This window comes from Wolbachia endosymbiont (group B) of Aricia artaxerxes (genome assembly GCF_964026975.1).
Classification (GTDB): Bacteria; Pseudomonadota; Alphaproteobacteria; order Rickettsiales; family Anaplasmataceae; genus Wolbachia.
Genome location: NZ_OZ034718.1, coordinates 403,699 through 519,041, shown reverse-complemented (window position 1 = coordinate 519,041; position 115,343 = coordinate 403,699). Strand labels below are relative to the sequence as shown.

At 33.5% G+C, this 115,343-nt stretch carries 82 protein-coding genes, 1 tRNA gene and 14 pseudogenes (2 of these 97 only partly in view); 34 read left to right on the top strand and 63 right to left on the bottom strand.

Annotation, left to right across the window (positions count from 1 at the left end; genetic code table 11):
- Together AAGE00_RS02390 and AAGE00_RS02385 are read right to left on the bottom strand one after the other, a co-directional pair.
- Positions 1-92, bottom strand: the beginning of a protein-coding gene (locus AAGE00_RS02390) for a RadC family protein (RefSeq protein ID WP_230609182.1). It extends 571 nt beyond the left edge of the window; 92 of the gene's 663 nt are visible here — the first part of the coding sequence; it begins with the start codon at positions 90-92; its stop codon lies off the left edge, out of view.
- Positions 93-257: 165 nt separating this feature from the next.
- Complete coding sequence (locus AAGE00_RS02385; protein WP_264376373.1) at positions 258-1,169, bottom strand: helix-turn-helix domain-containing protein; 912 nt, start codon at positions 1,167-1,169, stop codon at positions 258-260.
- 129 nt (positions 1,170-1,298) lie between these two features.
- On the opposite strand from AAGE00_RS02385, the gene AAGE00_RS02380 reads away from it, so the two are divergent.
- A complete protein-coding gene (locus tag AAGE00_RS02380; protein ID WP_262986565.1) occupies positions 1,299-2,228 on the top strand; it encodes an Rpn family recombination-promoting nuclease/putative transposase in 930 nt (309 codons plus the stop codon).
- Between the two features lie 347 nt (positions 2,229-2,575).
- Here the strand turns inward: AAGE00_RS02380 and AAGE00_RS02375 are convergent, their stop codons facing one another.
- Positions 2,576-9,085 (bottom strand): ankyrin repeat domain-containing protein, encoded by a 6,510-nt coding sequence (locus AAGE00_RS02375; RefSeq protein ID WP_341815323.1) that lies wholly within the window; start codon positions 9,083-9,085, stop codon positions 2,576-2,578.
- A 102-nt stretch (positions 9,086-9,187) separates the two neighbouring features.
- Here AAGE00_RS02375 and AAGE00_RS02370 point away from each other — a divergent pair, with 102 nt between their 5' ends.
- The 3 genes from AAGE00_RS02370 to AAGE00_RS02360 all read left to right on the top strand — a co-directional run bounded on the left by AAGE00_RS02370 (position 9,188) and on the right by AAGE00_RS02360 (position 11,913).
- Positions 9,188-10,147, top strand: a complete 960-nt coding sequence (locus AAGE00_RS02370; RefSeq protein WP_341815149.1) for an IS5 family transposase — start codon at positions 9,188-9,190, stop codon at positions 10,145-10,147.
- 221 nt (positions 10,148-10,368) lie between these two features.
- Complete coding sequence (locus AAGE00_RS02365) at positions 10,369-11,328, top strand: IS5 family transposase (RefSeq protein ID WP_341815149.1); 960 nt, start codon at positions 10,369-10,371, stop codon at positions 11,326-11,328.
- A gap of 453 nt (positions 11,329-11,781) precedes the next feature.
- Positions 11,782-11,913 carry a hypothetical protein gene (locus AAGE00_RS02360; RefSeq protein WP_255521124.1) on the top strand — a complete coding sequence of 44 codons (132 nt, stop codon included), beginning with the start codon at positions 11,782-11,784 and terminating at the stop codon, positions 11,911-11,913.
- Here the strand turns inward: AAGE00_RS02360 and AAGE00_RS02355 are convergent.
- The 4 genes and pseudogenes from AAGE00_RS02355 to dprA form a co-directional block, all read right to left on the bottom strand.
- Positions 11,908-12,608: pseudogene (locus tag AAGE00_RS02355) on the bottom strand (IS6 family transposase). The gene AAGE00_RS02360 and the pseudogene AAGE00_RS02355 overlap by 6 nt on opposite strands.
- A gap of 68 nt (positions 12,609-12,676) precedes the next feature.
- Positions 12,677-12,898, bottom strand: coding sequence for a transposase (locus AAGE00_RS02350; protein WP_341815322.1), 222 nt, complete (start codon positions 12,896-12,898; stop codon positions 12,677-12,679).
- Between the two features lie 662 nt (positions 12,899-13,560).
- On the bottom strand, positions 13,561-13,701 hold the full coding sequence (locus tag AAGE00_RS02345; RefSeq protein ID WP_341815321.1) for a hypothetical protein: 141 nt from the start codon (positions 13,699-13,701) through the stop codon (positions 13,561-13,563).
- 265 nt (positions 13,702-13,966) lie between these two features.
- On the bottom strand, positions 13,967-15,052 hold the full coding sequence (gene dprA / locus AAGE00_RS02340) for a DNA-processing protein DprA (protein WP_007302781.1): 1,086 nt from the start codon (positions 15,050-15,052) through the stop codon (positions 13,967-13,969).
- A 61-nt stretch (positions 15,053-15,113) separates the two neighbouring features.
- Between dprA and AAGE00_RS02335 the strand changes: the two genes are divergently transcribed.
- Both AAGE00_RS02335 and AAGE00_RS02330 read left to right on the top strand, forming a co-directional pair.
- Positions 15,114-15,491: a ferredoxin family protein gene (locus AAGE00_RS02335; RefSeq protein ID WP_007302780.1), complete on the top strand. Its 378-nt coding sequence runs from the start codon at positions 15,114-15,116 to the stop codon at positions 15,489-15,491.
- 576 nt (positions 15,492-16,067) lie between these two features.
- A pseudogene (locus tag AAGE00_RS02330) lies at positions 16,068-16,768 on the top strand (IS6 family transposase).
- Positions 16,769-16,826: 58 nt separating this feature from the next.
- Here AAGE00_RS02330 and AAGE00_RS02325 read toward each other — a convergent pair.
- The 4 genes and pseudogenes from AAGE00_RS02325 to secA form a co-directional block, all read right to left on the bottom strand.
- Positions 16,827-17,366: pseudogene (locus tag AAGE00_RS02325) on the bottom strand (phage terminase large subunit family protein); the annotation flags it as partial.
- 130 nt (positions 17,367-17,496) lie between these two features.
- Positions 17,497-17,915: pseudogene (tnpA, locus tag AAGE00_RS02320) on the bottom strand (IS200/IS605 family transposase).
- Between the two features lie 15 nt (positions 17,916-17,930).
- Positions 17,931-18,239, bottom strand: coding sequence for a transposase DNA-binding-containing protein (locus AAGE00_RS02315; RefSeq protein ID WP_213863742.1), 309 nt, complete (start codon positions 18,237-18,239; stop codon positions 17,931-17,933).
- A 220-nt stretch (positions 18,240-18,459) separates the two neighbouring features.
- On the bottom strand, positions 18,460-21,111 hold the full coding sequence (gene secA, locus AAGE00_RS02310; protein ID WP_012481813.1) for a preprotein translocase subunit SecA: 2,652 nt from the start codon (positions 21,109-21,111) through the stop codon (positions 18,460-18,462).
- A gap of 225 nt (positions 21,112-21,336) precedes the next feature.
- On the opposite strand from secA, the gene AAGE00_RS02305 reads away from it, so the two are divergent.
- Positions 21,337-21,483 (top strand): hypothetical protein, encoded by a 147-nt coding sequence (locus AAGE00_RS02305; protein WP_007302910.1) that lies wholly within the window; start codon positions 21,337-21,339, stop codon positions 21,481-21,483.
- A gap of 16 nt (positions 21,484-21,499) precedes the next feature.
- On the opposite strand, the pseudogene tnpA (AAGE00_RS02300) reads toward AAGE00_RS02305, so the two are convergent.
- Both tnpA (AAGE00_RS02300) and AAGE00_RS02295 read right to left on the bottom strand, forming a co-directional pair.
- Positions 21,500-21,918 (bottom strand): annotated as a pseudogene (gene tnpA / locus AAGE00_RS02300) (IS200/IS605 family transposase).
- Between the two features lie 391 nt (positions 21,919-22,309).
- Positions 22,310-23,010, bottom strand: a pseudogene (locus AAGE00_RS02295) (IS6 family transposase).
- An 87-nt stretch (positions 23,011-23,097) separates the two neighbouring features.
- On the opposite strand from AAGE00_RS02295, the pseudogene AAGE00_RS02290 reads away from it, so the two are divergent.
- Positions 23,098-24,157 (top strand): annotated as a pseudogene (locus tag AAGE00_RS02290) (IS256 family transposase); the annotation flags it as partial.
- 103 nt (positions 24,158-24,260) lie between these two features.
- On the opposite strand, the pseudogene AAGE00_RS02285 reads toward AAGE00_RS02290, so the two are convergent.
- Together AAGE00_RS02285 and AAGE00_RS02280 are read right to left on the bottom strand one after the other, a co-directional pair.
- Positions 24,261-24,354 (bottom strand): annotated as a pseudogene (locus tag AAGE00_RS02285) (IS200/IS605 family transposase); the annotation flags it as partial.
- 49 nt (positions 24,355-24,403) lie between these two features.
- Positions 24,404-24,952, bottom strand: a complete 549-nt coding sequence (locus AAGE00_RS02280; RefSeq protein ID WP_052265027.1) for a hypothetical protein — start codon at positions 24,950-24,952, stop codon at positions 24,404-24,406.
- Between the two features lie 196 nt (positions 24,953-25,148).
- Here AAGE00_RS02280 and recO point away from each other — a divergent pair, with 196 nt between their 5' ends.
- A complete protein-coding gene (recO, locus tag AAGE00_RS02275) occupies positions 25,149-25,877 on the top strand; it encodes a DNA repair protein RecO (RefSeq protein WP_019236521.1) in 729 nt (242 codons plus the stop codon).
- A 22-nt stretch (positions 25,878-25,899) separates the two neighbouring features.
- Here recO and AAGE00_RS02270 read toward each other — a convergent pair whose 3' ends face one another.
- From AAGE00_RS02270 to AAGE00_RS02250, 5 genes and pseudogenes are all read right to left on the bottom strand, one after another.
- Positions 25,900-27,276, bottom strand: a complete 1,377-nt coding sequence (locus tag AAGE00_RS02270; RefSeq protein ID WP_007302914.1) for a PleD family two-component system response regulator — start codon at positions 27,274-27,276, stop codon at positions 25,900-25,902.
- Positions 27,248-27,538 carry a twin-arginine translocase TatA/TatE family subunit gene (locus tag AAGE00_RS02265; RefSeq protein ID WP_007302915.1) on the bottom strand — a complete coding sequence of 97 codons (291 nt, stop codon included), beginning with the start codon at positions 27,536-27,538 and terminating at the stop codon, positions 27,248-27,250. Before AAGE00_RS02265 ends, AAGE00_RS02270 begins: the two co-directional genes overlap by 29 nt.
- 5 nt (positions 27,539-27,543) lie before the next feature.
- Positions 27,544-32,214, bottom strand: a complete 4,671-nt coding sequence (locus tag AAGE00_RS02260) for an NAD-glutamate dehydrogenase (RefSeq protein ID WP_341815320.1) — start codon at positions 32,212-32,214, stop codon at positions 27,544-27,546.
- A gap of 27 nt (positions 32,215-32,241) precedes the next feature.
- Complete coding sequence (clpB, locus tag AAGE00_RS02255) at positions 32,242-34,803, bottom strand: ATP-dependent chaperone ClpB (RefSeq protein ID WP_052264804.1); 2,562 nt, start codon at positions 34,801-34,803, stop codon at positions 32,242-32,244.
- A 90-nt stretch (positions 34,804-34,893) separates the two neighbouring features.
- Positions 34,894-35,388, bottom strand: a pseudogene (locus AAGE00_RS02250) (ankyrin repeat domain-containing protein).
- 722 nt (positions 35,389-36,110) lie between these two features.
- On the opposite strand from AAGE00_RS02250, the gene AAGE00_RS02245 reads away from it, so the two are divergent.
- Positions 36,111-36,323, top strand: a complete 213-nt coding sequence (locus tag AAGE00_RS02245) for a hypothetical protein (RefSeq protein WP_230440375.1) — start codon at positions 36,111-36,113, stop codon at positions 36,321-36,323.
- A 407-nt stretch (positions 36,324-36,730) separates the two neighbouring features.
- A complete protein-coding gene (locus tag AAGE00_RS02240) occupies positions 36,731-37,000 on the top strand; it encodes a hypothetical protein (RefSeq protein ID WP_019236515.1) in 270 nt (89 codons plus the stop codon).
- Between the two features lie 510 nt (positions 37,001-37,510).
- Here the strand turns inward: AAGE00_RS02240 and AAGE00_RS02235 are convergent.
- A pseudogene (locus AAGE00_RS02235) lies at positions 37,511-37,684 on the bottom strand (transposase); the annotation flags it as partial.
- Between the two features lie 97 nt (positions 37,685-37,781).
- On the opposite strand from AAGE00_RS02235, the pseudogene AAGE00_RS02230 reads away from it, so the two are divergent.
- Positions 37,782-38,591, top strand: a pseudogene (locus AAGE00_RS02230) (IS982 family transposase).
- 132 nt (positions 38,592-38,723) lie between these two features.
- Positions 38,724-39,683, top strand: coding sequence for an IS5 family transposase (locus AAGE00_RS02225; RefSeq protein ID WP_341815149.1), 960 nt, complete (start codon positions 38,724-38,726; stop codon positions 39,681-39,683).
- A 29-nt stretch (positions 39,684-39,712) separates the two neighbouring features.
- Here AAGE00_RS02225 and AAGE00_RS02220 read toward each other — a convergent pair whose 3' ends face one another.
- Positions 39,713-47,497, bottom strand: a complete 7,785-nt coding sequence (locus tag AAGE00_RS02220; protein WP_341815319.1) for a tetratricopeptide repeat protein — start codon at positions 47,495-47,497, stop codon at positions 39,713-39,715.
- A 263-nt stretch (positions 47,498-47,760) separates the two neighbouring features.
- Entirely contained in the window at positions 47,761-53,670 is a 5,910-nt protein-coding gene (locus AAGE00_RS02215) for an ankyrin repeat domain-containing protein (RefSeq protein ID WP_341815318.1), read from the bottom strand.
- Between the two features lie 1,150 nt (positions 53,671-54,820).
- Between AAGE00_RS02215 and AAGE00_RS02210 the strand changes: the two genes are divergently transcribed.
- Together AAGE00_RS02210 and AAGE00_RS02205 are read left to right on the top strand one after the other, a co-directional pair.
- Positions 54,821-56,260, top strand: a complete 1,440-nt coding sequence (locus AAGE00_RS02210; protein WP_230609244.1) for a hypothetical protein — start codon at positions 54,821-54,823, stop codon at positions 56,258-56,260.
- A 147-nt stretch (positions 56,261-56,407) separates the two neighbouring features.
- Positions 56,408-58,414 carry an ankyrin repeat domain-containing protein gene (locus AAGE00_RS02205; RefSeq protein WP_341815317.1) on the top strand — a complete coding sequence of 669 codons (2,007 nt, stop codon included), beginning with the start codon at positions 56,408-56,410 and terminating at the stop codon, positions 58,412-58,414.
- 297 nt (positions 58,415-58,711) lie between these two features.
- Here AAGE00_RS02205 and AAGE00_RS02200 read toward each other — a convergent pair whose 3' ends face one another.
- From AAGE00_RS02200 to AAGE00_RS02160, 9 genes are all read right to left on the bottom strand, one after another.
- Positions 58,712-58,855, bottom strand: coding sequence for a hypothetical protein (locus tag AAGE00_RS02200; protein WP_230609241.1), 144 nt, complete (start codon positions 58,853-58,855; stop codon positions 58,712-58,714).
- Between the two features lie 93 nt (positions 58,856-58,948).
- A complete protein-coding gene (locus AAGE00_RS02195; RefSeq protein ID WP_264374781.1) occupies positions 58,949-60,424 on the bottom strand; it encodes a recombinase family protein in 1,476 nt (491 codons plus the stop codon).
- The gene (locus AAGE00_RS02190; protein ID WP_341815316.1) at positions 60,417-60,857 is read right to left on the bottom strand and encodes a DUF2924 domain-containing protein; all 441 of its coding nucleotides are present in this window, start codon (positions 60,855-60,857) and stop codon (positions 60,417-60,419) included. Before AAGE00_RS02190 ends, AAGE00_RS02195 begins: the two co-directional genes overlap by 8 nt.
- A 4-nt stretch (positions 60,858-60,861) precedes the next feature.
- Positions 60,862-61,326, bottom strand: coding sequence for an ankyrin repeat domain-containing protein (locus AAGE00_RS02185; protein WP_341815315.1), 465 nt, complete (start codon positions 61,324-61,326; stop codon positions 60,862-60,864).
- 38 nt (positions 61,327-61,364) lie between these two features.
- Entirely contained in the window at positions 61,365-62,069 is a 705-nt protein-coding gene (locus AAGE00_RS02180; protein ID WP_264374784.1) for an ankyrin repeat domain-containing protein, read from the bottom strand.
- 168 nt (positions 62,070-62,237) lie between these two features.
- Positions 62,238-63,398, bottom strand: coding sequence for a phage tail protein (locus AAGE00_RS02175; RefSeq protein ID WP_341815314.1), 1,161 nt, complete (start codon positions 63,396-63,398; stop codon positions 62,238-62,240).
- On the bottom strand, positions 63,398-64,192 hold the full coding sequence (locus tag AAGE00_RS02170) for a baseplate J/gp47 family protein (protein ID WP_213864020.1): 795 nt from the start codon (positions 64,190-64,192) through the stop codon (positions 63,398-63,400). The genes AAGE00_RS02175 and AAGE00_RS02170 overlap by 1 nt, the downstream gene beginning before the upstream one ends.
- Before the next feature lie 2 nt (positions 64,193-64,194).
- Positions 64,195-64,530: a GPW/gp25 family protein gene (locus tag AAGE00_RS02165; protein ID WP_213864022.1), complete on the bottom strand. Its 336-nt coding sequence runs from the start codon at positions 64,528-64,530 to the stop codon at positions 64,195-64,197.
- 7 nt (positions 64,531-64,537) lie between these two features.
- Positions 64,538-65,227: a PDDEXK nuclease domain-containing protein gene (locus AAGE00_RS02160; RefSeq protein ID WP_341815313.1), complete on the bottom strand. Its 690-nt coding sequence runs from the start codon at positions 65,225-65,227 to the stop codon at positions 64,538-64,540.
- A gap of 102 nt (positions 65,228-65,329) precedes the next feature.
- Between AAGE00_RS02160 and AAGE00_RS02155 the strand changes: the two genes are divergently transcribed.
- Entirely contained in the window at positions 65,330-66,289 is a 960-nt protein-coding gene (locus tag AAGE00_RS02155) for an IS5 family transposase (RefSeq protein WP_341815149.1), read from the top strand.
- 12 nt (positions 66,290-66,301) lie between these two features.
- Here AAGE00_RS02155 and AAGE00_RS02150 read toward each other — a convergent pair whose 3' ends face one another.
- From AAGE00_RS02150 to AAGE00_RS02105, 10 genes and pseudogenes are all read right to left on the bottom strand, one after another.
- Positions 66,302-66,757, bottom strand: coding sequence for a DUF1016 N-terminal domain-containing protein (locus AAGE00_RS02150; protein WP_341815312.1), 456 nt, complete (start codon positions 66,755-66,757; stop codon positions 66,302-66,304).
- Positions 66,741-66,995 (bottom strand): PAAR domain-containing protein, encoded by a 255-nt coding sequence (locus AAGE00_RS02145; protein ID WP_264375275.1) that lies wholly within the window; start codon positions 66,993-66,995, stop codon positions 66,741-66,743. The genes AAGE00_RS02150 and AAGE00_RS02145 overlap by 17 nt, the downstream gene beginning before the upstream one ends.
- Positions 66,996-67,460 carry a phage baseplate assembly protein V gene (locus AAGE00_RS02140; protein WP_264375274.1) on the bottom strand — a complete coding sequence of 155 codons (465 nt, stop codon included), beginning with the start codon at positions 67,458-67,460 and terminating at the stop codon, positions 66,996-66,998.
- A complete protein-coding gene (locus tag AAGE00_RS02135) occupies positions 67,447-67,929 on the bottom strand; it encodes a hypothetical protein (RefSeq protein ID WP_264376267.1) in 483 nt (160 codons plus the stop codon). The genes AAGE00_RS02140 and AAGE00_RS02135 overlap by 14 nt, the downstream gene beginning before the upstream one ends.
- Positions 67,926-68,432, bottom strand: a complete 507-nt coding sequence (locus AAGE00_RS02130) for a phage tail protein (protein ID WP_264376268.1) — start codon at positions 68,430-68,432, stop codon at positions 67,926-67,928. The genes AAGE00_RS02135 and AAGE00_RS02130 overlap by 4 nt, the downstream gene beginning before the upstream one ends.
- Position 68,433: 1 nt before the next feature.
- On the bottom strand, positions 68,434-68,739 hold the full coding sequence (locus AAGE00_RS02125) for a hypothetical protein (RefSeq protein ID WP_264685714.1): 306 nt from the start codon (positions 68,737-68,739) through the stop codon (positions 68,434-68,436).
- A 93-nt stretch (positions 68,740-68,832) separates the two neighbouring features.
- Positions 68,833-69,837 (bottom strand): major capsid protein, encoded by a 1,005-nt coding sequence (locus tag AAGE00_RS02120; protein ID WP_264376269.1) that lies wholly within the window; start codon positions 69,835-69,837, stop codon positions 68,833-68,835.
- 37 nt (positions 69,838-69,874) lie between these two features.
- Positions 69,875-70,243, bottom strand: coding sequence for a head decoration protein (locus AAGE00_RS02115; protein ID WP_264376270.1), 369 nt, complete (start codon positions 70,241-70,243; stop codon positions 69,875-69,877).
- 77 nt (positions 70,244-70,320) lie between these two features.
- Positions 70,321-71,364, bottom strand: coding sequence for a S49 family peptidase (locus tag AAGE00_RS02110; protein ID WP_264376332.1), 1,044 nt, complete (start codon positions 71,362-71,364; stop codon positions 70,321-70,323).
- A pseudogene (locus AAGE00_RS02105) lies at positions 71,364-71,849 on the bottom strand (phage portal protein); the annotation flags it as partial. The gene AAGE00_RS02110 and the pseudogene AAGE00_RS02105, both read right to left, overlap by 1 nt.
- A gap of 220 nt (positions 71,850-72,069) precedes the next feature.
- Here AAGE00_RS02105 and AAGE00_RS02100 point away from each other — a divergent pair.
- Positions 72,070-73,014: pseudogene (locus AAGE00_RS02100) on the top strand (IS110 family transposase).
- An 81-nt stretch (positions 73,015-73,095) separates the two neighbouring features.
- On the opposite strand, the gene AAGE00_RS02095 reads toward AAGE00_RS02100, so the two are convergent.
- Positions 73,096-73,539 (bottom strand): hypothetical protein, encoded by a 444-nt coding sequence (locus AAGE00_RS02095; RefSeq protein WP_341815311.1) that lies wholly within the window; start codon positions 73,537-73,539, stop codon positions 73,096-73,098.
- Between the two features lie 241 nt (positions 73,540-73,780).
- Here AAGE00_RS02095 and AAGE00_RS07925 point away from each other — a divergent pair.
- The 3 genes and pseudogenes from AAGE00_RS07925 (at position 73,781) to AAGE00_RS02060 (ending at position 80,160) form a co-directional block, all read left to right on the top strand.
- Positions 73,781-74,774, top strand: a pseudogene (locus AAGE00_RS07925) (virulence RhuM family protein).
- Positions 74,775-77,032: 2,258 nt separating this feature from the next.
- Positions 77,033-79,147, top strand: coding sequence for an AAA family ATPase (locus AAGE00_RS02065; RefSeq protein ID WP_264685377.1), 2,115 nt, complete (start codon positions 77,033-77,035; stop codon positions 79,145-79,147).
- A gap of 542 nt (positions 79,148-79,689) precedes the next feature.
- Positions 79,690-80,160 (top strand): NTP transferase domain-containing protein, encoded by a 471-nt coding sequence (locus AAGE00_RS02060; RefSeq protein WP_341815310.1) that lies wholly within the window; start codon positions 79,690-79,692, stop codon positions 80,158-80,160.
- 29 nt (positions 80,161-80,189) lie between these two features.
- Here the strand turns inward: AAGE00_RS02060 and AAGE00_RS02055 are convergent, their stop codons facing one another.
- Both AAGE00_RS02055 and AAGE00_RS02050 read right to left on the bottom strand, forming a co-directional pair.
- Positions 80,190-81,149: an IS5 family transposase gene (locus AAGE00_RS02055; RefSeq protein ID WP_341815149.1), complete on the bottom strand. Its 960-nt coding sequence runs from the start codon at positions 81,147-81,149 to the stop codon at positions 80,190-80,192.
- Positions 81,150-81,235: 86 nt separating this feature from the next.
- Positions 81,236-81,607 carry a hypothetical protein gene (locus AAGE00_RS02050; RefSeq protein ID WP_341815309.1) on the bottom strand — a complete coding sequence of 124 codons (372 nt, stop codon included), beginning with the start codon at positions 81,605-81,607 and terminating at the stop codon, positions 81,236-81,238.
- A 102-nt stretch (positions 81,608-81,709) separates the two neighbouring features.
- Between AAGE00_RS02050 and AAGE00_RS02045 the strand changes: the two genes are divergently transcribed.
- Positions 81,710-82,669: an IS5 family transposase gene (locus AAGE00_RS02045; protein ID WP_341815243.1), complete on the top strand. Its 960-nt coding sequence runs from the start codon at positions 81,710-81,712 to the stop codon at positions 82,667-82,669.
- A gap of 12 nt (positions 82,670-82,681) precedes the next feature.
- On the opposite strand, the gene AAGE00_RS02040 is transcribed toward AAGE00_RS02045, so the two are convergent.
- The 3 genes from AAGE00_RS02040 to AAGE00_RS02030 all read right to left on the bottom strand — a co-directional run bounded on the left by AAGE00_RS02040 (position 82,682) and on the right by AAGE00_RS02030 (position 84,606).
- Positions 82,682-83,158: an NAD(P)-binding domain-containing protein gene (locus tag AAGE00_RS02040; RefSeq protein ID WP_341815308.1), complete on the bottom strand. Its 477-nt coding sequence runs from the start codon at positions 83,156-83,158 to the stop codon at positions 82,682-82,684.
- 47 nt (positions 83,159-83,205) lie between these two features.
- On the bottom strand, positions 83,206-84,105 hold the full coding sequence (locus AAGE00_RS02035; RefSeq protein WP_214303431.1) for a DMT family transporter: 900 nt from the start codon (positions 84,103-84,105) through the stop codon (positions 83,206-83,208).
- Positions 84,106-84,408: 303 nt separating this feature from the next.
- Positions 84,409-84,606 (bottom strand): hypothetical protein, encoded by a 198-nt coding sequence (locus AAGE00_RS02030; protein WP_063630617.1) that lies wholly within the window; start codon positions 84,604-84,606, stop codon positions 84,409-84,411.
- A 411-nt stretch (positions 84,607-85,017) separates the two neighbouring features.
- Here AAGE00_RS02030 and AAGE00_RS02025 point away from each other — a divergent pair, with 411 nt between their 5' ends.
- The 4 genes from AAGE00_RS02025 (at position 85,018) to AAGE00_RS02010 (ending at position 89,390) form a co-directional block, all read left to right on the top strand.
- Positions 85,018-86,550, top strand: a complete 1,533-nt coding sequence (locus tag AAGE00_RS02025) for a Mur ligase family protein (protein WP_052264644.1) — start codon at positions 85,018-85,020, stop codon at positions 86,548-86,550.
- Between the two features lie 18 nt (positions 86,551-86,568).
- On the top strand, positions 86,569-87,159 hold the full coding sequence (locus AAGE00_RS02020) for a COQ9 family protein (RefSeq protein WP_052264643.1): 591 nt from the start codon (positions 86,569-86,571) through the stop codon (positions 87,157-87,159).
- Positions 87,160-87,460: 301 nt separating this feature from the next.
- The gene (locus AAGE00_RS02015) at positions 87,461-87,940 is read left to right on the top strand and encodes a helix-turn-helix domain-containing protein (protein WP_250147192.1); all 480 of its coding nucleotides are present in this window, start codon (positions 87,461-87,463) and stop codon (positions 87,938-87,940) included.
- Positions 87,941-88,049: 109 nt separating this feature from the next.
- Complete coding sequence (locus AAGE00_RS02010; RefSeq protein WP_010406927.1) at positions 88,050-89,390, top strand: ankyrin repeat domain-containing protein; 1,341 nt, start codon at positions 88,050-88,052, stop codon at positions 89,388-89,390.
- 914 nt (positions 89,391-90,304) lie between these two features.
- Here the strand turns inward: AAGE00_RS02010 and AAGE00_RS02005 are convergent.
- A complete protein-coding gene (locus tag AAGE00_RS02005) occupies positions 90,305-91,333 on the bottom strand; it encodes a class I SAM-dependent methyltransferase (RefSeq protein WP_026097238.1) in 1,029 nt (342 codons plus the stop codon).
- 82 nt (positions 91,334-91,415) lie between these two features.
- Between AAGE00_RS02005 and AAGE00_RS02000 the strand changes: the two genes are divergently transcribed.
- Together AAGE00_RS02000 and AAGE00_RS01995 are read left to right on the top strand one after the other, a co-directional pair.
- Positions 91,416-91,808, top strand: a complete 393-nt coding sequence (locus AAGE00_RS02000) for a hypothetical protein (RefSeq protein ID WP_007302103.1) — start codon at positions 91,416-91,418, stop codon at positions 91,806-91,808.
- Positions 91,809-92,090 (top strand): DUF2610 domain-containing protein, encoded by a 282-nt coding sequence (locus AAGE00_RS01995; protein WP_052264858.1) that lies wholly within the window; start codon positions 91,809-91,811, stop codon positions 92,088-92,090.
- On the opposite strand, the gene dapD is transcribed toward AAGE00_RS01995, so the two are convergent.
- Positions 92,091-92,933, bottom strand: coding sequence for a 2,3,4,5-tetrahydropyridine-2,6-dicarboxylate N-succinyltransferase (gene dapD / locus AAGE00_RS01990; RefSeq protein WP_052264857.1), 843 nt, complete (start codon positions 92,931-92,933; stop codon positions 92,091-92,093).
- Positions 92,934-92,971: 38 nt separating this feature from the next.
- Here dapD and AAGE00_RS01985 point away from each other — a divergent pair, with 38 nt between their 5' ends.
- Positions 92,972-93,382: a zinc-ribbon domain-containing protein gene (locus AAGE00_RS01985; RefSeq protein WP_007302100.1), complete on the top strand. Its 411-nt coding sequence runs from the start codon at positions 92,972-92,974 to the stop codon at positions 93,380-93,382.
- Positions 93,383-93,590: 208 nt separating this feature from the next.
- Complete coding sequence (gene sdhA / locus AAGE00_RS01980) at positions 93,591-95,390, top strand: succinate dehydrogenase flavoprotein subunit (RefSeq protein ID WP_012481881.1); 1,800 nt, start codon at positions 93,591-93,593, stop codon at positions 95,388-95,390.
- Here the strand turns inward: sdhA and AAGE00_RS01975 are convergent.
- From AAGE00_RS01975 to AAGE00_RS01955, 5 genes are all read right to left on the bottom strand, one after another.
- Positions 95,362-97,410 carry an ankyrin repeat domain-containing protein gene (locus AAGE00_RS01975; protein WP_007302098.1) on the bottom strand — a complete coding sequence of 683 codons (2,049 nt, stop codon included), beginning with the start codon at positions 97,408-97,410 and terminating at the stop codon, positions 95,362-95,364. The genes sdhA and AAGE00_RS01975 overlap by 29 nt on opposite strands.
- A gap of 244 nt (positions 97,411-97,654) precedes the next feature.
- Entirely contained in the window at positions 97,655-98,263 is a 609-nt protein-coding gene (gene gmk, locus AAGE00_RS01970) for a guanylate kinase (RefSeq protein WP_007302097.1), read from the bottom strand.
- A gap of 35 nt (positions 98,264-98,298) precedes the next feature.
- Positions 98,299-100,065 carry a pentapeptide repeat-containing protein gene (locus AAGE00_RS01965; protein WP_213864018.1) on the bottom strand — a complete coding sequence of 589 codons (1,767 nt, stop codon included), beginning with the start codon at positions 100,063-100,065 and terminating at the stop codon, positions 98,299-98,301.
- The gene (locus AAGE00_RS01960) at positions 100,049-101,023 is read right to left on the bottom strand and encodes an ankyrin repeat domain-containing protein (protein WP_149168672.1); all 975 of its coding nucleotides are present in this window, start codon (positions 101,021-101,023) and stop codon (positions 100,049-100,051) included. The genes AAGE00_RS01965 and AAGE00_RS01960 overlap by 17 nt, the downstream gene beginning before the upstream one ends.
- A 211-nt stretch (positions 101,024-101,234) precedes the next feature.
- Entirely contained in the window at positions 101,235-101,366 is a 132-nt protein-coding gene (locus tag AAGE00_RS01955; protein ID WP_341815307.1) for a WPE palindromic element domain-containing protein, read from the bottom strand.
- Between the two features lie 192 nt (positions 101,367-101,558).
- Here AAGE00_RS01955 and AAGE00_RS01950 point away from each other — a divergent pair, with 192 nt between their 5' ends.
- Positions 101,559-102,641: an ankyrin repeat domain-containing protein gene (locus AAGE00_RS01950; protein WP_341815306.1), complete on the top strand. Its 1,083-nt coding sequence runs from the start codon at positions 101,559-101,561 to the stop codon at positions 102,639-102,641.
- 494 nt (positions 102,642-103,135) lie between these two features.
- Here the strand turns inward: AAGE00_RS01950 and AAGE00_RS01945 are convergent, their stop codons facing one another.
- From AAGE00_RS01945 to rpmE, 5 genes are all read right to left on the bottom strand, one after another.
- Positions 103,136-104,023, bottom strand: coding sequence for an aspartate carbamoyltransferase catalytic subunit (locus tag AAGE00_RS01945; protein WP_149168670.1), 888 nt, complete (start codon positions 104,021-104,023; stop codon positions 103,136-103,138).
- An 80-nt stretch (positions 104,024-104,103) separates the two neighbouring features.
- Entirely contained in the window at positions 104,104-105,120 is a 1,017-nt protein-coding gene (locus AAGE00_RS01940; protein ID WP_213864016.1) for an extracellular solute-binding protein, read from the bottom strand.
- A 123-nt stretch (positions 105,121-105,243) separates the two neighbouring features.
- Complete coding sequence (locus AAGE00_RS01935) at positions 105,244-106,395, bottom strand: hypothetical protein (RefSeq protein ID WP_341815305.1); 1,152 nt, start codon at positions 106,393-106,395, stop codon at positions 105,244-105,246.
- A gap of 91 nt (positions 106,396-106,486) precedes the next feature.
- Positions 106,487-107,272: an NAD kinase gene (locus AAGE00_RS01930; protein WP_096097181.1), complete on the bottom strand. Its 786-nt coding sequence runs from the start codon at positions 107,270-107,272 to the stop codon at positions 106,487-106,489.
- 21 nt (positions 107,273-107,293) lie between these two features.
- The gene (gene rpmE / locus AAGE00_RS01925; RefSeq protein WP_052264949.1) at positions 107,294-107,506 is read right to left on the bottom strand and encodes a 50S ribosomal protein L31; all 213 of its coding nucleotides are present in this window, start codon (positions 107,504-107,506) and stop codon (positions 107,294-107,296) included.
- A gap of 125 nt (positions 107,507-107,631) precedes the next feature.
- Between rpmE and fabD the strand changes: the two genes are divergently transcribed.
- Positions 107,632-108,600: an ACP S-malonyltransferase gene (gene fabD / locus AAGE00_RS01920; protein ID WP_213864017.1), complete on the top strand. Its 969-nt coding sequence runs from the start codon at positions 107,632-107,634 to the stop codon at positions 108,598-108,600.
- Positions 108,601-108,651: 51 nt separating this feature from the next.
- Positions 108,652-109,398, top strand: coding sequence for a hypothetical protein (locus AAGE00_RS01915; RefSeq protein ID WP_213864015.1), 747 nt, complete (start codon positions 108,652-108,654; stop codon positions 109,396-109,398).
- On the opposite strand, the gene gpmI is transcribed toward AAGE00_RS01915, so the two are convergent.
- Positions 109,393-110,901, bottom strand: a complete 1,509-nt coding sequence (gpmI, locus tag AAGE00_RS01910; RefSeq protein ID WP_213864014.1) for a 2,3-bisphosphoglycerate-independent phosphoglycerate mutase — start codon at positions 110,899-110,901, stop codon at positions 109,393-109,395. The genes AAGE00_RS01915 and gpmI overlap by 6 nt on opposite strands.
- Positions 110,902-111,096: 195 nt before the next feature.
- Here gpmI and AAGE00_RS01905 point away from each other — a divergent pair, with 195 nt between their 5' ends.
- Positions 111,097-111,834, top strand: a complete 738-nt coding sequence (locus AAGE00_RS01905; RefSeq protein WP_213864013.1) for a hypothetical protein — start codon at positions 111,097-111,099, stop codon at positions 111,832-111,834.
- An 87-nt stretch (positions 111,835-111,921) separates the two neighbouring features.
- On the opposite strand, the gene AAGE00_RS01900 is transcribed toward AAGE00_RS01905, so the two are convergent.
- A tRNA-Asn gene (locus AAGE00_RS01900) sits at positions 111,922-111,993 on the bottom strand.
- A gap of 203 nt (positions 111,994-112,196) precedes the next feature.
- Positions 112,197-114,836: an alanine--tRNA ligase gene (alaS, locus tag AAGE00_RS01895; protein WP_096097200.1), complete on the bottom strand. Its 2,640-nt coding sequence runs from the start codon at positions 114,834-114,836 to the stop codon at positions 112,197-112,199.
- Positions 114,837-115,054: 218 nt separating this feature from the next.
- On the opposite strand from alaS, the gene AAGE00_RS01890 reads away from it, so the two are divergent.
- Positions 115,055-115,343: the 5' portion of a hypothetical protein gene (locus AAGE00_RS01890; RefSeq protein WP_007302084.1), read on the top strand. The gene runs 668 nt beyond the window's last position; only the first 289 of its 957 coding nucleotides appear in the window; the start codon lies at positions 115,055-115,057; its stop codon lies off the right edge, out of view.

The following is a 115,343-nucleotide window of genomic DNA, read 5'->3' as shown; positions in this document are numbered from 1 at the left end:
AATGTTTCCATTATTTCACGATCAAGTAGTGCTTTGCCTTTGCTTTCTAATATTCTGAATTCTATTTCTTCTTTATTCTTATTATTATTCATATAATTTACCCTTCACTAACAACAAACTTTTTTTTTAATATTTACTGCTTTATCAGCATTGGCATAGAGCCATAGCTTCCGAGTGAAGTCAAATCAATTTTTCAATCTTTTTTACTTATTTTTTCATCAAAAAGTAAAGATATTAATAGATACTGATTTTTTATTTTAAATTTGTTGAATTTCGTCTAAAGAGATGCCTACTGTTTTTAAAATAATATTGATAGAAATTCCTTCCTTAACTAAATCCTTTGCAATTTTCATCTTTTCTGCTCTTTTCACTTTCTCTTCGCAAATTTGTATGCTTTCAAACAGAGATTTCATTAGTGCATGACGTAGTTCTTGGCTTTCAATTTTTTTGTATTCTTCAATTAAATTAGGTACCACTTTATCATCTGCATCCTCTGTTAGTTCAAGTAGGTCCATGATATTAATCGATAACGCCTTTGCTATCTCATATAATCTTCCCAGTGGAACAGCAGTTCTTCCTTGTTCATAGTTGCTTATTTCATCACGTGTTGTACTCATTTTCTTTGCTAAATCCTTCTGAGTATATTCCCGCACTAGTCTCCATTCTTTTATCTTCTTTCCTATTTTGCAGTATATAGAACCTATTTTTTCTTCAACACATTCATCAGCAGAGAGGCCAATTGCTTGTGAAACAATATCAACAGAAATCCCTGCTTTAACCAGGCCCTTTGCAATTTTTACTTTCTCTGCTTTTTTACTACTTTTCTCACCAACTCGGGTAAATTTTGTTAGCAAGTAAAACACCTTGCGCAACTCTTGATCATTAATCGTTTTATATTTTCTTACTAGATTTAATATTTCCTCTCCCTTATCTTCAAAACAGATTTTTTCATTTGATACAGGAATAAGATCCGTAATATTAATTGATAACACCTTTGCTATAGCGCACAACTTTTCAATCGAAATTTTTCGTGTTCCTTTTTCATATTGTAGTACTATTTGATATGTTACGCCGATTTTTCCCGCTAAATCTTTTTGAGTATAGCCTCGCTTTAACCTCCAGCTCCTTACTTTTTGTGCTATCTGATACCTTATAGAGATATTTGCCATAAATATTATACAGTTTAATACTACCAAATAAAGATATACAAAAGGGATGCTTCTTTCTATGTTTGAATTTTAGTTGAATATTTCTTCACAATTGTGTATAATTACTAATGCTTTTTAGGTTAATTCGTCATGGCTCTTTCGAAATTTCTTGATCCCAAAAATGACTTGAGCTTTAAAAAGATCTTTGGCTCTGAAAAGAATAAAAATATCTTAATTCACTTCCTCAACGATATCTTAGGTTTTTCTACTTCTGATCAAATAATGGAAATTGAATTCCTTAGTACCATTATGGATCCTGAAATTGCCTCTGACAAACAAAGCATTGTTGATGTTCTTTGCAAAGACTCTATTGGTAATAGATTTGTTATCGAAATGCAACTCGCTCGTGATAAAGGCTTTGAGAAACGTGCTCAACTTTATGCTGCTAAAGCTTACTCTCGGCAATTAGATAAATCTGGTAATTACATTCATCTTCAGAAAGTCTTCTTTATTGCTATTTCCAATTGTAACCTTCTGCCTGAAGAAGTTGACTATATTTCTACTCATAATATACGCGATATCAAAACCAATGGGCATTACTTGAAAGATTTACAATTTGTCTTTATTGAGTTGCCTAAATTTACAAAAAATAAGGTAGAGCAATTAGAGAATACTACAGAGAGATGGTGTTTCTTTTTTAAATACGCAGAAGATACAACTGAAGAAGATCTAAAAAAGATAGCAGCAGAAGCTCCGATAATAAAGCTAGCATATGATGAATTAGACAGGTTTCGCTGGAATGAAAAGGATTTGATCGCATATGAAGAAAGAATATTGAGCGTGCAGAAAGAAAACGCTATCCTTGCTCAAAAACTCGATGATGCTAAACATGAAGGAATCCAAATTGGAGAAGAGAAAGGCAGGAAAGAAGGCATCCAAATCGGCCATGAAAAAGGTAAAATTGAAGGTAAAATTGAAGTTGCAAAAAATTCACTCAAGGCCGATGTCCCTATAGATGTTATAGCTCAAATTACCGGTCTCTCTCATTCTGAAATTTTACAACTCAGGGAAAAAACATAAATACTACAACTTATTCACTTCAACATTTATGAAAATCTTCTTTAAGTTAGATATATTCCCTAATTAAGAATCTAATGAACTGTCTAAAATAGCTATAAGGATTGCACATAGAATTATATAAATTACTATCATAACGTTACTCAAACTTCTATATCAAAGCTACGTGCTGTAAGTTCAATATGGAAAACACATTAACCACTTAGTATTTAATGTCTACTTCATCCATTTTAGTATTAGGACCATCAAACTTGCTACTGGTTTCCCTAATTATTTTGGCTAATTTTGCTACCTTCACTTTAAAATTTTCACTACTTGGCATTTTATAGCTGCACCTCTTATATTATAACCTACCTATTGATATTACCTCCAAGCTTGGTTACTCCTATCTCAGAAAGACAAGTTGATACTTCTGAATGGCTGTGAACTGAAGCATTACTTAAATAACTTTGAGGCTCTAAACTTATCTGCTGTTTTTTTGTACCATCAACTTCTAATGTACCATCTCTGTTGTGTAATATCTGCTCTATTGATTGATTTAGCAGACCCTTATTAAATTGAGCTATAAACTTGTCAAATTTCTTCAGACTTAATTTACCAGCTTCTTTACCAGGGCATGCTTTCTCTACATACGATTTTAAAATCCCTGAAATTTCATTAAATTTACCACTCATGACTTTCCTAGTAATCTCTTTCTGCATTTCCATATAATCAATATTTAACCGGTGCATTGATATGCCACTTTTTAATGCAGCTTGTTCTACTACTTTCTCAAATTTCTCTGTAATATTCAATGCATAGCCCTGCGCTTCCAGTAATGATACGTTCTGATCTGATGTAAAAATGTATTTTTGACCCGTAACCTTTCTAACAAGCACATCAAGTAACATTATCGTACCATTTACATCTATTGGCGCATCAACTTGTAAAATTGAACTTGTAGTACTTGATGTTTCCTCAGGTAAAACAGCTCTAAACCCACCTACAGAACTTTTCACCCAACTAAACAAATCATTTATCCATGAAGATGGTCTTGTGCTACTACTTGCTGCTATTCCAGGTTGATTACTTGAATCTACAGAAAGGAATTTATGTGATGAGTGATTATGATTGCGATTGTGATCCCCGTGGTGATGACGGCGTCTGCGTTGCACAGGTTTTTCTCCTTTTTCATTGAGTTTTTTCTCTAAATATTCTGCAATACTACTATCTCTAGCAATATCTAGCGGTGCCTTGCCGTAATCACCTCTAGCATCAAGATTAGCATGAGCATCGACAAGAACTTTTACTATATCAAGACTGTTGGTATCAGCAGCATAATGTAAAGGTGTCCAATTGTCTTTGTCTTCAGCGTTAACGTTTGCACCACGATTAAGAAGCAATTTGACCACATTTAGTCTTTCATTTAACACAGCTCCATGCAAAGGAGTTGCTTGATATTCCCCATTTTTAGTTTCAATATTAGCACCATTATCAAGAAGGAGTTTAACTAGGTTTAAATCACCGATTTCAGCAGCTGAATACAGTAGTGTATTACCGTTCTTGTCATTGGTATCAATGTTAGCACCCTGAGCAATAAGACCTTTAGCTTCATTAAAACCATCGCTTTCCACAATAGTCAACAATTTTCTATCTAATTGTACTTGCTTCAAAATTCCTGCTATATCTAGGTAACCTTTTCGAGTAGCCAAATCTAAAGATGTTTGGTTATAAATATCTCTAACTTCAATATCAGCACCTCTGCCAAGAAGGAGTTCGACTGTATTTAATTTGTTTCCTTGTATAGCTACATGCAATGGTGTCCAACCATTATTGGTTATATTATTAATACCGCTAATATCCTTGTCTAAAAGAAACTTAACTATTTCAAGACTACTACTGTACTGGGCAGCTACATGTAATGGTGTATTACCATACACATCTTTAGCATTAATATTAGCATTGTTATTGAAGAGAAACTCAACTACACTAAGTTTATCACGAGAAGCAGCAAAGTGTAAAAGCGTCCAACCGTACATGTCTTTAGCATTAATATTAGCCTTCTGATTAATAAGATCTTTAACTTCATTAAGACCTGCATCTTGCACTGCAGCTAACAATTTTTTATCTAATTCCGTTTGCTTTAGAAACTCTGCTACATTTGTGTCATTCTCTTGAGCAGCTAAGTCTAAAGGTGTTTTACTATCCTTATCTTTAACACTGATATCAGCTCCTTTGTTCACAAGAAATTTTACCACATCTAAAGCATTGTAATATACAGCATAGTGTAGAGGTGTCCAATCACTACTGTCTTTAGTATTAATCATAGTTTCTTTATCTGAAAGAAATTGAAATATATCATTAAATAGACTCATATTACCATTGTAAACGGCATAGTGCACGGTAGTCCAGCTTGTTGAGAATTTATCTTTATCTGCAACGTCATCTTGATTTCTTTCAGCAGTTTTATCAAGGAAAAGATTAACTATATCCCACTTGCCATTTTTAGCAGCATATTGTAGCGGTGTATAACCGAACTTATCTTTTTCATTTATGAGAGACTTTAATCTTTCTCTTTGGCGAACTGCTTTTACTAGTTCATCAGGTTCTGAATACAAATTATCTTCAAAATTCATACTTTCAATTTTACCTATAAGAAACCTAATAGAACGCAATTTGCCTTCTTGAGCAGCAACATGAAAAAGTGTTTGGCCATCGTTATTTTTAGCTTCAATGTTAGCTTCGCACCCAGCCTTCTTTTGGCAAATCTCTGAAGCTTTATTAATCAGACCTTGTATTTCTGCTATATCAGACAAACTAAACCTGTCTAATCTCCGGATTATTATTGGTTCTAACCCTAAATCGAATTCCAATGTAGAAATCCTATAAGACTCAGAATTATTCCAATTTTTTACATTGATTACATGGTTAGATACTTCGTCGGAAAACACCAAATCTGTATTACTACTGGAAACCCTAATCTGATCTGGAGTAATATCTTTTAATATCACTACTCCTATGCGTTCTTCATCTTGCCCCACCGAAGTTAAAGTGCCATCTTGATTATGTGTGATACTGATAGACTTAGTGAAATCTATAACATATTCTTTTATAATTTTTTCATAATCATTCTTAAGTTTATCTTGATAGTCCATTATTCCATCAACCTCTTGCTGTAAACCTAAATATGGAAAAAAATTACCATTGTTCCACAGAAGAAAATTAACATCTCTCCATTTACTTTGGTCATTATAAAAATCTTCTACTCTAATAATAAAAGGAATCTCACCTTCTCTTGTTAATAAGAGATCATCTTCATCTTTATATTTCTCGATATCTTCAAGATTAGAATCAATCACTAAATGATCACCTTCAAAATCCTTAGGCAACAAAAACATATTCTGAGTCTGTGTGGCATGGAAAAAGGGAGATAATTTGCCACTTTCTACGGAAGAGCCAGCACATGACATTGATTGTACATAAGGAATAAAGGTTTCTCCTTTACTGTTCATAACCATAAGGTGCCTATAGCTGTTACCCTTAAGATAATTTCTTACTTGAACATGAGTATTACTATAGTTTAAATGCAAGTTACACTGTTGAATTGAAAACTCCTCAGGAACTTCTGGCATAACCAACATATCTAATTTTTTATCACCTGAGTTATTATCAATAATAATCTCTCTTTTCTCTGTGTTGCTATCAATAACATACATATCACTTCCATTTCCACCTCTAGCAAACATACTCCTTTGGTCAAAATTTATTATATCTTCTCCTGAAGAACCAAATACCATATGTTGGAATGCGCTATTGCTTTGTAGTTTTGCTCTAACAACACCAAAGACTTTATAGTCCTTATTATTAATGAGTATTTCCTTGTAATGATTTTCTGCAGCATCAAAGCTATCAAGAGAATGTTCTGTATGTAACTCGAACGAGTTAATTTTTGTAATGGATGATTCTAGTTTCTCAATTTTAGGAATAATATTACTACCATTTTTATCTATCAGCATAAAATTAGGTTGATTACTGCCTTGCTTAATATAATTTTTAATATCAAGGGTATATTGATTACCTTGACCCAGCCCTATTTTTAAAGATAAAGTATTATTAGTCGAGAAATAAGATATTTCATCACAATCATCTAGCAGATTAGTTTCCGGAAAGATTACAGTTCCCGTTCCTTTTACATCAATTTCTGAATATAAATCTTTAGCCTCGTAATCTGTGGTTTTTATATAAAAGGTATAATCATTTTCTGCACCTGTAACTTTAGTGTATGGCGCAATAGCTACTTTTTTACAATTATCAACTGTATCCTTCTCATTTTTGCTCAAACCTCCACCACTATTTATAAAGACGTCACGATTATCGTTTCTAGTAAGGCGCCTAGAATTATATGTACATAAAACATTATCTGTCTTATTTTGCCTTCCAATATAGCTATACCTGAAAGCATCGACATTGCTATCAACATAATCATTGATCAATCGATGAAGATTTGTTGTTAACCTTAAAAGACCGGGAGCGTTAGGTCTAAAACGATAGTCAATTTTTGCTTGTACAAAGTCGTATTCTGTTGATTGACTTAGGTCAAGTATATTAGTAGCATTACTTCCACCAATAATTTTACCCGAAAAACCTCCAGGTTTCACAAGAATAAATTTGTTAACAGTATTATTACCACCAGTTATTCCTGTGTTTCCTCTAAAAATCAAGAAGTAGTTATTTAATGTATTACTTCCAACAATGGTACCTTCATCTATGCTTTCTAAATTATAAAGAATTATTGTACCATTTTGCATTCTTCTTCTATCAGCAATAACCATTGTATTTTCACAGTGATGCACAGCTGTTGGAACTGATTTTTTAATACCTTTTTCATAAATTTCGCTAGTGACTTGTGGTAAGCAAATTATCGTAGCATTTTGAATTGGGTCAGGTATAACACGTGAAAGGTTTGTTGTATCAGCATCTGTTCTATTCATTAGAATCTTTCCATACCCTGCATGAAGAGATGGCGTGTCGCTATCCACCCCAAAACCAACTCCATAGGCAACTACATCATTAGGGCTATCACTTAAAGCTTTCCAGGCTCTTTTAGCTTGACTATTAACCATATTATTTCTGGCTGCAAGGTGTTCCAGATCATATGGCATAGATGAAAGTAAAAGCGTATGCAAAAAGATATCGAAATTCTCACCATGAGTTGTATCATACTTCTTTTCATACTCTATAATATTGCTAATACCACTATAAACTCCATGAGTTACCATGAGTCCAAATCCAACTCCAATACCAACTCCAGGCAGACTAGCTGCTGTAAGAGCAACACCAGAAACAAATGACACACCAGAAAAGGCTATAGAAGCTATATTATCTCTTATCTCCTTTTCTCCACATGGATTATTACTATCTTCTCTATTTTTACAGTCTACAAGGTTATTTGCTGATATGCCTATATCAATAATATCAAATATACCAGCTATAGCTCCTGCCGTGCCTTTCGCTATTTTACTTCCAAATTTTACTCCTGCAACTTGAACAACAAATTTTGTCTGCTTACCTAAAGTACCCGGTATAATCCTTCCTACAACTTTTTCAGCTGATGTTACAACTTTTGGAGCAATTTTAACCATTACATTCTCAATTGGTTGAGACGCAAAAGACCATCCTATTCCACCTAGATTTAATCCACAATCCGTTGCTGTTCCATCCTTGCAAGATACAATAGCACCATGAATTCCTCTTATTAATTGTATTCCACCTGCAGCATTCATTAATCTGCTTTTTAATTTCGGGTTTTTTGTTAAATCACTGTTTTGCTGTAAAACGTCACCATATAAATCCTTGATACGCTCATTCTGAATATAGCGCTCATACCCTTGGTCTCCAATCACCTTATCAACTAAATATTTATAGTCACCCTCAATATTTTTGTTTCCAATAAACTCTATTAGCTGAGCATTTTTCCCTTCATCTTGACTGCTTTTAACATAAGTTAGGAACTTTTCACTATCAATTATAACCTTACCTACATTATTTTTATCTACCCTTCCTTTACTAAACTTTTCCACATCATCCTTTGAAAATAAACATTTAATACTTCTCTTCTTTCTATTGCTTTGCTTTGCACAGCCATTAAGATTTAACTTATTCAAAGATTGTGTTGCTTCACCAGTAGGCAGCATATGAACTGAACTATGAACTACTTCAACAGGAATAAATCCTTCCTTGGTTGTCCTACTTGTTAAAATAAGTTTATTCGGATTATTAGATCCTTTATCGAAAACAACACCGATAAATTTTACCTCATCACCATCTGTAAGTGTTTTATAGGTAACACCTTCTTTGTACTCTTCATTTATTTGATCATTTGCTTCCCTCAATAAAGCTTGAGCCCCTTTACCCTGCCTTGATGCCTTAAGTTCTAACCCTATTGGAGTGTACTCCTCAGCATTTCCACCTTGAGCCACAAACTTAATACCATGAACTAGCATGTCAATACGTTCCCCTCTACCAGTTTGAAACTCAGTTAAAACTAATGCTCTAGTTTCTGGTGATTCCTGTAATTTTAAGTCACTATAATAACTAAACACTCCATTCAATATTCCCTGGAAATGAGCTTCTTTATTAACGAGACTCTTAAAAGGAAAGATTCCTTCTCCAATTTTTTCTAATAATCTACTATATCCTCTTATTGATAAGGATTGGATATCTAGTGCTTTATCAAATGTTTCTTTTAACTCATTAGGATAAGTAACTTCTTTAAAAGTACCTTGAAATCTATTATCTCCGTTGTTGTACTCTTGTAAAGAATTGTATTTTTCAGCCCAAATAGTAAGATATCTTTTAAAATCTGACTGGCTTTGTTGCATAGCTAGTGTTGGTTGAGGTTATTGTAAGAAGAAAAGCTTTTTAATATATGGCTACTAACGAATTTTGTTGTAAAATAGGCATTTTTCAAACAAGTACAACTTATGCCACAAAAAATGAGAGTAAGTAACCAAAGAGAATATAACGAGTTTCTCAAAAAAAGAGGAAATGTTTTTCATTTTGTTAATCAAGCCATAGAAAATTGGTATGAAAATAGTCCAAAAGTTGCAGGTGGCAATAACACTTATAGTGATAAAGTTGTAATTTTAATACACATAATAGTTCATCTTTTTAGAATTGGCTTGAGACAAGCTGTAGGTTTTGTAAAAGGTTATATGGTACAAATAGGCAAAAAACTTAAGATTATCAGCTATACACAAGCTTCCAGAAGATTTAAAAAGCTTAATTTGAAGATTGATGACCATAGAAGCAATAAAGATGATCTGGAAAATGTTGAAATTGCCGTAGATAGCACTAGAGTTAGTATCTACAATAATAACGGTGGGCATAGTAAGCTTAATATTCGAAAAAGAAAATACAGTGGTTATGGTCAAGTAAGAAAATTACATGTTGTTTTAAACATAAATGATAAGAAAGCAATAAGCATGAACTACACTAGTGGTGTTGCTGTAGACTATTTGCCGGTCTGCGATATGTTAGAAGAAGTCAGTGATAAATATAACATTTGTTCTATTCGAGCAGATGCGGCTTATGATATAAAAAGTGTGTATAAAGAATGCAGAAAATACAATATTGTGCCTATTATTCGCCCTAGGAAGGATACTAAAATTTGTTTAGCTGACTACTTATCAGAAAGAAACAAGTATATTAGTAGAATTAGGTCATATGAGAATTATGAAGATGGTATTAATGAATGGAAGAAAAAAGTTAAGTATGGAGCACGGTCTTATATTGAAGTCTTTTTCTATAGGTTGAAGCAAATATTTGGGTTTGGCTTGAAAAATAAATCAGAGGTAAATCGTGAAAAAGAGCTGTTAATTAAGTGCTACTTATTGAACAAATTTACTGATATAGGTATGGCTGAATTTAAATTAGCTGCGTAAATTCACTGTGATTTACATGCCTATCAGTGCTATGCAACAAAGCCAATCTGACTTGTATCTAGTATCAAAATTAAGACTTAATTCGATTATTTCCCTATTCCCTATTGGCTTTGTTGCATAGCTAGTGTTGGTTGAGGTTATTGTAAGAAGAAAAGCTTTTTAATATATGGCTACTAACGAATTTTGTTGTAAAATAGGCATTTTTCAAACAAGTACAACTTATGCCACAAAAAATGAGAGTAAGTAACCAAAGAGAATATAACGAGTTTCTCAAAAAAAGAGGAAATGTTTTTCATTTTGTTAATCAAGCCATAGAAAATTGGTATGAAAATAGTCCAAAAGTTGCAGGTGGCAATAACACTTATAGTGATAAAGTTGTAATTTTAATACACATAATAGTTCATCTTTTTAGAATTGGCTTGAGACAAGCTGTAGGTTTTGTAAAAGGTTATATGGTACAAATAGGCAAAAAACTTAAGATTATCAGCTATACACAAGCTTCCAGAAGATTTAAAAAGCTTAATTTGAAGATTGATGACCATAGAAGCAATAAAGATGATCTGGAAAATGTTGAAATTGCCGTAGATAGCACTAGAGTTAGTATCTACAATAATAACGGTGGGCATAGTAAGCTTAATATTCGAAAAAGAAAATACAGTGGTTATGGTCAAGTAAGAAAATTACATGTTGTTTTAAACATAAATGATAAGAAAGCAATAAGCATGAACTACACTAGTGGTGTTGCTGTAGACTATTTGCCGGTCTGCGATATGTTAGAAGAAGTCAGTGATAAATATAACATTTGTTCTATTCGAGCAGATGCGGCTTATGATATAAAAAGTGTGTATAAAGAATGCAGAAAATACAATATTGTGCCTATTATTCGCCCTAGGAAGGATACTAAAATTTGTTTAGCTGACTACTTATCAGAAAGAAACAAGTATATTAGTAGAATTAGGTCATATGAGAATTATGAAGATGGTATTAATGAATGGAAGAAAAAAGTTAAGTATGGAGCACGGTCTTATATTGAAGTCTTTTTCTATAGGTTGAAGCAAATATTTGGGTTTGGCTTGAAAAATAAATCAGAGGTAAATCGTGAAAAAGAGCTGTTAATTAAGTGCTACTTATTGAACAAATTTACTGATATAGGTATGGCTGAATTTAAATTAGCTGCGTAAATTCACTGTGATTTACATGCCTATCAGTGCTATGCAACAAAGCCATTCTGGATTAGATCTTAGGTAAATTATTGAAAATCTTGACTCTTTTAACTAAGTCCGATCAAATTTAAAAATGGCAGTTTATTGCATGCCTCATACGGCTAAGCCACTGAAATTCTTGGATTTTACTAAATTGACTGGTAGCTTTAAGATACCTGCTGCTTAAATTTAGGTGCCCATTAATTTTTCTATCGTAAATGTTTAAATTATAAGCTATTGATATTCTTGCTCTTTTTTCATCCTTAATCCAGAATTCGGGTGTATAGCATTTTTTCCTGCTAATAAAAGTATACAAAACTTTAGCACTGCGATTAGTCATCTACTAAATAATTGTACTGAATAAAAAATAGTAGCTTGACTTTTAAATTTATCACTACATTATGTAAATTAATTTTACAGTATGGAGGTTATATGGAAGCAAATATGCAGCCACAAGAGTCAACTAAGGAAGAAATAAAAAAGTATGAGGATATAACAGGGTTCTGTCGCATCTATAAATTGTGGTACAAGAAGATCGTTAAACTGGGATTATGGGAGTTATAGAGCAATTAGCATAGCAAAATTCTCAAAAGTAGAAACATTATCATTAGCCCCGATAATTTGTCTTTTTTGAATCATACGAATATTTTCTATGCCGGTAATGGTAATCTTTGCGGAGTGGAAGCTCTTAAAACCAAGCATTGGCTTTATTCGTTTTTTGATAAATCTATGATCTTGTTCGACAATATTATTTAGATATTTTATTTGAAAAACCATGATTCTACAATCTTCAGAAATTTCTGTATTCAAATCATCAAGAGCAGCAGTATTACTGCCGCTTTTATCAATTACTACTTTCTCAGGAAGGTTATTCTCTCTAAAGGCTTTACGAAAGAACGCAAGTGCCGCAGACTTGTCTCTACGAGCACACAACAGAAAGTCTACAGTATTACCAATAGTGCTCTGTATAGATAAACCCATTTGCCGTTTAATTTAACGTAGGTCTCGTCCATTCTCCAGCTACTGCCAACCTGCTTCTTCCTTTTCCTTACCGCTTCATCTATCAGTGGCACAAATCTGATAACCCACCTTTGTAACGTAGCATGATCAATTTTTGCTCCCCTTATACTCAGCATTTCTTCCAAATCTCGATAGCTCAAAGAGAATCTACATTTCATATATACAGATAACATTATTATCTCTGCTGAAAAGCTAAATCCTTTGAAATATGGCAATAATTTTGAACTAATACGAAACATCTTTGCTTTTTTTTTAGATGATCATATCACTTCTTTTCTACTTTCCTACAAATGTTACATACCAGGATTTATAGATGCGACAGAACCCTTTTTTGAACATTCCCTTTTTCTATCAAATTTTTCGTCCTTGCAGATTTATAAAAGCTCGCATTGTCGAGAACAATAGTCTGTCCAGGTTTAAATACAGGAACAAGTACATTTTCTACATAAGCATCAAAAATCTCGCTGTTGCAGTAGCCATCAATTATCCATGGTGCTTTAACTTTTCCTTCATTCAGTGCTCCAATCATGCTTACCCTCTTTCTTTTAAACCCTGGGCAAATAACCTCTTGACTCTTTGAGACTACCCATATTCATAAAATTCATTGTCCTCTATTCCAGACTCATCTATGTATATCAAGTTTTCTTTCTTCTACTTTTTTTATGAACTCTTTGCGTTTCTCTTTCTCGATAAAGAAAAGTTTTTTTATATGTATAGTTTACTTTGCTAAGGTAGTTATATACTGTGCTTCTACACATATTACAAAATTCTTCAATTATCTTTTCAATTCTAATATCCATCCAGAAATTTGATAAATCTATCCATATCTTTAATCTTATGGCCATATCCTTTGTGATAGCCTGAAGATGGTTTCTGTTTCTTCTTTCCTTTTCCTCCACAAATATATTGTTTTTATGCTCACTTTGAATATTTGACTGATTTTTTTATCGTCATTGTTTTTTTATCGACTACTTTGAAAACACGTTCTTTCAGATCCTCACTATATGGACTTGGCATCTTCTTCTTTCTCATTACTTATTATACCATTATAACCAATTTTGCCATATAGCTAAACCTTTCTTGGGTTAGCTATAGATGATAAAATATTTGATTCTAGTTCTTTATAGTCTACTAATCCGGTAGTTCTATTTGCTTGACTCATTTCAAACCTTCATTTTTTATATCAATTTATTACTTTTCTTTTCGGCTTGACACACTTTTTTGAACGTTCCCCACTTTTTCTATCAACTTTTCAAATTCTTCTACAGTTAAGTCTGTTATATTACGAAAATTTCTTGGGTGTTTCTTTATATTGTAGTAACTAAAGCTCATTTTTTTACCTTACTCTATCTGCTTATTCCTCTTCTACCTCTCTCCCATCATTTTATCATTACCTTTTGCAGCAGGTCTATTGATGCATGAGTCTGGAATCTAGGAATTCTGATTATATATTAAGTTAGTAAGTATAAAAGTTATGTAAAAATACAACGTTTTTAGTGAGATTACGGAAAGCCAGCGTCACACGCTGGAATGACATCTTTCTTGGTGGACTCAAACCATAATGTTTGTACGGTTGTGGACTTATAACTAAAGCAATCTAGAAAATTAATGATATTTTATTCCCCGGAGAACGCTCTATTTTGTTTTCCAACTCTAGTTCTAAAAGAGCCATTAGAGCTATGTTGGCAGAAAGTCCGCTTGCTAATATAAGTTCATCTATATCAACAGGTACAGAGTTAATATGATCAACTATAACATATTTTGCCTGTTGCAATTTTTCTTGTTTTTGGTTAACAGCATAGTGCTCAACATTAAATAGGTTTTTTTGCTGCGGAGGTAAACTAAACCTAATACTCTCTATTATGTCATCAGCGGATTCGATAAGCTTAGCACCGTTTTTAATTAAATAATTACTACCACTACAGCGTGAATCTAGAGGGAAACCAGAAACTGCAAATACCTCTCTCCCTTGATTTAAAGCAAAATCTGCTGTTATTAGAGAGCCAGAACGTTTCGATGCTTCAATCACTACAACACCCAGCGATAGACCAGATATAATTCGATTCCTTTGAGGAAAATACTGAGGTTTTGGTTTAGTAGCAAATGGAAGCTCAGTCATTACTAATCCGCCATTTTCAGTAATTTTTTTGTATAGATCAAAATTTTCTCTTGGGTATACTACGTCAATTCCGCTTGCTGTAACAGCAATAGTGGGGTAATTTTTGTATATTACACTGTTTGCTGCAGTATCAATCCCTCTTGCAAGCCCAGAAATTATGATGAAACCAGCTTGGCTTAAATCGAGTGCCAACTTATTGGCAAAATTTCTTCCATTCATTGAAGAATTACGTCCACCGATTATTGCAATTATCTCACGACTTAATAATGATACATCACCAAGTGTAGTTATTACAGGAGGAAAACCAGAGATATTCCTTAAAATGTCAGGGTAATCTGGATCACATGCTGGTGTTATTTTAGCTCCAATTTTTTCTGCATTCTTAATTTCTTCTCGTGCATTTTGAATTCCATAATCCTTGTTAGTCAACTTATTAAGATATTTAAGCACTTCATATAGCGACCCACATGCTCTAAGTATACTAAAGAACTTTACTGGTCCCACAGTTCTAGCCAAGCTTAGCCATATTTCTAATTCTTCGTTATTTAATTTATTTATCTTCATAAAAGGCTTGAATTTCTTATCAATTTAGTGTACCCAAGATAATGTAAATATACAGTGTTTTATGACGCATTTTGTTACAGATAAATGCATAAAATGTAAATATACAGACTGTGTGGAAGTATGTCCAGTTGACTGCTTTTATGAAGGTAAAAATATGCTCGTGATTAACCCAGATGAGTGTATTGATTGTGGAGTGTGTATACCTGAATGTCCAGTAGATGCAATTGTAACTGATGATTCCATAAAAGATATTCTAGAGCTAGATGAAGGCTTACTGAATAATGAACAAAAAATCTTTAAATCATTTTACAATATAAACGTAGAATATTCGCAAAAATGGCCAAACATTACAGCTAAAAAGCAATCCCTAGATACAGCAGAAGAGTATAAAGAAAAAAAGGATAAGACAGCTTATTTTGATGAAAATTTAGGGTCATAGAGTACAAAAATAGACTTACATTTTTTTGATTAAATAGACATTGAATTGTAAGCGTCTATTTCATCTGCCATAGACGATAATTGTGCACTCTCAAAACGGAGATTGTTTGCAATATCTATTAATTTCTCACTAATTTGTGAACGAGGTTCAGGCACTGGAAAGAAAACGTCACATCTAGCCTTGCATAGAGGTTTGTCTGTTTCATTGAACGCCTCTTCACAGTTTTTGTGGCAAATATGAGATAGGTTACGTGCCTGAAACGTTAATGAATTCGAGTTTTGTGTAGGTATAACCATAATATACTCCTAAATTAAAAAACTAACGCCACGGTAGCATTTATGTGTTAATAAAATTGTAATATTTATATCAGCATAATTACTTTCCAGATAAGTTTACTTTATTGAAAATTTCAGGAAAATATTGTACAATTACTCATGAACTTTGGTAAAACTTACGGCAAACGCTAATGTATCTTTCAGTAAAAAAACCGGTTCTGTCGCATCTATAAATCCTGGTATGTAACATTTGTAGGAAAGTAGAAAAGAAGTGATATGATCATCTAAAAAAAAAGCAAAGATGTTTCGTATTAGTTCAAAATTATTGCCATATTTCAAAGGATTTAGCTTTTCAGCAGAGATAATAATGTTATCTGTATATATGAAATGTAGATTCTCTTTGAGCTATCGAGATTTGGAAGAAATGCTGAGTATAAGGGGAGCAAAAATTGATCATGCTACGTTACAAAGGTGGGTTATCAGATTTGTGCCACTGATAGATGAAGCGGTAAGGAAAAGGAAGAAGCAGGTTGGCAGTAGCTGGAGAATGGACGAGACCTACGTTAAATTAAACGGCAAATGGGTTTATCTATACAGAGCACTATTGGTAATACTGTAGACTTTCTGTTGTGTGCTCGTAGAGACAAGTCTGCGGCACTTGCGTTCTTTCGTAAAGCCTTTAGAGAGAATAACCTTCCTGAGAAAGTAGTAATTGATAAAAGCGGCAGTAATACTGCTGCTCTTGATGATTTGAATACAGAAATTTCTGAAGATTGTAGAATCATGGTTTTTCAAATAAAATATCTAAATAATATTGTCGAACAAGATCATAGATTTATCAAAAAACGAATAAAGCCAATGCTTGGTTTTAAGAGCTTCCACTCCGCAAAGATTACCATTACCGGCATAGAAAATATTCGTATGATTCAAAAAAGACAAATTATCGGGGCTAATGATAATGTTTCTACTTTTGAGAATTTTGCTATGCTAATTGCTCTATAACTCCCATAATCCCAGTTTAACGATCTTCTTGTACCACAATTTATAGATGCGACAGAACCCCTCCCGAATCTCCTGGATAGGCATCTATCTCATCAAGAAAGAGGTATTTTACTGGCATAGATCGGAGGCCTACACTGCTGTTTGCTCCAGTTATTACTACTATTCCACCTGGAAATTCCTTACTTTGCACAGTATTGCCTGAATCTCTTGACCTTGGGTCTTTTACTTTACTTTTTAAACATGGTGTACTCTCTATTAACGGCGCAAATCTTCCTTTTGACCAACGCTTTCCCATTTCAACTGTTGGCTGTACTACCAGCATTGGACCTGGTGTCTGATCTATGATATAGCCTATCCAATTGTTACCAGCTTCTGTTCCTCCAATCTGCGCTCCTTTCATGAATACTATTTTTTCAGTTGGTGAAGAAGGAGATAGTGAATCCATAATTTCTTTTAAATAAGGAGTTCTTTCCGTTCTCCATTTTCCTGGCTCTGATGCTGCAGTTGGTGCTAGAACTCGATACTCATTCGCCCACTCTGATACTTTAAGCTCTGGATCTGGTTTTAAACCTTCAGAAAATGATGTGGCGTATATCATATTGCTAGCTCTTCACCATCATTAGATGATACTTCAACATCACTTAAATTAGGACTACTTGTTTTCTCACTTTCGAGTTCATTCAACCACTATGGATTAAAATCCAAAGATTGAGAGAGAGCATAGAATGCTAACTTTCGACTTGAAAGTCACCAAATTTATCTTCTTTTTTAGAGTGATTTTCAATATAATTTTTTATCATTTCGTCAGTTACATTTCCGCTAGTCCTGACAAACTAGCCTACTGCCCACAACCCAATATCTCTTTTTTAGCTCTGGAAAGTTTTGCTGGATTTTTCTGGAACTTTTTCCTTTTATTAACTGCACTAACTTACTAATACTTAAGTATGGGGGTACAGAAACGTATACGTGTACATGACTTGACGCAACTCTACCTCTGATAATTTCTACTTGATTATTTGCACATACTTCTTGTACAACTTCTTTAGCTTTCTGTCCAATATCTCCAACTAGTACTGGATATCGATATTTTGTTATCCACACTATGTGATATATATACAGAGTGACTGCTTTTTCTATAATATTCCACATTCTTTCAGATTTTTCACCTTAAAATTATATTCTTAAAAGGATGGACTTCAAGTCCAGGGTTTTTCTCCCAAATTTGGGACAATAAATTATCCTTATCCTTAAGCTTTTCATTGCTAAATAATCTGTATGCACCCTTAGCTTCTTTCCATCCACTACAGCTTTGATTAATTGATCCAGACACCTTACCCTCTATACAATAGCCTGTTTTAATAAGTCTCTTATGAAGTCTTGTATCTCCTAAATTAACGTGTTTTAACTCTCTTTCCAGCCATTTATCCCCTAAGCCATCAGTATATTGCACATTTGTACTTACTTCACTCATTTTAATCCCAAATTTATTTGGTATCCATTTTACTCACTTTTTTATTTGTGGGTAAAAGTGAGATTTGAATCCGATTGAGAAGTTCTGATCAAGCACGCCATAAGAAAGTCTCTACAAACCTTTTGGCCCAATATTAATTCGGCTATTGATTTTGTCTTTCAGAGTGCTCGAGCAGATCTGACTTCGGTTAGCTATAGCAGCTATAATGTGCTTGCAACAACTAATTCACTACGGCAACTGCACCGTGACAGTGTTTGTATTTTTTTCCAGAGTTACAAGGGCACTTGTCATTTCTTGAAACTTTTGGAAGTCTGCTATTTTTAGTAGAGCGTGACCTATTGCCTATTTCTTGATTGTCTAGCAACTTAAAGTGCGCTAGGCGGTGAATGGTAAGCTCCCTCCACTTTTCAAGCATCGACTCAAACATTAAGAAAGCTTCGCGTTTAAATTCATTCAGTGGGTCTTTTTGCCCCATGGCACGCAAATTTATGCTTTGTCTTAGGCTCTCTAAGACCGAAAGGTGCTCCCTCCATAAATGATCAAGTGTCATGATCATCACTTGTTTCACTATCGTATTCCACAAATCTGTAGTTTGTTGACTATTGAAATATTTTTCTTTCTCAGTAAAAAATTCTTGTATTTTGTCATTTATATAATCCAAGGCTTCTTGTTTATTCAAAAACTCTGCTAGATTAAGCGTTATCCCGTATCTTATGTGGAATTCTTTTGCAATATCTTCAACATAATCTTCGTAATAACCACTTTGTACTATACCTTCTATTATATCCTCATTTACTTCACTATATACTTCAACTAAATCATTGATTTCATTGTTTAAAATATGATTTCTCTGCTTAAAAATAACCTTACGTTGATTGTTAATTACATCATCAAACTTTAGCAAAGACTTCCGCACATCATAATTTCTAACTTCAACTTTCTTCTGTGCTTTCTCAAGTGCTTTATTAATCCATGGGTGATGAATAGCTTCATTGTTCTTTAGTCCCACTTTTTGTAAAAAATTCCTCATTCTATCAGAGCCAAATATTCTCATTAAATCATCTTCAAGTGATAGAAAGAACTTAGAAAGTCCAGGGTCACCCTGACGACCAGAACGGCCACGCAGTTGATCATCTATTCTCCTGCTTTCATGCCTTTCGGTTCCGATAACACATAAGCCACCAGCTTTTATAGCAATTTCCTTATCTTTTTTTACTCTTTCGACTATTTCTTGATATTTTTTTTCTCTTTCATCAGCATTTTTTATTTTCTCGAGCTCTATTTTTGCAATCATTTCAACATTTCCACCAAGCTGAATATCAGTTCCACGTCCTGCCATGTTTGTTGCTATAGTAATGCTGCCTGGTATTCCAGCTTGCGCTATTATGTACGCTTCTTGTTCATGATAACGAGCATTTAGTACTGAATGCTTAAGAGAATAGCTTTGCAAAAGCGCAGAAAGTTTTTCAGAGTTTTCAATACTTACCGTACCAACAAGGATTGGTTGTAGGCGTTTGTGGCATTCTTCTATGAACTTCAATACAGCACTAAATTTTTCTTTTTCTGTGCCATAAATTTCATCGTCAACATCTATTCTTTTAACAGACACATTAGTTGGAATTTTTACTACATTTAATCTATATATATCATGAAACTCCTCTGCCTCTGTTACTGCTGTTCCTGTCATACCAGAAAGTTTGTTGTACATACGAAAGTAGTTCTGAAATGTGACTGATGCTAAAGTTTGACTTTCATGCTGAATTTCAAGATTCTCCTTTGCCTCCAATGCCTGGTGAAGACCATCAGAATATCTCCTACCTTCCATCATGCGCCCAGTAAACTCATCAATAATTACCACCTTACCGTTTTTCACTATATAATCTTTATCAGCAGTAAACAGCTTATGTGCACGAAGTGCTTGATCTATATAATGAGTCAGTATAATATTGCTAGTATCATAGAGCGAGGAATTTTCAGGAATGATGTTATACGATTTTAGTAATTCCTCCACTCGTGAAATGCCATTTTCAGTGAGGAACACTGCTCTACTCTTTTCATCGACTTCATAGTCAGAATCAACTAATTTGATTACTATTTTATTGATATGCTTATATATCTGATTATTTTCCTCAAGTGGGCCAGAAATAATGAGCGGAGTACGCGCTTCATCAATCAGTATAGAGTCTACTTCGTCTACTATCGCGTAATTGAAGCCTCTCTGAACCATATCTTCTTGAGAAAATTTCATATTATCTCGTAGATAATCAAAGGCAAGTTCATTATTTGTTGAGTATACGATATCTGCGCTATAAGCCTTTTTTCTCTCGTCGTCTGTCAAATTATTTGTAATAAATGCAACAGAAACTCCAAGAGAATTATATAATTTACTCATCCACTCTGTATCTCGTTTTGCAAGATAGTCGTTAACAGTTACGATGTGCACACCTTTTCCTTCTAAAGAATTTAGATATGCAGCTAAAGTTGCGACGAGTGTCTTTCCTTCTCCTGTTTTCATTTCTGATATCATGCCATTATGGAGAACCATGCCACCAATTAGCTGAACGTCGAAATGCCTCATGTTAAGGAATCTTCGTGATGCTTCTCGTACAACCGCAAATGCAGGTACGAGAAGGTCATTTAGTGTTTTTCCATTTTTCAGTTCTTGTTTTAATTCCGCAGTTTTACTAGCAAGATCCTCATCAGATAAGCTCTGCATTTCTTGCTCTAGCGCATTAATCTGCTGAGCAATTTTTCTGAAGGATTTTATTATCTTCTTGTTCGTTGATCCAAATATCCTTTTTATAAAAAAAAGTGACAACGTAAAGATGAAGAATATAAGAATAGTTGTTAAAACTAACGTAGAGTCTGGCATAAACTTAGGTAAAGTTTTATTTAATATGAGATTATATTACTAAACGTAACCTGCGGCAATTAGATTCAGAAAATCTTTATTTACAAACTAAGGAAAAGATTCTTGCAGATGAAATGTAAAAGAGTCTATTTATTTTATTAAATATTATAATTAATAATTAAACTTTCTTGATAAATTATTAAAATAGTCTTAAGCTACATGTATAAAACGGTTAGTGGAGTTACAATGTTAAGCAATATTATAAAAGTAAAATTAGAGAAAAATAGTTGTCCTTTTGAAGAATTAGAAGAATTTTTTGCTTCATTAAAATTTGGTACAAAAGGGTTTAAAGATTCTTCATTCAACCACTATGGATTAAAATCCAAAGATTGAGAGAGAGCATAGAATGCTAACTTTCGACTTGAAAGTCACCAAATTTATCTTCTTTTTTAGAGTGATTTTCAATATAATTTTTTATCATTTCGTCAGTTACATTTCCGCTAGTCCTGACAAACTAGCCTACTGCCCACAACCCAATATCTCTTTTTTAGCTCTGGAAAGTTTTGCTGGATTTTTCTGGAACTTTTTCCTTTTATTAACTGCACTAACTTACTAATACTTAAGTATGGGGGTACAGAAACGTATACGTGTACATGACTTGACGCAACTCTACCTCTGATAATTTCTACTTGATTATTTGCACATACTTCTTGTACAACTTCTTTAGCTTTCTGTCCAATATCTCCAACTAGTACTGGATATCGATATTTTGTTATCCACACTATGTGATATATATACAGAGTGACTGCTTTTTCTATAATATTCCACATTCTTTCAGATTTTTCACCTTAAAATTATATTCTTAAAAGGATGGACTTCAAGTCCAGGGTTTTTCTCCCAAATTTGGGACAATAAAATTAGTTTGCCAAGGATGGGGTGTGCCGTAGAGACACAAAGAAAGATCAGAAATGAGCAAACTAAGTGCTTAAGCTGCACAATAGATGAGGGAAAGGTCCCTCACAGTCGGCTTGCAAGAGCAGGCTTTAAACAACCATAAGCTGCTTTGATAAAGAGTCAAGGTAGTGAGAGTTATGGATAAAGGCACAAATACGTGTCATGTACGAAATAGAGAGGCGAATGAAAATGAACCACTGATGAAGGGTTCTGTCGCATCTATAAATTGTGGTACAAGAAGATCGTTAAACTGGGATTATGGGAGTTATAGAGCAATTAGCATAGCAAAATTCTCAAAAGTAGAAACATTATCATTAGCCCCGATAATTTGTCTTTTTTGAATCATACGAATATTTTCTATGCCGGTAATGGTAATCTTTGCGGAGTGGAAGCTCTTAAAACCAAGCATTGGCTTTATTCGTTTTTTGATAAATCTATGATCTTGTTCGACAATATTATTTAGATATTTTATTTGAAAAACCATGATTCTACAATCTTCAGAAATTTCTGTATTCAAATCATCAAGAGCAGCAGTATTACTGCCGCTTTTATCAATTACTACTTTCTCAGGAAGGTTATTCTCTCTAAAGGCTTTACGAAAGAACGCAAGTGCCGCAGACTTGTCTCTACGAGCACACAACAGAAAGTCTACAGTATTACCAATAGTGCTCTGTATAGATAAACCCATTTGCCGTTTAATTTAACGTAGGTCTCGTCCATTCTCCAGCTACTGCCAACCTGCTTCTTCCTTTTCCTTACCGCTTCATCTATCAGTGGCACAAATCTGATAACCCACCTTTGTAACGTAGCATGATCAATTTTTGCTCCCCTTATACTCAGCATTTCTTCCAAATCTCGATAGCTCAAAGAGAATCTACATTTCATATATACAGATAACATTATTATCTCTGCTGAAAAGCTAAATCCTTTGAAATATGGCAATAATTTTGAACTAATACGAAACATCTTTGCTTTTTTTTTAGATGATCATATCACTTCTTTTCTACTTTCCTACAAATGTTACATACCAGGATTTATAGATGCGACAGAACCCATTTATCTGCTGGAAGTGAAGAAAACAATCGTAGAAACGGGAGGAATGGCAAGACTTTGAAGACAAGCGCAGGTTCATTTGAACTATTGACACCAAGAGACAGAGAAGGAAGTTTTGAACCACAAATAGTGAAAAAAAGGCAAACAAGCTTACATCCAGAGCTTGAAACGAAGATTTTGAGCACATTTGCCAGTGGTATGAGCTATAGAGATATAGCGTCACACGTTGAGGAAATTTATGATCACAAAATATCTGCAGCAGAGATATCAAGTATTACCGACAAATTACTGCCGTTAATCAATGAATGGCGCAGTCGTCCACTGCAATCTGTATATCCAATAGTATTCATGGATGGCATGTTTTTCAAAGTCAAGGAGGACGGGCATTGCGTAAGTAAATGCATGTATAATATATTAGGCATAGATCAAAATGGCAGAAAAGAAGTACTAGGCTTTTATTTAGCCGAAAGTGAAGTTCTGGTTAGGAGTGTTAAATGACCTAAAAGAGAGAGGGGTAGAGGATATTCTGATTGCATGTGTTGATGGTCTAAAAAGTTTTCCTGCGGCTATAAATAGTGTATTTCCCAAAGCAGAAGTACAAATATGTATAGTGCATCAGATAAGAAATTCATTGAAATATGTATCCAGCAAAGATGTGAAAATTTTCATGAATGATTTGAAAAAAATATATCGTGCTTCAAGTAAAGAAATCGCTGAAAATTATTTGCTTGAGCTGGAAGAAAAATGGGGTGAAAAATATCCTTTGGTCATAAAATCGTGGCAAAACAATTGGGAAAATTTGTCTGGTTATTTTAAGTATTCTGGCCCTGTTAGAAGGCTAATTTATACCACCAATCCAATTGAGGGGTTGCATAGACGAATCAGGAAATTCATTAAAACCAAGGGCTCATTTACCAGTACAAATGCCTTGTATAAGTTGGTATATTGTGCTATAAAAAAAGTGGAGCAAAAGTGGATTATGGCTCTCCCTAATTGGGCTTTAACTATGTCTCAACTTGACATCTTCTTTCCCAACAGATTGAAAATTGAGTTGAACTAAAAATGCGGCTTGACACACTTTTTTGAACATTCCCGCCTATTCGAATTTGCCTCGTAAATCCCTTACATCACACCTTCTCATTGGTAGCCATGCAACAAAGCCATCCAATATCTCCAACTAATACTGGATATCGATATTTTGTTATCCACACTATGTGATATATATACAGAGTGACTGCTTTTTCTATAATATTCCACATTCTTTGAGATTTTTCACCTTAAAATTATATTCTTAAAAGGATGGACTTTAAGTCCAGTGTTTTTCTCCTAAATTTGGGACAATAAAATCTAACGTGACTTCGCGCCAAATGTGATGCTGCTCAGCAGGTAAGCCAATTAACGGGCTACATTTATATACTGCACGCATTGCATTATCTGCTGCTGATCTAAAAAGAGGATTATTTTGATAAGAACTACTATCTGCTACGTTGGCTACAACGATCTCGCCTTTACTGGATAATAATAAGTTAATTTTTATACTAAAATTTTCTTTATAAACTATGCTCTCAGGAATGCTCCAACACTCTGTCAGTTTATCCCTTATAGAATTAATAATTTCTGTTACAGCCAATTCATCATCTTTGTTCTCAATATTTTTCTTATCTCTTATTTCATTTTTCACCTCTTTGATGTCTTCTCTTAGTTTTCTTTCTACACCCTTTTTTCTTTTGGGAATTGGAATACCCTCATCAATTTCCTGTATTTCAATAATTTGCCTCGGTTGTACTAACTCAACTAATTCTTTTTTTCTTTGTGGTATAGGAATAACTGACGAATCATCCGTTTGGGCTTTCATTGAAAAAAGCAAAAAACAACATAGAAACAAAAGAAGAGTATAATTAAAATAGAGAGGGCGCATATGTTAAGCAGCTTGTTTTACTGGTTTAAAGCTAATATTGCACATAAAGTCAATATATTTCAGTTGACTTAAACTCAAATTTGCTACACTAATTTTATTATCTCTATAATATCATATGGTCAATATACTCTGAATGAGATGGAAAGATGAAGGTGTTATTATAGCTGTTAAAAAATACGGTGATAAAAATTTAATTCTTTCTCTATTTACAAAAAATCATGGAAAGTGCAGAGGATTAACTAGGTTAACAAACAATAGCAATTATAAGTTTCAAATAAGTAATCTATTACATGCAGAATGGAGTGCTAAGCTACCTGAAAATCTAGGTTTTTTAAAGTGCGAATTGATTGAATCTCCATTTCATCATTTCTTTCAAGATAGGTTAAAAAGCATTGCTATTGTTTCTTTCTCGTCTATATTAGAAAAAGTGCTTCCAGAAAGTGAATCCTGCATCAAGTTATATGATAATTTGAGACACTTCATCGATGTAATAAAACATAATAGCCAGTTTTGGCAAAGTCATTACCTTAACTTAGAGCTTCTGCTTCTTACGCAACTTGGATTTAAGTTAGACCTATCAAAATGTGCTGTAACAGGTGTGAAAGAAAATCTACAATTTATTTCTCCAAAAACTGGTAGAGCAGTGTCAAAAAAAGTAGGTGACTGTTATGCAGATAAATTACTACCTTTTCCACAGATGTTGCATGATGTATACAATAACAACCTACAAAATAGCTACTCATATCAAGAATTCAGACTAGGGTTAAAAATTACAGGGTATTTTTTAAATAAATATCTATTTCTGCAGTTAAATGCGAAATTTCCGGAGTTGAGAAATTTTATGCTATCATTTGAATCTTAGTTACTACTTATTTGAAAGAACTTCAACCAGTAACCACTCTATTTCTACCACTGTTTTTTGCTTTATATAAATATTTGTCAGCACGTACTATAAATTTTTTAACATCATCAAGGTCAGATCTTTGCATTGCTGAAATTCCAATGCTCACAGTTACATTATGGGTTGTATTTTTACCCACAAGTATAAAAGGTTCTTTGGCAATAATTTTCCTTATTCTCTCTGCAATAGTATACGCATCTGATACATTGGTATCTGGCATTACAACAACAAATTCCTCACCACCAAACCTAGCTAATAAATCTGTCACTCTGATATTTTCAGAAATTCTTTTCTGTATTTCCTTTAAAAGTTCATCTCCAGCATTATGCCCAAAGTTATCATTCACCATCTTAAAATAATCTATATCAAGTATCATAAGAGATAAACTTCTATCTTTTTCCACAGAATCCTTAACAATATTTCTTAAGTGTGCATCAAAATATCTTCTATTATAACAGTTAGTTAATGGATCCTTTATAGACATTTCTACATTATTAAATAAATTCATTCTCAAGGCATCTTGATACCTTTTGCGTTTCACTTGCAAATTAACCCTAGCTATTAATTCACTCTCATCTAAAGGTACTGTTAAATAATCATTAGCACCTACATCAAGTGCCTTTACTAAATTGCTTTTATCATAATCTTCAGAAAGGATCAGAATTGGTGTATAACGTGTTTCTACTTTACTACGAAACTTAGAACACAACCGTAGGCCGTCAGTTTTTGAAAACTGCATGTCAGAAATAATCAGGTCGTAATTATCCTTAATACCAACCTTTAATGCTTCTTTTGGATCGTGCAGTATTTTAATTGATCTGAAGCGTTGCTTTAGAACATTGTGTATCTGCTCTGCTTGAAAGGTGTCCTCATCTACAACAAGTATGTTAGCATCAAAAATCTGATTAGAATAATCCATAATACTGCTTTCTGCTACTCCACCAATCTCAGCATTAGTTTCTCCTCTCAAGCACAACTCATCTATTATCATCTTTAAGCGCACAAGAGACTTAATTCTTGCAGATAAAGCAGTTTCATCTATCGGCTTAGTTAGAAAGTCATCCGCACCAGCATTAATTCCTTCCACTCTATCATGAGTGTCATGCAGCGCAGTTACCATAATGATTGGAATATAAGTCGTTAAGGGATCATTCTTTAGCTTCTTACAAACCTCAAAACCACTCATTTTTGGCATCATGACATCAAGTAAGATAATATCTGGCTGCTGTTCCGCTACTAAATCTATCGCCTCCTCGCCATCATAAGCTACAATAACTGTATAGTACTCTGCTTTTAGCTGAGCCTCCAAAAGCTTAACATTAGATGGTATATCATCTACTACTAGGATTTTTGCTGTCATTTTTTGTACTATCTACATTGTAAGTAGGATAAAGCTTGCCATCTTCACCAATTATGTAATTGACTTTTTCAACGTTATGCCCTTCATATAATTCTTTAATTCCGGTATCCTTCAACAATTTCCTAACTCTTGATTTTACAACCCAGAAATACCTATATATATTTTTAATAAGATTAAGAAATACAGGTACTTTACTTTTATCAAAAACAATTATACTCACTAAAGCTACAACTAAAATTTCTGAAAGACCTATATTAAACATTTTTCCTATGAAGCAAGTACTTTAATTCTCCTGATTATGAGTATTAATTTACTTAAATCAAGTTTAGAAGCAACCATCTCATCTAAAAAGCTATTGTAACGCTCTATATAATCCTTATCATTAAGAGCCCAAGTTTGAACCTTATCTATATGATTATCAGTAGCTTTTATAACTTTAACAGCTAGCTTATGATGATAATTGCTTAAATCATCTAATAAATCATTAATTAAGCTGCGATCCCAATAAGAAGAATGGCTTTTAATCTTGACAGCAATTGTTCTAATCATATCAAACCTTAGCAGCGACTTTAATTTAAAGTATATTCTACCAGCTTCAAAGATTGATAAAGATGTCTGTTCAGCAATAGATATAACGTCCAGCGCATAAATAAGAATACGTAAATCAGCAACCTTTTTTGCTAGATCTTTATTTATGTTAAGCTCTACCAAAGAGGTTAATCCATGATTATAGATCTTTAACAGGCGATCATCTAAAATATCATGGCCTAAAGTTTCAATTGCACCCCTAAATTTTGTAACACCATCTAGTTCTACAAGATTAAGCTTACCAAGATTTTTTACTAACCAAAATGATACCCTACCAATAAATTTTTGCACACTTCTCACTACTTGCAAATATGAATCAACATCAATTTTTCCATCCAATTCATCAATTTTCTGCCAAAGGCTACTTAAATTATATAGGTGATTAACAACGATATATATGTTAACTGCTTCATGTACTTTAATTCCAGTACTCTCAACCAAATTATTAATAAATATACAGCCCATCCTATTTACTACATCGTTTGTAATGCAAGTAGAAATAATTTCCCTACAAAGTTGGTGTTTCAATATGGAATCCTTGAACTCTGTTACCATCCTTTGTGGAAAGTAATTTAGTAAGTAATCACGGCACAAAAAATCTTTTTCAGGTAGCTCAGAGTGTATAACTTCATTTTTTATTGCTGTTCTTGCATAAGACATCAGAACAGAAAGCTGAGGAGAACAGAAACCTTCTCCATCAGTTAACATTCTTGCTACCTCTTCTTCAGCTGGAAGAAATTCTACATCTCGGTTTAGCAGCCCAAATTTCTCTAAACTGAGTAATAATTTATGGTGCTGCTCCAACTTTTCTTTAGCTTGCAAGCACTCAAGAAGCAATGCTTTTGTTTCAATCCTGTTATGGTTTTCAAGTACCTTAGATGCAACTTCATCTATCATGCTAGCCAGTATTTCATTCCTTTTTTCCAAGGAAATTCCCCCTTCTTTCATAATTGCAACAAAAGCAATCTTGATGTTAACTTCAAGATCAGAACATATTACTCCTGCTGAATTATCAATAAAATCTGCATTGATATACCCACCTATTTTAGCGTATTCTACCCTTCCAAGCTGCGTGCAACCAAGGTTGCCACCCTCTATAAACATAGAAGCTCCAATATCATGACCGTTTACTCTTAATTCATCATTTGCTTTATCGCCAACCATGCCATGGCTTTCACTTTTTGCCTTAACAAAGGTGCCAATTCCTCCATTCCATATGAAATCCACTTTTGCCTTGAGCAAATATCGAATCAAATCATTTGGAGATAATGTATCTTCCGTTATATCAAAGCACTTTTTCATTTCTTGAGAAATTTCTACTTGTTTGCTACTACGTTCAAATACCCCGCCACCATGAGAAATCAAATCTCTATTGTAATCCATCCAAGTGGAAAACGGTAATTCAAAGAGCCGTTTACGCTCCACGAAACTCTTTTCCGCATCAGGATTTGGATCAACAAAAATATGCATATGATTAAATGCTCCAATTAAACTCATATTTCTTGAAAGCAGCATGCCGTTCCCAAATAGATCGCCAGCCATATCTCCAATTCCAATAACAGTTGTATCCTGGTAAATATCCTTATTCATTCTCCAAAAATGGCGTTGTGCTGCAATCCATGCACCTCTTGCTGTAATACCCATCTTTTTGTGGTCATAACCTGCTGATCCACCAGATGCAAATGCATCTTCGAGCCAAAAGTTACATTCAGAGGATATTTCGTTTGCATAATCAGAAAATGAAGCAGTGCCTTTATCTGCTGCAACTACCAAATATGGATCATCTTCGTCATACCTAATCACATTTTCTGGTGGAGTTATTTTGCCATCAACTACATTATCAGTAATATCAAGCATTCCTCTGATGAAATTCTTATAGCATTCAACACCTTTCTCCCTTAAAATGTTTTTGTCTTTATAAACTTGCTTTATTACAAACCCACCCTTTGCGCCAACAGGTACAATGACCGCATTTTTTGTCATCTGGGCTTTCATGAGTCCCAAAACTTCAGTGCGAAAATCTTCCGTTCTATCCGACCATCTCAAACCACCACGAGCCAACTTCCCTCCTCTTAGATGTATTCCCTCAAAAAGGTTTGAATAAACATACAATTCACGGTATGGGCGCGGGTCAGGTAAACCATTTATTTTACTTGAATCAAATTTGATAGATAAGTATGGCTTATCATCTTGATAATAACTGGTTCTCAAAATTGCCATTATCAAGTTAAATATCGAACGCAAAACGTAATCATGTGAAACGTTGCTGATCTCTTTTAGTAGTTCTTCAATTTTTTCTATCAAAATGCTAGTAGTTTCTGCCCTATCAATATCTATTTTAGTATCAAATCTTGAATGAAATAATTCTACTAAATACCTTACTACTTTTGGATACTCTGATACTACTTTCTGGATATATTCTGGGTTATAGCTAAATGATGTCTGCTTTAGGTAGGCGCTTAGCGCTCTAATCAGAAGCACTTCCTTCCACTCGAGCCCAGCAATAATGATCAAGCTGTTAAAATAGTCATTTTTTATTTCCTTGCTGAACACTTTTACAAGTGTTACCTCAAACTGCTCTTTTAAAGTAATGTTGTCTATTAATTCATCAACTCTTGACAACACAAAATGATGTATCCATATTCCACCGTCGATTTCTATATAATAACCATTATGAGATAGAATCTTAGCCCCTAAATTCTTAGTAACCTTTAATATCTTTGACAATTCAAGGCCTCCGTTGCTTGGAGTGTAAACCTTCAATTGATAGTTGAGATTGTCACGAGTAAGCCTCAAATCAACTTCGCTGACTTTTTTCTTTCTCACTATCTCCAATTTTTTCATATCATAATACGCATCATGAGGTTCAAAATTCTCTTGATAACTTATCGGAAATGCCTTGCAATAGCGGATAAATATATCCTCAACAGTGCTAAAAGTATTATATAAATTGTCTATAAAACGATCTTCCCACTTTTCTGTAATGTTTCTTAACTTGTTTTCGATACGCAAAACTTCATCATCAAAAATGCTAGCGCTTTTGGTTCTTAGCACCACGTGTAATTTCATCAAATCATATTCATTGATAATGTGATTGTTATAAATATCTGAACTTTCTGCATTCGTTTCATCTTTCAATATATCGCGTATCTTAAACATTAGTCTTGCACTAGCATAACGCATCGGTATCAATACTATGCAACTAATAAAGTTCCCTACCTTTCTCAAAAATAATTTGACTCTTGGTCTAATCGCAAGAGACATGATCGAGGTGCAAATTTCAAATAACTCGTCTTCATTTGATTGGAATAATTCGTCACAAGAAAATGCCTGTAAAATGGAAATTAAAGCTTTATTGTTATGGCCACCAGGAACAAATCCTGCCTTTTTTTCTATTGTTGTAACCTTATCCTTTATTACCGGAATAGTTCGAATATCTTGCACTTCTGCTATAGAAGTAAATAGCCCAAAAAAATGCTGTTCCCTTATTACATCACCCTGATCATTAAATTCTTTCACTCCTATACAATTCATATAGGTACGCCGATGAATTATTGAGATTAGGTCTGATCTTAGTATGTATAAAGAATTCAAGCTTTCAGAAAAAATTGATGAATTTTGGTACTCTTCACTTGCTCTCATTAACCCGAGGCTCTCCTTACCACTTAGAGCAAGCTTCCCTTCTTTATTAGTAATGTATTCTTGATAACCTAAAAATACAAAATTGTTATTTTTCAACCAAGCTAGAAAATCTCTGCCTCCAGCATCCAATGCCGGATGCTCAAGAAGCTTCTTGAGCATCAATTGCCAGTCCTTTACAACGCAGTTAACTGCTTTTAGCGTCTTTCGTAGAGATTCTTCTAGTGTATCAACAAAGCTACCGCTTATGCCTTTAATAATTACATATATTACTGACTCTTTGATTCCATTACTTTCTTCTAAAAGATGAATTTTATCTATTAGGCTATTTTTTCTTTGAACATTAATTATGCTGTTACTATAATAGCATATAGTTAAACCGTTTGACTTAATAGTGGAAATGACAGAATCCACTAAAAAGGGCATGTCATAATTTGTGATTTTAATTATAGTGAAATTGCCTTCTATTCCTGAAATATCATTTACATTACTTACTGCCAATTTACTTTCTTCTTTTTCTTTTTTAAGAATGAAGTTGTATGCATCTTCTGCAATGTATAAAAGAAATTTATCGTTGACTTTTAGGTCACTATTATAAACAAAATTATAAAAGTACTGTATAAACTCTTTAATTTTTTCTTTCTCTTTTTTATTCCCTTGATCAACTAGCTTAAATAAAGACTCAACATTAACATTATGATTTATACACATTTTTCAAAACAAAAATACACAGCGTGTCTAGATCTTTTTAACTAAGATTTCGTTACCAGAAGTATACACTATTAGCTCATCTCCTTCTACTATTTCCCCAGATAAAACTAACTTAGCTAGATTATTTTGAATGCATTCTTGTATTACCCTTTTCAGAGGCCGCGCTCCATATTCAGGGTCATATCCAGTTTGTGCTATTAGTTCTTTAGCTTCTTGCGATAAACTAATACTCAGTTTACGCTTAGCAAGCATCTTTTGTAAATAAGAGAATTGAACATCTATAATTTTATCAATGTCATCTTTGGTTAAGCTGTGGAATATAATAATTTCATCCAGTCTATTTAAAAATTCTGGACGAAACGCTGACTTAACTATTTTCATCACCTCATCTTTCACAGATTCGGTAGCTCCTCTTAGCATCATCTCAGCTCCAAGGTTAGAAGTTAAAATTAGTATGGTATTACGAAAATCAATTAATTTGCCATGGCTATCGGTTAGTCTACCTTCATCCAAAATCTGCAGTAGTATATTAAATATATCTGGATTTGCCTTTTCTATCTCATCAAACAAAATTACCTGATATGGTCTTCTCCTTACTGCTTCGGTTAATCTGCCACCTTGTTCATAACCAACATATCCTGGAGGCGCACCAATTAACTTTGAAACGGAGTGTTTTTCCATATACTCTGACATATCAAAGCGTAGAAGTGCTGATTGATCATCAAACAAAAATTCGGCAAGAGATTTTGCTAACTCTGTTTTTCCAACTCCGGTTGGACCTAAGAATAAAAATGAACCAAAAGGTCGATTAGTATCCTGAACACCAGAACGGGAGCGCCTTACTGCATTACTTATCGCTTCAATTGCATCTCTCTGCCCTATTACTCTTTTTCCTATTTCATTTTCCATGTTAAGGAGCTTTTCCTTTTCACTATGCATCATGTTATCAACTGGAATGCCTGTCCATTTTGAAACAATATTTGCAATATCACTCTCAGTAACTTCTTTCTTTAGGAAACTATCAGTAACTTTTTCCTGATTTTTTAACTCATTTTCAAGTTGAGGAATCACACCATACATCAATTCCCCTGCCCTTCCTAAATTTCCATTCCGCTGAGCCAATTCTAGCTCTTTCCTCGCATTATCCAATTTTTCAGCAGTTTCTTGTATTTTAGCTATTTTATTCTTTTCCATCTGCCATTTACTGCTTAAGTCAGCAAATTTACTGTTTAGACTCTCAATTTCCTCATTTATCTTTTTTAAACGTTGCTTAGAGTTTTCATCACTTTCTTTTTTCAAAGCCTCTGACTCAATTTTCAGCTGTATAATCTTTCTTTCAAGCTCATCAACAACCTCAGGCTTGCTGTCCATTTCAATTCTAACCCTACTTGCTGCTTCATCAATTAAATCGATCGCTTTATCAGGTAAAAACCTATCTGTTATATATCTATTAGAAAGCGTTGCAGCAGCGATTATTGCACCATCTGTGATTCTAATACCATGGTGCACCTCATACCTCTCCTTCAAACCCCTCAGTATTGAAATAGTATCAGTCTCAGTCGGTTGAGAAATAAACACAGGCTGAAAACGCCTTGCAAGCGCAGGGTCTTTCTCTATATGTTGACGATACTCATCCAAAGTTGTAGCCCCTATACAGCGAATTTCTCCACGCGCAAGAGCAGGCTTGAGCAAATTTGAAGCATCCATCGCACCACTTGTCGCTCCTGCTCCCACTAAAGTATGAAGCTCATCTATAAACAAAATAACTTTGCCCTCTGCTTTTAAAATCTCATTAATCACTGCTTTTAGTCTCTCTTCAAACTCCCCTCTAAATTTTGTTCCAGCAATTAATGCACCAAGATCCAAAGCTAAAACTTTTGCATCACGCAAACCAAGTGGTACATCATTTGCAACAATTCTGTTTGCTAAACCTTCAACTATTGCAGTTTTTCCAACACCAGGTTCACCTATCAGTACTGGATTATTTTTTGTTCGCCTCAACGATACCTGCATAGTTCTTCTGATTTCCTCATCACGACCAATTACAGGATCAAGCTTACCTTGCATAGCAAGCTCTGTAATATCTTTTGTATACCTCTTTGCCGCATTTAATTTTTCCTCGCTATTTGGAGAGTCTGCACTGCCACCTTTTCTCATTTCTGCAATAACTGAATTTAATTTTTGCGGTGTTACACCACCTTCTGCTAAAATTTTACCTACAATTTCATCTTTTTGTGCAGCAAGGCCCTGCAACAACCGCTCAACAGTAACAAATGTGTCTTTATTTCTCCTCGCAATACCAATTGAATCATCAAAAACTTTTGCTACCTCTCTTGAAAGCTGAAGTCCAACACTACCTGGTCCTCCAACCACTGGAAACTTTTTAATTGTACTACTCACAGCATCAGAAATATTCTGAACATTTCCATCACAGGTGCCTATCAAATCCTGAACTAAACCTGACTCATCTTCAAGCATTACTTTAAGTAAATGTTCAGGCATAAAAATCTGATGCCCAGCTCCCAATGCTTTCATTTGAGCGCTCTGGATTAGGCTTTTTGCTTTTTCGGTAAATTTATTCAAGTCCATAATACAAATTTAACTCATACTTGCTGATATATATAACAACTACTTTCTCAATTTTAAACTTAAAGTCATTCAGCATTCAACCACTATGGATTAAAATCCATAGTGGTTGAATATTTGATCGTAGGGCTTATCTTTGTTATGCCTTGACCTTAACACAGCTACATTTCTAGGTTTTTCCATCATCGTTTATAATGTTAGGATTAGCGCCTTTTTCTAGCAAAAATTTGATAATCCTTAAATCACCATAATATGCAACATTATGTAGTGCTGTGCTTACATACTTGTTAATAATGTTTACGTTAACTCCCTCATCTATTAAAAACCTAACTATCTCTAAATATCCCCTTCTGCAGCATAATGTAACGCAGTTAACTTAGGCATGTGTGTATCAGTATCTAATAAATTTTTTACTGAGAATTTTACAGTTTCTAAGTTACAATTTTGAGAAGCAATGCGTAATATCGTTTTATAATTATCTGCAGCTTTTGACTTCATGTAGTAATAGGTAGCAATAATACATACTATTAATGTTATAAGCCACCAAAAATGCAGCTTTTTTTTTGTATCTTGACTCAATTTATCCATATTCAACATCTTTTTAATATTAAATAGATCATTTACTCATTTTTTATTAACATTACTTACTCAAAGATGATGACAACATAGTAAGGTAACCTGAGTTGGCTTTGTTGCATAGCGAGTAGAGATGGGAGAAAAAAGGGAGAAAATCTAAAGAAAGTGGTTACTTTATTAAGAAATGAACATTGTGTAGAGTATATGCCAAAGAAGATGAAGGTCAGTAATCATTAAAGAGTATAATCAATTTTTAGAAAAAAGAGGAAATGTCTTTCATTTTATCGATGAAGCTATAGAAAACTGGTACGAAAGTTCAGAAAAAATTCCTGGAGATTTATAGCGATAAGGTTGTTATTGCAGTACGTATAGTCGTTAATCTATTTGGAATAGGCTTAAGGCAAGCAGTTGGATTTATAAAAGGATATTTACAAAGTATAGTGAAGAATCTCCAAGTATTCACAAGCTTCTCGTCAAACTTAATTTGAAACTATGTGACCACAGAACAGATAAAAATGACATAGAGAATATTGAAATTGCTATAGATAGTACTGTAATGCATATTTATAGTAACAGTACTCAACATAACAAAGATAACGCCAAGATAAGGAAGTATAATGGTACAGATCAAATAAGAAAGCTATATGTTGCTTTGGACGTAAACAGCAAAAAGGCAATAGCAGTTCGATATACTAATTTTCTTTCACATGATAGCATCTAAAATACTAAAGGAAATGGGTGATATCTATAAGATTAAGTCTCTGCGTGCAGATGGAACTTATGATACAGATAATTTATATAAGTTGTGCAATCAATACAATTTGAAACCCATCATAAAGCCAAGAAAAAATGCAAAAATCTGCAGCAATATAGATTATCTATCAGAAAGAAACAACAACATTAGTATAAGGAAAACTTACCCACTGGAAAAAGAAGACAAGGTATGAAATACGTTCACGTATCGAGAGTTTTTTCCTGAGGCTCAAAAAAACATTTGGATTTAGTTTTAAGAATAAATCTGAGGTAAATCGCTCTCAAGAGGTGCTTTTAAAATGCTATTTTATTAATAACTTTACTGATATAGGTATGCCTATTTTCAAATTTGCCTCGTAAATTCCTTTCATTACTCCTCCTTATTCCTTGCCATTCAACAAAACCTGGGAAGGGCTATACTTGGCAGTGGCTACACTTCTTACGGCAGAGCGATAAATGATTGCTGGTTAACCAAATGCTAGGAGAGGGTATGGGTAGTTTGATTTTTTATGTTGTTCTGAAAAGAAGATGTACTATATTTAGTATAAAATTCATAGTTACATGTTAATATTATACTAGTTTTTTAATTAAGGAGAATATTATGAAAAGTAATACAAAAAGTGCTGCTGCGTATAATACTAGAGAAGAAGCGTATGAACAATATTACCATTGCATACGCGCATGTCCTAAAAGTCATCAGGATAATAACGAACTACGTAGTGCATGCATTAGTAAATGTAGGGAAAGTGATTGGAGCTTTGAACAGGATGTAAAATTTAGTGATCAATTAAATTCTATTACGTCTCAGCTCCAGGAAGGGCTGAACGATTTATCTGAGTTGTCATCAGATCTAAATCTAATGAAACTATAAAAAAGAAGATACTTAGTATCTTCTTTGCTATGCAAGCTACTCTTATAGTTGAGTGTCACTAATTAGAGAAGTTTAAGCAGCGCATAACCTTGCTTATATTTTGCATAATATACATTTACGTATATTATAATAGGTATATAGATATTTTTTATTAAAAAGGAAGGGGAGGTGCCTTCGTGTGTTGACATCCTCCCCGCCCTAAAGGGCAAGGATTCCTACCACGTTCAGACCGAAGTCTGAATCATCTCGGTGGGTTCCTGCTTCATCGGGAGGCTAAATGCACTATCCCCTCCACAGGCACAACACGGCATGCCCTGCCGCTAAATCTATTATGCTTTTGTGCATATTCGGTGTCAACACCCGCTTCCGCCTTATATCCCCGCCCTGAAGGATGGGGTTTTACGGTGTTTTTTTGATAAGAAAAAGTCTTTTTCGGTGGTTACACCTATATTCTTTATTTCAGCTTTAAAACTGTTAAAATATAGCCCTTCCCATAATAGTCCAAAAAAATCATAAGAAGTAAGAATCGACAGCATGACGAAAAGATGTGAATAGAGGAATGTTTTTCCTAATTCTATTTTCTATAGCAAACCAATTATGCTCAATTTTGTTAAAATCTGGAGAATAAGGAGGTAGATATAAAATTTCTGCACCAACTCCTTTAGCAAGTTCAGTAATCTTATTAACCCCAGTTATGGATTAGAAAGTAGAATTAATAAAGAGAGGAATAGGGTAAACTCAGGTATTTTAGCAAAAATTAAGAGGTTATCCATGAAGAAAGATATTTTACTGTTTTATAGAAGATTTTTGTCACATTGCTGATGAAAAACTTTCAGAAAAGCTTCTATCAAGTGGCAAAAAAACAAAAAGAATACCTGAAATTACCGTGCCAGAAATACTTACTATAATCTTACTTTACCACAATCGCTGTGCAAAAATTTCAAGTTTTTTTACTTGAGTTATCTTAAATTATTGTACAGTTCTGAGTTTTCAAAACTCCCTTCGTATCATAGATTTGTTGCTCTAAAACTCAGGGTTTTATGGTATTTGGCAATGCTTTTGCAGTGGTTCTGCGAGCAAGCAAAAATCACTCTATATTGATACAACTGCAATCGCTGTTTGCCACACAAAAAGGATCGCAAAAAATAAAGTTTTCAAAGAGTTGGCAAATATAGGAAAGACTACCTATGTTCGGTTTTAAATTGCATCTGGTAATCAATGAAATAGTCGAAGTTCAAGTTATTACGCTAACTAAAGGCAGCGTTGACGACAGAAAACCTACACCAAATTTGACTAAAAAATTGACAGGACTTTTGTTCAGAGATAAAGAAGAAGGACCTCTTTGAGAAACTCTTCGATAGAGGTCTAAAACTCGTCACTCAAGTGAAAAAAGGCATGAAAAACGCACTGATTTCTTTAAAAGAGAAGATTCTATTGAGAAAAATTGATTATTGAGACAGTTTTTGGTTGTTTGAAAAATAAATTTGAGCTTCGGCACAGATCCCCCATAAATTTTTTGGTACATACTTTTTCAACATTAGTTTCGTATTCCATGCAGTCGAAAAAGTCCTCTATTTCTAAGCTTTATTGACTCGGATAATCCATAACGGCTTTGTTGCATAGCTAGTGTTGGTTGAGGTTATTGTAAGAAGAAAAGCTTTTTAATATATGGCTACTAACGAATTTTGTTGTAAAATAGGCATTTTTCAAACAAGTACAACTTATGCCACAAAAAATGAGAGTAAGTAACCAAAGAGAATATAACGAGTTTCTCAAAAAAAGAGGAAATGTTTTTCATTTTGTTAATCAAGCCATAGAAAATTGGTATGAAAATAGTCCAAAAGTTGCAGGTGGCAATAACACTTATAGTGATAAAGTTGTAATTTTAATACACATAATAGTTCATCTTTTTAGAATTGGCTTGAGACAAGCTGTAGGTTTTGTAAAAGGTTATATGGTACAAATAGGCAAAAAACTTAAGATTATCAGCTATACACAAGCTTCCAGAAGATTTAAAAAGCTTAATTTGAAGATTGATGACCATAGAAGCAATAAAGATGATCTGGAAAATGTTGAAATTGCCGTAGATAGCACTAGAGTTAGTATCTACAATAATAACGGTGGGCATAGTAAGCTTAATATTCGAAAAAGAAAATACAGTGGTTATGGTCAAGTAAGAAAATTACATGTTGTTTTAAACATAAATGATAAGAAAGCAATAAGCATGAACTACACTAGTGGTGTTGCTGTAGACTATTTGCCGGTCTGCGATATGTTAGAAGAAGTCAGTGATAAATATAACATTTGTTCTATTCGAGCAGATGCGGCTTATGATATAAAAAGTGTGTATAAAGAATGCAGAAAATACAATATTGTGCCTATTATTCGCCCTAGGAAGGATACTAAAATTTGTTTAGCTGACTACTTATCAGAAAGAAACAAGTATATTAGTAGAATTAGGTCATATGAGAATTATGAAGATGGTATTAATGAATGGAAGAAAAAAGTTAAGTATGGAGCACGGTCTTATATTGAAGTCTTTTTCTATAGGTTGAAGCAAATATTTGGGTTTGGCTTGAAAAATAAATCAGAGGTAAATCGTGAAAAAGAGCTGTTAATTAAGTGCTACTTATTGAACAAATTTACTGATATAGGTATGGCTGAATTTAAATTAGCTGCGTAAATTCACTGTGATTTACATGCCTATCAGTGCTATGCAACAAAGCCATCCATAACTGGGGTTTGTAGCTTTTTGTCCACTGTTGTGTTATTAAAATAGCTTCTAGGTTTATTATCAGCAATGTCATTAGGTTGATATCCACCATTAACTATCTGCTGCTTATCAAACATCTTTTCAATATTGCCTTTTAAAATACTCAAAAACTTCTCATTTTCCGGATAGGCTTCTTCTGCGGCTGAATATAATGTACTTGGTATTTTAGAATATCTTTCGTTCCTTACATGACCTGCTATATCTGAATACACTTTAAAAAAGTCAAAACCTTTCACTGATACACCAGATTGTTTAGCTGTTTTTTTAAGTGTCTTTTTAAATTCTTCCATTATATTAAGTGTATCAGCCAGCACTTCTTCATGAGTAGCAGAACAAAACTTAGGAAGAGGATATTTTTTATCTAGGAAACTTTGTAATAAGAAGAATCCTAAACCAAAATTGTTACTGATACAAACTTCACTACTAAATTGGCTAGTACCAGATGTATTAGAATAATTTGCTGAAGTTTCAGGTAGAGCAGCTCTCGAATCTAATAACCCACTCACAGAGCTTTTTACCCAACCAAATAAATGATTTATCCACGAAGATGGTTTTGCACTGCTACTCACCATTCTACGGTTTCTAATGTGCTGCCTATGTCTATGAGGTTGATCAGATAACATGACTTCTGTAAACACATCATCGTACACTTGATCCTTATATTCTTTTTTCACAACATTAACGTCTCTTGCTGTACTTATTTCTTTCTCATAATCTTTTAACACTATCTCTTTATCAGTAAATTTTATTGATAACGTTTTCATCTTAGGTGTTTTATAGAATTTACTAAGTGTAATACTGCAAAAATCATCTTTAGTAATAGTCGAATCAAAAGCATTAGTTATTATTAGATCATGACCATTACTACGAACAAACGTATTGTTTCCTCCTTTTCTAGGCGTGATAAGCTCAGCATCTTTCTCCACATCTTGACCCGTTACCACAATAATTTCTTTATCCTTTTCAAAGATCAAAGGTAGTGGCTTTAATTCTAATTCAGAACTTATTTTCATAGGCGCACTATCTGAGATAATATGAAGATTTTCATACCAATCCAAACCGTCTTTTAATCTTACTGTTAGCACTTCTAATAAAAAACTTTGTCCCATTTCTGCTTCTAACCTAACTAGCAAATCATTTCCATCTTGAAAAATTCTTGGCAGATTAATATGTATTTTCAAATCATCTTGTATTATTTTTATCACGTTACGTAAATCTAACGTATCTATAGAACTTGCTTGATCAGGATTGTAGATGTTTATTTGTGGCATAGAAAAAATATTATGTTCATATCTTTGCTCACCTGAGGCTATAGTAATTACGTATATGTTTTTACCACCATTTCCAATTAAGTGACTGTTATAGATTGGATTATTGTAAATTACCTCACACTTCCCATAGCCAACAAGTATAGATTCATCACCATCTTGAACAGCGATAGTCATATTGAGTTTATTTGCTATAGCTGGGTAACTTTCTATAATTTCATCAATAGTTTTATTAGTATTCTGTATTGCATACAAGTTTCTTTCCTTACCTACTTTTATTTCAGCACTGTCTTTTAATTGATAGATTATATTGTTCATTATGTTATATGAGATAGATATACTAAAGTTACTATTTGCAACTTTTGAGGAAAAATCGAACTTTATACTATTGTGATCTTTAATATCAATACTCTGAATATCAGCAAGCAAGTAGTCGAATATAAACCTATGGTTATTTTCGAAATTAGCAAGTAATTTAACAGATGCACTACCTTTTTGAAATGGTACAATATAGTTAAAGTTACCTTTGAGTGCTAGATTATTTACTTCAGTGTAATTTCTAACTATTACTTGTATATCATAGACACAGTTATTATCTTTTATTTCCAAATAATCAAGTTGATCTTCCTTACCACCATTACCATCCAAGAATTTAGTTTCACATGCACTAAATATATGATCTGCCTTAGCTTTTCTACCAAGCACTCTTTCTACTGAATTAATTTGAAATCCAGAATAACCATATCTGTTGTACACAATAGTGCCAATATTTGTATTTAAATACACATTCACACTCACAGCTTCTTGAGCAAATCCAGTCAGATCTAAGGTATCAATTCCATCTTCTCCGTACAAGGACCCTTCTATCAGATCTCCCTGTAAAACAAAGATATCATTCTTATTTCCCCCATAATATTCTTTAGACCCATCATTCACTACAAATACGTTCGGACTATCCTTAAATCCCCTGGCATAATCTTCACCTTCTCCTAAATTAATTAGATTATATCCTTCTATCTTGTTATTAGATAAACCAATCGCATTTTCGCATAAATATGACCCATAATTTGGAGCAGGTTCGTCATTTCCCTGCGAGAAACAAAACAATTTTCCACCACTTGGATTATTCGGCCTTGCTCTACTCCATTTTATATCGGTTCCTTTTCCATCAAGCAGTACTTTACTGTCTAAGTCTATCTTAAACTTAACTTTGCATTCTTCAGTGTAAAGTGTAACATTAATTCTTCTCATGCATAATTCTCCAAATCCAGCGCCATCACACTGAAGCACTTGGTATGGCACCTGACGACAAGAACTAACAACTGATTGACCAGTAGGGAATACATAACTTTGAATATCATTATGCTGCTTCAAATACTCAAATCCTTGCTTAACTAATTGGTTGTAAAGTTGTTTTTCTTCTATTAATTCTTCTATATATTGTTCAGGTTGCATACCTATAAATGCACGCAATCCTTCAATAAATTTTTCTCTTCCACTTAAGTGAATCAATTGATCAATCTTATCAACTCTCTTTACTGCCATGTAAACATCAGTACCAATAAATACTACATCTCCAATTTCTGCTCCAATTAGTCCAGTAACACTTGATATTCCTTCTAATATTTCAAAACCTTCAGCAACTTCGATGCCAATCTCTGCAGTATTAACACCTAGGTAAATACTATCTCCTACTACGCCAACTAATTCTTCTTCCGTACCGTTTCTAAATGCTTCTACCTGATTTACCAGATCATAAACAACAAAGGTAGAAGTACCACGAGCAAGAAAAGAAGATGCTACTCTTAAAGATTTACCGAGTAATGCTTTTCCTTCTGAGAGTAAATTTAATCCTTTACGAGATGCAACTTCAGCAACTTTAGCAAATCCTTGACCACCGGCAATAAAGCCAACATTAATCGCTACACCCTGATAATCTCTGTTTAAAAAATCAGCTAAAATATTTTTAGCCATCATTCCATGCATAGTTATGCTAGAGATTTTTTTTACTCTATTTAAATGATTCATAACCTTCTGATTACTGGTAAGCTTATTGATTAAATCATGAAACTCACCTGTAACTTCAACTTTACCTGCTAGCTCAATTAGCTGAGAACGTTTTTCTTCTGGTATATCTTTTATATAGTCAATAAACTTTTTACTATCTATTTTAATTTTACTAAAATCTCTTTTCTCATCTTTTTCTGTATTGAATTCATCTACGTCTTCCCAAGACAGTTCACATTTCCCAATTTTTGCTTCTCTTCTGTTCCTTAATGAACTCGTACTCGGCAAACATTCTTCAACTTTACTCCTTTGATATATTGCAGAAGCCCTTTCTAGTAAATCTTTTGCTCTCTGAACATTACCTAAAGCTCCATCGGCAATAGCTAAATCTTCTAAGGCTATAGCTACTTCAAAATGATTTTCTCCATAATGCTTCTCTAAAATAGGTAAAGCCCTTTCTAGCAACTTTTTTACTCCCTGAGTATCACCTAAACCTCTATAGGCGATACTCAAATTTACTAATATTTTACTTACTTCAACATGATCTCTTTCATGATATTTCTCTAAAATAGATAAAGCTCTTTCTAGCACCTCTTTTGCTTCCTGATTATCACCTAAGGCTATATAATCAGTGCCTAAACTTTCCAGAACCATACCTATTTCAAAATGCTCTTCCCCATAGTGCTTCTCTAAAATAGGTAAAGCTCTCTCTAGCAACTCTTTTGCTCCTTGATAATTATCAAAGTATCTATAGATGGTACTTAAATTTACTAATATTTTAGCTACTTCAACATGATTTTCTCCATAATGATTCTCTAAAATAGGCAAAGCTCTTTCTAGCAACTCTTCTGCTCTTCCATAATCATCTAAAGCTATATAAGTGATACCTTGATTTGTTTTAGCTATAGCTACCTGAAAATGATCTTCTCCATAATAATTTTCTAAAATAGGTAGTGCCCTTTCTAGTAACTCTTTTGCTGTCTGATAATCACCAAAACCTCTACAAGCAATACTAAGATTTACTAACATTTTAGCTGACTCAAAGTGCTCTTCTTCATAATTGTCACCTAAAATAGAGAATACTCTTTCTATTGACTTTTTCGCTCTTTCATAATCACCTAAAGATCCATAAGCAATACTCAGGTTTATTAGTACTTGAGCTAATGAAGAACGATCCTCCCGATAATGATTCTCTAAAATGGGAAAGGCCCTTTCTAGTAACTCTTTCGCTGTCTGATAATCATCTAAAGCTCGATAGCTGATACTCAGATTTACCAGTGTTCTAACTAATTGAAAACGCTCTTCTTCATAATCTTGCTTTTCAATTTTTAAAGCTCTTTCTAGCAAATCTTTTGCTCTTTGGTAATCACCTAAAACTAGATAACTGTTGCTTAGATTTACTAGTCTTTTAAATACTTCAAAATGATCTTCTCCGTAATGCTTTTCTAAAATAGGCAAAACCCTTTCTAGCAACTCCTTTTCTCTTTTGGGATTACCCAAATTAAAATACCCATCACTCATCCATGTCAACAAATTTTCAAGATAATCCTTTTCTATTTTTTCTTTATCTTGAGGGTTCTTTTTTAACCAACTATCTATACGTGATAAAAATGCCTCTAAGTGCGGTAATAATTCTCGTTTCTTTAAATAGTCTTCTAATTTATCACCATTATAAGGAAAACTTGCTCTGAGTAGCTCGAAAGTCTCTTTCATAACTTCCTTATTCTTACCTTTCTCTACCAACGCTATTTTTGTCACTTCTTGAACTAATTTATGAATACTCAACACACCTTGCTCTTGTTCACCATTAACCATAGAATATTTTATAAGTAAACGAACAGCAGACCTTAATTCCTCTTCATTATTTCCTGTCAAATCTAAAAAGAATTCTCTACTAATATTGTCAGGTGCAAGATAAGAGATAACATCAAGAATCCTTAAAGCTAAATTTCCATGCTTTTCATTGCTTGCTATCTTATCGGTTGTAATCTTCCAAGTTGTGAAAGTTGTTTTTGCATAGTTATTATCAATTCCTCTAAATCCTTCATAATTAAGCAAATCTTTCGCTTTTTTCTCATATTCCTTTAGGTAATCATCTATATCAAATTTTCTAGTAACTCTTTGATCTTCAATATATGATATTGCTTGCTGTATAGCTAAAGGAAAGTGTTGTAATTTCTCTACCAAAGCTTTTATCTTTTCATTTTGAGATTCATCTTCTATAATCAAGCCCTTTTTTACAAATTCTATCGCTTCTTCTGACTTTAATTCGTTCAGATTAATAACTTCTATCCCCCTTTCCCACTCTCGATTACGAGAAGTAATTAAAATATAAGGTCCATTACCACCCGGTAATGAATCATGAATTGGTAAAAACTTATTCAAATAATTACTTTTCTCGGCATCATCAAAAATAAACAAGCTTTTACTATTACTAAAAAAATTGTAAACTTCTTCTACGATAGATCTTATATCCTTTTCTTTTCCATTTGCATCTTTTGTATCAATTTTTAGCTTATCCTTCGCTAATCGAGTAAATGATTCAACAAGAGCTATCTCACTTTCAGCATTGATCCATATAACGTTGTCATAACAATCTTTACTATATTCTTGAACATATTGTCTAGCTAACTCAGTTTTTCCTATTCCTCCTAAACCGCTAATTGAGGTTATTTGTGATATTACTGTTACTTTTTCTGAATTAAGTTGTATCTTATTATGTAGGTCAATTAACTCTTCCCTTCTTCCAGCAAACAAAATTACTGGCTTTTTCACATTAAACCAAATAGGCTTTCTTACTTGCTCTCTTGCTACAACTGCATCATATATCTTATCAAGCTTTTTATCTATTTTCTCGAAACTTTTTTCACTTTCTTTCCTTCCTTCTACAATAGAATCTGCTATCTTGTGACGTTGCCTACTGGCTTCCTGATATTGACTCATTAATTCATCAAAGACTCCCTTAATCTCATTTTGATTACTTTCTATGTAACCTGATAACTCATTAAAATTCTTACCTATATAATCCTCTAATTCATTGAAGTTTTTTTCAGCTTCCTGTTCCATTTCTCCTTTGAATTTGCTTAGTAACCTCTCTTCGACTAACTTCGGATCTTGCTTATTAATCTCATTCAATAATTCATCTTCCCATTCTTCATTTGTTTTCCCATCTGACTTTAAAACATACCTATACTCTTCTCTGGGAGGATTTTCTTCACTGTATTCTTTCATGAATTTTTTTATTTTATTTTCCAACTCCCACTTCAAAAGAAGACGATAGCCATATTTGCTAGTATCACTCTTTCCGTCTATTCTCCTATAGTATTTATCAGCACGACCATCGCTCTTTATCGTTACTAATCCCGCTTTATCAAATATTTCTGCAGTATTCCATGAATTTTTACTTTCTAAAGTATGTCCTAGCTTAATATGAGGAACACCAGTGTAGGTTTGTTTATATCTTTTTGATTTTCCAAAAATAATACCCTCAGTAATTGAGGAAGCACAAAGCTCTTTTTCAGTATTTTTTCTATAGTAATCAACCACTCTATTCACAGCATCTTCTGCTAATTTTGTCATTGCTCTCCGCCAACTTCCTTCTGCTGTTACTTGTATAAATTGGCTCTCAAAACTTTGAAAGATTTCAATACCAGATTTTACTAACTCTTCCCTGACTTTGATTGGATCCTTTTTAAATATATACAATTGATCTATCAGCTTTTTAAGCTCTGCTCTATTATAACTACTACCAATGCTGGATATTGTTGCTCGAAGAATGTTAATTCCAATAAGAGGAATTACTTTTGATTCCGCTTCTCCTTGTTCTGTTCCACCTTTTCCTATATATATTATCATATTAACAAAATCAGCCCATTTACCTTGCTTTCCTCTTTGATTTTCTAGTCTCTTATAGTACTCTGATAAAGAGCGTTCATAAATAAAAACAAAATCTTCAACAAACTTTCTTAGCTTTTCATGTACTTCCTCCTCCTGTGCAGAAAGTCCTTTTACTTGATCAGAAAATTTTTTTAAATGTTCTTCTAGAGTCCTAATAATCTCTCCCTTATTTTGTTGCTTAGCAATATCTAGTGGAGTTTTACCTTGATTATTTTTAATATTTGGGTCTATACCAGACACATTCAAAAGAAGTTCAACAATGTCTTGATGATTTTTGCTTACAGCAACATGTAGTGGTGTATTACCACCATCATTGAGATCAATATCATTAATATTTTCTACTTGAGTAAGTAACCCTTCAATTTCACTAATCTTATTTAGCTGAGGATTATCCGTTCTATGCTCACGTATCGCAAGAAACAACTTGGCAATATTAATATCATTAGGGTTATATTGACGTCTTATTCTATTTTTAAATTGAAAAGATTTTTCTTCCCTATCTAACTTAACTGCTTGTGAATCTGTCCTGAGATAATCTATTACCTTCACCATAAAGTTAATTACTTATTTTATATTTAAATTTAAGATCATATTAGATTTTATTATATATTAGTAAATGAAATCGATAATACAAGTAACTTTTATAGATATTGTATCTTTAGGCTATTTTATTGTCCCAAGTTTGGGACAATAAAATAACCATTTCCAGCGCTCAAAATCAAGAGACGTGAGAAGTGTTTTTCTTGGAATGTGTTGATCTAGCGCCATTCTGTTAAATGAAGGTACGGATACCTTATCACTTATGCTCCTTCATTTTATTGCATGCACCAGTACCTATTGTCAACTAACTGCTGTGAGTCACTATTTTCCAATTGACTATTAACTTTTTCCTCTAACTTATTACAAATGTCACCTTGCATTCTATGATCAAGATCTTCAAATTGCATTGATGTGTCTGATACGTTATCTTGAAGCAGTTGTATATTCGGCGTATTTTCCTTAGATATTGCACTTGTATTTTCTAATCTTCTTTTCTTAGACTTACCTAAATGTATAGTTGTCTTCTGTTGTTTTCTATGTGATTGCACTTTTAAGTCTGAAGAACAAGGGCCTGAGGACATAATTGATTGCGCTTTAACATTTTGGTCATGAATAGCAATACAATAACGCAAAAGATCTTTGTATTCTAGATTCATAGTAGCCCCTTGCTCTAAAAGGTATTCAATAATATCTAAGCGACCAGCGATAACAGCGTATTGTAGAGGACTAACACCATTTCTATCCTGTAGATTTACATTAGCTCCTTTTTCTACAAAGTATTTAACAATATTTAGGTGACCAGCAATAACAGCATAGTGCAGAACCCCCCTACCACGCTTATCTTGTAGATTTATGCAAGCTCCTCGCTCTAAAAGGCTAGGAATAATATTTAAGAGACTACTGAATTTTAGATTCATATTAGCCCATTTATCTGTAAGGTATTCAATAATATCTGAGCTAGCAGTGACAACATAGTGTAAAAAGCTTATACTGTTTCTACAATATAGATTTACACTATCTTCATATAAAGTATTACCAACAGCAAAATCAATTACTTTGGATTGTGGAAGAAATGATTTTTTCTCTATTTCCTTTTCTAAACATTTTTTTCTTTCACTTTCAGTAGACATTTTTTGTGTAGTACCAAGATGATTTAACCCTATTCTTCTCTCCTGTAACTCTTGCATGTTTTTAAGTTCTTGTGATGCCCCTTTTTTTCCAAGATAGGCATACCCAACAGATAATTGTATAAGATTTTTATAAAAACCTATATGATTGCTTTCATACAACTCACCTGAGCTAATCAAGTTGTTGAACTCCGTTAACACTTCATCTAATAGATTTCTTTTATCTTTCATACTTATCATTTTTTCAATAAAAGGACTTCTAAGTATGAAAGGACTTTGCTTTTGGTATTTTAGAATATCAAATAAACATTCTTGTAAAATCGATGAATTCAATTTATGTAAGTTGATATGTGGCGATGTTGTTGTAAGATAGAAGTATTTTTCATCTTGAATGCTATAAAGTTTTCCTAAGGTCCGGGTGTATTTGAGGTATGAAAAATACAATAAGTCATGGTTTTTAAAAAAATCTTGATAGAAATTATCTTTTCCCGTAGAATTAAATTCTACTTTAAAATGTTCAACGTAGTACAATACTGTAAATGCACATAGATACTCTTCCTTCATTACAAATACTCTAGCCAAATCAATTGATAGAGTTGCCAATCTACTTGATAAGTTATCACTGACAGAAAGTAGAGAAGCACAACTTCGTAAATAATCTAATGCACAATCATACTTCTCCTCTATGGTGTAAGTAATAACTATAAAATGATCTAGAAGCATTTGCTCAAAATAACCCCTGTAGCTGCTTTTTCTGAGTTCAAAAAGCTCTTTTAACCCTGAACAATCTTCTAATGCAACTAACGCAAGGGCACGTAAATATCTAATTTTTAAAGAATTTTCCGTTGAAGATTCAATAATCGGCAATATTCTTGTTGAAAGCCTGACAACTTCCTTATACTCGCCCTCTAAATGTAAACGTGTGATAGATCTAATCACAAAAGGCTCTTCTTCTTTAAAAGTGTTATAGTTTCCAAGGTAATCGACTAAGGCTATAAGATGCAAAGTATCAGTTTTTTCCAACAAATTGCTAAATTCATCTTCAAATATTTCCACAGCAGTTAGCAGTATATCCTCCTTTTGATCTTCAGCGATTTGCGAACGTATGGCTTCTTTTATCGATTCATGTATAACATACATTTTTTTTCTGCCTATCATTTCTATATCAAGCAGAGAATAATTTTCCATCAATTTGAAAGTAGACTCTAGTTCAACCAAAACTAAAAACATATCAGGGTCAATGTAGCTATTACCCAAATGAGCCATAACTTTCAAACACCTAAAAGGTACTCCACCATTTTTCTTTTCCATTACCTCCATGGAAATGCCTGTTGTTACTAATAAAACCCTATCATATTTGTCCTGCTTATTATTTTTTGGAATTACCTGATCAAGATCTTCATATTTTATTAAATATTCATGAATTCCAAATGCTTCTTTTGAATTACTTAACTTACTATTTCTAATATAAGCTGCTGCTAGCTTTATAGCTAATGGAAAACCTTCAAGCCTTTTTACAAATACTTTTATTTGTTCGTCTTGTGATTTATCTACTATTCCTAAAATTCTTTTAGTAAGTTGTACAGCTTGATCTTCTTCAAAAGCATCCAAAGCGACTTCTACTACGCCTTTACAAGGCTGATCAGGAAAAGTGAATAAAAAATCAAAACCTACTCGATCCTCTACCTCTAGAACCTCTTCTATGTCTTCTCTTTTAGCATTATGACAAATAATTAGACATTTTTTACTTCCTATTAGTGATTTTTTTTCTTCCATATATATACCTAATTTCCTTTTGGTTAAAGAAGAAAAACGCCTCTCTATAGGTAACATGTTACTGTCTTCTATCTCATAGATATGGCTATAACTTTCTCTACTTTCCTCAGCACACTTTCTAGCCAGTTGAGTTTTGCCCATGCCATATTTACCAGTTATTACTACCACTGCTCCTTTTTCCTTTTGCAGTTCTTGACATATCCTTTTTACTTGCTCTTGCCTTCCTGTAAAGTCATCTACTGCGGGACACACATCTTTAAGCTTCTGTTTCTTCAATTTAGATTTAAATCTTTTTATAGAAAAGAAAGATTGATTAATTCCCTTTATACTAAGCTGAAATCCATCAGTTTTTTTTGTGTCATTATAATGTAATTCAAAGGATTTCTTATACTCTTGAAAAATTTCCTCAGTATGGCTTTTAAATATTTTTTCTAGCTTAGAATAATAAGCTAAATCTTGTAACTTTACTAGACTGTCTTTTACTAAAGACATATATTCAAGATTTTTTTCAGATTTTTTTAGCCGCTTTATGCTTGCTGCCGTATCTCGAGCACTAATGGGCTTTCTTTTTTCTGCTGTGATTAAAGATTCTTGACGACAGAGTAGGCTTGTTTTTCTTTTTCTATGAAGAAACTTAATTTCCTTAAATAAAGACTCTGCTTCTTTCTCAATGTGTGATCTAACCTGTTCGACAAGATTATTCCATTTTCCTCTACTTGGTATTTGAATCTCTTCATTAACAATAGAGAACACCTCTTCCACAGTGTTTACAAAGCTTTGTTGATCTAAAGTATATACGTAATCCTCAAATTCCGTACTTGTAGTTTTTACTTCATCATACACTTTTCTCAACTTCTCACATATAAAAAGACGACGATAACCATACTGACTAGATTTATCTCTTTTTTCATAATAGATAAGAGAGTCTTCTTTCCCCGTTACAATTCCAATATTTTCATACAGATCTATGATATTATAACTCCTCTTTCCATACTGTGCCACTTTACCATGTATTTTCTGTGAATATTTATCTAGAACAAGAGCTTCAACTATGCTTGCACCATCTACACTCCTATCATATTCTTTTTGAATATAATATTGAATTATCTTATCCACAATATCCTCTACTACACTTGAAACTTGATCAAAACCAATTTTCTCAAGTTGTGCTTCAAAGCTTTGAAAAATATCACACCCAGCATCTACTAACACTTTCCTAAAAATGAGCTTACAACTGTCAAACATTTCTATTAAATCTGATAGACAAGAAAAACTTCTGCTCCTATATGCTCTCTCACCACCTATTGTCCTTACACCTCTACATACTGAAAATCCAAAGATGCTTCGTACGAAATCTTTGTTAATTACTTCTTGTGGAAGCACTTCTTTTTTCCTTCTTATCATCTCTCCAAATGTAGAATATATAATAAGCTTCATTTCAAATGATTGTACAAAGCTCTGAACAAACTTTACTAAATCTGAATATTCTGTTTGGTAAAATTGACAGTGATTCCTATTTTTATAAAACAAGCGTATTTCATTATTATGACATTCTCTTTGTTTACCATAAGTTTCGGATGAATTTTCCTTACATACTGTTATTGCAGTTTCTAATAGCTGGGACATTGCTTTTATCTCATATGTACCACCCCAAGCTTTAGGACTCCTCATACATTCTAAATATGCTTCAAATTGAAATTTACGAACCTTTTTAGGGTTATGTATCTTCTCAAGCTCAATACAAATGTCATCTACTGCATTACTATTGAAGTGGCTAGGCTGGAGTTTACTAGACTCGATTCCATACTGCTGCTTAACTTCAATTTCAGAGCCAAAATCAGAAAGAAATTTTTCTTTAAAGCTACCATTTGTTATATAACCTTCATTTTTACTCTCAAAAAAGTCTATCATACTAATCTCGTCTTTCAATTCCTCTTGAAACGAACGCATTTTTTCAACAACTCTTTCACGAAATATTTTCTCTACTAACCACCTTAGCATATCATTTTGGCAAATATGTACATCACCTTGGATTAGCCTTTGGATTGTTTGTACATCATGGCCGTCTCCAAATAATTGGTAAAATCTCTTGCAGAATTTATTATTGTCAAATTTTACAGGAGTTAAATAAGCTAAAGCAACAGACCAAAATAGGCAACTACCATCTCCTGGAACATCAATTCTTTTATACGAAACAAGTGGTTGCAGTATCTTAGCAATACCCTTCCTGTTATTACTTCTAGCGATGTCTATGGAAGTCTTACCCTCCATGTTTAAAATATTAGCGTTAGCTCTTTTTCTCAATAGAAACCTGATAATTTCTAACTCGTCATTACAAACAGCAATATGTAACAGTGTATCACCACGTTGATTAACCTGACAATTAACATCCAACCTTGGATGTGCTCTAAAAAAAACTTTTAGCTTTTCAAGCTTTTCCATTTCTAAAAGACTACAGTCCTCTATAGTATTAATAAGTTCTTCATATATTTGCTCCAAGGACAGTTCTTTCAACATACTCTGAACTTGAGTTAGGTCAGAATAAGGTAATGGTTGCTGAACTTCCTTTCTGAGTATTGGCTCAAAATGAGAATATCCTCCATTTATTATATGCAAGATACTACCATCGTTATAATCAACTTTATCATATCCACCTATATTTCTTAAACCTGAATCATCTATTAATTGATGCAAAAAAGGCTCTTGTTGATTATCATTAGTATACCATGGATTGCTCTCTATAACATGTAGCTTGACATTATACTTTTTACAAATTAGCCTTCCCTCAATCTCAACCCTACCCCATATAGGAGCTTGTAATGTACTTCCATACTTTGAGCCAGTTAATGCTTGATGCAAGGGTAGATTTGTGCTCTTCATTTTTTCTATATCTTCAACAGTATATTCTATGCTATCCAAGTAAGCACTCCATAATTCATCATCATTAATACCAGGCTGCGGAAGTATTACTCCATAACCCTCAAGCTTTCTAGCATCCTGTATAACTTGCTTTCTTAATTGTTGATCATTTAAAGTTAGCTTCTTACAAACCTGACGTAAAGACTTAACAGTAAATTCCATGCCAGGCCTAAGCTGTCTAAGTCCCTGTGCAACTGCATCAAAGAAACAATCTCCTCCTCCAATTGCTTTTCCTATTGTAAAACCTTCTGGCAGCTTTAATATTTGCTGACTGCTAGATAGTAGTGTGTCTTCTTTTTGCATTCTTATTAACCTAGATTGATTATCTATTACTTGTTCCTTTGTATTTTCTTTACCTAACATAAAGCCCCCTATATTTTAATATTCATATTTTGATGATTTTGTCGTAAACCTCTTTTCTAAAGATTGGTTTCAACATTTGATTCTTATACAGCTGTACCAAAACAATTTGCTGTAGAAACCTTAAGTTAATTTCAAGTAACTTTGATTGCTGAGTAACAGTGTGCTTTTCTTTTGATTTCTTACTAAACTAGATATATTCTTAAAAAAGCCAGGATTGCTTTCTGAATGATGTACATAATACAATGCATCTGACTCAATACCCCATGTATTTATTATGTTAAACTCGACTATAGCTAAAGAAATCTAGCAGAACAAGAACTTTTTTCATGTTTTAATATTTTTTTAAAACTAAAGCCAGTGCTTGCAAAAATACTTCTATTTTTTTACTTTAATGTACTAACTGATCCTTTCTACTTTTAAATAAATTAATACCCACTTAATCTCACACATCACTAAAAACCTAAACGACACAGCCATTTCCAGAACCCAAAACTAGCTAGTGAGAGAAGAGTTTGTTTTGGGATGCGTTGGACTACCGCGCGATACATACGAACTTTTTTGTATTCTGACTTTGCTATACGCTAAAACTAGCCATATTAGCCCATTTTATCCATATATACATACGAACTGTTTTGCCTAAGCTTATGGAAATAATTTAAATCTTCTATTTTTATAACCTTATTTTTACGCAACTTGTTCTCAAAAATATACGATCTTTTTTGAAGGAGTAAACAATTGAATTGTTTATAACACTAGCTAGCATGGTATCTTCACTAAAATATTTTTTGAAAAAGTTAATTGACTTATAAATAATTCTCTACTAATACTGGCATGTGTTTGTTTATTCTGCTGAAGTTGCTCCATACAGGTTTGCTGTAAAAACTTCAGCAGTTTCCGTACTCCTTTAAAGCATAATCCATCACGCTCTTAATAATAGTGATATCAAATATAGGTCTTAACTATTTTAATCTATAGTAAAATTAGCTCAAATTTGCAGTCATAAGCAACTTTTAACCTATCTACATACTCCATTGTTACTCACCATAAAAACTTAACAAAAATATGAGTAGTAAAAAGATTGTGTTGAAATTAGCTTGACCAATATTATATATTGTACATAATATATTCTATATCTAGGCTAGGAGGTAGTATGGATACAGAGTCAGTAAAATATGTTGTAGAATCTATCAGTGAACAAAAGCTAGGAGAGGAATTAAATACTGAGCCATGGCATTCAAAAATTGAGTGTAATAGCAATGAGGGACCAACGCCTGAAGATGACATAACAGATTTAGATGATTATAGTTTGTTTGTTCAAGGAATAAGTAATCGTTCGGAATGTTATGACCTTGATCAGAGACATGAAACTAGGGAGGCTGTTGACACATGTGTAAAACATACATTGTCGTATCAGAGTGAAACTGATGATAGTGATTTATATTGGAAAAATTACCCTATTAGTCCAAGAGACTCTGCTTTAATTAAGTTAGATCTACTACTGACTGAAAGTGAGAGAAGTCTAATTGATGAATTTCGTAAAGAGTTAAAAGATGTAGTAACAAAAAATGATCAAGGTTATAGGGATAAGCATGAAAATTTTACAAACACTGCTTTAGAGCGTATAGAGTGCATAACAAATAAATATTTGCAAAAAGGGATAAGACTCAATTCAAAATATAACGATGATAAGTATACTATAACAAGTTTAATTTTTAAGGAAATAAGAAATATCCCTGATAGAATACGACAGCATAAGGGATTACCACCTTATGAGAGTTTATCAGACGATAGTGAGACTATAACAAGTTTAGTTTCTAAGGGAATAAGAGATATTCCTGCCTACGAGGGTGTATCAGATGATAAAAATATAGGTATTATACGCAATATCATGAGTAATTTACTATTAAAAGGTGGAAGAGTAAAATGCAGTTCCTTTTATGATGATAAGTTATTGTATGCAACTTATGGGTTCAGTTATGAGATTTTTGCAGAACGTGAAGAAATCGATAACAAGCTAAAAAGCGTAGCAGATGAAGGTATTATAAACAGTAGTGCCCAAGGCAAAGCTTTACACGTAGAAATGGATAATGGATATTTTTATGTAAAATATTCGCAAGATAGCACTGTTGAGGTTGCAAAAGTTATAAATAATCCAAAAGTGAAAGATTTAAGTTTTAGACATCATATATTTCATGTTGGAAAGAGTATAGTAAGAGTTGAAAATGTAGGAGGAAAAAGAAATTATACAGACGTTTTAGAAGGTGGCATTGAAATGTCTTTTACTACTGAAGTAGGAAAGATTAGTATTCATCTACGTTCTAGTGATAAAGACAACAATAAAATTGAAGTAAAGATAAGTGACGATGACAAGAAGAAACTTGATCAATTAAAAGATAAGGAAGAAATAGGAGAAAATTGCTTACTTGGTGGATATTCAGTACATGATGCGATTAAACGAGGATATTTTGAAAAACATGAAACACTACGTCAATCTTCTGAAAAAATTACCTTATCTAATGAAAAGAAAAAAAATAGTTGGTGTGAGATAGTAACAAATTCAAAACAGACAACAAGCCGTACTGTAGGGTAAATGCTAAACTGCTTGATTGTCTAAAGATCTTATATTACTCACCATAAAAACTTAACAAACGACATAAGTAGTAAAAAGATTATGGTTATTGACTTAATGTTACATATCGCATACAATGTATCATATATCTTAGCTTAAGGGGTAAGTATGAGTGAGTCTACTGGGATGGTAAAATCTATCATCAATCTACTAAAGCCAAAATCCAAATCAGAACTATATGATTTCGAATATGAGTCCATTATAGAACATCTATCATCTAAAGAGCATTTATTAAATGAGCTGATGAATGATATGTGGTACTCAGGAGACTTACCATCAGTCAGAAACTATAATGAACCATTATCTTTGATAGATAGCAAACTTGGATTAAGTGAACAAATTTGTGTTTGGTTTGCTCTGGACCATGATCTTACGCCAAGTCAAAAAATTTTAAACAAAAAGTTACTTAGTGCTCTAAAATGTTTAGCTTCTAACTGTGGTTCATTTGATAATACTGAGCCCCTTGAAGAATTTTTACATGATAATAAAAACAATAAAGATTTAAAAGTGATTCTTAACCTAAGAAGAGGAGAATCTCAATCAACAGTATTGCATGCGATTGCAGGAGCAAATATTGGTGGATTTCGTCGCATAGGAAATCAGGCTATAGATTTACTCTTAGAAGCAGGCGCAGATCCTAACATACAAGATAATAAAGGAAAAACACCATTATGCCTTGCTGCTGCCAAAGGTCATTACGATAATACAAACTCTCTCCTCTCAAAAGGAGCTAACCCTAATATAACAAGTAGAAAGGGTAAAACTCCACAACAAATAGCAACTAATAAACTCTGCTATAATATAGCAGAATTATTTTTAACTGATAAACAGAAAAAGATGAATAAGGAATTGTATGACTTACTTGCACTAGATTCAGACTGCACTAAAAATTTAAAGGAGTTTTTAAGTAAGCATAAAAGAGACTCAGACCTAAAAGTGGTGCTAAATATTCGGCACGGAATGGGTGAGTCAAAAGTGTTCTCATATGTTGAACGTTTTGCTTGGGACAATGAAGATCTTGCTCAAGAGTTAAGAAAAATATTTCTAGAAGCAGGAGCATTAGATTATGATAAAAATATTATTTATCGTCAGCAAAAGAAAGGACAGGTCAGTAAATTACTCGTTAATTTAACCTCAAATCAAAAGGAAAAGTTAAATGAGTTTTCTGATAAGGTGTTTCAGGCTCAAAACATGGCTGAACTTGAAGAGATTGTAAACGATGCTATAAAGTCTGGTGTACGATTAAACTATTCTCTTTCACAAGATTTCTTTTCAGGTAATGAGTACACTTTTACCGATTATGTGATGAAAAAAATCAGTGAGTTGGAAAAAAATCCTAAAGTTGCTAGTAATATAATATGTCAATTAGTATCAAAAGGGGCAGTGTTTGGTAATACAGTTGATGCTAACACACTGACATCAGAATTTAAAGAGCATAAAACTAACCTAAAAAAAGCTTATAGAGATTATATTAGCAATTCTCATAAGTTTATTGAAATCGCAAAAAGTGCAACCAATAGCGAGCTAAAAGATGCAAGAGTAGACAACTCCGTTTTTTACTTAGAATATTCTAAAGATAGTAAAATAGACATTATAAAGATAACAGATGGGGCAAGGGATTTAGGTCTAACAGATGGAGATGTAAAGTGTGGAAGAAATATAGTAAAGATCGGTAATAGTGAAGTAGAAATTAAAACTGAAGATGGCATAAGGAATTATACAGATCTTACAGAAGGCAGCGATGTAGTATTAACTTTCTATACTAGTTTGGGAGAATTAGAAGTTAGGTTATATCCTGATGAGAAAAATAAAAATTGGATAAAAGTAGAGGTGAGTGAAGAAGGCCTACTTCTACTTGATAAAATAGAAAGTTATAATGAAGCAATAGAAGATTGTAATGAGGGAATAGAAAATTATGAAGAAATAGGACAAAATTGCTTACTGGGAGGTTTATCAGTCATTGAAGCCATAGACCGAGGTGTTTTTGCTAGATCTGGTGGGTTAATGCGTCCTGAATTAATAAGCGAATCCAATAAGCAGAAGGGTTCATGGGTAAAACGTGAAGAATTAAGAAGAGTTTCTGATTCTAGGGAAAAAATTGCTAATTTACCATAAAAGTTGAAAATTATTATTTAAATATAAATTACTACAGTTAATAAATTATTGCAAAGGAGTCGAATCGATATCAATAATCTTTTAAGAATACTCTTTTATGTTGTTTTTCAGGAAAATGAGATGTCATTGTACAGGAGCTGGCCACAAGGTGTATTTTCAGGATATGAGACTGTATTAAAACACGATTGGCTGAGCCGACCTTTTACAGAATTTTTTTTCCAGATCTATAGCTCTTTTCACAATAATCCAAATAAATCATAATATGCTACTGGCCTACTATAGCCATAAACACATATCTTACCCTGTTCGGACTACTATAAGAAAAGCTATACTATTAAAATATGCAGCTAAATTGTATACATTGTCTACCACTGTTGCATCTAGTATGCTAAAATCTTCATCATCTATATTAATATTTTCGCATAATTGATTTTGTAACATCGACTTACATCAATCTCAATATCTTTTGGCATGGCCCTTTGTAGCAGCTCCTTCTTGCACATACTCTTTTCAATCTCCCGTTGCTTTTGTAAATTAAGATGCTAATCCATAAAATTTCTCTAATTGCTCGCTCCACAACATCGGTATTTCTTTCAAATCAGATAGCTTCAAACCTCTTGGCTGTCTCCCATTTACTATGTCTTCCTTAATCTTTGGTGCTAAATAATTCAACCTTAAAATTTGTTGTATACGTCTTGTACCTATATTAATTTTGGCACTCAGCTCTCCTACACTTGCATATTTTCCCTCTTCTAGCTGCCGTTTCCACAGATGAGCTCTCACCACTGCTTTCAGTAGCGCATTATTTGTTTTTCCTTCTGGCTCTACTACTGTGCATTTGTTTCCTTTCTTCTTCATTGGTATAAATTTTTCCTCTGATTCAGAACATACTTCTATTCCATCTTCTTTTACCATTACTCCCTTTATTAACTTTTTCACTACTTCTTTCTGTTCTCTGAAACTTAAATTTTTCCATTCTTCTCCCCATTTTTCATATAGCTGCTCTGTCTTTCTCATTACTTCTTTTTCCACCTCTCCCGCTACTATAGTTCTGTTTATTGATTCACAACCTTTTCCCCTTAAATGGTTATTGCACACGTAATATCGGTACCTTTTATTTTCTTTTTTTGCATACGTTAGTGTCATATTTACACCACAGCTCTTGCACTTAATTATTCCCCTAAGCAATGCTTCCTCATATTTTGCTTTTCTATATGGTTGATTCTTTATCAATTCCTGCGCTTTTTGCCATTTTTCTTCCTCTATTATTGCTTCATGCTTTCCTTCATACTCTTTCTCATAATGTCTTATCTTTCCCACATATATTGGATTTGTTATTATTCTTCTCACCGTCGCTTTCTTAAAGATATCTGATTTTGTTCTGTAACCTTCTCTATTTAACTCTCTTGCCAACTCTGCCATTGACTTCAACTCCAAATATCTTTCAAATATGTGCCCTACTATTTTCGCTTCTTTTTCATTTATTATTAATTCTTTATCTTTTACATCATATCCAAGCGGCAAAGTTCCTCCCATCCATAGTCCGTGTTCTTTTGATGTTGCTATTTTATTTTTTACTCTCTCTACTATCATCTCTCTTTCTAGTTGTGCTGCTCCTGATAATACCGTTTGTACAAACTTTCCCATTGGCGTATTATTGTCAAATATCTGCGTTACTGCTACAAAATTTACTCTATGCCTTCTAAAAAATGACGTTACTTCGATGCTGTCTTTTGTTTCCCTTGATAGCCTATCTAATGTATATACTACTACACAATCTACTTCTCCTTTTTTTACATCTTCAAATAATTCCTTTATTGCTGGTCTTTCTAAATTCTTTCCTGAGAAACCTCCATCGTCGTACCTTTTGGCCAATGCTACCCAGCCTTCTTTGCTCTTTATGTACTTCTCACATGCTACTCGTTGCGCATCTAAACTGTTAAACTTCTGCTCTAGACCGTCTTCATTTGACTTTCTCGTATATATTCCACATCTTATCCCTTTACACATTTTCCTTTCCCTTTTGATCACGCAAACCAAATAGGAGCGGCCCATTGTAACTCATTCCCATTATTTTCCCGGCTACTGCTGATAATGATGTGAAAAATTCTTCTCGGTAGATTAAACCCTTATCTGTTACCATTACCGCATGCGTTTCTTCCCCTCTCTCTAATATTAGCTCTGTTCCTGCTACTGGAAGTTTGTCACTACTTATTCTTTTTCCCTTCTCTAGCCGATCTGCCAGATATTCTAGTCTTTTTGCTCCTTTTCTTGACATTTTTCCATACGCTTCCTCCTGCATTCTATATGCTAATCTAGGTATCAGATATTTCTTTGAATGTTTAGGTGCCTCTTCCCCAAATACCTTCTTCCACGTTTTTCTCAGCTCACTCAAAGGTTTTCTCTCTAAATTCATTACTTTCTTTTCTACTTCTTCCTCCATATTTTTAGCCCTTCATAAATAGCTTCTCAATTCTGTCTGTTTCTTTCTTTAATACCTCGGTTATCTTTTTGCTACTTTTAGCATAATCCATCGCTGTCATTCCAAATTTATCCGCTTGCTCTATTTCAGCCCCTGCTTTTACTAGCTCCTCCACTATTTCCACTTTCCCCACCATACATGCAAGGTGCAATGGAGTGCATTTATTTTCATATTCTTCCGCATTTACATTCGCTCCTGATTTTATCAATTCTCTCACGGTTTCTAGACGTTTCTCCGTTACCGCTAGATGCAGTGCTGTATATCCTTCCGCATCTGCTACATTCACATTCGCTCCTTTTTCAACTAATAACTTCACTGTTTTTGCGTCTACCGCGTAATGCAGAGCTATTCTGTCTCTTGCATAAATATTTTTATATGAGTTCTCTGATAATTCTTTTGCTGATTTATTAAATTTGCCAAGCTTTAACATAATCCACCTCACCTTTTCTTTAAAATCAAGTCCCCTTTTTAAGCCTTTCTTCCTACTACATTTTCTACCTCATCTATCATTTCATTCACTTGGCTGATTATCTTGCTTGCTAAATTTTGACATTCTTCCTTTATTAGTGATTTGTCTCTCTTCCTTATTTCTTCTATCTCTATTATTTTTAACTCCGGCATATAGCTCCCATTCAACATGTCTGCTATTTCTCCTACTAGCCTCTCTATTCCATAGCAGGTCAGTTCTCTACTTTTTGTTATTCCTCCTTTTTCTCTCAGAAATTTACTTGCCCTTTCACTCTCTTTGCTATCACACAGACGATACTTTTCACTTTCCCAGATGTAATACATTGGTGTTGCACCATACTTATTCAGTTGATTAACTTCAGCTCCTGCTTTTACTAGCTCTTTTATTATTTCAACTCCTCCTATTTTGCATGCAGAGTGGAGTTGCGTACATCCAGTGACATATTGAGTGGCATTTACTTCTGCTCCTTCCCTTAGCAGCACTTTTACATTTTCTAAGCTTTTCGCAAATACTGCACAGTGTAGTGGTGTATAACCATTTTTATCTCTTGCATTTACCTCTGCCCCTTTTTTTATTAATAATCTCACTGTTTTGTAATCAGAGATTTCTACTGCTTGGTGCAATATCGTCTCTCCTTCTTCATTTCTTTTATTAATATCGTTACTTGATACTTCTTTAAAAAACTTACTCTTGCTAAAACTCATTTCATACCTCACAAAATTAGCTTTTCTAGCGCCAGACAAATTTCTTATATTTACCTGCTGCTATTCAAGTCATGTCCTTTTTAGCATGAGAAAGCAAGTCCTTTTCTTTTTATTTCATACACTTTAACCTTATATTAATATAATATATGAGAATCTAAATATAAGTACTTAACTTATTAGACATATTACTTGACTATTTTTCCAACTTCTGTGCAAATGTCTATGTTCGTGCCACTTCAGTACTCCTGGGTAAAATACTAAAATGTAATTTTCTAATTCATGTATCGAATCTTTTTGGTCTGAATCTAAATCGTTTTCATACTTAATATTGTGTTCTGCTAAACCATATTTTGTAATCTTCTGATCTGTATAGTTTTCTATTTTGTAGTGGTGAGTAACGCTAAACCTTTCTAAAATTGGCTTGTGTTTTAAACTCCAATGCTGCCCTGAAAGTTTATCGCTTCCCAATACAAATTTATTTCCTCTTTCTTCTACGCTACTTACTGGAAAGCACCCATTTATTTCTCCTAATTTCCAGCTATCTGACAGTACAATCTGTGCTTTGGCAAACTTAATTTCTGGTAATAAACTCTGTGGTAATGGATATAGTGCTTTTAAATTGTACCACTGATGATTTCTTTCATAGATGCCTTTGTAATCCTTTGTGTGAGGCTCTGTTTCTCCAAGTACTGCTACATCTAATCGATATATGTCATTACTAAATGCTTGCTCATAATGAACCCGAAAAGTGCTAAACTTAAAATTTGGATTTAAGCTTTTTAGCTCAAATGTGTTCTTTCTACCAAATGACAGTACTGGTCCATCTTTTTCAACTTTTCTACCTGAATAGTCTGACAATAAGCTGCCGAATAAACTTTCATCTAAAATAAACCTATCAACGTTATGGTGATCATTGAAAATCCTCATTAGCCTTGATCTTGCTGGTAATGATAGTTTTGCAAGTTCTACTACTGCATCCACAAAAAAGTCATTTGGGACATCCTTTATTCCTATTTGCAACTCGAAAAAATGTTTACCAGGTGGTTCTTCTATGATTGTAATATCTTCTATATTTGCCCATTTTAGTGCTATTTTTAGTGATGCTGGAGTTCCTCTCAGTCTTTGAAATTTTACTCCTTCTATTACGGCTTTTCTTCTATCTTTTACCCAGCGCAGTATTTCTTCTAAACCATATTCTTCTATTATCCAAGGCAATGTTTCTTCTTTAAGACTAAACTTAAATCCTCTGATACAGCTCGGATCAACCTTATAATCTGTTGCATCAACCAGTGCTTGCTCTTGCTTTGTTGCGTTTGGGGGTAATAGCATTACTCAATCTTTAAATTTCGCAAATTTGCACATTCGTTACCTAGCACCACAACATCCTCTCTTGGCTCGATCAATTCCACATTTTCTACACCATCTACAAATAGGTTTGCTATTATCCATGATTTTGTAACATTCCATCCCAACCTTCTACTTGCTTCAAACTTCTCAATAAACTGCTTCTTGATTTCCTCCTTTGATATTATAGGACTTATACTCATTCTGCTGTGAATATCTATTTCCGTAATATTGCAACCTATCACTGTTACTGTATCTGTTAAAACTCTTATATCATCTCTAGTAACTTGCTTTCTTACAATTTCAAGTAGCTCTTCTGACACTATGCCAGTTGTGGATAATTGTGTTGATAAGATTGAAATTTGTACTTTCCCTGGTATAGTTGATTCCACTAGTGCATCTTTTACTCTACTATCTGCTGACAGTGCATGATATCGATAGTGTTCTTTGCTTCCACACGTGCTTGAGCCCACTATTTTTGCTTTAATTCTTTTTCTAAATCGTTCATCATCTTCTTCTTTTTGCCTCTCCACTCCATAAAACTCAGCTAAATTATCAAGATCTTCTCCCGTTGCAAATTTTAGTAAATTACCCTTTACAGCTTCGTTTATCCTTTGTCTGAGTAACAACTCTCTCCATGCTGCTACTTCTAATACCTTCATTGCTGGATCCGATTCTACTAATCCTGAAAAGGTTTCATCTCTACGGACTAACTCTTCTTTCATTCTCGAAAAGATTTCCTCGAAATTTGGCTTTTCTACAATATTTAGCTGCTGCATCTTTAAACTACAATTTCATCAAAATGAATGTTTTTCCCGCTTGGTAAGTATAATCCTTCTAGATCAAGCGTTACTTTTCCTTCTTTCACCTCTGTCATTTTTACTTTTTCTAGCTTAAATCTTTCCTCCCACCTTTGTAGAGCTTCTGCTACTGCTGAATAGATTTCCAAAGTTAAATCTCTATTTATTGGCTTATCTACTAATTCAAATAGTCTTGACCCATAATCTCTCTTCATTATTCTACTGTTAATAGGAGTGGTCAGTATATCAATTATCGACTGCTTTAAGTGCTCTATTCCTTCAAGAGCTTTTCCCGTTTTAGCATCCATTCCTCGCATATATTTTTCATGGCTCTGACTGAATACTTGCATGTTTTTCACGTGCTATAGAAATAGCCTTTCTTAACTTCTTTTCAAGAATTTCTTTAGAAGGAAGCTGTGTTAAATACTGTGCAACATGAATATTAGAGCCTTCGAGTTCAAGATATTCTATATCCTCTTGATCCTTATCAGCACATAAAATAATCCCTAACGGTTTTTCTTCACCTGCTTTTCGTTCATTTTTATCTAACCAATTTAAATACCATTCCATCTGTCCTTTATAAGCTGGTTCAAAGCGACCTATTTTTAGTTCTATTGCTATAAGGCGTTTTAATCCTCTGTGAAAAAATAGCAGGTCCAAATACCTGTCAGTTGTTTTAGTACTCATCCTTTTTTGACGTGTTACAAAACAAAAATCATTCCCAAACTCTTGTAAAAACTTTGTCAATTCATCCAAGATTATATTTTCTAGATCAGTCTCACTATAACTTGATGGCAATTCCATGAAGCTAAGGAAGTATGGGTCATGAAAAATGAATTCTGGTGCTAACATATTTTCTTCACGTAAATTTTTTATACTCCTTCTTATGAAATCTTCAGGTTTTTTTGCTAGTGCTGTACGTTCATACAACATAGTATCGATTTTACTACGTAGTGCCCTAACACTCCACCTTTCAATACGACACATTTCTATATAATAATGGCTTTGTTGCATAGCTAGTGTTGGTTGAGGTTATTGTAAGAAGAAAAGCTTTTTAATATATGGCTACTAACGAATTTTGTTGTAAAATAGGCATTTTTCAAACAAGTACAACTTATGCCACAAAAAATGAGAGTAAGTAACCAAAGAGAATATAACGAGTTTCTCAAAAAAAGAGGAAATGTTTTTCATTTTGTTAATCAAGCCATAGAAAATTGGTATGAAAATAGTCCAAAAGTTGCAGGTGGCAATAACACTTATAGTGATAAAGTTGTAATTTTAATACACATAATAGTTCATCTTTTTAGAATTGGCTTGAGACAAGCTGTAGGTTTTGTAAAAGGTTATATGGTACAAATAGGCAAAAAACTTAAGATTATCAGCTATACACAAGCTTCCAGAAGATTTAAAAAGCTTAATTTGAAGATTGATGACCATAGAAGCAATAAAGATGATCTGGAAAATGTTGAAATTGCCGTAGATAGCACTAGAGTTAGTATCTACAATAATAACGGTGGGCATAGTAAGCTTAATATTCGAAAAAGAAAATACAGTGGTTATGGTCAAGTAAGAAAATTACATGTTGTTTTAAACATAAATGATAAGAAAGCAATAAGCATGAACTACACTAGTGGTGTTGCTGTAGACTATTTGCCGGTCTGCGATATGTTAGAAGAAGTCAGTGATAAATATAACATTTGTTCTATTCGAGCAGATGCGGCTTATGATATAAAAAGTGTGTATAAAGAATGCAGAAAATACAATATTGTGCCTATTATTCGCCCTAGGAAGGATACTAAAATTTGTTTAGCTGACTACTTATCAGAAAGAAACAAGTATATTAGTAGAATTAGGTCATATGAGAATTATGAAGATGGTATTAATGAATGGAAGAAAAAAGTTAAGTATGGAGCACGGTCTTATATTGAAGTCTTTTTCTATAGGTTGAAGCAAATATTTGGGTTTGGCTTGAAAAATAAATCAGAGGTAAATCGTGAAAAAGAGCTGTTAATTAAGTGCTACTTATTGAACAAATTTACTGATATAGGTATGGCTGAATTTAAATTAGCTGCGTAAATTCACTGTGATTTACATGCCTATCAGTGCTATGCAACAAAGCCTATAATAATTACGCTTCAGCTCATCAGAAATTGCAATAATTTCTACAAAATGTGACCAACTCAATTGTTGTGACAGTGTCGCGACAATCTCTTGATCAGGAAAGAATTTAGAAAATTGCACCATACGAAATAATGACGCTCTATCAAACCCACGTCCATATTTAATCTGAAGTTCTTTTGCAAGTTGGGAGATGATTTGCTTCCCATAATCTGCGCGTTTGTGCTTTAGAATATCTTGATCAATTCTGGAGCCAATTTCCCAGTTTAACAATACTAGAGTAGAGTTGAATTGAACAGAAAGATGATTCTTTGCTCTATCTATTAAATTACTAATGTCTCCTAATAGGCTAATAGTTATATCCATGTTCATAACTTTATTTTTGGTAAGTATAGCAGATGGTTTATTTTTATCCTGAAAAAACATTACTACTACCACTTATTACTTTAGAACCACAAGATATTGAATCTCCAACTCTTCCTATACTATAGCCATTTGTAAACACTGTTTTTGACCCTTTAGTTAATGCTCTTCCTTCTGTAAAATTATCTCCTTTTCGGCAAACTGGCTTACCATTTACAAAAACATTGTTACTCCCACTAATGCAAAAATGCGGTGTTACTTCTACACAATAATCTCCTACTCGTACAACCGATTTATTCATTTAATTAAGGTTTATTCTATCTGCTTTCAGTTTTATTTCGCTCTTCGTCATCTCTATGCTCGATTCCCCAGCTTTCAGTGTTATTTTGTCTACTACTTCAATCTCTAAATGATGCTTTCCTTTATCATATGTAAACTTCGTCCCATCTTGAAATTTTATACTATTTATTTCTTTTTTATTCTCTGGTGCAGAGTATTTTTCCTGATATATTCCTCCTAATACCACTCCTAATGATAGTTCACCAAAAGGAGAAAATATCATAACCTGTTCACCGATATCTGGTGGAGACCAATCTCTATCTTTTCCTGCTTTGCTCGTTATCCATGGTAAATAATCTGTTAAAAATTCTCCTATTTTAACTCTTACTTTTGCTTTTTCATAATCTATTTCTTTTACAACTCCTATACGAACAATGTTGGCCATTTTCCTCTGTAGTTCCGAAATTGCAAAATTATTTTCTAACATTTATTTCACCGATTTCTATTTTGTGTGGCATAAATTTTCCTTCTTTCCAAATAGATCGCCCTACGTGTATTGTATGCACCCATTCAACCATCCACACTAAATATGCATCGAGCTCTGGTCTAAAGTCATCTCCTCCTCCTGATATAAATTCTCCTGGTGAAACATTTTTCACGTTCCAAGTATTTTTATTTACTACTTTCGCAACCTCAGCAGCTAATGTTCTGACAATAATAGGGGCATTTTCTATTGTGCTATCAATCACAATTCGTGCTTCAAATCTTGCTTTCAGCGCTAATTCCTCTGTTCCAGGATCTTTTCCCGATTCTAAACTCACAAGCTCTACAAATAACGCTGGCGCTAATAATTCTTTTCTTATCGATGGATAAATTTCACATGTCTGTATAGCCGGTATTTCTTCCTTTAACTTAGTACAAATTGCTTGATGTAAATCTTTCCAGAACTTTGTCATATCTTTAACATATAGTTTAGCTCATGCTTAAAGTATTTCTCAAACACTCTCTCACTCTCATAATCAACAAGATCTTTTATTATTCTTGAGCCTTCAGGTTCCAGTGGTAGCTTTACTTCTTGTATTGGCAATGCTGCTCTTCCTTCACGTTTAAACATACCGCTATTTCCTTTTGGCATAACTGCTGCAAATCCTCCTATAAACTCATGCTTTCCTACTTTCGATCCTCTTCTTGTTTTTTGTATTTTACCAATTGTCGATGCTCTAATGTCGTAGAGATTTGCTCTAATTAACACTTCTAATCTGCTTGTTTTTGCTTTAAAAATTCTTAATCTCTTTCTTATAAAACTTAATTTTATCTTCTTTTCCTCACTAATTTCTTTTGCTGTCTTCAATTTTAGCCATAGTGCTGTTCTGTTTAACGCTCTCACTATTGCTAATTCTATTTTTTTTCTTTTAGCATTTACACTTTCTATTACCTCAACTTCTATATGAATAGACATTTTACACCCCAGACGCTTTTATTTTCCACGTTATTCCAGACTTGTCTCTAAGTGGCGGTGAGTGTACTTTATATCTTCGATCACCTATAACAAAAACATCTCCTACAATTGGCTTTAACACATCAAACGCACTTACTTCTAACGCTAAAGTTTCTCCTACAAATTGTCCTTCACCAATTTCGTATAATTTATCTGGCTGTTGCTTTAATACTTGTACCATGTATGACTTATCCTTTGATTTATACAAAGCCACTTCTCCTAAATGGGCAAAACAATCTTCTAATAATCGCTTAATATTCTCTTGCATATTTCTTTTTGATATACTAACCTTTACATGCTAAGAAAGCGCATACCGGTAGAGTCGTTCTGTGCCTCACCAACTTGTTACTCTACCAGTATGTTATGCTATAGCGACTTTTACTAATACGCCAGGTCTATGGCACATTGGCAGAGGATTTGACTGTGTATGTAAATCTGTTCCTCTATCAAATCTCCTTGGCTCTTGTTTTGCATAGAGTGGCTGTCCAAGAGTATTTACTGTTTCATTAAAGTCTGCTGGTGCAAAATATGTTGTAAATGTACTTGCTGTTCCTACTGGAAAACAGTGCCCTGTATCTCTTTCTATAAATCTTCTCACCGTTCCTTCAGGATCAGTTGCTTGCCCTCTATATTCCTCAAATGTTATTCCACAGAATGTAAATCCTGACCTCATATCATTCCTTAGCGCTGCTCCTTCTTGCCATCTTTCATATGCTTCTTTCACTTTACTATGCGAAGTTAATGCATCAAAAAACTCAGGGCTTACCAAGGCATGAATTCCGGTCATATATTCACCACTTAGATTATCTTCTATATGCCGGAGTACTTCCAGACACTTACGCTTTACATCTGTTGTTGCTGTTCCTAGTGCAAAATTTACTACTTTTGGTGTTATTTCAAATTCGTTGTACAGATTTAGTAATTCTGACCCATCAGCATCTAAAATTATTCCTTTCAGCGCTCCCATACGCAAATGCTCCAACGTTATTGCATGTTTATTTCTCATTAGCTGCAAATGGTCAGTTATTACATCTGCCAGCGCTTTCAGTTCACTCTCTGATCCAAATGCCCTTATTCCTTGCACTTCTTCTGGCAGGACTACATCATCATGTGGAATATGTGGAACCGTAAATGTTCTTACCTTTCTTTTGCCACGTTTTCCTATTGTTGCTGGTGCTCCTGGAACTTGTGTTGGCAATAGACTTAAAACTCCGTTGTGTTCTTCTATGGTAATATGTCTAAATCTTACTGACCTACTTGGAAACAAATTTAAATTTTCAACTCGTCCATAATTTATCGGCAATATATTCATTGCATTTGTTAGTGCCGTCATGCTAAATGCTGTGTTTGTAAATGGATTTTGCATTTTTTATTTTCCCCCTTTTGTGTTTTTAATAGTTTTTTTAAGCTCCCTTGCGGATAATGATCCCTCGTCCTTCAAGTTGCTTTATTGCTGCAGCTTTCTGTTCTTCAGTGATATTTGCTGGCCACACAACCGCACGATCAGCTAGCATTGCAACACGAGTAATAATTACTGCTTTAGCATTTTCTGTCGCATTTACATCACTTACTATTGCACCTATTGCTGTTTGTGTACCATCTGTGGCAGTTGGATTTATTATCTTAACCATGCTATCTTTATCGAGAGCCACTACTGTACCAAGTTTAAGATTTTGTCCCTTTGCTACTGTTATCTGATCTCTTGAATATAGACTTGACACCTCATACTTTAATAGGTCACCAAGATTATTTTGTTCGCTTATACAACTCATAAAATTTCCTCATTTATTTTCCCCTTTAGTTTTACCGCCATGTTTATAATTGTTGTACGCGGCGGTTATAAAAAAACTTAAATACTTGATTGTGCTCTAGCTTTAGCTACTTGTATCATCAAATCTTCTCCTGAATTCTGTGGTATTGCACTCAGTATCTCTGTCTTCTTTGTTCTCTCTGCAAGTAATTCCATTAAAACCTCCCTTGCTTGCTCAACACTTACGCCCTGCTCAATAAATTCTCCTATCTTTTCTGGCATCTTCGATAAATTACATAAACGTATTAATTCAAGAACTTCAGTACGATACTTGGTTAAATTATCAGTTTCTAGGTCATTTGTAGTTTGTTCATTCATAGTAATACTCCTGTTTTTATTAATAGATGAAAGAATTGTAATTCCGTCTGCAAGGCCTATTTCTACTGCTTTCTCCCCAAAATATAGCCCTGCTTCCGTTGATTTGATTGCTTCTATAGAAAGATTTCGATTACGTGCTATTAGCTGGACGAACATCTCATATAAACGATCTATTTCCTCTCTCAAACTTTTTAAACCTTCAGAGTTAATAGGCTCATGTGGATTTAAATCATTCTTTCTCTTGCCTGTAAAAATAGTTGTGTATTTTATTCCACATTTTTCATCAAACCCACTTTGATCTATGTGACTTGCTATTACTCCAATACTGCCAACACCAGAAGTGCGGGTGAGAAAAATCTTCTCAGCGCTTGAAGCTATAGCATATGCAGCAGAGTATGCATCATCGTTTGTTATTGCCACAATTCTCTTTTTTGCTCTTGCACTGTAGATAAAATCAGCTAAGTCGAAAATACCGTTTACCTCTCCTCCGGGACTATCTATGTCCAGTAAAATAGTCTCTATACTACTATCTTCTAATGCTTGCTTTACTTGTACTTCTATTTGCTCATATGATGTCATCCCGAGCATTTCATCAAACGCACCCGGTTTTTTAGTTAAAATTCCATGAATTGGTATAATTGCAGTTCTTTCTACGTTACTTTTGATGGAGTGCTTTATGTTTTTAAACGTGGGATGTTTTTGATTGTTTAATGACAATAGCTCAAAACTCCTTGGTTCAAGCATTAATGGTTTTCCTAAGAGCATCATAATCCTTTACAATCAGAGTCAAATATTAAGTTGAGACTATTTGCACGCTTTTGATCTTCTGCTATTTCTTGGTCAATTTCTTCAACATCGTAACCCATTTCTGATACTACTTCCGATCGACTCTTAAATCCATTCCTTACTGCCATTTGCTGTGCTTGCTGGTCTTTCAGTGGATCCACCCAATCAAATCCCTGTGGTATCCATTTTACTTCTTCTTTCACTACTTTTTCATCTGTACTCAGTTCTCCAGAAAGTACTGCTAACTCTAGCCATCTACTCCATACTGGTCTGCAAAATTGAAATACCATAATGTTGTGTTGCAGCATAGCACATCTACGACGAAACTCTATTAATCCTGCTCGAATGGATGAATAATTAACACCTGTTAAATCTCCTGTTAGCTGTTCATATGTTATCCCTGTACCAATCGCTATTGCCCTGAGTTGCTGTCTTATAAACGCTTCATAACTTCCTCCAACATTGTAAGTTAAAAATATGATATAAAGGAGATAAGAGGGAGATAACCCTACTCACTATAGGAATAGAGTTATCACGGGCGTGTGCGACCGACCAACTGTTGGTATTATAACCGTTCGGATCAAGGTACACTAGCCCATCTCTCGATACGTTTGAATAGTTGCATGGGACATATGTATGCACCCGTTTACAATCTTAAATTAATTAAAACTAATCGAGGTTATTATGATTACATCTTATCAAAATTTTATTGGCATTGATATTGGAAAATTTAAAAATGTTGTTGCAGTTCACAAACAGAAGAACGCTGTCGAATTCGACAATGATACTGCTGGCTGGCAACAATTGTTTCAAGATTTTTCAAATATCTTACCTAATTCTTTAGTAACTCTGGAAAACACTGGAAAATATGAGCTTGGCTTAGCACATTTTCTTGTTGATAAAGATATTGCTGTACATCGAGCTAATACTCGCAAAGTAAAAAGCTTTGTTCTATCTCATGGAACTTTAGCAAAGTCTGATCAATCAGATGCAAGAGCCCTTGCTCAGTAAGGGTTTGAACGCTATAGTACTCTATCTCTATTTGCACCTATGTCAAAAGAACAAACAACCTTAGTTGCACTTTGTCAACGTCGTGATGACATTACAAAAATGAGAGCTCAAGAGAAATCTAGGCTTGCAGCACCTGAAAACGACCATATAAAAGAAAGCTGTCAGAAAACTATTGAATTCTTTAATAGCCAGATAGATGAGCTCAACAATACCATACAAAAAATTATTGATGAGAATCCAGAGTTACAAAAGCGCCAAAAAATCCTTAAAACAGTTCCAGGAATAGGTGCAAAATTATCTCAAGATTTTCTGTGTCTAATGCCAGAACTTGGTTATGTAAGTAGGGGAGAAATTGCAAGTCTTGCTGGAGTTGCACCTCATCCGAAAGAAAGTGGTAAAACTATTGGTTATCGCAGAATAAGTGGTGGCAGAAGCAACGTTCGTGAAAAGCTTTTTACAGCTGCGATGTCTGCTTCAAGGTCTAAGTCTGCGCTTGGTGCCTTCTATTCAAGGCTTGTTGGTAAAGGTAAAAAGAAGATGGTGGCTATGACAGCTCTAATGCGTAAAATCATAGTAATTTCCAATGCGAGGCTTAAAGAAGCAGTCAATGTGAATTAAAAAAATCTGCATAGAAAATAGGTTAACGAATATGTGGATAAATACGTCTACACACATTTAAAGTATTTATACACATATTCGTTAACCATAAGATCTAAGCAGTAACTGTTGTTTGATACAAAATTTTTCTATGATTAAGTTAGGGTTTTTATTGTCAAAAATGCACTTTTTACTCGAATAAAAAACAAAATTACAAACAAAAGTTGTAATGAAACTAAATTCAAAAAATTTTAAAAAACATAGTTGATTGTATGGTACGTGATGTTCTTCACACCAAGCAGACAGCACTGCAAGAAAACCACCATAGCAATGAGCTGCATCAGTTCCTAGATGTCTTCTTACTTCCTCAAAATACACTGCAGAAATGTCTTTCAAAGAATTAAGCCAATTACGAAAATTTAAGAAGCACATACCGCCTCCACTGAAACGACTACCATGAAAGCCTTTGCTTCCACTTTCAATTATTCCATCTGTTAGAATTGCCCAGCCCGTTTGCTTGCCAAGGTCGAGTGTTAGGATTGACATTTTCTTTGTGTTTGAAGCGTATAGAGGTAAACTAACCTCGTTGAAACAATGCCCTTCTATTATATATATACCGGATTTCTTACTACTTTTTCCGGGATTTTCTAAAAAAAAAGTTAAAATAATTTCAAAACTGCTCACCAGCTAAAGAATAAAGTAGATAGTTCTCTATTTTTAGAGTTTTACAGTTGCTTGTCTTTTTTACAAATAACCTATATGCTACTTGAAGTAAGGTAGAGTAGATATGATAATAAATGAAAACGAAATTTTATTATATACAACTCCAGATGGAGACGTGAGAATTGATGTTTTGTATCGAGATGAAAACATTTGGCTTACACAAAAAAGAATGGCGGAGTTGTTTGATGTTAATATTAGAACAATTAGTGAGCATTTACAGAACATATTTGCTAGTCAAGAGTTAGATAAAGATTCAGTTATCCGGATTTCCCGGAATACTGCTGAAGATGGTAAACAGTACCCTACACAATTTTATAATTTGGATAGCTATTGGTTATCGAGTTAATTCTAAAAAGGCTACATCTTTCAGAGTATGGGCTACAAAAATTTTGAGAGATTTCATCATCAAAGGATTTGCATTAGATAGCGAACGGCTAAAAAACGGCCTAAAGTTTGGCAAAGACTACTTCAATGAATTACTTGAAAAAATCAGGAGCATCCGAACGTAGGTTTTACCAGAAGATTACTGACATTTATGCTGAATGCTCTGCAGACTATGATCCAAATTCAGAAATAACAAAACAATTTTATGCAAAAGTACAGAATAAATTATATTGGGCGATTTACGGCTTGACTGCAGCAGAGCTATCGAGTTGATCATAAAAAACCACATATGGGACTAACTACTTGGAAAGATGGTCTAGGTAATAAAATTCATAAGAGTGATGTAAGTGTTGCAAAAAACTACTTGACTGAAAAAGAATTAAGTGAACTAAATCACATTGTCTCAATGTATCTAGATTATGCAGAACTTCAAGCAAGAAAGCATCGGCTAATGAAAATGCAGAATTGGGTTGAAAAGTTGGATGCATTTCTATTGTTCAATGATTATGAAGTACTTAAAGATGCTGAGTGCTGAAGTTGCAAAAGCTCTAGCTGAAGGAGAATACGAAAAGTATAGAGTTATACAAGATAAATTACATGAATCTGACTTTGATGAATTAATTAAAGCAAGTAAAGAAAGTGAGAAAATAACTACAACAAAAACCAGCTTGTAGTTGAGCTATCTGTGTTTGACATCTTGCTTTTGTTTTAATTTCAAGGGGGGTGAACCACCCTTTAGAAAGCCCTATCTGCCAATAAATAGTGAAAACATAAATCTTTGTCTCCATTATACGAGATAAAATTAGAGACGTAAATAAATAAATTTTGATCTTTGTCTCCATTTTAAGCGGTACATAAGTTTTAGATGCAGAAAAAGCTCAATAGAAAAAAATGATTCATTTCTGTAATTTTAGACACCTATGCCTAAAGAACAAACAAATCATATCCTCTTTTTCCGGAATACTCAATAAATTGGCTGAAATCTTGAACGGAATACATATTGTAATTTAATTGTTAGGACATTTATATTATAAGCAAAGCAGAAATTTAATAACTAAAGGAGAAAACCTATGTTTTAAAGCTAGCCACAACTTTTAAGCAAAAAAATACTCCCCTGATTAAAGATCGCTTATAAAACAACTCTAAACTCAACTAAAAGGTATTTTAATTAATCTTACTATCACGAAAGAAACTTACATATAAGTTTAACACGGTTTTCATGCCTTGTAAAGAAAATTTTTTAAAAAGAATTTAACGTTTCCTGTCTCAAATCCTTTTTTTTTAGAGAGCTATCTATAAGAGTTAAAAAATTAAAGAATAAATAAGAATGAAAAATATAAAATATAAATAGGGTATTATTATATACCTTATTTTTATTATTTATAATAATAGGGTTTTTCTCTAAACTAAGAAACACTCAAAATCAGCCAAGGAACAGCCTTTTATGATATTATAGTAGTTTGCTTGACTTGTAACCTTAAATTATGTTAAACTCCCCTACAGTAGCCCACTTCTCAGCTTAATGAGATTTCATTTTCCAATCTAAAATGGCTTAAACTGCCAAAAGTCTATATAATCTCGAATCTAAAGTACTTAATTCACAAATAATTATTATTAATAGTTTTACTAATATAGCATTTTTACGGCTACCTCTTATAGACGGAAAATCTCTCACCTGGGTATATTGTAAACACGTTAAGCTCTATTAAAGTTTAATAGAAAAATCGTAATAAAAAAAATTTTAGAGCAATTCATATTTCAAACCACATTTACAGTATATATCTGTTATGGAGGAGAAGAAAAGTAGTAGATAGCTTATTTGATTATGTAAGTGTCTCATAAGGAAAGTATAGTATATTTTGCAACATAATGCAGATGCAACTTATAGGTGGCCTTTTTGTTTAAAGTTAAAATGAAATTAAATTTTGTAATTTTTTTGAGGAGTGTAAGTTGAGAGCAGAGCTAAATTTTCAATACCACCATTGTCCTTTACAGAATTTGCGTTACCTGTTCATTTTTGTAATTTCAATGAAAAATTTTTAGAGCAAATCATATTTCGGACTGCATTTTTAGTCGTTAGAAAAGTAGGTCATTTAGTGGAGTATGAAAGCGGAGTTGTGCAAAATTTTTTAAAAAAGTGAACAGTTTTTAGAATTTTTGTGAACATATATAGTAAGGAAATAGTGTAAGTTTAAAGTCAGATGTTTTTATAATAAGGAGTAAACGTGTTTTGGAAAAATTTCCCTCACTTCCGGAAAGATCGATAAGGGATCCGGTATACTATAGTCAATGGTACAGAAATATAAGCATCTCTTGAGTTATGTTAATAAGTGAACTTAGTTTATGCAGTAAGCAACTGTTATAAATTTTCTAGCATATAGGTATATTTACTTATTAAAGTAAGCTTCAAAATGCAAATCATTTGGCAAACCTACCAAATAACCAGATGAACTTACAAAGAGAAATACAAGAAAATCAATACCTTAAGAGAATTTCAAATGGCAAATAAAATTTCATTTGGCAAAATTGCCAATCGGCTCCAAAGCTGCGTATATGTGGAGGTTTAACCAAAATGTTAAATGGCAAATTTCCTTATATATAATATATATTACATACTATAAATATGTAATATATCAATGTGACAAAATAGAAGCATTATGATTATTTAATAGGAAGTTGACATAGTGAGGAAAATATTGTAGAATTATATTAGAGTATTTTGTCTTAAAAGAAAGAAAACTCTAAGAGCCTTCAATCTTACCTTTACTGTAAACCTGAACTGACTTCCTTCACTTATTAATATATTTTTCAAGCTTTGCCAAGAGAACCACCTACTACATTTTTTACTTCATGATAAGAGAACAAGACCGCAACCAATACAGCCTTGCTCAAAAACCTTTCAAACACTTAACTTTAAAAGGAGCTTCAACCTATGGTACAAGATTTTTTAACTGATGTCAAAGAAAAAAATACTTTAAATTATGATTTTAACGACGCTGTCTCACATTTAGAACCATTAGAACAATTTGATGTAGAAGAAATAAAAAGACAACTATTATTAAACATCAGATCATGCCTTTCTTATTTATTTCCAAGAGGAACTTTTCATGGTGACAAATTTCAGATAGGTGATGTACAAGGTAATAAAGGCAAAAGCCTCAAAGTTGAATTAGCGTATGGCAAGGTCGGATTATGGATTGATTTTGCAACTGGGGACGGTGGTGACATTATTGATCTTTGGGCAGCTGCACATGGGAAAAACGCTAAAATAGAATTTGTTGAAGTAATTTCTTCGATAAGTGAATGGATAGGATGTAACAAGCGACCTACTAAAGAGCAAAAGAGAATAACTCAATGGGACTATCTCGATCAGGATAATCAGTTGATTGCCAGCAAATATCGTTATGATACTGCTTCAGGAAAAAGTTATCAACCATTTGATGCTAAAAAATCTACCTTTACTGCACCTGAGATCAGGCCTCTGTATAACATTCCAGGCATCACTAAATCTGATAGAGTGATATTGGTAGAAGGGGAAAAATGTGCTGAGCTACTCATAGAACAAGGGATCACTGCAACAACAGCAATGTTTGGAGCAAAAGCACCTATTGAGAAAACTGATTGGACTCCACTTAAAGGTAAACACATTATTATATGGCCAGATAACGATGATCATGGAAAAGATTATGCTCAAGAAGCCGCAAAAAAGCTTTCTGGTTTTGGAGTTGCATCACTTTCTATTCTCAAGATTCCTCAAGATAAGCCAAAATCTTGGGATGCTGCAGATAGTGTGCTAGAAGGAATGAACGTTGAAGAATTTATCCTTAACAACAAAAGCCCTTATTCTTCAAGAAAGTCAAAAAGAATTGATACTACAGTTTGGACCAATATCCCTCCAGAAAGAAAGTGGGTTATTAAGGATTGGCTCCCTGTAGGAAGTGTTACAGCTCTTTATGGTGATGGTGGTGTTGGAAAATCTCTCCTTGCTCAACAATTAATGACAGCCGCTGCTTTTGGTAAACCTTGGCTTGGAATAGATCTGGAAAAAATAAAGACATATGGTGTGTTCTGTGAAGATGATGAAGAAGAACTTTGGCGTCGGCAATGCGCAATAAATGAATTTTATCAATCAGGTATGGAATCTTCTGATTTTCAGGATAATGTTGGCTTATGGTCACGAGCAGGGCACAATAATCAACTTATGGTTTTTAATAACAAAGATACTGGTCAATTAACTACGTACTTTCAAGAGTTACTTGAGGATATTGAATCGTTTCAGCCGAAGCTTGTGATATTAGATACAGCAGCAGACCTATTTGGAGGAAATGAAAACGACCGTTCTCATGTGAGACAATTTATTCAAGGTTGTTGTGGTCGAATAGCTCAAGCAATAAAAGGAGCTGTTTTATTACTTGCCCACCCTTCTGATGCGGGAATAATACGTAAAACTGGCACAGGCGGTTCAACAGCATGGAATAATACAGTAAGGTCTCGTTGGTATTTGACTAGACCAGATAAAGCTAATGCTTCTCCTGATGAGAGAATTTTATCGCGCAAAAAATCTAACTATTCGCAGTGCAATAACGGGCAAATGACACTTTACTGGAAAAATGGGGCATTTGTACATGACAATTCAGTTTTAAATTCAGAACCAATAATCAGAGATCAATATAGTAAAAAGTTGGATTTAGAACGGATGAGAAAACATGAGGTTATCTTGAATTTAATTCGCAGTAGCGCATATCAAGGTAATATTTATACTGCTGGACAATTTGCAAAGCGTTTTGAAGGAGAAGAGGGGCTTGGCAGTGAGCGCAATATTAGAGAAAGAATAAATAATCTTGCAACTCTTGGACAGATTAAATTCTTTCGTAATGCTGCAGGATATGGGACCAATTCTAAATATGGATTTCTTTGTGTGCAGGATATGGAATTTAAAGTTTCAGTAGGAGATAAAGTAGAGCACAAGTTAATAAAGCCAACACATTACTATCTACAAGCAAATGGTGCGGTCTTGCCTATTAAAGATTTAGATGTTTTGTGGTAATTTTTCAAAAAGTTTCTGAAAATAGCAATTACTTTTATTCAAATTTTCAGGATGTTGAGAGCATTTAAGAGGGGCAAGTGAGTTTTCTAAAAAACCTTCATACAAAATTTTCTTTACAATGAATAAAAATGACGATAAAATTATGTGCAAGTTTATTTTATACTAATAGAATTAGTATAAGTACATTTTATTCAAATTTTAAAGGGCATTACAGACGCTAAAGAGATACAATCGATTGGGTTGGACACACTCGCTTTAGAACTTAATTACAGGCTTTTTGGTGAATTAAGCAGTAGTTACCTTATTTCAAACAGAGTGGTCTAAGAGGTTTCATCAATAAAAACCATACTTGAAAGTAGCACACACTCAATTATAACTATGGGGCGTCTCTTTCTAAAATTTTACTTAAGAATTACTACAGATGCTAATTTAACGAATTTTGTCTGTTCGATGGTAGTTATTTTCCTCTAGAAAATCAAAGTGGACTTTACATCTTACTAATTATAAATTAACTTACTACCTAATCAATTCCTGAATTATGTATGAGTAAAATTTTGATAATATTAGCAGCAGGAAAGAGCAGTAGAATGAATTCTGAATATCCAAAAGCGTTGCACCAAGTGGGAAATCTTACTCTTTTAGAACATATAATTTCTAATGCAAAATCGCTGAGTCTAAAAAGCTTATCAATTGTTGTTAACAACTCCCTTCTAAAAGATTTAGAAAACTTTGATACTCTAAAAAGTATAATCGATCAATACAATATAAAACTAATAATTCAAGAAGATATTACAGGCACTGGCACTGCAGTTAAAATTGCTCTAGAAAATCTGGAGGAGTTATCTGATCAAGACATAGTTTTAATACAGTATGGAGACACTCCTTTTATATCTAGCGATACAGTTATGAAAATGACTGATTGTTTAAAGTATAATAATTTAGTTCTTCTTGGATTCAATAGTCAAGATGAACAATATGGAAGATTAGTAATTGATAATGGCTTTGTTGCATAGCACTGATAGGCATGTAAATCACAGTGAATTTACGCAGCTAATTTAAATTCAGCCATACCTATATCAGTAAATTTGTTCAATAAGTAGCACTTAATTAACAGCTCTTTTTCACGATTTACCTCTGATTTATTTTTCAAGCCAAACCCAAATATTTGCTTCAACCTATAGAAAAAGACTTCAATATAAGACCGTGCTCCATACTTAACTTTTTTCTTCCATTCATTAATACCATCTTCATAATTCTCATATGACCTAATTCTACTAATATACTTGTTTCTTTCTGATAAGTAGTCAGCTAAACAAATTTTAGTATCCTTCCTAGGGCGAATAATAGGCACAATATTGTATTTTCTGCATTCTTTATACACACTTTTTATATCATAAGCCGCATCTGCTCGAATAGAACAAATGTTATATTTATCACTGACTTCTTCTAACATATCGCAGACCGGCAAATAGTCTACAGCAACACCACTAGTGTAGTTCATGCTTATTGCTTTCTTATCATTTATGTTTAAAACAACATGTAATTTTCTTACTTGACCATAACCACTGTATTTTCTTTTTCGAATATTAAGCTTACTATGCCCACCGTTATTATTGTAGATACTAACTCTAGTGCTATCTACGGCAATTTCAACATTTTCCAGATCATCTTTATTGCTTCTATGGTCATCAATCTTCAAATTAAGCTTTTTAAATCTTCTGGAAGCTTGTGTATAGCTGATAATCTTAAGTTTTTTGCCTATTTGTACCATATAACCTTTTACAAAACCTACAGCTTGTCTCAAGCCAATTCTAAAAAGATGAACTATTATGTGTATTAAAATTACAACTTTATCACTATAAGTGTTATTGCCACCTGCAACTTTTGGACTATTTTCATACCAATTTTCTATGGCTTGATTAACAAAATGAAAAACATTTCCTCTTTTTTTGAGAAACTCGTTATATTCTCTTTGGTTACTTACTCTCATTTTTTGTGGCATAAGTTGTACTTGTTTGAAAAATGCCTATTTTACAACAAAATTCGTTAGTAGCCATATATTAAAAAGCTTTTCTTCTTACAATAACCTCAACCAACACTAGCTATGCAACAAAGCCATCCTGGACCAGCTTTGAGAAATTCCTTACCTATTCTATGGTCCATTCCCATACTGTTAGCTAAAAGGTCAATGTCTGCTCCTAATAGCTCACATAAACCTGCCATCTCATTGATAAAAGCAACCTTTGTTGCTAGAAAAGCATTAGAAGCATATTTAATCATTTCAGCAGTAACTGTATCAGTGACTATTAACGGAATATTCTTATCTATAAATGATCTATATATAACTTCTAGTTTTGCCCTAGCTAGCTTAGTTTTTACTCCTATTATTATCCTATCTGGGTATAAAAAATCTGATACTGCAGAGCCTTGCTTGAGAAACTCTGGATGGCTTTGTTGCATAGCTAGTGTTGGTTGAGGTTATTGTAAGAAGAAAAGCTTTTTAATATATGGCTACTAACGAATTTTGTTGTAAAATAGGCATTTTTCAAACAAGTACAACTTATGCCACAAAAAATGAGAGTAAGTAACCAAAGAGAATATAACGAGTTTCTCAAAAAAAGAGGAAATGTTTTTCATTTTGTTAATCAAGCCATAGAAAATTGGTATGAAAATAGTCCAAAAGTTGCAGGTGGCAATAACACTTATAGTGATAAAGTTGTAATTTTAATACACATAATAGTTCATCTTTTTAGAATTGGCTTGAGACAAGCTGTAGGTTTTGTAAAAGGTTATATGGTACAAATAGGCAAAAAACTTAAGATTATCAGCTATACACAAGCTTCCAGAAGATTTAAAAAGCTTAATTTGAAGATTGATGACCATAGAAGCAATAAAGATGATCTGGAAAATGTTGAAATTGCCGTAGATAGCACTAGAGTTAGTATCTACAATAATAACGGTGGGCATAGTAAGCTTAATATTCGAAAAAGAAAATACAGTGGTTATGGTCAAGTAAGAAAATTACATGTTGTTTTAAACATAAATGATAAGAAAGCAATAAGCATGAACTACACTAGTGGTGTTGCTGTAGACTATTTGCCGGTCTGCGATATGTTAGAAGAAGTCAGTGATAAATATAACATTTGTTCTATTCGAGCAGATGCGGCTTATGATATGAAAAGTGTGTATAAAGAATGCAGAAAATACAATATTGTGCCTATTATTCGCCCTAGGAAGGATACTAAAATTTGTTTAGCTGACTACTTATCAGAAAGAAACAAGTATATTAGTAGAATTAGGTCATATGAGAATTATGAAGATGGTATTAATGAATGGAAGAAAAAAGTTAAGTATGGAGCACGGTCTTATATTGAAGTCTTTTTCTATAGGTTGAAGCAAATATTTGGGTTTGGCTTGAAAAATAAATCAGAGGTAAATCGTGAAAAAGAGCTGTTAATTAAGTGCTACTTATTGAACAAATTTACTGATATAGGTATGGCTGAATTTAAATTAGCTGCGTAAATTCACTGTGATTTACATGCCTATCAGTGCTATGCAACAAAGCCACTCTGGATTAACTCCTAAATCAAAGTTATAGCCCTTATTAGATAAATAATTATGTATATTTTCTGCAGTACCAGGAGGAACAGTTGACTTTATCACTATTAAGCAATCTTGATTAACTCTCTCAGAAACTTCACTTACTGCATTATATACATTCTTTAAATTTGCATTTCCTAGGGAGTCTGATGGAGTATCTACAGTTATAAATACTACTTCTGTATTGGGATTTATTTGAAAATACGAATCGAAAAATCTTATCCTTTGTGACTTTATATTATTCTCTAAATAATCTGCTAATCCAGGTTCATATAGAGGAATTTTCCCTGATTTCAAAAGTTCAATCTTCTCAGTATTTATGTCAATGCAATCAACTTTATGGCCCTGCTCAGATAACATTGTACCAGATACTAATCCTACATACCCTACTCCTATAATAGTTATGTGCATTTTATTATCACCTTAAAAATATAGCTTAGCATCTAAAATAAATACCATTAACAATTATAAACTTTTGTTGTTACATTATTTTTCTTAATTGCCTTACCTTCCGAATAAGCTATAAATAAGGTTGATGGTATTAATATCAAAGTACCATATAAAGCACTTTTATCAGGTAATTCATTAAATATAACGTATGTTACTATTGCAGAAATTATTAGCTCTATGTATCTATACGGTGCAAGTGCAGTAGCATCAGTAAGAGCAAAAGCTTTTAACATGAAGAACAGAATTAGGTTTGAACTTATTCCTAAAATCAGCAGTAATACTAACTCCAACAAGGAAGGCATATGCCAATAAAATAACAAAGGTGGAGTAGAAAAAATAGTTGTCGTTAGAGCTGAATAAAATAACATACTTATTACTGACTCTTTTATTACAAGTTTCTTATTAAGTATGTCTAATATAGCAAAGATTAATGCAGATACAATAAAAATAAGAATTTTAGGATTAAAATCTTCACTATGAGCTTTGGTAGTAATAGCAATACCAACAAAGCCAATAACAGTTACTATCCATCTTTGCCAAATTATATTTTCGTTTAGCAAAGGGATTGCAAGAAGTATAACAAATAATGGTATAGAAAAACTTATAATCGTTGCAGTTACTATGGGGAAAACAGTCAACCCGTAAGTCCATAAGGTCATTCCACAAAACAACAACCCACCCCTGGTTATTTGAGTAGATATTTGACTTGTTTTAAAAGTTTCTATTCCATAGTAAAACATAAAAGGTACAAGGGTAATAGTGGTAAACAGAAAGCGGAAAAAAATTATTTCAAAACTCTGAAGATGTAAACTTAGATATTTTGATATAGTATCATTAGCTACACTACTAAGTAAGCTAAGTATAAACCAGATAACCCCAAACAAATAAGCTCTCAATCTGTAATCCATAAAGCTTCTGATTTAATAGATACGATGTACTCATATAATTTTACTACAAAACTAATAATATAAAAGTTTTCTGATGTACGTCCCCAGAATGTGATCGTAAGGGTTCATTATAAATAATTCGGGAAATTTCGTCTCTTTAGACATATTAAGAGCTATGTAACGAACGTTTATATTTGTGAGTAATAGTAAGGCTCAAGTAAGGAAAATGCTAGTGAGGTAAAGTAGAATAACGTTGATTTGATAATTTAAGCTCATTCCCTCTTGCTACATCTCTCTTTAAATATCTCCTCTTTTGCAGCAGGTCTATAGAATTATACAGAGTATTTTATCTTCCAATACAGGCAATCTTGACGTTCTTCCATGGCATTTCTTCTGTTCTTGAACTTTTTCCCACTCTGGGCGCACTTTTTCTACAATCTTTTCGAATTCTTCTATTTTCAAACCTGTTACATCTCGAAAATTTCTCGGATGTTCTTTTAGATTATGGTAGTTTAAGCTCATCTTCCCTCTCTATTCTCTTGCTATACCTCCCTATTTTATAACCATTCCTACTCTTTTGCAGCAGGTTTAAAGAAATACTAAAAGCAAAAGATACGCTTGCGTAGTTCGAAAGCTTTCTATAGGATAAGTCTCACCTGATTTACAAATAGAATTGTTATGTTAGATGTTTGCTATTTATTCTTAAGCTCATTTTAACAGCATTTTGCTTTTTTTAGTATGTAGGGGTTTTCTAGGAATTATCCTATTGAATTCTATGATATTATTTTTTGTAACATTGTTATACATATCATGGCAAGGGAGTTGGCAAAATGTGTCAAGGAGTTTTCTATTGGCTAAGGTTGTGACAATAAAGTTAAGCACTGCCAAAAACTATGGAAGAAGTCATTATAATTTGTATTATATCTTTATAAAATGGTTCGCATAAGTTATCTAGAAGTGCAACTAAACAAATACAAAAATCAAAGTGTTGCGGTTTTCGGCCTTGGTAAAACTGGTTTGTCCGTTATTAATGCTCTAACAAAAAGCAGTGCAAAAATATATGCATGGGATGATAATAAAGAGCAAATAGCAAATGCAAAAAAGATATATAAAGAGTGTAACTTTACTCATCCCAATGAGTATAATTGGCATGAGATAAGCACACTAATTTTGAGCCCTGGAGTGCCAATACCAACGCATTGGGTAGTAAAACTTGCAAGAAGCTTTGACTGCAAAATAAAATCAGACATTGAGCTATTTCTTGAAACTAAAACTACAAATCAGAAGGTTATAGGCATTACAGGAACAAATGGCAAATCAACCACCACGTCACTAATAGGGCACATATTAAAATCCACAGGGAAAAAAGTAGCTATTGGCGGGAATTTAGGTGTGCCTATTTTGGATTTAGAAAGAGATGCAGAAATTTATGTAATTGAATTCTCCTCTTTTCAATTGGAGCTAATAAATAAAATTAATGTAGACATTTCTGTATTGCTAAACATCACACCAGACCACATAGATAGACATGGAAGTATGAATAACTACATAGCAACTAAATTAAAACTGATAAACAGTAGCAAGATTGCCGTGATAGGATGTGATAACAAAATTACCGCTGATGTATTCAATAAATTCACTGGGAACAAAATTCCAATTTCAGTAACATATTCCCTGGTGTCATTCCAGCGCGTGACCAGAAAAGAAAAACCATTGCCAACTACCCAGATGACAGAGGGTAGTGCAAGAGATCTAATATCATTGGCAGATAACAATTTGCTTGATTATAGTGAACAGATTACTGGTATAGATCGAAATTATCTGGATCCCAGTGTCAGCTACTTGGATGACAAAAGGAGTGCTGAGATTCAGGAGATCTCGCTAAAACTAGAGAATCACAACTTATCAATGAGTGATATGAAAGTAAACCTAGTATCCAATGTAGAAAATATAGTAGCTGCACACGCTGTGTGCAAGTTACTTGGAGTAGATAGCAGCACTATTGTCAATGAAATCAAATCCTTTCCAGGGCTAAGACACAGAAATGAATTTCTTGGCAAAATACATAATGTACTTTTTATCAACGATAGCAAAGCAACCAATGCAGAATCGACCGAAAAGGCAATTTTATCTTATAAAAACATATACTGGATTGTTGGCGGAAAAAGCAAAAAAGGCGGAATAGAATCATTAAGCAAGCATTTCACCAAGATTAGAAAAGCTTTTCTTATTGGAGAATCAACTGAAGTTTTTGCAAACATTATGGAGAACAAAATAGATTATATGAAGTGCTATAATCTAGAAAACGCATTTAAACTGGCTTTTGAAGAGGCCATAAATAGCAAAGAAGAAGTAGCGATATTACTTTCTCCTGCATGTTCTTCTTTTGATCAGTGGAAAAATTTTGAAGAGCGCGGTGAAGCATTTTGCAGAATGTTTGAAAATCTCAGGTATAATTATATGTGATGTTTAGTATAATATTGTATGGAACAAAAGTTAATAGTAGATGAGCTGATTAAGGTTGTTCCATTTGAAGGAATAAGTGATGCAACCTTATTGAAAGTGTGCACGAACCTTAACCTAGCCAATAGTTTTTGTAAATTTCAAAATGGAATATATAGTGCTTTGGAGTACATAGCAGAGGACTTAAATAGCTCAATGGAAACTGAACTTTGGAATTCCAATTTAGAAGATATGAAGGTAAGAGAGCGGATAAAGTTAGCTGTCCAAATACGCCTTTCAAACTATGCTAAGTTACAAAATTACAGAGAGTTTTTAAAAAATGTTTTATCATTCTCTATATTACCCCAAAATACATATTTTTCTAGTAAACTCTTGTACAGAACTGTTAGCGCGATTTGGTATGGCATTCATGATCAATCAACAGATTTTAACTACTATACAAAAAGAGCAATATTAGCTGGAGTGTACTTAAGTACGATACTTTTTTTTATCAATGATTATTCAGAAGATTTTGCAGATACCCTGTCGTTTCTTGACAAACGTATCAACAATGTCATGACATTTCAAAAGTTTAAAACCCGTTTGAATAGAATGGTAAGAAACTTCTTATAGCCTCTTTACTTATACGAGTTACTCGTATTTATACCTAAAGCTGCCTTGATTTTTATGTTAAGATAATTGACATCCACTAACAGTGAGCTTAACAAAGAACTTGATTGAAAGCAATACATTAGAAAGTAGTTTTGCTGGAAACTTGAAGTAGACAGAATTGATACACATAAAGCTGATCCATGTACAAAAGTATCTGTTCAGATACACGACTAATGCTGTGTGATCCATAGAGGTTATTACAATAAGAATGTAAGATCAAATAGAAATTTGGATTTGCAGTAGTTTATAGACCTTATTACAATTGCAAAGGATAAATTCTAGGGTTAAACTACGTCTGAGTTGGATAAAACTATACAAAGAGTTGGGTCATGCAGGAAAGGTATGTCAGCATTATGGTATTTCACGTTTTACCTTACGTAAATGGTACAAACGTTATGAAGAGTTAGGTGAAAAAGGATTAGTAGATCTCAGTAGTAAGCCTAAAACTTCACCTTTGCAAAAGATCAATGAATCAGATGAGCAGCTTATTCTTCATCTAAGACAAACTAGAAAGCTAGGGGCAAGGCGTATTCAAACCGAGTTAAGACGTCTATATGATTTATCCTTGTCATTGGCTACTATACACAAAATTTTCAAAAAACATGATGTAAGTCTTCTGCATGTTAAACGTCATTATCGCAAACAGGTCAAGCGTTATAACTGTAAAGTACCTGGAGAGTGTGTGCAGATGGATGTGTGCAAAATATCGTCAGGGCTTTATTCAGGAAATTGTGGACTTTAATATATCGGATTTAGTAACTTCAATAAATTGTGATATCTCTCTTACAGATTCATTCAAACTTAATTAAGTGGGAGTATTGTTAATGCGAAAAGGGTTTAATTAAAATGGTATGGCGTGTGAGGAAGACATACATCAATTGGTAGAAAGTGGATTTGATATTAACTCAAAAGATGTAAGCGGAGTCACTCTCTTGCATAAGTTTACAAAAGAAGGCGATTTAGTTGGAGTAAAATCATTATTAGAGCACGAAGCTGACTTTAATGTTGTGGACAATGAAAATAGAAATCCACTGCATTATGCTATTATGCATGGACACAAAAAAATTGCTAAACTTCTTGTTAATCAATTGACAATTAATTCTAGAGATAAAAATGGATTTACTCCACTTCACCTTGCTACACTACAAGATGACACAGAATTAATGGATTTTTTAATAACAAAAGGCGCAAAAATTAATGAAAAAGATGCTGAGGAAGGCTATACTCCTCTTCACATAGCTTCATTATACGGTTCTAAAAAGAGCGTCCAGATTTTAATTGATAGCGGAGCAAATCTTGAATGTGAAGATAACAACTTTCGTACTCCTTTATTTTTGACCATTTATCAATGTACTACACATTATGAAAGTAGAGCAGAGATTATAGAATATCTGATAAAGAAAGGTGCAAACATAGAAGCAAAAGATGCAGAAAATAATACTACGCTTTTTCTAGCAGCATATAACAACAAAATGCAACTGGTAAAGCTTATTGTAAAGCAAGCAAAAGCTAAGTTAAAAGAGTTTATTTGCACAAAAAATAAACATGGTTTTGATGCACTGGATTGCGCTATTAAGCATAATAATAGGCAAATGGTAACATTTCTTGTTTCAAAGGGAATAGAAGCAGATGACCAAGATTGTAGCGGTAACACCAGGTTACATAAAGCTAGCTATAATGGTGATACTAAAGCAGTTAAGTTCTTATTGGAGCTTAAGGTAAACGTTAATGCCGTCACTAGATGCAACAGAACTCCTCTGCTACTTGCAGCTAAAAAAGGCCATGTAGAAATTGTAAGAATGTTGTTAGCAGTAAAAGCCAATATGAATATTTGTGATCAACAAGGTTTTACACCTCTGCATCTTACTATTCAAAAGGATTATTTTGATATAGCTCAGCTATTAATAGAAAAAGGGGCAATTAATTGTAGTAATGATTATACTGCAATAGATATGTTTATTGACAAGGCTCATAGCAAAAAAAATATTGAAGAAAATTACAAAAAATTTTGTAGGTTTTTGATGCTTTACTTGAAAGAGCTACATAGTAAACACAAAGCCTTTTGTGTACTTTCAATCCTAGCTCTAAGCTTAACAATTATAGGTTTACCATTTATTTTCAAGCCTATTATTAAATATAGAGAAAGAAGTAAAATATATAAAAAAATTAGGGCTATGCTGATTTATATTTAAGTATAACAGGAGAACTAAGCTAATATATGACAATTATCTGCTCGATAAAAATGGAATTAAATGTATCCGTTTAGCAGAGTGGCAAAATAAAATAGACAAAACCATAAAAATAAATGGTGTCATGCAATTTGAGCTTCGGCATAGATCCCACATAAATTTTTTGGTACATATTTTTTCAACATTAATTTCGTATTCCATTCAAAGAATATTAATATTGGCATATAAGTATGAATATTATGCTAATATAATTACTTTTTAGGTATACATGGCAAATTTATGCCTGGAAACAGTTTTTCCTACACTTTCTTTATAAAAATCACAGGCGCCTGTTATTAGCTAAAGTAAAGGTCAAGTATCTGGAATTCTGGACATAAAATCCTCCTGTATAAAAAGATTAGAAAAAAATGCAGCGCACATATGACAGACCGCTGAAAAAGATACGCTACGTTTTTTATTGAAAAGTTAACTGAAAGTCTGCAGACAAAGATAGATTTTGAGCTCTTAAAATATCTCTAATTGTCATTATAATCAGATTCAAAATATGCGGAAGTAATTTTTTTTGACAATAGATTTCTTGCATAACCAAGTGTCATTCCAGCTGGGATCCAACTAAACACTTTACAACGTTTTTTGCGCGAAAAGGCTGGATGCCAGTGTCAGCTACTTGCATGACATCGTCTTGGATGAAAATCAGTACGTGATGCACCAAAAATTGTGCATCAAAAGGGTGTCATTTGAGTAACTTTTTTGTTGTCGTGCCAGTGTCAGCTACTTTCATGACACCTATTTGTTCCTATGATAGTCTTATCTGTCTATCTTATTTTGCTACTCTGCTGAACAGATACGTTTTTTTTACCTTTTTTATTCTGTAAATTTTTTAGTATTTGTATGTTTAACATAAGAACTACACAAGACTACAAATGGTGAATCAGCATTACCTTAAAGAGAGTACCCATATTTTCAGTTAACCTTAAAAATTCACTGAAGATCTTATTCTTCTGTTCATTACTTGCATTTTCCATTAAAGCTTGCGCTCTTTCCTTTATACCAAACAAATATAAAAATTCTCTTTGAGTTAAAATCTCACAATTTAAGTATTTTAATGAATCTTTTAACGCTTGAAAGTTTACAAGTGCAGTAATATCACTGTTACCAATATTTTCAAGAAAATTAGCATACTGATGCTGCCTTATCGATTGCAAAGTGCTCTTATATTCAGGATATACATAACCATAATCTATAATCAGGGCAGCTCCTCCGTTATTGACTATCTTATTCTCAAGTTTCTTTAATATTTCGATTCCGGCTAGGCATACTTCCACTACTGCACCATTGAAACCCCCTGTCATTCCAGTCTGGAATCCAGTTTTTGGTCTGGTTAAGCACTGGAGTGACAATGAAAGACTGCCATCATCTTGTTTTATTACTCTATTTTCATACCACTGCCCATCACGATAAATAAATTGGTCAATTGGAAGGGCGTCAAATAACTCATTTGCAAAAAAAATAGTTGGCTGATTTGGTAAGTTGTCGACATCTGTGTGCCAATTAATATCTAATCCCTTTAATTTTTCCTTTTGTATTTTCTGTAAAATAGGGCTTATCTCAACTAGATGAATGTCCATTGAGCTAAAAAAACAGCTATATTTTTTGGTGACTCTTATTACATCATGAATGAGTGTTCCTTTACCTGGTCCAAGTTCAACTAGAGAAAATTTTGATGGCTTTCCTAATTTTTCCCATGTATTCATTATCCACACTGCAATTGTTTCACCAAATAGCTGACTAATTTCAGGTGCAGTAATGAAGTCACCATCTTTGCCAAGTGGTAATTTATTCATGTAATAGCCGTACTCTTTATGATATAGAGCAGCGTTCATAAAATCACTGATAGATATTGATCCTTGGCTTTTATCAATTAATTCGTGTATATAAGTGAGCATATTATTAATAAACATTTAACTATAGCGTGCCATACTATAAAATAGTGGAGTATTTATATATATAATATAAGTTTAAAAACATATGAGTAGTATTCCTTTGGTTATGGACAATCAAGATACGGATTATGTTACCCTTATACCTCAAGATGATGGTATTGAATATAAATTTAAAGAAGCTATCAATTTTGTAGAAAATAAGGTTGTAAGTGCTGATGGATTAACTTTAGCGGAGGTATTTCAAGCATTGGTTCAAATGTTGAATGGTGATCTAGAGTTAGTAAAAAAAGTGTTAGCATATACTAATATTATGGTAAAGCATGGAATGAGGGTAGCAAAAGAGTCACAGCTAAGCAGAGCCGATGTTCGTCGAGCTTTAGAAGGCAAAGAAAGTGTGTTTAATAGGCAAGATTTTATCAAAAAACCACCTCTTGTATCTTCTATAAAATCGGTTAAAAAGAAAAGTAGAGGTCTTTAAATGGTTGAGTCTATAAAAAAATTTACTGTACAGTGTGATTTCAAAGGACAGAATGCACCTTTTGCAGTATATATAGGAAATCCAAAGGGTGATACTCATCCAATTCACCATCAAGATTCATGGCTTGCAAAGGAGCGTGGAGGAAACATTCCTAATAAAGTTAAAGAAAGTTTGCAAAAATTATACAAGCTGTCTCAAGAAAACGGGATCTCTTTTCCAGAATTATGCGCATATGCCATTACTATAGTTAGTAATAATGATAAAAAAAGTGACGGTAAGTAGTTAGATTCTCAATATTTCATTTATAGAAGTTTTTGATCTCGTCTTCTCGTCCACTTTTTTTACTATAACTGCGCAATAGGTTGAAATGTTGTTTTTAGGTGGAGTAGATCCTGGTACAACTACAGAGTAAGGTGGTACTTCACCATAAAATATCTTGCTTGTTTCTCTGTCAATAATTTTTGTTGATGCTCCAATAAACACCCCCATACTAAGGACTGATCCTTCTCTTATTATAACACCTTCGGCTACCTCACTGCGCGCTCCAATGAAGCAATTATCTTCTATAATGACTGGAGAAGCTTGAATGGGCTCAAGAACTCCGCCTATTCCCACTCCACCGGAAATATGGCAATTTTTTCCTATTTGTGCACAACTACCAACTGTTGACCAAGTGTCTATTATTGTGCCAGAATCAATGTATGCACCAACGTTGATAAAGCTTGGCATTAGAACAACATTTTTACCTATGTAAGCAGATTGGCGGACAAAACATCCAGGAACTGCTCTAATTTTTGAATGGTAAAATTTTTCTTCATTCCATTCACTAAACTTACTACCGATTTTGTCAAACCAGCAATTGGTGTTGTCTATTATTTTGCTTTCCTCAGTGAGGAAATGTAATAATATTGACTGCTTTATCCACTTATGTACTATCCATTCTCCACTTGATAGCTTTTCTGCTACTCTAATTTTACCACTGTCAAGTAACTCAATTACCTCTTTGATTATTAATCTTGCTTCGTGTTTTAGATTATAGTCGTTAAGTTTTTCTTTATCTTTCCAAATATTTTCTATCTCATCTTGTAATTTTTTAGTTGCAAATTTTTCATTTATTATATACATATTGATATCAAATTTATATTATTTTATACGTAAGCACTATGAAAATACAATGTCATAATTGTACTAAAACTTACTTAGTATCTCGTGGGCAAATAGGTGAATCTGGAAGAAAAGTGAAATGTACAAACTGCAATCACATGTGGCATGAGTATCTAAAAGAAATGTCAAGTGAATTGTGCCCTGCTGGTATACAAGAAAAAAAAGCTAACTGGAGGCAAAGTTTAACTCTAGCTTTTGCAACAGTTGCAGGGTTATGCGTTATAATTGTTGGTGGTATCTTTCCAGGAGAGGTAAGTAAGATATATAAAGCAGTTAGTTCATATAAAGATTCAATAAGCCATAAATTAGGATACAAAAAAGTGCAAACGGAAAATTCAAGTGCGAGAGAACTTGTTGTAAATGAGTTTTATCAAGATTACCTTTTTCTATCTAATTTTAGATCTAATTAAATAGGCATAAGTCATCAATGTTATGCAAATAACTACACTTATTCCTTTATGATAGTGTCATTCCAATTTCAGCTACTTTCATGACGCCCTATGGTTGTTATTACATCGTTTACTATAGATTTGTTTCAGAAGCTTACATCCAGAAAACTTGTATAGATTTTTTCTACTTCTGTGATATTATAAGCCTGTGATGATAAAATAAGTGGATATGGATAAGTCAGCGTATGAAATCATAGAGCATGAGTATGATGTGGTGATAGTGGGTGCAGGTGGAGCAGGGCTTAGAGCAACACTTGGAATGGCTGCAACTAATTTTTCAGTTGCCTGTATTTCTAAGATTTTCCCTACACGGAGTCATACAGTTGCAGCACAAGGCGGAATTAGTGCAGCCTTGAGCAACATTGCTGAAGATGATTGGCGCTGGCATGCGTATGACACAATAAAAGGTTCAGACTGGCTTGGCGATCAAGATGCAATAGAGTATATGTGTAAAAATGCTGCCAAAGCTGTGATTGAACTTGAAAATTTTGGTGTACCCTTTTCTCGTACGGAAGATGGAAAAATATATCAGCGTGCCTTTGGTGGAATGACAACTCACTTTGGTAAAGGAAAATCGGCTCAGCGTACTTGTGCAGCAGCAGATAAAACTGGGCATGCAATTCTTCATACTCTATATCAGCAATGTCTTAAATTTAACGCTGAATTTTTTGTCGAATATTTTGTAATCGATTTGATTATGGACAAAGGGACATGCTGTGGGGTGATAGCTTGGTCGCTGTGTGATGGTACGTTGCATAGATTTCGTGCACATTTTGTGGTAATAGCAACAGGTGGTTATGGACGTGTTTATTTTTCTGCAACAAGTGCACACACCTGCACAGGTGATGGTAATGGCATGGTGGTAAGAGCTGGGTTGCCACTTGAAGATATGGAGTTTGTGCAATTTCATCCAACAGGAATATATGGCTCAGGGTGCTTGATGACGGAAGGATGCCGCGGTGAAGGTGGGTACCTCGTTAATTCTCAGGGTGAGAAGTTTATGGAACGTTATGCGCCAAAGGCAAAAGATTTGGCTTCTCGTGATGTAGTAAGTCGAGCAATGACAATTGAAATTAGAGAGGGAAGGGGAGTTGGGCCAAAGAAAGATCACATGTACTTGAATATATCGCATCTTGATCCGGAAGTGATCAAACTCAGATTGCCAGGTATTAGTGAAACAGCAAAAACCTTTGCAGGAGTTGATGTTACTAAAGATCCGATACCTGTTATTCCAACTGTTCACTACAACATGGGCGGTATTCCGACCAACTATCATGGGGAAGTGATCACGTTGCAAAAAGGTAAAGAAGAAGTGGTAGAAGGATTATTTGCAATAGGAGAGGCAGCATGTGTTTCTGTACATGGTGCAAATCGACTTGGCTCTAACTCGCTTCTTGATCTTGTGGTTTTTGGTAGAGCTGCCGCGCTTAGGGCAAAAGAAAAATTGAAACCTGATACACCACATAAAAAATTGCATTCAGACTGCACAGACTGGATAGTAGATAGATTTAATAAAATGAGATTTGCTTCCGGAGAGTTCAAAGTAGCAAAAATACGAAGTGAAATGCAGCACACTATGCAGAAATATGCATCGGTATTCCGTGTTGCTGAAGTTTTAGAGGAAGGTAAAAAAGCTATAAAAGAAGTAGCAAAAATGATGCCTAACATTGCAGTTGAAGATCGTAGTATGATATGGAATAGTGATTTGGTTGAAGCTCTGGAGCTTGCCAATATGATTCCACAAGCAGTTATTACCATGGAATGCGCAGCTAATCGCGAGGAAAGCAGGGGTGCTCATGCTCGTGAAGATTTCCCTGAACGTGATGATAAAAACTGGATGAAGCATACTATAGCATGGCTTAAAGAAGAGAAAAGCCAAGTTAGTGTAGAAATTGACTATAAAAAAGTTGCTGAAAAAACTCTGAGCGATGAGATTGATTTCATCGCCCCGGAAAAGAGAATTTATTAGTTAACCCATCTGGTTTATTTATAAATTGACGTAGTATTGATACATAGCTCATTTGAGTAGCTGGGCTTTCTGTATGCTCCGATTGATTTGACGATCTTTGTACTTCTTGCTCTGCTGAGTTGTTAGCTAAATTTTGTTGTTCAGTAATATTTTCAGGTTGTTTTGCAGCTAGGTGATCATCTTTACGGCTTTGCTTATCGTTGGTTAATTCCTTAACAGACTTCCTAATGCCGCTAAGTCCCAAAGTGAATATCAGACAGACCACTCCTGTTATAGCTATGATGGGTAACGCTGCTCCAATTGCAATTTGTCCTTGAAAGCAAGAAAGTGTTACCATTGTAATAATAGTAGTTGCTACTGTGATTGCTAACAATACACTAGCTCTCCTGCCCGGATCAATGCATTTCCATACAACAGATGCTCCTTTTTTTACACCAGAACCTAGCTTTTTAATGCCTGATTGACATTTTTTCGAAGCAGTTCCACAGTGGTATTTTTCCTCAAGCTTCTCTTTTAGTTCTTTAGCTTTCTCCTGTGCTTTCTGTGGAGTGCTTGAACAATCTTTTAGATCTCGTAAAGTTAAATAGTACTTTTTAGTATGGAGTTCTGGATCTTCTAACCATAAAGAATCAGGGTTAGCACCGTTTTGTAATAATGCTGCACAAAACTTTGTTGTATTATCATAATTAGTTGCTAAATCAAAAATTGTTTCTTGCGATAGGTATTCGATACTTTTTTTTTCTGCTTTTTTCTTTAGTGCTAATTCTAGAGGTGTATTTCCTTGCCTGTTAGTTGCTTTTATAGCTTCATCTAATTTATCTTCAGATATTTTTCTTTCTTTTACTAAGGCTGATATTAATTTCAAGCATGTAACTTTTTGCTTCCCTCTCAGCAAGGCAATATGGTGTAAAGCATTATTGCCATTTGCATCTTTAAGGTTAATATCTGCTCCTTTTTTCAATAATTCCTTAAAAGATTTTTCATCTTTATCTTTAATTGCTAAATGTAGTTGATAATTATCATTACTATCTGGAGTATTTATGGTATGGGCTATAACTTCTTCAACTTTTGTTTTTATTTCTGGTTTTCGCTCAGCCAATTTCTCTAAAAATTTAAGATAGTATTCATTTTGCTTTTTAGATAATTTTTCTAAATCCTCTGTAGGTAAGCTTAGCTTGGCTCCATACTTTAACAATTTTGCAAGAAACTTAAGTGTGTTATCGTTATCTTGGATTGTGTGAGAATCATGTTTCCCTTTTATTATCTTGTTAATTAGTGCTACCTGAAAAGGAGTCTTTCCTTCTTGATTTTCACTATCAACAAGTTGTACTAAATTTTTCTCGTTAGCTATTTTTATCAAGGTATCTAGAAACTTAAGCTTTTGTTTCTTTTTGAGCGATGCAATAAGGTGTAAAATATTATTTCCTTTTTCATCTGTTATGCCACTGATATTTGTGCAATCTTTTAGGTATTTTCTAAATTTCCTGTTGTTTCCATTTTGGATTGCATTTAGTAATTGAACGTCATTATCAGAATCCGATATTCCGTTTATTCCATCTTCAAAATCGCTATCAGAATCTGATATTCCGTTTATTTCATCTTCAAAATCGCTACCGTAGCCACTGTCTTGTTCGCTGTACCTACTAAAACAACTTTTAGTGACTTCAGAAATTACTTGTTTTTTTGTTTCATTTGATATTCTTTTCGATCGTTCTATTACTTCACCTAGCACTGGAAGGAAACATTGGACATAATATCTGTGATATTTTTCCTGTTCTCTAAGCGATTCTTCTAATTTAGTTAATACTTCAGGACTAGCGCCTTCCTTAAATAACCTTTTACATTCCTTGAGTGTTCCATCTCGACTTCTTGGTTTTTCATGCTTATGTTTTTCTTTTTTTACCTTTCTCTCTATAATATTATACAATTGCTTGTCTTTTTTATCTTGTTTTTCATTTTTGTTTATACATTTGTCTAGTTTATTTGCATTACTAACTAATACACTTGAATCTATACTCATATTAAAACCTCAATATTAAAAGCTATTTGGCGTTAACGAATTGTATTAAACTTTTAAATTGAGCTAGATGTTATCGAAATATAGGTGAAAAGGCAGAAAACTAGTTTCTATTAGAAAATCTATTGTCATAGTCAAATCCCCACTTTAGCACTTGTCTACTATTTTAACTATTTTATCTTAAAAAATAATAAATGTGGCTAAACTGTGAAACGTGAATGCTGCTAAAAGAGATAAACAAATATTTTTATAGATCTTTCAAACTTGATTTTTCTTCTAATTTTTTAAGCATTCCTTTACTTAGTATTGATTTTATCTCTTCTACGCTTTTATCAAGATTATCATTAATTATTACGTAATCATATTTATTACTTTTACTTATCTCTTTTTGCGCTTCGGCTAATCTACGCTCTATTTCAATTTCATCATCACTATTACGCCTTTGTAGACGCAGTCTAAGCTCTTCCATTGAGGGAGGTAGTATAAAAACACTTACAACTTTTTCTCTTAAGATTTCAAACAAATGAAATGCTCCTTGCCAATCTATATTCAGTAAAACACTTATTCCACTGCTCAGGTTTTGTTCTATAAAATCTTTTGGTATACCGTAAAAATTCTCAAAAACTTTGGCATATTCAAGCATTTGACCAGCCTTACATAGTTCGTGAAACTTTTCTTCAGTAACGAAAAAATAGTCTTTTCCGTTTACTTCACCGGGACGAGGTTTGCGTGTAGTCATAGAAACAGACATAACTAAATCAGTTGATTGCTCAAGTAATTTTTCTGAGATAGTAGTTTTTCCAGCTCCAGAAGGAGAGGATAGAATCAGTAGTATGCCCTCATTTTTTACGGTCATTTTTCTTTATTTAACAAGTACATTATAGAGCTTTTTTAAGACTTTGTATTTTTTAAATCAAAGTTTAAAAGACTAGAGCCCTCTAAATTAGAATTTGATAAATTGGCATCAATAAGAGAGGAATTATCAAAGACAGTATAACGTAAATCGGCTTTTTCAAGATTTGCCTTATTCAAATTAACGTTTACAAACTTTGCTCTGCTTAATATTGAATTAGAAAAAATAGCATTTTCTAAATTCATATCTTTAAACTCAAAGTAAGAATAATTTACATCAAATTTTTCACCCTGCGATATTTTCTCTTGCAGATCTTTAATTGAAGTTATAGCACTCTCTAGACCTGTAATTTTGCTCTGTCCCTGATTGTCAATCATAATTGAATTATCAAATTTGCAATCTGTTAAATGAATATCAGCAATTGAACTTTTATATATGCTTGAAGAGAGGAAAGAGACATCACTCACTGTTGAATTATTCAAATTGCTAAGAAAAAAACTAGTCTTTCTAAAGGCATTATCATAAAACACGGAGGATTTGAAATCACTTTCAATAAAGTTTGAATTAGTGACTTTTGACTTAGACCAGCTCGAATTATCAGCTAATAATTTGAAGAATATTGAATTTTCTATCTCACTCGAATCCATATTATGGTGGGAAAGAGTACTATTATAAATTTGAGAGTCTTTAATTTTTGTCTTATAAATTGAAGTTCTAGAAAGATCTGAATCTTCTATTTTTGCAGAGGTAAACAATGAATGATCAAAGAACGAACCACTCATGTCAGAATTCACAACTTTAGTATTATGAAACTTTCCATGACAAATGTTAGCGTTATAGGTATTAACTTTATACAATTCACTAAAACTAAAATCAATATTAGATAAATCAGCATCCTGAAGGTCTGCTTCGAAAACATATGCATGTTTTATCTTGGAACCATTTAGTATAGATTTAATGAAGTTTGAATTATCCCCTTTCACATAGGAAATTTGTGAATTGCTTAAATTGGCTTTTTCGAAATTACTGTTGACTATAATGGAAGAATTAAAATAGGCGTTTGAAAGATTGCTACCTGTAAAATCCGATTTTTTTATTTCTGCACCATATATGTTAGCATTTTTTAATGAAGAAAATTGTACCTTGAGCTTATGTGCATCCACTCCAAAGAAACTTGCGTTGTCGAAATTATTTTTCTGCATAACAGTGTCGTTTATTTCACTATCACTAAAATTGATGTAGCTTGCACTTGAGTTTGATAAATTGGAGAAATTCATTTTTACATTCAAAAACTTGGTATGCAAACCAATTATATTACGCATACTTACTTTGTTGAGATTAGAATTGATAAAATCAGCATAACTGATATTAGACTGATCAAATATGATATCTGTTAAATTTGTAGAAGCAAATTTTGAAAAACTTAAATTTGTGCCTTTTATTTTAACGCCATGTAAATTAGCATTGGAAAAATTGGCACCACGCAAATCAACATCGATAAAAGACACATCTGATAAATCGGTGTTAGAAAAATCGGCACCAATTAAACTTACTCCATCAAAAATAGATTTGCTTAAATACAATTGACTAAAATTAGCACCATTTAAATTAGGACCAAAACCTTTCTTAAAATCTTGTGGTATGCTGGCTTTATTACACTGTACTAAAAATTTAGCAAAATCTTTTGTATTGTAAGATATGTATTTTACATCGTGCAGAGCACTTAAAAAATCATTGATTGCATCATCTCCATAGCATAAATGACCAACTAAAATTAATATCAAAAGTCTAATTATCTTTTTCATCGCAGGTACTTTCTTTTGTTTTTATAGCAAAGTTATACATCTCTGAGTCTTCTTCATTGTTTATTTCTTTATCCTCTAAAAGGTATGGCATCATTTCAGCAATTGCATTTATTATATCGATCTTCTTTTTCTCAATTGCTATGTCGATAGGGGACTTAAAATTATTATCAACTACTCTAGGATCAGCACCTTGTAATAAGAGAAAGCGAACTGTGTCTATTTGACCTTGTTTCACTGCATAAATTAGAGGAGTATCACCCAATTTATTTCTAAATCTTAGTATTTCTTGAATTGTTAATCCAATTTTTTCTAGCTTATTTATTACTCCTCTTAGACAAATTAAGTTGCCCTTCTTGATGCAGTAAAAAAATTGCTTACTGTAATCATCAGTAAATATAGTTTTAGGAAGGTGCTCATTTAGGCTATCATATTGTCTTTTATATATAGACTTGCTTTTATGTTTTTTTATTTCTTTGTTTAGCTTTGTCCATTTTTCGCTTTTTTCATTTTTTTTGTTCACAGGTGTTATATTGTCAGGCTGTTCTTCTTTCTTTTTCTCTGTTAATTGGCTTGTTGAAAGTTCGGTGTCTTTTTTGCTAATCTCCTCTTCAGGCTGTAGGTTTGTTTGATTATTGTGACTGATTTTCTTCTCTTCAGGTTCTTCTTTTTTTTCTTCTGATAAAGGACTTGTTAGAGCTTTGGTATCTTTTATATTAGTCTCCTCTTCAGACTGTAGGTTTGTTTGATTACTTGAAGGTACTTCTTCATTGATTACATTTGTTGGGTCTGTGATTTCTTTGAGTTCGCTCAGAAGCGGCGAAGTTTTTTCAGCATCAGTGTTGCTTTTCGATACGTCTTCTTGATTTATACTGCTTTCATTTTTATTTTCTTCAGGCTGTTCTGCAGCAAGCAGGTTAGATATAACAATTAATAGTATGAAGAATGCTTTATATTTCATAAACATTGCAAATATAGGCTTAATTAAAATGATACTATAATCAAATGATTAATCTACAGTAAAAAGTGCTTTAGTTATTGTACAAGTATGATTATGTAAAAATTTATTTTTCTCTTTTATCTAGGTTTCATCTGAAATTGTCATTCGAGTAGTTGACACTGTTTTTTTTCTCGATTCCAGCGTCACGCGCTGGAATGACACCTTCATAATGTTATTCCATTTCTCTTGTCATCCCAGTACTTGATACTGGGATCCATTGTCCATCATCATTAGAAACGTTATATTTTAGCATAACTTTTATGCTCGCAAATTTAACTGGATCCCAATGTCTGGGTACTGGCATGACATCTATCATTTTATGTTTATAGTATTTTTTGCAAATAAATGTTCATAATTATGACATAGAGTGAAAAATGCCTTATTTATATTTGCTAATAGAAAATAAAATGCTAAAATTAGATAGGCTATTTCGGGTGAAATTAATACTTTTTCTTACTCAAGCTTTTTAAAATTATATAATTTTTTTAGGGGGTATATGTTATCACAAAATAAACAATTACTAGATGCTGCTAAAAGCGGTCAGCTAAATCTTGTTAAGCAGGCTATACAGGGCGGAGCAGATATTGATGCTGCAGATGAACATGGAAGTACTGCATTAATGTTAGCTGCTGTATTTGGTTATCCAGATGTAGTGAAGTTTCTGATAGGAGTAAAAGCAGATGTTAATATGAAAGATAAAGAGGGAAACACTGCTCTAATTTGTGCTGCTGAATCGGGTAATTTAGGTATAGTAAAGTATCTGATAGGAATAAAAGCAGATGTTAATATGAAAGATAAAGAGGGAAACACTGCTCTAATGTGGGCTATTAGATTAGGTGAGGTGAATATAGCAAAGTGGCTGATACACGCAGGAAAAGCAAGGATTGATGAAAAAGATACCTGTGAATACACTGCATTAATGTTTGCTGCTGGATTGGGTCATTTAGGTATAGTAAAGTATCTGATAGGAGCAAAAGCAGATGTTAATGTTATAAGTCGAAATAAAGGAAGAACAGCACTAATGCTTGCTGCTTTAGGAGGTCATTTAGATATAGTAGAGTGCCTAGTAGAAGCAAAAGCAGATGTTAATATGAAAGATAAAGAGGGAAACACTGCTCTAATATGTGCTACTAAAGAGGGTCATTTAGAGGTAGTGAAGTACCTGGTAGAAACGGCAAAAGCAGATATTAATACAAAAGACAATAATGGAAACACAGCACTAATTTGGGCTGCTAAAAATGGAAAACCAGATATAGAAGAATATCTTAAAAATTATATACAAAAAAAAAGTTACATACAAAAAAAAGAACTTTTGCAGGAATATATCTATGTTGGTGTTGGTAGTGCAATAGGCTTAGCTTTAGGTATGGCAATAGCATATTATGCAGGAGCAGCTATTGGAGTTTGTATAGCATCAGCTGTCGTTGGTCTAGCGCTAGGTGGAGTAGCTGGTTACGTAATTGCAGAAGTGAAAAAAGAAAAGGATAGAGATCCAAATATAGACGTAGCTACCGCACTTAAAAATGTTTTCACTACTCAACCTTTAAGTGAAAATGTGATAGCTTTAAAGTGGAAGTAGTAAACTAAAGCTGGCTTTGTGTTTATAGTACTTTTTGCAAATAAATGCTCAGTGGTAATTTGCGTACTAAACGGTGTCATCTAAGTAGCTGACACTGGTTTCTATCATTATCAGAAACGTTATATTTTAGCATAACTTTTATACTTGCAAATTTAACTCGATGCCAGTGTCAGGCTACTTTCATGACATCTATCACTTTGCGTTTATAGTATTTTTAGCAAATAAATATTTGCTAAATTAAGTGCAAAAATTACTTGACACATTTTGTAGTTTGATTATTATTAGTGAAAATGAGGGTATTTTAGAGCTCGAAATTCACCTTATTCAAGTCTGCAGACTTTTCAACTAATCTCTCAATAAAAAAATATAGCACAGTCTACTTCAGTGCGTACACGTACGCTTAATTTCTGTCATAAGGTGTGTTATATTTTTCTAAATCTTTTCTTTATAGGAGGGTCATTATGTCTAAAATTCCTTAAACATTAATTTTTAACTTAAACATTTATTAAATAGTGCAGTACTGCCTTACGCGTTGCTAATCCAAACTTTACTTGCTGTAAAATAACACAATCTGCTATATCATTGCTAATCTCAATGCCTCTATTTATTGGTCCTGGGTGCATAACAATTGCATCGGGTTTTGCATGCGATAGTTTTTGTGCATCAAGTCCATACAAATGAAAATATTCTTTTTCTGAAGAATTATTATTCATGCGCTCTTTCTGCAACCTCAAGAGCATAATTACATCAGCATCCTTTATACCTTCAGTTAATGAATAATGAAGTGAATCTACTTCAGGAAGATGCTTACAAATCAAAGCTGGTGGTGCAACTAAGCTTATTTTTGCTCCAAACATTTTTAGCAATCTTATATTTGATCTTGCAACTCTACTGTGCAAAATATCTCCACATATCACAATTTTGAGGTTTTTTATTTGCTTTTTATGACTGATAATTACGAGATAATCTGCAAGAGCTTGAGTTGGGTGTTCACTGCTTCCATCGCCTGCGTTGATTAGCGAGCAGTTGACATGCTTTGCCAATGTATTAATAATACCACTACTTTTATGCCTGATTATCATATAGTCAGGATTCATTGCATTTAGTGTTTTTATCATATCTTTTAGATCTTCCCCTTTGTTAATAGAAGAAGATTTTATTGGTAAAGTTATAACATTTGCTCCAAGGCTCTTTGCTGCTATTTCAAAAGATGCGAGCGTACGTGTTGAATCTTCAAAGAATAGGTTTATGACTATTTTATTTTTCAGAACATGACTATTTTCAACTTTTTCTTCAAGGTATTGGTTGGCTAATTTAGTTATATTTTCTACATCACCGATTGTGAGGTCTGAGATATTTAATAAATTCCTTCTCTTGTCCATAGCTCCTTTTTTGAGCTTATTCTACTTTCTTAATTTCAATTACACAACTGTAAAGTAAAGTAGAAGGAAGCTATAAAATTTTATTTCCACTTACATTCATCTGCTATCATAACAGCCTCAAAGAGATGCTTCTCAAGCTCACTTATAGGCAGAGTACTTTGTAGGTAATTTCCCCAAGATTTTAACACATCAGAAGTTTCAATACCTTCAACAATAGGATATTCTTGATTTTTTTTAGCATATAGCTCTTGAGCCTGTTTGCTTACAAAAAACTCCAATAAAGCTATGGCATTTTCTCTGTGTTTTGCGTTTTTTGTTACTGCTGCACCACTAATATTCACCATTACACCATCACTCGGAAAGAAAGCTCCTAACTTTTCTGTGATATTCTTTTTATTTTCTGATGAAAGGATTCTTGCAAAGTAGTAGCTGTTTACTATTGCAACATTGCCTTCACCAGCGGCTACAGCATAAATTTGATCTGTATCACCACCGCTTGGTTTTCTTGCCATGTTCCTTACAATTCCACTCACCCATTCTTTTGTTTTTTCAAAACCATTTTTTGCAATCATAAAAGCGATCAATGATCGGTTATATGGACTTGTGGAAGAGCGTACTAATATTTTCCCTTTCCATTTTTCATTCGCTAAATCTTCATAGGTACTTAATTCCTTAGGATCTACTGATTCTTTATTGTAAACCAATATTCTAGCTCTTTTTGTGAGACCAAACCAATAATCTTCATTATCTCTAAATTTTGCAGGTATGGCATTTTTTAGAGTCTCTGAATCCACTTGAGATAAGAGCCCTCTTTTTTTGGCTAAAATCAAATTCACTGCATCTGCAGTTAAAAACAAATCAGCTTCACCACCATTTTCCATGCGTGAAAGCAATTGGGAATAATCGTCAATGATATAACGTACCTTGATGCCAGTGGTTTTTGTAAAATCATCAAACAAACTATGTACTAATTCTTCTTTACGAGATGAATAAACGTTTACTACTTGTGAATCATCAATTCCGCTATTTTTATATAAAAAATTAACGACTATCAATAAAGCCGCTACTAAAGATATAAATATTAAACCTTTTTTCATAAACAAACCCCTTCCTTGTCATCATCTCAAGCTATCAAAATAGCAAGGTCTTAGCAAGTGTAAATCTTCAAAACGTTGCAGTTACAGTACTGGAATAGCGATAAAAAGAAGTACGAGCCAGATTTAATTAATAATATAAGTAATATCTGGATGGCCACATCGTTCAGCAACTACTTGTAACAATTTTGAACTAATCTTTTCTTCACTCTTTTTGATAGTTCTAATAGCTGTTTCATTGGGCTTTCCACTACTAGCATCTTTTGTATCTAATAACAAGTAATCTTTAAAATCAGTTTTGCTCCAATGATGAATTGTGCAAGCTAAAGTGAAAAGCAGTAGAGTGCCTGAAATTGCAACGATTGGCCAGTAAATAGTAGGATTTGTGTATGAACTTACTATGTTGCTCAAACCACCTGTTGAATAAAGTGCTAAAGGGAAGGTTATGTTTCCAGTAATAAGAACTGTTCCTAAGATAGGAAGCCATATTCTATCATTGATTAATGAATTTACTTTACTCTTGTAATAGATTGGCTGGCCTGTAAGTTCTACGATGTTCGGATTACTTTTTGCTTTTTCTGGAAGAGAGTGAAACGTAAAGTAAACACGATTACCGTTGCTATATTTTAATACCAAAGATTTGATGCATTCCTCGTCTTTTGAAAGTGTATTTGATATCTCATCTAAAACTTCTTGAGTATCTCTTTTTGTGATCTTGTGCTCCTTAGTACGTACTGCTTGCATAAATTCCCACATAATTCCCAAGGCTAAACAAGACGCTAATACTCCGACAAATATAGTAACAGGATTTACGCTGCCGATGAATCCAATGAATTCTCTTTGCTTCACAGCTAAAACGATTGCTGTAATACAACACGCCGTAACAAGGCCTACAAAAGGCATTGTAACTTTCTTCTTTTGCATCGTATATTTTACTTTCTGTAAAAATCTGTTTGTTTTTTTATTATCTCCAAGCAAAGAATTTTCAGAGCCGTCTGTTTGATATGATGGTAGAGGAGAAGATGATCTGCTAGCTGATACACTATCTGAACTCTTTTTCGAAGTTTTTTTACTTATATCTATTGATGCATAAAGAGGTTCTGAACTGTTCACATTCGATCCTTCTTGCCTTTCTTCATCAGAACTTGATTCGCTAGCCGAATTTGTTTGTAACGCTGTGTTTCTAGGTGCTGGTGTTGGTGGAGTTGCTGCACTATTTTCACTCACCGTTGTATGAGAAACCAGTGTGACGTTATCTTTATTTCCTGATCCAGGCATATTCGCTCCAAAATTAATTACTATATTGTGTTGATTACGTTATAATTATTAAGATATGGTAAATACTAATTTAAAGATAAATATGAAGAATTTAGTATAAAAATTGCTTATCAAAAATCCTCTCGTCTAATGAGCAATCTTTATCAAAAAGCAGAGTGACTGTGTTTTCATGATCTTTCTGCATTTTTATCTGCGATATATCAGGAAATTCCTTGTAATCTGATACTACAAGTGCTGGACGATTTTCCACGTCGTTGATATCAATTTGCACTATTGTATCATTTGAGATTAGTGCTCCATTCCAACGCCTTGGGTAGTAGCTATTAATGGAAGTCAGTGCAAGTAAATTTGAATTAAGTGGTAAGATTGGCCCGCCGGCAGAGAAGTTATATGCAGTGCTGCCTGTGGGAGTAGACAATATTATGCCATCCCCTCTGAATTTTTCTACTTTTAGCTTATCATTAATGGTAATATTCATCTCTACTATTTGATTTGCATTTCTAAAGACATACACTTCATTTACTGCGATGTAACGGTGTTTTTTGCCACTTATGTCTGTGGCTTCCATTTTTAGTAAAGTTAGCTGAGTAGGAACTGCATGTTCTATATGATCAATTAGATCTTCAAAGCATTTATTCATCAAAAATCCGACGTTACCGGTATTTATTCCATACACATGTATATCTTTATTTCCTATGACGTAGTTGTGTAGGGTGCGTAGCATAAAACCATCGCCACCAACAACTATCAGCAGATCAACTTCATGCTTACCTGCTTCTGCTATATTGATAAAATTGAGTTTCTGTATTAGTTTAGATACTTCCTGAGACTTGGGTAGCGAAGAAGCAATATAGCCTACATTTTTATATTTATACATGTTAAATAAAGAGGGGAGGAACTAAAAAAAACTCCCGTATTTATCATTAAACTTAGCTATTTTACTATCCTTCTCCCCTGAACCGCTTGTCAAACTTCCAGTCCATGCAGGATGAGTAAGAGGATCTCTATCAAGCTTTATTCTTTGACCTTCTTTTCCATAAGTGGAATAAGTTTCAAACTCTTGACCATCTGTCATAACTATAGTAACTTTGTGATAATCGATTTCTGCCATTGTTCTTACAAATTTCTTACCAGCTAAGATTTTAGTGAATCTGGTTCATTTGGTCAATCATTATTGTGAAATATTGACAAAAAATAAATAAAGTAGTATTCTCAATGAAGAATGAAAAATTTTTTATGATTTTTGCTTTTCCTGGTCAGGGCTCCCAATTTGTAGGAATGGGAAAGAGTTTATATGATGAATTTTCAGTTGCAAGGAACGTATTTGATGAAGTAGATGACATATTGGGTAGAAAGCTGTCTCATTTGATTTTCAATGGCCCTATTGAGAAATTAACCATCACGGAAAACGCTCAGCCAGCTATAATGGCGGTGTCAATTGCAACGCTACGTGTTATGAAGCACGTATTTGGTGAATCTCTTTACAGCGTTCAGTATGTTTGTGGGCATTCAGTTGGCGAGTATACAGCGCTGTGTGCTGCAGGGGCATTGACGCTTGAGTCTGCAGTCAAATTGCTAAAAGTTCGTAGCGAAGCAATGCATGAAGCTTCACTAAAATGCAAAGGTGGAATGTTTGCTCTACTTGGAGCAGAAATAAGTGAAGTAGAAGGTATATTAAAATCAGCTCAAATTGATTGTGAAATTGCAAACGATAATGGTGGTGGGCAGGTAGTGGTGAGTGGTACTGCAGAGGCTCTTGAGGTCTTACCTGATTTATTCAAAAACTCAAGTGTCAAGAAAATGATAAAATTACAAGTTAGTGGGCCTTTTCACTCATCTTTTATGAAACCTGCTGATGAAAAACTTCTGGAATTTTTAAAAAGCATCAACATAACTCGCCCTTCGATTCCTTTTGTATCAAACGTTACAGCTAAGGAAGAAAGTGATCCAGAGATCATAAGAGCTTTGCTCGCTAAGCAAGTTGTAAGTAGAGTAAGATGGAGAGAGATGGTTTTATATATGACAAGCCATGGCACTAATAAGTTTGTTGAAGTTGGCCCTAACAAAGTTTTATCTAATCTAGTTAAAAGAATTGACCAATCTATCAATACAAAAAGCATAGGTAGCATTAGTGATGCTGATAACTTCTTTAATGAATCATTAATGTTGACAGCAAAAAATTTAAAAATAAAAGCTTATAACTAACATAAAGTAAAATTTGTACTATTTTTTGCTTTGATTATTGATAGCAGCGGAATGTCAAACATCGACACTAAAGAATATGATCTAGCGTTGGGTGATACCACGGTTAAGCTTTTTATTAAAAGTAGCGATACAAGTGGGATCAATTTTATTAATGTGCATCAAAATGAAGTAACTTCAAAAGGGGCTGGTGAGCATATACTCCAGCAGTTTGGTGGAAGAATGCTATACATTACTCATGGTGATGGTACTCCGCGTAATGTAGAATTTTACTTAAATGGTGAGCGGTATGAATTCGATCCCAATCGCATGTTTGATGATATAGGTGCAGAAGCTAGCTTAAGAGAGTTTGGCAGTGTTTCAGAAGATGCTTTGAGAGCTGTTAGAAACTTTGCAGAAAGAATTTTAGATTTTTTACTTCCTGGTCAAGATCACGTTATCGCTCTGCACAATAACTACAATTCTCCCAGCTACTCATTCAAGAGCTATTTTTCTCCACCACTTTCTCATGATGTGCTAAAGATTTCTCCAGAAGTGTGTCCGGAAAGTGGAACGGGTGAGTTTTTCTATACGACAGTTGAAGATTGGTTCGATGCTTTAAAACAGAAAGAAATTTTTAATATAGTATTGCAAAATAACAAAGCAGTTGAAGATGATGGTTCTTTATCTGTATATGTAGGGAAGAATAATATTCGGTACTCTAATGTGGAAGCTGAGCATGATCATTTAGAGCAGCAAATAGATATGCTATCTTCTATACACAGTGTTTTATTTCCTCAACCCTTAACAATAGAGTTATAGCAACATGGAACGCACTAACGAACTACCTGTCATTTCATTTGGCTTTTTGAGTCCAAGTAGCTGTAAAATAGTAGGAGCAATATCAGATAATTTTCCATCTCTCAGTTTTAAATTTTCACAAGATATAATAAATGGAACTTTATTTAGAGTGTGCGCTGTGTGAGGTGTGTTATTTTCTTCATCGAACATACATTCCACATTACCATGGTCTGCTGTAACAATGAGTGCAGTATTACCCACTTCTTTGACAACGCTGAGTACTTTTGCAAGGCAATCATCTACAGCGAGCACAGCTTGCTCGGCTGCTTTTATATTACCTGTGTGTCCCACCATATCAGGGTTAGCGTAGTTTACAACTATCAGCGCAAATTCTTGAGAATGAATTTTTTTTACAAGCTCTTCTGTGAGCTCAAAGGCTGACATTTCAGGCTGCAGGTCATAAGTTTTAACTTTTGGTGAAGGAATGAGTATTCTTTCTTCACCAGAAAAAGGTTCTTCTCTTCCACAATTAAAAAAGAAAGTCACATGCGCGTATTTCTCAGTTTCAGCAATGCGCAGTTGCCGTAATTTATTGTCTTCTATTATCTGTCCCAAAGTGTTGGCAAAAGATTCAGGAGGAAAGAGATAAGGGATTTTTAAGTCCGCTTTATATTGCATCATACTTAAAATTGAAGAAAATTTTGCTACCTTAGCGTAATCTGTTTTGCCTAGCAAAATACTTGCCAATTGTATCATTCGATCAGCACGAAAGTTAGCCAATAGCAATCCATCTTCTGGTTTTATACCTTGATAATCTCCTATTATTGCGGGCCTGATAAATTCATCGGTTATATTATTTTGGTAATTTTCATCAATAAGCGATACTGCATCATCATAACGAGGCGCCTTTGCAAATGCGATGGCTTCATAAGCTTCAATTGTTCTTTCCCACCTATTATCACGGTCCATAGCATAATAACGCCCAGAGATAGTGGAGATTCTTATATCATTTTCCTTTATGCTTTCTGTAAATTCTTGAATGCATCTTTTCCCTGAATTTGGCAGTGTGTCTCTGCCATCTAAAAATGCGTGTATTACAACTTTAATTCCGTGCTGTGATATTTTGTTTGCTAAAGATGAAATGTGCTTTTGATGCGAATGAACACCGCCATCTGATATCAATCCCATTATATGGCATATGCCATTCTTACTTTTTAGATCATTAATAAAATTCTGTAGATTTGCATTATTTTCTATCGTTTCGATTTCTTGATTAATACGCTGAAGGCTTTGCATTACCACTCTACCACTGCCAATATTCATATGGCCAACTTCTGAATTGCCTATTTGGCCTTCTGGTAATCCAACATCAGTTCCACAGGCAGATAAACTGCACTTTGGATAATTAGAGCTAATATGTTGCCAACAAGGTGGATTTGAATTGCTAATAGCATTGTATTTACTATTTTCTATTCCATTACCCCAGCCATCTAGTATACATAAAACGACTGATTTAAAGTTCATATAAAAGTTAACATCGAAACCCTCAATGGTACCAAAAACAAACTCTTCTCACAACTTTTGTGTTAAAATAAGAGATAGAAAAAGCTGCTTGGAGGCAATGGTATATGAAGTTTTTCATAAAATATTTTATTAAAGTGATTGACAGTTGCTGAAGTGTTTACTAAAACACTTGCATAGCTTTAATAGTGAGGTCAAATGAGTTATAGCCAATATGTAAAGGATAATACTTTAGCAACATCAGGTGCTATAATTAATGTTGATAGATTAGTAAACTTTTTAAAAAGCAATACAAACATTACAAGACTTATTTTACGATGTTCAAAAATTAATTATGAGGTTATAAAAGAATTAGCTCAGCTTTCTCATCTTACTTCACTTGATCTAAGTTGCAGTTATGTTGGTACAGAAGGTGCAAAGATTTTAGCAAGCGGGAATCTTATAAATCTTACTTCGCTTGATTTAGGAGGAAACGAAATTGGTGATGAAGGTGTAGAGGCTTTAGCCAGTGGAAATCTTACAAGTCTTACTGAGCTTAAATTATATGATAATAAAATTGGCGATAGGGGGGCAAAAGCTTTAGCAAGTGGAAACCTTCAAAAGCTTATTTTACTGAGTTTAGGATGGAATGAAATCAGTAATGAAGGTGCAGAGGCTTTAGCAGCAAGTGGAAACCTTAAAAATCTTATTACACTTAAAGTATATGATAACAGCATTAATTACAGAGATGTACAGACTTTGGCGAGTGGAAATTTGGTGCGTCTTACTTCGCTCATTTACAATTATTGCAGTATTGATGAAACATTGCCAAAAAATGTCCTTCCTCAATTAAAAAGGAAATGTAATAAAAGAAAAATAGGAGAGGAGCCAGATAGCAAGCTAAGTGAAGCGCAGACATCTTTGCATTTTGACAGTAAAGGCTTTAAAACTATATAACTTCACACGTTTTGTCTGTTTAAGAGACAAAAAAAAGGTAGTGAATTTTGGGCTAAAAGTGAAATGTACAGATTGTATAAAATAGTGCTCCCCGGGCCGGATTCGAACCAGCGACCAATTGGTTAACAGCCAACTGCTCTACCACTGAGCTACCGAGGAATAAACTGCTTTCAACTTATCACATTGAACGCCGATTGTAAACGATTTTTATGTAGACTTTAGACCTAGATATCATTCCAGTGCATGGAGCTGTAATCTAGTTCTTATTACCTGATATGCTCATTTGACAGTTAAGTCTTCTCTACCCCTATTTGCATAATACCTTCGTTTACGGTTAAAAGATATCGAGGTAGTAGGGTGTATTAGTTTTTGCAAGCTGTTATTTTGCTATGGATTGCTGTAATGGCATCATCTATTTTATTGTTATCACAGCCTGTTTGGGCAAGTTCGGCATTTCCACCGCAATCCCTTCTGGTTACAGTAGATACTAGCTCTTTTGCATTGATCTTATTAGTTAAATCTTTACTTACTTTGACAATCAAAACTGTTTTATCCTTTTCTGTTACCATGAAGGCTATTACAGTTTTCGGTTTTTGTTGCTGTAGAGCAAATTCCCTTATGATACTTCCTGGAACGTCAGTAAAAGTGTGGATTACGAAATTTATTCCATTTATTTCAGTACTTTTTATATTTTCTACACTGATAATCTTTTTATAAAGATTTTTTATTTTGGTTTCAAATTCTTTGCGCTCTTGGCTTAAAATACTGAGTCGACTTATTATTTCATTTACTGGTGCTTTTACGCATTCTGCAACTTTTTTTAAGCTAATTTCGTTATTGCGTACATAATTAATTGCTTCTTGACCGGTTAAAGCTTCAATTCTTCTTACTCGAGATGCAACGGAACATTCTGCTGCTATCTTAAACAAACCAATTTCTCCGGTACGCTCCACGTGTGTACCACCACATAATTCTTTTGAATCTCCAATTTTTACAACCCTAACATTATCACCATATTTTTCACCAAATAAGGCCATCGCTCCTTCGTCTATTGCCTCATCCATACCTTGAACTTTTGTGGACGTAGAAAGATTTTCTCTGATTAGAGAGTTTACTATATCTTCTACTGAAGACAGCTGATCCTGAGTGACTGGCTTATTGTGACTAAAGTCAAATCTTAGTCTATTTGGTGCGACTAGAGAACCTTTTTGAGTAACGTGATCACCTAAGATTTTTCTGAGTGCAAAGTGTAGAAGATGTGTAGCTGAATGATTTCTTCTTAAGTCTTGTCTTCTTTTTTTGTTAATACTAGCTGTAACTGTATCACCTTTACGAACTGAACCAGACTCCACTATACATCTGTGTAAATATAGGTCATTAATCTTGTTGGTATTTTCCACTATGATTACGCCTAAATCTGGTGTCATTCCAGCGCGTGACGCTGGAATCTGGATCCCAGTATCAAGTACTGGGATGACAAGAAGGAACTTTCCAATATCTCCCACTTGTCCACCTGACTCTCCATAAAAAGGTGTTTTATCAAGTATAATAGTTATCTTTTCTCCTTCTTTTGCAGAATCAATTACTTCATTTTTAGAGGAAATTATTGCGAGTACTGTTGCATCCTTTACTTCATCACGTTCATAACCAACAAATTCCGTTTTGCCAAACTGATCGATTAAATTAAACCATACTTGTTCAACAGATTTTTCACCAGATCCAGTCCAATTAGCACGTGCTCTTTCTTTTTGCTCTTTCATTGCATTATCAAAACCTTTTTGGTCAAAATTTATTTTCCTTTCTTTCAAAATATCAAGTGTGATATCCAAAGGAAATCCATAAGTGTCATATAGTTTGAATGCTGATTCTCCAGATAGAGTGTCACCTGATTTTAAATCTGCAGTGAATTTGTCCAAGAGATTAATGCCTTTCATTAAAGTGTCTTTAAAGTTTTCTTCCTCTGATTTTAACGTTGTTTCTATTAAGCTTTTAACTCTGATTAGCTCTGGATAAGCATCTCCCATATAAGCCAAACTTGTGCCATCTATGAGTGCAGGAAAAACAAGGTTCAATAGAGAATCATTATATCCAAGTAGGTGGATATAACGTGCTGCTCTCCTGATCAATCTGCGTAGTACATAATTTCTTCCTTCATTTCCAGGAAGCACTCCTTCTGCGATGAGAAATGCAGCTGCACGAAGGTGATCTGCGATAATCTTATGAGCTACTTTATTTTCCGTATTTCCACAGTACTCTTGCGATTTACTTACCAGAGCAGAAAATAGGTCAATATCATAGTTATCATGAACGTTCTGCATAACAGCTGCTATTCTTTCAAGGCCCATTCCGGTATCGATGCATTTTTTTGGTAATTTTTGTAAATTACCTTCTTCATCTTTATTAAATTCCATGAACACCAGGTTCCAAATTTCAACAATTCTGTCGTCTTCATGTAAAGCGGAATTTCCATGATCGTAAAAGATTTCAGAACATGGGCCACATGGACCAGTATTGCCCATGCTCCAAAAGTTATCATCTGTTGTAATTCTTATGATTTTATCATCTGAAAAGCCACTTATCTTACGCCAAATTTCATATGCTTCATCATCAGTGTGGTAAACAGTTATGGATAGTCTGTTTTTATCAAGAGACAATTCTTCAGTAATAAATTTCCACGCAAATTCTATCGCAGTTTCTTTAAAGTAATCACCAAAGCTAAAATTTCCGAGCATTTCAAAAAATGTGTGATGCCGAGATGTATAGCCAACATTTTCAAGATCATTGTGTTTACCACCTGCTCTGAGACACTTTTGACTTGAGACGGCACGTTTCATTTCAGTTTTTTGCGTGCCGGTAAAGATGTTTTTGAACTGTACCATACCAGCATTTGTAAACATGAGTGTTGGATCATGCTCTGGAATCAAAGGAGAAGAAGGAACTTGCTCGTGATTATTATTTACAAAAAATTTTATAAATCTTTCTCTAATTTCGTTTAGCTTCATCGTTTTTACTGAGGTTATCTATGCATAATAAGTTGTAACAGAAGTAAAATCAATTTATCAATCTAAATATTAATATATACATTACTTAGTATAATAAAAGTAACTTTTACATAAAAATTTTAATAAAAAGATATAGGTTTAAATATTTTATCCACTAACATAGAGAAGTATTTGTTAATTCAAATAATATTTTTGTTAATTAATTTAAGGAGTGTGAAATGCCAAAAAAATTCCAAAACACTAAGAATAGCATGCGAAAGAGAGAAACAACAAATAAGCAGGAGATGGATGGTCCAACAATTAGAATTGTATCTGACTTGGAAAGTATAAAACAAAACAGAAGAGTAGAATTTTTAATTAAAGGAGAGAATTTAACAGTAAAAGACCTCTCTATATCTTCTAGAGCAGCTGAGATAGGCTTGGTTACAGGAATAGTAAATTCAATAGACATTCCTCAAGCAATTCGTGAATCGACAATAGATGGAATTATTTTAGGTCTTAAGAGTG

Coding starts and splice junctions, on each gene's coding strand:
- AAGE00_RS02385 (WP_264376373.1), bottom strand. CDS start 1,169: ATGGCAAATATCTCTATAAGGTATCAGATAGCACAAAAAGTAAGGAGC.
- AAGE00_RS02380 (WP_262986565.1), top strand. CDS start 1,299: ATGGCTCTTTCGAAATTTCTTGATCCCAAAAATGACTTGAGCTTTAAA.
- AAGE00_RS02375 (WP_341815323.1), bottom strand. CDS start 9,085: ATGCAACAAAGCCAGTCAGATTTTAAAAGATATCTTACTATTTGGGCT.
- AAGE00_RS02370 (WP_341815149.1), top strand. CDS start 9,188: ATGCCACAAAAAATGAGAGTAAGTAACCAAAGAGAATATAACGAGTTT.
- AAGE00_RS02365 (WP_341815149.1), top strand. CDS start 10,369: ATGCCACAAAAAATGAGAGTAAGTAACCAAAGAGAATATAACGAGTTT.
- AAGE00_RS02360 (WP_255521124.1), top strand. CDS start 11,782: ATGGAAGCAAATATGCAGCCACAAGAGTCAACTAAGGAAGAAATAAAA.
- AAGE00_RS02350 (WP_341815322.1), bottom strand. CDS start 12,898: ATGATTGGAGCACTGAATGAAGGAAAAGTTAAAGCACCATGGATAATT.
- AAGE00_RS02345 (WP_341815321.1), bottom strand. CDS start 13,701: ATGAGCTTTAGTTACTACAATATAAAGAAACACCCAAGAAATTTTCGT.
- dprA (WP_007302781.1), bottom strand. CDS start 15,052: ATGAAGATAAATAAATTAAATAACGAAGAATTAGAAATATGGCTAAGC.
- AAGE00_RS02335 (WP_007302780.1), top strand. CDS start 15,114: ATGACGCATTTTGTTACAGATAAATGCATAAAATGTAAATATACAGAC.
- AAGE00_RS02315 (WP_213863742.1), bottom strand. CDS start 18,239: ATGAGTGAAGTAAGTACAAATGTGCAATATACTGATGGCTTAGGGGAT.
- secA (WP_012481813.1), bottom strand. CDS start 21,111: ATGCCAGACTCTACGTTAGTTTTAACAACTATTCTTATATTCTTCATC.
- AAGE00_RS02305 (WP_007302910.1), top strand. CDS start 21,337: ATGTTAAGCAATATTATAAAAGTAAAATTAGAGAAAAATAGTTGTCCT.
- AAGE00_RS02280 (WP_052265027.1), bottom strand. CDS start 24,952: ATGAAAGCCCAAACGGATGATTCGTCAGTTATTCCTATACCACAAAGA.
- recO (WP_019236521.1), top strand. CDS start 25,149: ATGAGATGGAAAGATGAAGGTGTTATTATAGCTGTTAAAAAATACGGT.
- AAGE00_RS02270 (WP_007302914.1), bottom strand. CDS start 27,276: ATGACAGCAAAAATCCTAGTAGTAGATGATATACCATCTAATGTTAAG.
- AAGE00_RS02265 (WP_007302915.1), bottom strand. CDS start 27,538: ATGTTTAATATAGGTCTTTCAGAAATTTTAGTTGTAGCTTTAGTGAGT.
- AAGE00_RS02260 (WP_341815320.1), bottom strand. CDS start 32,214: ATGTGTATAAATCATAATGTTAATGTTGAGTCTTTATTTAAGCTAGTT.
- clpB (WP_052264804.1), bottom strand. CDS start 34,803: ATGGACTTGAATAAATTTACCGAAAAAGCAAAAAGCCTAATCCAGAGC.
- AAGE00_RS02245 (WP_230440375.1), top strand. CDS start 36,111: ATGGGTGATATCTATAAGATTAAGTCTCTGCGTGCAGATGGAACTTAT.
- AAGE00_RS02240 (WP_019236515.1), top strand. CDS start 36,731: ATGAAAAGTAATACAAAAAGTGCTGCTGCGTATAATACTAGAGAAGAA.
- AAGE00_RS02225 (WP_341815149.1), top strand. CDS start 38,724: ATGCCACAAAAAATGAGAGTAAGTAACCAAAGAGAATATAACGAGTTT.
- AAGE00_RS02220 (WP_341815319.1), bottom strand. CDS start 47,497: ATGGTGAAGGTAATAGATTATCTCAGGACAGATTCACAAGCAGTTAAG.
- AAGE00_RS02215 (WP_341815318.1), bottom strand. CDS start 53,670: ATGTTAGGTAAAGAAAATACAAAGGAACAAGTAATAGATAATCAATCT.
- AAGE00_RS02210 (WP_230609244.1), top strand. CDS start 54,821: ATGGATACAGAGTCAGTAAAATATGTTGTAGAATCTATCAGTGAACAA.
- AAGE00_RS02205 (WP_341815317.1), top strand. CDS start 56,408: ATGAGTGAGTCTACTGGGATGGTAAAATCTATCATCAATCTACTAAAG.
- AAGE00_RS02200 (WP_230609241.1), bottom strand. CDS start 58,855: ATGTTACAAAATCAATTATGCGAAAATATTAATATAGATGATGAAGAT.
- AAGE00_RS02195 (WP_264374781.1), bottom strand. CDS start 60,424: ATGTGTAAAGGGATAAGATGTGGAATATATACGAGAAAGTCAAATGAA.
- AAGE00_RS02190 (WP_341815316.1), bottom strand. CDS start 60,857: ATGGAGGAAGAAGTAGAAAAGAAAGTAATGAATTTAGAGAGAAAACCT.
- AAGE00_RS02185 (WP_341815315.1), bottom strand. CDS start 61,326: ATGTTAAAGCTTGGCAAATTTAATAAATCAGCAAAAGAATTATCAGAG.
- AAGE00_RS02180 (WP_264374784.1), bottom strand. CDS start 62,069: ATGAGTTTTAGCAAGAGTAAGTTTTTTAAAGAAGTATCAAGTAACGAT.
- AAGE00_RS02175 (WP_341815314.1), bottom strand. CDS start 63,398: ATGCTATTACCCCCAAACGCAACAAAGCAAGAGCAAGCACTGGTTGAT.
- AAGE00_RS02170 (WP_213864020.1), bottom strand. CDS start 64,192: ATGCAGCAGCTAAATATTGTAGAAAAGCCAAATTTCGAGGAAATCTTT.
- AAGE00_RS02165 (WP_213864022.1), bottom strand. CDS start 64,530: ATGCGAGGAATGGATGCTAAAACGGGAAAAGCTCTTGAAGGAATAGAG.
- AAGE00_RS02160 (WP_341815313.1), bottom strand. CDS start 65,227: ATGCAACAAAGCCATTATTATATAGAAATGTGTCGTATTGAAAGGTGG.
- AAGE00_RS02155 (WP_341815149.1), top strand. CDS start 65,330: ATGCCACAAAAAATGAGAGTAAGTAACCAAAGAGAATATAACGAGTTT.
- AAGE00_RS02150 (WP_341815312.1), bottom strand. CDS start 66,757: ATGTTTTTTCAGGATAAAAATAAACCATCTGCTATACTTACCAAAAAT.
- AAGE00_RS02145 (WP_264375275.1), bottom strand. CDS start 66,995: ATGAATAAATCGGTTGTACGAGTAGGAGATTATTGTGTAGAAGTAACA.
- AAGE00_RS02140 (WP_264375274.1), bottom strand. CDS start 67,460: ATGTTAGAAAATAATTTTGCAATTTCGGAACTACAGAGGAAAATGGCC.
- AAGE00_RS02135 (WP_264376267.1), bottom strand. CDS start 67,929: ATGACAAAGTTCTGGAAAGATTTACATCAAGCAATTTGTACTAAGTTA.
- AAGE00_RS02130 (WP_264376268.1), bottom strand. CDS start 68,432: ATGTCTATTCATATAGAAGTTGAGGTAATAGAAAGTGTAAATGCTAAA.
- AAGE00_RS02125 (WP_264685714.1), bottom strand. CDS start 68,739: ATGCAAGAGAATATTAAGCGATTATTAGAAGATTGTTTTGCCCATTTA.
- AAGE00_RS02120 (WP_264376269.1), bottom strand. CDS start 69,837: ATGCAAAATCCATTTACAAACACAGCATTTAGCATGACGGCACTAACA.
- AAGE00_RS02115 (WP_264376270.1), bottom strand. CDS start 70,243: ATGAGTTGTATAAGCGAACAAAATAATCTTGGTGACCTATTAAAGTAT.
- AAGE00_RS02110 (WP_264376332.1), bottom strand. CDS start 71,364: ATGCTCTTAGGAAAACCATTAATGCTTGAACCAAGGAGTTTTGAGCTA.
- AAGE00_RS02095 (WP_341815311.1), bottom strand. CDS start 73,539: ATGTCAATCCTAACACTCGACCTTGGCAAGCAAACGGGCTGGGCAATT.
- AAGE00_RS02065 (WP_264685377.1), top strand. CDS start 77,033: ATGGTACAAGATTTTTTAACTGATGTCAAAGAAAAAAATACTTTAAAT.
- AAGE00_RS02060 (WP_341815310.1), top strand. CDS start 79,690: ATGAGTAAAATTTTGATAATATTAGCAGCAGGAAAGAGCAGTAGAATG.
- AAGE00_RS02055 (WP_341815149.1), bottom strand. CDS start 81,149: ATGCCACAAAAAATGAGAGTAAGTAACCAAAGAGAATATAACGAGTTT.
- AAGE00_RS02050 (WP_341815309.1), bottom strand. CDS start 81,607: ATGCAACAAAGCCATCCAGAGTTTCTCAAGCAAGGCTCTGCAGTATCA.
- AAGE00_RS02045 (WP_341815243.1), top strand. CDS start 81,710: ATGCCACAAAAAATGAGAGTAAGTAACCAAAGAGAATATAACGAGTTT.
- AAGE00_RS02040 (WP_341815308.1), bottom strand. CDS start 83,158: ATGCACATAACTATTATAGGAGTAGGGTATGTAGGATTAGTATCTGGT.
- AAGE00_RS02035 (WP_214303431.1), bottom strand. CDS start 84,105: ATGGATTACAGATTGAGAGCTTATTTGTTTGGGGTTATCTGGTTTATA.
- AAGE00_RS02030 (WP_063630617.1), bottom strand. CDS start 84,606: ATGAGCTTAAACTACCATAATCTAAAAGAACATCCGAGAAATTTTCGA.
- AAGE00_RS02025 (WP_052264644.1), top strand. CDS start 85,018: ATGGTTCGCATAAGTTATCTAGAAGTGCAACTAAACAAATACAAAAAT.
- AAGE00_RS02020 (WP_052264643.1), top strand. CDS start 86,569: ATGGAACAAAAGTTAATAGTAGATGAGCTGATTAAGGTTGTTCCATTT.
- AAGE00_RS02010 (WP_010406927.1), top strand. CDS start 88,050: ATGGCGTGTGAGGAAGACATACATCAATTGGTAGAAAGTGGATTTGAT.
- AAGE00_RS02005 (WP_026097238.1), bottom strand. CDS start 91,333: ATGCTCACTTATATACACGAATTAATTGATAAAAGCCAAGGATCAATA.
- AAGE00_RS02000 (WP_007302103.1), top strand. CDS start 91,416: ATGAGTAGTATTCCTTTGGTTATGGACAATCAAGATACGGATTATGTT.
- AAGE00_RS01995 (WP_052264858.1), top strand. CDS start 91,809: ATGGTTGAGTCTATAAAAAAATTTACTGTACAGTGTGATTTCAAAGGA.
- dapD (WP_052264857.1), bottom strand. CDS start 92,933: ATGTATATAATAAATGAAAAATTTGCAACTAAAAAATTACAAGATGAG.
- AAGE00_RS01985 (WP_007302100.1), top strand. CDS start 92,972: ATGAAAATACAATGTCATAATTGTACTAAAACTTACTTAGTATCTCGT.
- sdhA (WP_012481881.1), top strand. CDS start 93,591: ATGGATAAGTCAGCGTATGAAATCATAGAGCATGAGTATGATGTGGTG.
- AAGE00_RS01975 (WP_007302098.1), bottom strand. CDS start 97,410: ATGAGTATAGATTCAAGTGTATTAGTTAGTAATGCAAATAAACTAGAC.
- gmk (WP_007302097.1), bottom strand. CDS start 98,263: ATGACCGTAAAAAATGAGGGCATACTACTGATTCTATCCTCTCCTTCT.
- AAGE00_RS01965 (WP_213864018.1), bottom strand. CDS start 100,065: ATGAAAAAGATAATTAGACTTTTGATATTAATTTTAGTTGGTCATTTA.
- AAGE00_RS01960 (WP_149168672.1), bottom strand. CDS start 101,023: ATGAAATATAAAGCATTCTTCATACTATTAATTGTTATATCTAACCTG.
- AAGE00_RS01955 (WP_341815307.1), bottom strand. CDS start 101,366: ATGCCAGTACCCAGACATTGGGATCCAGTTAAATTTGCGAGCATAAAA.
- AAGE00_RS01950 (WP_341815306.1), top strand. CDS start 101,559: ATGTTATCACAAAATAAACAATTACTAGATGCTGCTAAAAGCGGTCAG.
- AAGE00_RS01945 (WP_149168670.1), bottom strand. CDS start 104,023: ATGGACAAGAGAAGGAATTTATTAAATATCTCAGACCTCACAATCGGT.
- AAGE00_RS01940 (WP_213864016.1), bottom strand. CDS start 105,120: ATGAAAAAAGGTTTAATATTTATATCTTTAGTAGCGGCTTTATTGATA.
- AAGE00_RS01935 (WP_341815305.1), bottom strand. CDS start 106,395: ATGCCTGGATCAGGAAATAAAGATAACGTCACACTGGTTTCTCATACA.
- AAGE00_RS01930 (WP_096097181.1), bottom strand. CDS start 107,272: ATGTATAAATATAAAAATGTAGGCTATATTGCTTCTTCGCTACCCAAG.
- rpmE (WP_052264949.1), bottom strand. CDS start 107,506: ATGGCAGAAATCGATTATCACAAAGTTACTATAGTTATGACAGATGGT.
- fabD (WP_213864017.1), top strand. CDS start 107,632: ATGATTTTTGCTTTTCCTGGTCAGGGCTCCCAATTTGTAGGAATGGGA.
- AAGE00_RS01915 (WP_213864015.1), top strand. CDS start 108,652: ATGTCAAACATCGACACTAAAGAATATGATCTAGCGTTGGGTGATACC.
- gpmI (WP_213864014.1), bottom strand. CDS start 110,901: ATGAACTTTAAATCAGTCGTTTTATGTATACTAGATGGCTGGGGTAAT.
- AAGE00_RS01905 (WP_213864013.1), top strand. CDS start 111,097: ATGAGTTATAGCCAATATGTAAAGGATAATACTTTAGCAACATCAGGT.
- alaS (WP_096097200.1), bottom strand. CDS start 114,836: ATGAAGCTAAACGAAATTAGAGAAAGATTTATAAAATTTTTTGTAAAT.